We start from the raw sequence: 114,826 nt of genomic DNA, 5'->3' as shown, positions 1-114,826 counted from the left end.
GCCACCGATCCCCTCAATCTGGAACACAACGGGTGTGAGCGGCGTTACAGTGCGCCGCCCTGTCTACGGAGGTGCCGCATGGCACATGCAGTACAGCCCCAGAAGCCCCAGCAGCACGGCCTGCTCTCCCTGCTGAACAGCGACGGCAAGGCGCACCCCGTCGAGAACACCCTCGCCGCGGTGACGCTGGTGCTGGGCCTCATCGCCGTCATCTCCGCCTACTTCACCCACCTGCACCTGCTCAGCTCCTGGGCCGGGCTGTTCGGCATCGGCACAGGAGCCTGGGGACAATTCATCTCCGTCACGACCGGGGAACGCTTCGTGCTGATCATCGGGCTCGGCGCGGCGGCACTCGGGTTCTTCCTCGGCATGGCGCACGGCGGCCTCTTCGGAGGCGTACTGGGCTGACCGCACGGATGACGTACGGACGGCTGCGTCCGTAGGCCCAGACGGGGCGCTCCCTTGGCGCAGTAGGCTTCGGCGCGAGAGCCGGAGCCCCGACCACGGGGACAAACCTGCCGAGGAGCGCCCCGCATGAGCCTGACCCTGAGGACCATCAGTCGAGAGCAGCATCTGGCATATATCCAGAGCCTGCCCGCGGCCAGTCACATGCAGGTCCCGGCCTGGGCCGATGTGAAGTCCGAGTGGCGCTCTGAGAACCTGGGTTGGTTCGACTCCACCGGTCAGCTCGTCGGCGCCGGCCTGGTCCTCTACCGCCAGCTGCCCAAGATCAAGCGGTACCTCGCGTACCTGCCCGAGGGCCCCGTCATCAACTGGTACGCCCCCAACCTGGAGGACTGGCTGCAGCCGATGCTCGCGCATCTCAAGCAGCAGGGCGCCTTCTCCGTGAAGATGGGCCCGCCGGTCGTCATCCGCCGCTGGGACGCCGCCGCGATCAAGTCCGGCATCCAGAACCCCGACGTCAAGCGGCTGCGGGACGTGGAGGCCACCCACATCGAGCCGCGCGCCTTCGAGGTCGCCGACCGGCTGCGCCGCATGGGCTGGCAGCAGGGCGAGGACGGCGGTGCGGGCTTCGGTGACGTACAGCCCCGCTACGTCTTCCAGGTGCCGCTGGAGAACCGCTCGCTGGAGGACGTCCACAAGGGCTTCAACCAGCTGTGGCGCCGCAACATCAAGAAGGCCGAGAAGGCCGGCGTAGAGGTCGTCCAGGGCGGCTTCGAGGACCTCGCCGAGTGGCAGCGGCTGTACGAGATCACCGCGGTGCGTGACCACTTCCGCCCGCGGCCGCAGAGCTACTTCGAGCGCATGTGGAAGGCCCTCAACAGCGAGGACCCCAACCGCATGCGGCTGTACTTCGCCCGCCACAACGGCGTGAACCTCTCCGCGGCGACCATGCTGGTCGTCGGCGGCCACGTCTGGTACTCCTATGGCGCGTCCGACAACATCGGCCGCGAGGTCCGCCCGTCCAACGCGATGCAGTGGCGGATGCTGCGGGACGCCTACGCGCTCGGCGCGACCGTTTACGACCTGCGCGGCATCAGCGACTCGCTGGACGAGAACGACCATCTCTTCGGTCTGATCCAGTTCAAGGTCGGTACCGGCGGGCAGGCGGCGGAGTACCTGGGCGAGTGGGACTTCCCGCTGAACAAACTCCTGCACAAGGCGCTGGACATCTACATGTCGCGGCGCTGACCGCTCGCCCGGCGACATCCCCCACAGATCCGACGCACCACAGCAACGAGAAAGGTTCACGGGCCGGCCATGGCGCTCACCCTCTACGTCGACACCGCGCGCTGGCGGGCGCACCAGCAGCAGGTGCTGCAGCAGTTCCCGGGACTGGTCCCGGTCTGCAAAGGCAACGGCTACGGCTTCGGCCACGAGCGTCTCGCCGATGAGGCGACCCGCCTCGGGTCCGACCTCCTGGCCGTCGGCACCACCTACGAAGCAGCCCGCATCAAGGACTACTTCAGCGGTGACCTGCTCGTCCTGACGCCGTTCCGGCACGGCGAGGAGCCGGTGCCGCTGCCGGACCGGGCGATCCGCTCGGTCTCCTCGGTCCAGGGACTCGGCGGACTGGCCGGGGCGCGGGTCGTGGTCGAGGTCATGAGCAGCATGAAGCGGCACGGCGTCACGCCGGAGGAGCTGCCGCTGCTGGCCTCCGCGATCGAGAACGTACGGCTGGAGGGCTTCGCCATCCACCTCCCGCTGGACCGCACCGACGGCACCGACGCGGTGGACGAGGTCATCGGCTGGATGGACCGGCTCCGCAACGCCCGGCTGCCGCTGCACACCATGTTCGTCAGCCACCTCAAGGCCGACGAACTGCACCGGCTGCAGGCCCAGTTCCCGCAGACCCGCTTCCGCGCCCGGATCGGCACGCGGCTGTGGCTCGGCGACCACGACGCCACCGAGTACCGCGGCTCGGTCCTGGACGTCACCCGCGTGGCCAAGGGCGACCGCTTCGGCTACCGCCAGCAGAAGGCGGCCTCCGACGGCTACCTCGTCGTCGTGGCCGGCGGCACCTCGCACGGCGTCGGCCTGGAGGCCCCCAAGGCGCTGCACGGCATGATGCCCCGCGCCAAGGGCGTCGCCCGGGCCGGTCTGGCGACGGTGAACCGCAACCTCTCGCCGTACGTGTGGTCCGGCAAGCAGCGCTGGTTCGCGGAGCCGCCGCACATGCAGGTCTCCATCCTGTTCGTGCCCAGCGACGCGCCGGAGCCGAAGGTCGGCGAGGAACTGGTGGCCCACCTGCGGCACACCACCACGCAGTTCGACCGTCTCGTGGACCGCTGACCTGCGGTTTCCGGTCCATGACAACGGGCCCGGACGCCCGGCTTCCCGCCGTGCGTCCGGGCCCGCCGCGTCTCTCCGGTCTACCTGCCGGCGTCAGCCCCGGCCGGACCCCACTCGACCCGTGCCGCACCCTCGAACGGGGCGGCGTGCCGCGGTGCGTGCTGCTGCCGCCCCAGGACGAACACGTCGGGCGCCTGGTCCAGGACGCCGCCCGAGGGGTCGTCGGCACCTTCCCTGCGCACCGTGTCCCGGTCCGGCAGCAGGATGTCCCTGACCACCAGCGCGCACAGGTACAGCGTGCCCAACAGGTGCAGCACTATGGCGAGTTGGTAGCCCTCCGGCGGCAGACCCTGGTGCTTGTCCCCGCTGCCGCTGTACGCGAGGTACAGCCAGATGCCGAGGAAGTACATGACCTCGCACGCCTGCCAGACCAGGAAGTCCCGCCAGCGCGGCCGGGCCAGTGCGGCCAGCGGGACCAGCCAGAGCACGTACTGCGGTGAGTAGACCTTGTTGGTCAGGATGAAGAGCGCGACGACCAGGAACGCCAGCTGGGCCAGGCGCGGACGGCGCGGCGCGTAGAGCGTGAGCAGCGCGATGGCCCCGCAGCCGACGATCATCAGCAGCGTCGCGTAGGTGTTGGCGTACTCCAGCGGGTTGCCGGTGCGCTGGGAGATCAGCAGCCAGACGGAGCCGAAGTCGATCGGCCGCTCCTGGCTGAAGGTGTAGAACTTCTGCCAGCCGTCCCAGGCGGGCAGCATCACGGGCAGGTTCACCGCCAGCCAGGAGAAGACCGCGCCACCCGCCACCGCACCAAAAGACCGCCACTTCCCGGCCCGCCAGCACAGGACGAACAGCGGCCCCAGCAGCAGGACAGGGTAGAGCTTGGCCGCGGTCGCCAGCCCGATGAAGACTCCGGCGGCGAGCGGCCGGCTGCGCGACCAGAGCAGCATCGCCACCGAGGTCAGCGCGACGGCGAGCAGGTCCCAGTTGATGGTGGCCGTCAGCGCGAAAGCGGGCGCCAGGGCGACGAGCAGGGCGTCCCAGGGCCGCTTGCGGTGCGTCCAGGCCACACAGACCGCGATGACGGCGGCGCAGACCATGAGCATCCCGGCGTTGACCAGCCAGTAGATCTGCTCGCGGTGCTGCATCGTGCCGCCGTGCGGGGTCAGCCACGAGGCGACCTCCATGAACACGCCGGTCAGCACCGGGTATTCGAGGTACTCCATGTCACCGGGCAGCCGGTCGAAGTACGGGACGAGGTTCTCGGCGAATCCGCGTCCGACGTAGAGGTGCGGGATGTCCGAGTAGCAGGCGTGGGTGTACTGGCTGGTCGCGCCGAAGAACCAGGCGCCGTTGTAGCAGGGCAGCTTCTGCACCATCCCCAGCGCGAACATCCCCAGGGCGACCAGAGCGATGACGCGTACCGGCGTCCACCAGCTCGCGCCGAGCAGTACGCGGCGGCCGAGCGGGCCGCCGATCAGCTCGCTGCCGGAGGCCGCCACCTCATCCCGTTGCGTCGGCCGTACGGGCTCGTCCTGTCGCACGCTCGTCATGGGGTCATCCTGCCGCACGTCCCTGTGCCGGAGACGGCGAAGCCCCCGCCCGGGCATGCCGGGTCGGGGGCTCGTCGTTTCGCATCCGCTGTTTCACGTGAAACCGGTCGAGCGTTTCACGTGAAACAGCGCGCGGTCAGTTCTTGAAGCCGTCCGGGCCTCCGAAGAAACCGCCGTCGTCGCCGCCGGGCGGCTCGGTCGCCGGTGGCGAGGTCTCGCCGCCAGGATCGCCCGGACCACCGGTCGGACCGCCGTCCTGGCCTCCGCTGTCCTTGCAGCCCAGGTCCCAGGGCGAGCAGGTGTCGCTCGCCGACGGGCTGGGGGAGGACTCGCTCGGGCTCTCCGACGGCTCCTCCGACGGCTCCTCGGTCGGCTTCTCCTCGGTCTTCGTCGGGGTCGGCTTCGGGCTGGCGCTCTCGCCGTAGACGACCTTGCCGATCGGCTGCGGCGGCGGGAACGCCTCCATCGGCTCGCCCTGCATCGCCTGCATCATGTAGTCGCGCCAGATCTGCGAGGGGAACGAAGCTCCGTGGATCTTCTCCTCGCCGCCGACGCCGTACATCTTCAGGAAGCGCTGCGACTTCGCCTGGTCGTTGACCCGCCACATGCCGATCGTGGTGGCCAGCTGCTTGGTGTAGCCCGCGAACCACGCCGACTTGTTGTCGTCGGTGGTACCGGTCTTGCCGGCCGCCTCGCGGCCGTCCGGCAGCTTCGCCGCCGTACCGGTGCCCTTCTCCACCACGTTCTTGAGCACGTCCGTGACGTTGTTGGCCACGTTCGGGTCGAAGGCCGTCTTGGTCTTCGTCGGGTGCTTGTAGAGGTTGGTGCCGTCCTTGCTCACCGACTCGACGGAGTACGGGTCGGTCTGCTCGCCGCTGGCGGCGAAGGTGGCGTACGCGCCGGCCAGCCGGATGGCACTGGGCGCCGAGGTGCCCAGGGAGAAGGTCGGCGTGGTGCGCGCCATGCTGTTGTCGTCCCGCAGGCCGGCCGCGATGGCCTCCTGCTTCACCACATCGGTGCCGACGTCCATGCCCAGCTGGATGTAGGGCGTGTTCACCGAGTACTGCATGGCGGTGCGCAGGCTGACGCGGCCCTTGTCCTCATTGCCGTCGTTGGCCTGGTGCCATTCCTTGCCGTCCCGGTCGTGCCAGACGGTCCCGTCGTAGTTGAGCAGCCGCACCTTGTTGTTGCCGTTGTACATGCTGCTCGGCGACACGGGAGTGCGGACGGCCGGGTTGTCCGGGTCCCGCACGCCCTTGTCCATCGCCGCGGCCAGGACGAACGGCTTGAACGTGGAGCCGACCTGGACACCGGTGTAGTCGGCGTTGTTGGTGTAGTGCTCCGTCGCGTCCTTGCCGCCGTAGATGGCGACGATCTTTCCGGTCTTCGGCTCGACCGAGGCCCCGCCGAACTGCACGTACTTGTCGACCGCGCGCTGCTCGGGCTTCAGCGCCTTCTTGGAGACGTTTTCGACGGCCTTGGTCAGTTCACCCATCTTCTTCCGGTCGAAGGTGGTGTGAATCGCGTAGCCGCCCTGCTTCAGCTCGGCATCCGAGATTTCGGTGTTGGCGGTGATGTAGTTGTTGGCGAGGTCGACGAGGTAACCCTTCTGACCGCGCAGGTCCATCGCCTTCTTCGGCGGCCGCGGCATGGGGAAGTCGTCGTCCGTGATCTTGGCCCGGGCCGCCTTGGACAGCCGGCCCACCTGGACCTCCCGGTCCAGCGTCCACGACCAGCGCGCCTTGGCCCGCTTGTAGTTCGCGTTCTTGCTCTCCGTCGTGACGAACGGGTCGTAGAGGTTCGGCCCGTTGAGCAGCGAGGAGAGGAAGGCGCTCTGGCTCGTGGTGAGGTCTTCGCTGTCCTTGTTGTAGTAGGCGCGCGACGCGGCCTGGATGCCGTAGGCGCCACGCCCGTAGTACGCCGTGTTGAGGTACCCGGCCAGGATCTTGGGCTTGGGCTCCGAGGCGCCCACCTTTATCGAGATGAACAGCTCGGTGATCTTGCGCTTGAGCGTCTGTTCCTGGTTCAGGTACGTGTTCTTCACGTACTGCTGGGTGATCGTCGAGCCACTCTGCGTCTCGCCGCCCATGGCCATCTTGACCACCGCGCGGGCGATACCCATCGGGTCGACGCCCGAGTCCGTCTCGAACGAGGCGTTCTCCGCGGAGATCACCGCGTTCTGCATCGACTTCGGGATCTGGCTGATCGGCACGATCTGGCGGTTGAGCTCACCACCACCGGCGACGACCATCGGCTTGTTGTCGGACCAGTAGTAGACGTTCTTCTGGACCTTCGCCAGCTTCTGCGCGTCGGGAACGTCGACGTAGGCGAGCGCGATGCCGGAGAGGCCGAGCACCAACGCGATGAAGCCCAGGCAGCTGCCCAGCACGAGGCGCCAGGACGGCACCCAGCGGCGCGCTCCGTCCTTGCCCGCGCGCGGGTAGTCGATGAACCGCTTCTTGGGCGGGCGGCCGTCACCGCCCGCACCGCCGCCGGAACGCCGACCGCCACGGCCGGCACCTCCGGCAGCCGCCGCCTCGGGCGCCCGCCGGCGCCCGCCGCGTTGCGCAGCCCTGCGCGCCGCTGCCCGTCCCTGGTAGGGAGGCTCCGGCTCAGGTACGCCGGACGCGGCAGCGGAAGCGGACGCCCTGCTGGAGCCGCGCGACGGCGCGGCTCGGCGGCCACTCGATTGTTGCTGTGCGGCGCGTCGGGCCGCGGCACGTCCGCCACCTTGCGGCTGCGGCGGTTTGCGACGGTGCTCGCTCATGGAACGGTTACTCCTCGGGCAGGCGCGCTATCTCATCGCCTGAAGGCGGCAGTTCACTTCAGGTCCCCCCGACAACACGGCCCGCATTGGTCGCGCGGGCCGCACTACACCGGGGACGGAGACGCCACTTCTCGCCACTTGGTTCCCGGCAGTCTGCATGCCGCACAGACTACGCACGGCCAAAACCTGCCCAGGCTCAAAATTCACTCCAAATCAGTCACGCCGACTACAGCGATTTGGCGATGTGATGCCGTTCACCGTCCCCGCCCTTGTTCCGCTCAGCGGCCCGTTCTATCGTCTGGATGTATCGAGTCGATACATCAGCTCGGCATAAAGAGCGCACACAGCAGGGGAGGCGGAGGATGAGCAGACGGTCCGGCATCCTCGAGTTCGCCGTGCTCGGCCTGTTGCGCGAGTCCCCCATGCACGGGTACGAGCTGCGGAAGCGGCTCAACACTTCGCTGGGTGTTTTCCGAGCGTTCAGTTACGGCACCCTCTACCCCTGCCTGAAAGCCTTGGTCGCGCACGGCTGGCTGACCGAGGAGACCGGGGGAGACACGGCCCACAACGCCGTCCCTGCCGCGTCACTCGCGGGGCGCCGGGCCAAGATCGTCTACCGGTTGACGGCGGAGGGGAAGGCGCACTTCGAAGAGCTGCTCTCGCACTCCGGGCCCGACGCCTGGGAGGACGAGCACTTCGGTGTCCGGTTCGCCTTCTTCGGACAGACCTCGCGCGATGTCCGCATGCGCGTACTGGAGGGCCGGCGCAGCCGCCTGGAGGAGCGCCTCGAAAGGATGCGCGCCTCCCTGGCCCGCAGCCGCGAGCGGCTCGACGACTACACCCTCGAGCTGCAGCTGCACGGATTGGAATCCGTGGAACGCGAAGTGCGCTGGCTGAACGAGCTGATCGAAAGCGAGCGGGCCGGGCGCGACCAGCGCGCCCCGGATGCCGCACCCCCGGACCGGAACGAGTCAGGAGAGCCGGGCGGCCTGCCCCGACACCGGGGTGGATCCCGGCCGGATCCGTCCGATGACACCGCAACATGAGGCTCCGCAGCCGCGGAGCCGCGTCGAGAACAAACAGGGAGCAACCGGAATGGGTTCGGTTCGCGTAGCCGTCGTCGGCGTGGGCAACTGCGCCGCATCGTTGGTACAGGGCGTCGAGTACTACAAGGACGCCGACCCGGACAGCCGCGTGCCCGGTCTGATGCACGTGCAGTTCGGTGAGTACCACGTGCGGGACATCGAGTTCGTGGCTGCCTTCGACGTCGACGCCAAGAAGGTCGGCCTCGACCTCGCCGACGCCATCGGCGCCAGCGAGAACAACACCATCAAGATCTGTGACGTGCCCCGCTCCGGTGTGACCGTCCAGCGCGGCCACACCCTCGACGGTCTCGGCAAGTACTACCGCCAGACCATCGAGGAGTCCGCCGAGGCCCCCGTCGACGTCGTCCAGGTCCTCAAGGACCAGCAGGTCGACGTCCTGGTGTGCTACCTCCCCGTCGGCTCCGAGGACGCCGCGAAGTACTACGCCCAGTGCGCCATCGACGCCAAGGTCGCCTTCGTCAACGCTCTCCCGGTCTTCATCGCCGGCACCAAGGAGTGGGCGGACAAGTTCACCGAGGCGGGCGTCCCGATCGTCGGTGACGACATCAAATCCCAGGTGGGCGCCACCATCACGCACCGCGTGATGGCCAAGCTCTTCGAGGACCGGGGCGTCATCCTGGACCGCACGATGCAGCTGAACGTCGGCGGCAACATGGACTTCAAGAACATGCTCGAGCGCGAGCGCCTGGAGTCCAAGAAGATCTCCAAGACGCAGGCCGTCACCTCCCAGATCACCGACCGCGAGATGGGCGCCGACAACGTCCACATCGGACCCTCGGACTTCGTCGCCTGGCTGGACGACCGCAAGTGGGCCTACGTCCGCCTGGAGGGCCGTGCCTTCGGTGACGTCCCGCTGAACCTGGAGTACAAGCTCGAGGTCTGGGACTCCCCGAACTCCGCGGGCGTCATCATCGACGCGCTGCGCGCTGCGAAGATCGCCAAGGACCGCGGCATCGGCGGCCCGATCCTCTCCGCTTCCTCGTACTTCATGAAGTCCCCGCCGGTCCAGTACTTCGACAACGAGGCCCGGGACAACGTCGAGAGGTTCATCAAGGGCGAGGTCGAGCGCTGAGCCGACGCGTGACCGCGGACGCCGCCGCGACCGCACCGTCCTGACCGCGGGCCCCTGGGAGTCTCCCCAGGGGCCCGCGGCCTGTGTGAGGCTGTGGCCCATGTCCGCCGTGCGTGCCCTCCGCGTGCTCCTCCGCCGCCGCGATTTCCGCCGGCTGCTGGCTGTCCGGCTCCTCTCACAGGCCGCCGACGGCGTGTACCAGGTCGCCCTCGCCTCCTACGTCGTCTTCTCCCCCGAGAAGCAGGCGTCCCCCGCGGCCATCGCCTCCGCTATGGCGGTGCTGCTGCTCCCGTACTCCGTGCTCGGACCGTTCGCCGGAGTACTCCTGGACCGCTGGCGCCGCCGCCAGGTCCTGCTCCACGGCAACCTGCTGCGTACGGTCCTGGCCGCCGCGACCACGCTGATGCTGCTGACCGGCGCGCCGGACTGGCTCTTCTACGCCTCCGCCCTCAGCGTCACCGCGGTCAACCGCTTCGTGCTGGCCGGCCTGTCCGCCGCGCTGCCCCGGGTCGTCGACACCGCCGAGGCGCTGGTGGTGGCCAACTCCCTGTCCCCCACGGCCGGCACGCTCGCCGCCACGGCAGGCGGCGGCCTCGCCTTCGCCCTCCGGCTCGCCGGTGCGGAGTCCGACGCGATCGCCGTCCTGCTCGGTGCCGTCCTCTATCTCTGCGCCGCACTCGTCGCGCTGCGCATCCCCGCGGCGCTCCTCGGCCCGGACCCCGGCCGGGTCGCACCGCGTATATCCGCCGCCCTGCTGAGTACCGCCCGTGGGCTCGCCGCAGGGCTGGCCCATCTCGGCCGGCGCCGGTCAGCGGCCCGGGCCCTGGCCGCGATGGCACTGATGCGCTTCTGCTACGGCGCGCTGACGATCACCGTGCTGATGCTGTGCCGTGCCTACTGGCCGCAGAACGGGCCCGACGGGATGACCACGCTAGGGCTCGCGGTCGCCGCGTCCGGCGCCGGATTCTTCGCCGCCGCGGTGCTGTCCCCCTGGGCGATCACCCGGCTGACCGCCACGGGCTGGATCGCGACGTGTGCCGGCGCCGCCGCGGTACTGGTCCCCGCGCTCAGTCTGTCCTTCGCGCTGGTGCCCGTGCTCGTCGCCGCCTTCTTCCTCGGCCTCGCCACCCAGGGCGCGAAGATCGCCACGGACACGGAAGTCCAGTCCGCCGTCGACGACGCGTTCCGCGGCCGGGTCTTCGCCCTCTACGACGTGCTCTTCCACGTCTCCTTCGTCGGTGCGGCCGGGGTGGCGGCCCTCATACTGCCGCCCGACGGCCGCTCTTCCGCGCTGATCACCGGGGTGGCAGTGGTCCATCTGGCCGTCGCGCTCACCATGGCGCGGGCTCGCGTTTCACGTGAAACATCGCCCCGGCCGAAGGACGGCCGAGGCGATGCGTGTGGTGTTTCACGTGAAACATGAGCGGCCGGACGCGTCGGCCGCCGGGATCAGCCCTGCTGCTCGGCCCACCATTCCTTGAGCGCCGCGACCGCCGCGTCCCGCCCCATCGGGCCGTTCTCCAGCCGCAGCTCCAGCAGGTACTTGTACGCCTTGCCGACCTCCGGCCCGGGCGCGATGTCCAGTACCCGCATGATGTCGTTGCCGTCCAGGTCCGGCCGGATCGCGTCCAGTTCTTCCTGTTCCTGCAGCCGCGCGATGCGCTCCTCGAGCCCGTCGTACGCCCGCGAGAGCGCGTTGGCCTTGCGCTTGTTCCGCGTGGTGCAGTCCGAGCGGGTCAGCTTGTGCAGCCGTGTCAGCAGCGGGCCGGCGTCCCGTACGTACCGGCGGACCGCCGAGTCGGTCCACTCGCCCGTGCCGTAGCCGTGGAAGCGCAGGTGCAGCTCCACCAGCCGCGCGACGTCCTTGACCATCTCGTTGGAGTACTTCAGCGCGGTCATCCGCTTCTTGGTCATCTTCGCGCCGACCACCTCGTGGTGGTGGAAGGAGACCCGGCCGTCCTTCTCGAATCGCCGGGTCTTCGGCTTTCCGATGTCGTGCAGCAGCGCCGCCAGCCGCAGCACCAGGTCCGGGCCGTCCTCCTCCAGGTCGATGGCCTGGTCCAGGACGGTCAGCGAGTGCTCGTAGACGTCCTTGTGACGGTGATGCTCGTCACGCTCCAGCCGCAGCGCCGGCAGCTCCGGCAGGACCCGGTCGGCGATGCCGCTCTCGACCAGGAGCGCGAGACCCTTGCGGGGGTGCGCGCCCAGGATCAGCTTGTTCAGCTCGTCACGCACCCGCTCGGCGGAGACGATGTCGATCCGGTCCGCCATCTCCTTCATCGCGGCCACGACCTCGGGCGCCACCGTGAAGTCCAGCTGCGCGGCGAAGCGCGCCGCCCGCATCATCCGCAGCGGGTCGTCGGAGAAGGACTCCTGCGGGGTGCCCGGCGTGCGCAGCACCTGCGCCGCGAGGTCCTCCAGGCCGTTGTGCGGGTCGACGAACTCCTTCTGCGGGAGCATCACGGCCATCGCGTTCACGGTGAAGTCCCGGCGCACCAGATCGTCCTCGATCGAGTCGCCGTAGGACACCTCGGGCTTGCGGGAGGTCCGGTCGTACGCCTCCGAGCGGTACGTCGTGACCTCGATGTCGAAGGAGTCCTTCTTGCAGCCGACGGTGCCGAAGGCGATGCCGACCTCCCACACCGCGTCCGCCCACGGCCGGACGATCTTCAGAACGTCCTCGGGCCGGGCGTCGGTGGTGAAGTCCAGGTCATTGCCGAGCCGGCCCAGCAGGGCATCCCGCACTGAACCGCCGACCAGGGCAAGGGTGAACCCGGCCTCCTGAAAACGGCGGGCCAGATCGTCCGCGACGGGCGACACGCGCAGCAGCTCGCTGACGGCGCGGCGCTGTACCTGGTTCAGCGCCTGCGTCGACTGCGCACTGTGCTCGGTCTGCGGGGCGTGGGTGTCATTGTTGGCGTTCGGCACAACAGGACAGGGTACGTGGCCTCGCCGCGCGAGGCGGACACGTATAAAGGGGACGAGTTCGCGGAGACCGGCCGTCCGCCCGAGCAGCTGGAGCAGTCCGCAGCACTTCGCCACGGCAGTCATCGTTACCATGCGTGGACGCATATTGCGACGACCACTGACGACGACGAGGGACGGGCGAGCGCGTGGCCGAGGCGGCAGGGTTCCAGGTGACCGAACGGCCGCGTGGTCGATGGCTGCGACGGGCCGCTGCGCTGGTCGCCGGCGCACCACTGCTGGCCGGGCTGCTGCAGGTCCCCGCGGCGCAGGAAGCACACGCCGCACCCGTCGGCTCCCGGACGGTCGACGTCGACATCGACTCGCTCACCCCGCCGGCGCCCGGCAAGGACGACGACGCGGTCACCGTCTCCGGCAGCATCACCAACGAGGGCCGCGCGACGATCACCGGCGGACACATCGGACTGCGCCGCGGGCCCGTACTGAACAACCGCAGCTCCATCGACGACGTGGCCCGGCGCACCGGCTACTCCGCCGGCCTGGACGGCCAGGAGATCGGCGGCAGCACCGAGAAGGTGAAGGCGCTGCGCCCTGGCGTCTCCCAGCCCTTCACCCTGCGCGTCCCGGTCAAGAAGCTGCGCCTGAGCAAGGACGGCGTCTACCAGCTCGGCGTCTCCGTCTCCGGCCGGTCCAGGAGCGCCCCGTACGAGCAGGTGCTCGGCATCGAGCGCACCTTCCTGCCCTGGCAGGAGGCCGCCTCGTCGAAGAAGACCGACTTCACGTACATGTGGCCGCTGATCTCCAAGACCCACCTCACCGCGGAGACCGAGGGCGACGAACAGCAGACACCGATCTTCCGCGACGACAAGCTGGCGGCCGAGATCGCGCCGGGCGGCCGGCTGCAGCAGCTCGTCGCCCTCGGCAAGGACCTTCCGGTCACCTTCGTCGTCGACCCCGACCTGCTCGCCTCCGTCGACGCCATGACCGGCCGGTACAAGGTCGAGGGGCCGCACGGCACGACCAGGGCGGGCCGGAACCAGGACGTGGCCAAGCAGTGGCTGAGCGATCTGGAGCAGGCGGTCCAGGCTCACGAGGTGATCGCGCTGCCGTTCGGCGACCCCGACATCGCCTCGCTGGCGCACCAGGGCAAGGCCGTGCCGAGCGCGCTGGGCCATCTCGGCCCGGCCACCGAGCTCGCGTCGAAGACCGTGGACACCGTTCTCCCGGGCGTGAAGGCGCGCAATGACTTCGCCTGGCCCGTCGACGGCGCCGTGGACTCCTCCGTCGTGGACGTGGCGACCTCGGCGGGGGCCCACAACGTCATCGCCCGCAGCGACAGCATGCGGGAGACCGGCCTGTCCTACACCCCCACCGCCGCCCGCCCCATCGGCGGCGGCAACACCGCGGTCGTCGCGGACGCCGGGCTGTCCACCGCCTTCACCGGCGACCTGTCCAAGGCCGGCTCCGCGACCCTGGCGGTACAGAACTTCCTCTCGCAGACCCTGATGGTCAACCTTCAGGACCCGTCGCGGCAGCGCAGCGTCGTGGTGGCCCCCCAGCGGATGCCCACCGCGAGCCAGGCCCAGGCGATGGCGAAGGCCGTGCGGGCGCTGGACGACAGCGGCTGGGCCGAGGCGCAGGACCTCAGCGACGCGGCCAAGGCCAAGCCCGACCGCAACGCCACCCGCCAGGTGCCCGGCCCCGCCTCGTACCCGTCCTCGCTGCGCAAGCACGAGCTGCCGGCGGCCGCCTTCCGGCAGGCGCAGGAGACCCGTACCGCGCTGGACGACTTCGAGGTCATCCTGGCCGAGCCGTGGCGGGTCGAGACCCCCTTCGGCAACGCGATCATGCGGATGATGTCGACGTCGTGGCGCGGCGACGCCAACGGCGCCAAGGCGTTCCGCAAGTCCGTCCGCAGCTACCTGGACGGCCTGACGACCAAGGTGCACCTGATCCAGAAGTCGGACGCCACGCTCTCCGGGCGCAGCGCCACGATTCCCGTCACGGTGCAGAACAACCTCGTCCGGGGCGTCGAGGGCATGACGCTGCGGCTCACGTCCTCCCAGCCCAACCGGCTGGACGTGGGTGAACCGCAGACGATCGACGTCGAGGGCGGGCACAGCCAGTCCTTCAAGTTCGACACCACCGCGCACGCGAACGGCCCGGTGCAGGTCACCGCGCAGCTCTACACCGCCGACGGCAAGCGGTACGGCCGGGCGATGACCTTCGAGGTGAACGTCACCGAGATCACCGCTACGGTCATGCTCGTCATCGCGGGCGGCGTGCTGCTGCTCGTCCTCGCCGGCGTACGGATCTACCTGCAGCGCAAGCGCGCGGCGGCCCGCGAGGACGACGACGGCACCGATGGCGGGGACGGTACGGACGGCGGTACCGACGGCGGCGCGGGCTCGGACGACGGGGACGGCACCCCGGACAGCGACGGCACGGACCAGGACGGCCGGCCCTCGGACGGCGAATCCGAGCAGCCGGGTGACCCGGCTGCGGACACCGGTTCGGAAAGCACGGACCCGTCCAGCTCAGGTGAGAAAGTGGACCGTTGATACATGGCGGGGCCGGATGGCCGGCGACGGATGAGGTGGGGCAGCTATGAATGCGCCGTACGACGGTGACCGCGGCCAGGCTGCGAGCGACGACGCCGCAGGCCGGCCCCCACAGCCGCCGCAGGCACCGGACCCTTACGTGCAGGACGCCTACTCGCGGGCGCCCTTCCCCTCGCAGGACCCCGCGGCCCAGGACCCGGTGGCCGACGCACTGTACGACCGGGCGGCGCATCCGCCGCACCAGGGCGCGCCGGACCACCCGCTCTACCAGCAGCCGCCGGCGCCCCGGCACACTCCGGGCCCGGAGGCGTGGCCCGCCCGGCCGGCGCCCGAGCCGCAGGTCCCGGGGCACCGGCTGTACGGCGACCCCACGGCGACCACCCAGTTCGTCGGCGTGGACGACCTGATCACGCAGGCCGCCGACCGGCCGGCGGAGCCCGACGCGTTCGCCCACCTCTACCGTGACCAGCGGGCACCGGAACCGCAGCGGCCGCCGGCCCAGAACAGCGGCCCGGGCCCGTACCAGCCGTCGGACGGACAGTACGGACCGCCCGGTGGGCAGTACGGACCGCCGGGCGGCCAGTACGAGCCCGCCGGCGGGCAGTACGAGCCGGCGGGCGGGCCGCAGGCCGTGCCCCCGGCCGAGCCCGAGCCGGCTTCCGCACCGGAGCCGCCGGAGCCCGCCGGACGCACCGGTGGCAAGGCCGGCAGCCTGCTGAAGTCCAGCGCCGTGATGGCCGCCGGCACCATGGTCTCCCGGCTCACCGGCTTCGTACGGTCCGCGCTGATCGCCTCCGCGCTCGGCGCCGCCGTCCTCGGTGACTCCTGGCAGGTCGCCTACACGCTGCCCACGATGATCTTCATCCTGACCATCGGCGGCGGCCTGAACTCGGTGTTCGTGCCGCAGCTTGTGCGCGCGATGAAGGAGGACGAGGACGGCGGCGAGGCGTACGCCAACCGCCTGCTGACCCTGGTGATGGTGATCCTCGGCGCCCTCACCGTCGCGGCCGTGTTCGCGGCGCCCTGGCTGGTGCGGGCGATGTCGGGATTCGCCCCCGACTCGGCCAGCTTCGAGGTCGCCGTCGCCTTCACCCGCTACTGCGTGCCCACGATCTTCTTCATGGGCATCCACGTGATCATGGGCCAGGTGCTCAACGCGCGCGGCCGCTTCGGCGCGATGATGTGGACCCCGGTCCTCAACAACGTCGTCATGATCAGCACGTTCGGGCTGTTCATCTGGGTGTACGGCAGCGCCAACAGCTCGCACATCGGGGTCACCACCATCCCGGATGCCGGCATCCGGCTGCTGGGCATCGGCACCCTGCTCGGCCTGGTCGTGCAGGCCCTGGCGATGATCCCCTACCTGCGCGACACCGGCTTCAAGCTGCGGCTGCGCTTCGACTGGCGCGGCCACGGCCTCGGCAAGGCCGCCAAGCTCGCCAAGTGGACCTTGCTCTTCGTGCTCGCCAACCAGGCCGGCGCCCTCGTCGTCTCCAAGCTCTCCACGCTGGCCGGCGAGAAGGCCGCTGGCCAGGGGCACCCCGGCACCGGCTACATGGCGTACTCCAACGCCCAGCTGATCTGGAACATGCCGCAGGCGATCATCACGGTCTCCGTGATGGCGGCCCTGCTGCCGCGGCTGTCGCGCTCCGCGCACGACGGTGACGTCGGTGCCGTCCGCGACGACATCTCCCAGGGCCTGCGCACCTCCGCCGTGGCCATCGTGCCGATCGCCTTCGGCTTTCTGCCGCTCGGCATCCCGATGTGCACCCTGATCTTCGCGGGTTCGGGCGCCGGCGTCTCCATGGGCTACATGCTCATGGCCTTCGGCCTCGGCCTGATCCCCTTCTCCGTGCAGTACGTCGTCCTGCGCGCCTTCTACGCGTACGAGGACACCCGCACGCCCTTCTACAACACGCTCATCGTCGCCGTGTTCAACGCCGTGGCCTCCGCCCTCTGCTACTTCCTGCTGCCCGTCGAGTGGGCCGTGGTGGGCATGGCGGCCTCCTACGGCCTGGCCTACATCATCGGCGTAGGCGTGGCGTGGCGGCGGCTGCGCAAGCGGATGGGCGGCGACTTGGACGGCGCGCACGTCGTGCGTACGTACGCCCGGCTGGCCGGCGCGAGCCTCCCCGCCACCCTGTTCTCCGGCGCCGCCGTGTACGGGATCATGCAGGGGCTGGGGACCGGCGTACTGGGATCGCTCGTCGCGCTGGTCGGCGGCGGTGCCGTCCTGCTGGTGGTCTTCTACGCGGCCGCCAAGAAGATGCGTATCGAAGAACTCAACGCCCTGGTCGGCATGGTGCGCGGCAAGCTGGGTCGCTGAGCGAGCACAACCTTCGTCCGCCACCGTGTGTCGTGCACAGTGGCGGACTGTGGGCACAATTGACTTGGCTCTTTTGAGCATGCAACGGATGGGGAGGCAGGAACGACGGTGGCGGAACGGAGCACGGCTGCCGTCGACGTGGCCGACACGAGCGGTGGAGAACCGCTCGCCGCCAAGGCGGACGAGGCCACGACCGACGGCACGAAGGCCGAGAAGGTGACCGACGCGGCGCAGGACACCGCGGGCGACGGCGCGAAGGGCGCCACAGCTTCCGAGGCACAGCCGCCCGAACTGCACAGCGGGCACAAGCTGGCCAGGCGCTACCGCCTGGAGGAGTGCGTCACCCGACTGGACGGCTTCAGCAGCTGGCGTGCCGTGGACGAGAAACTGCGCCGCGCCGTCGGGGTTCACATCCTGCCCGCCGACCACCCGCGTGCCCGTCCCGTGCTCTCCGCCGCGCGGTCCGCCGCGCTGCTCGGCGACCCGCGCTTCGTCCAGGTCCTCGACGCCGTCGAGGAGAACGACCTGGTCTACGTCGTCCACGAATGGCTCCCGGACGCCACCGAACTGACCGCCGTCCTCGCCGCCGGACCGCTCGAGCCGCACGACGCCTACCAGCTCGTGACGCAGATCTCCCAGGCCATGGCCGCCGCCCACCGGGAGGGCCTGGCACACCTCCGGCTGACCCCCGGATCCGTCCTGCGCACCTCTTCCGGCCAGTACCGCATCCGGGGCCTGGCGATCATGGCCGCGCTGCGCGGGATCTCCAGCGACCACCCGCAGCGCACGGACACGGAAGCCATCGGCGCGCTGCTGTACGCCGCGCTCACCCAGCGCTGGCCGTACGAGAACGACGCGTACGGGCTGTCCGGACTGCCCAAGGGCGTCGGCCTGATCGCCCCCGACCAGGTACGGGCGGGCGTGCACCGCGGCCTGTCGGAGCTGGCCATGCGCGCGCTCGTCAACGACGGCGCCACCGCTTCCCGCCAGGAGCAGCCCTGCACCACGCCGGAGGAGCTGGCCAAGGCCGTCGGCGCGATGCCGCGCATCCGCCCGCCGGAGCCCTCCTTCACCACCCCGCCGCCCTACCAGCGCACCGGCTACCAGCAGGGCACGTACGGTCAGCCGGCCGGCCCCGGACGGCCCGGCGCCTCGGCCACCCGGCCTGTTCCGACCCCGCCGCCCCCGTTGCAGAGCCGTACCGGAAGGGCGGCCAAGTGGTGCGTCTCCGCGCTGCTGATCGCCGCGCTGGGGCTGGGCAGCTGGCAGCTGGCCGACACGCTCCTGAAGGACCGGAATCAGGACGACTCCGGCAGCTCGGAGACGACCGGGGGCCACGCCGGCACGGCGTCGGGAAAGACCGTCAGCGTCGACAAGGTCGTGGACTTCGACCCGGCGCCGGGCGGTGACGGCACGGAGAACCCGCAGGACGCCCCCAAGGCCCTCGACGGGGACCCCGCCACGTCCTGGCCGACCCGCAATTACTACGGCCGCTCCGACCTCGGGGGTCTCAAGGACGGCGTGGGGCTGATTCTCGACCTCGGCAAGGTCCAGCAGGTCGGCAGCGTCAAGGTCGACCTCGTCGGGAGCACCTCGCTCGACTTCCGCGCCGCGCCCGAGGACAGCAGCGGTGCGCCCACGTCCCTCGACGGCTTCAAGAAGATCGCCGACGGCTCGGGGGAGACGGTCACGCTGCGGGCGAAGGAGCCGATCAAGACACAGTACGTATTGGTCTGGCTCACCGACCTCCCGTTGAAGGACGATGGCAACTACCGGGGCCAGATCAAGGAGATCAAGGTCCGCAGCTAGGGGTGGGCAGCAGGGGGGCGCCAGAATGTCGATGCGGACAGCGGCCAGGAGGCGCCGGTGCTCCCCGGGCCTCCCTCCGCCCCCGCGGCCGGCCGCTGTGGCCGTCGTCCTCGAGCCTGGTACCGCCGAGCACCCGTATGTAAGCTCCCGTGTACAGCTTGACGCCAGGGGTTCGGTTATGCGTGATGGCGCAGTGATGCCCGCCGTCGTAGGAAAGGTCGGTCCGGCCGGTTTCCTGGCCGTCCCGGCCGAAGCCCGTGCCCGGGCGGCCCCGGGCAGGACGCGCGCAGCGGCGCCGTCCGCGCGGCCGGCGCTCCGCGGTCCGCACCGGGCCGGCTCCTGCGAGGCGGGCCATGGAAGATAACGTCCGCCCCTCCGACCAGGCACTCCTCGCCCGCCATGTCCAGGGTGACCCCGACGCCTTCGGCGAGATCGTCAGGCGCCACCGTGACCGGCTCTGGGCGGTGGCGCTGCGCACCCTCGGCGACCGCGAGGAAGCGGCCGACGCCGTGCAGGACGCCCTGGTGTCCGCCTACCGTGCCGCCCATACCTTCCGCGGCCAGTCGGCCGTGACGACCTGGCTGCACCGCATCACGGTCAACGCCTGCCTGGACCGGGCCCGCAAGGCGGCCTCCCGGCGCACCTCGCCGGTCGCGGAGACCGAGCGGCTGGAACAGCTCATCGAGCCGCACGAATCCGCCGCGATGCCGGCCGAGCGCCAGGATCTGCACCGCGAACTGCTCAGCGCGCTCCGTACTCTCCCCGCCGAACAACGCGCGGCCATCGTCCTCGTCGACATGCAGGGCTACCCCGTGGCCGAGGCCGCGGAGGTACTGGGCGTCCCCACCGGCACGGTGAAGAGCCGGTGCGCCCGCGGCCGGGCCCGGCTCCTCCCGATGCTCACCCATCTGCGCGCCGAAGAGGGGGATAAGGGCACCTCAGGCGGGGGAAGGAACCGGGCGCAGGGGACATCCGTCCCACAGACGGCAGGACCGAATGACTCAGGGGCCGTGAAGGGCGGAGGTGGGCGAGCGTGACAGCCACGACCGACACGGGCGGGCATCCGGAGGTCGCGGAGATCTCCGCGCTCGCGGACGGGTTGCTCTCGCCCGCCCGCGCGGCAGATCTCCGTGCGCATCTCAACGGATGCCCGCTGTGTGAGGACGTCCACAGCTCGCTGGAGGAAATCCGCGCACTGCTCGGCACGCTGCCAGGACCGGGACGGATGCCCGACGACGTCGTCGGTCGCATCGATGCCGCGCTGGCGGCCGAGGCCCTGCTCGACGCCACGGCGCCCACCGGTGACGCCACCCTCGTTTCGACCGCCTCGGGCGACGGCTCCCGCGTCGTGGGGCAGTCGTCCGGTACGCGTGATGGCTCGGTTTCACGTGAAACCGTGGAGAAGAAACGGGACACGGTTTCACGTGAAACAGTGCCCGGACGCTCCGGTGGCAGCTCCGCCGACCGCCCGGCCGGCTACCCCCGCTCCGCCACGGGCCCTGGCCGCAAGCCCCCCGGCACCCGCACGGCGAGGGGGCACCGCTGGCCCAAGGTGCTGCTCGGCACGGCGGCCGCCGCAGCCGTGCTCGGCATCGGCGGCATCCTTCTGCAGAATGGTTCCGGGAACACCGGGCAGGACCAGGACCCCGGCGTGACCGCCACCGGCCAGAGCCCTGCGGACGGGTCGCTCAGCTCCGCGACCCTGGGCAGCCACGTGCGTGATCTGCTCGCCGAGCCCCGCCGCAGCAAGACCCCCGATGTCGGCACCCAGAGCTCGTCCCAGTCACCGCTGCGCGGTGCGGACGACACGATCCCCTCCTGCGTGAGCAAGGGCCTCGCACGGCCCGAGAAGCCGCTGGCCGCGAGCCGCGACACCTACCAGGGCAAGGACGCCTACCTCATCGTGCTGCCCCACCCGTCCGACACGGACCGGGTCTCCGCCTACGTCGTTTCGGCGTCCTGCGTCTCCGCCTCACCGCCTGTTCCTGGCAAGATTCTGCTCAGCGGGACTTATCCCCGCGGCTGAGTCGCCCAGCCCGGCCCCGGGCTGCGGGCCGCTACGGGTGCGCTGGGACACTGCGGGAATGCTCGCCCCGTAGGATCCGTTGGGTGGGATGAGAGTTTCTCCAGCCCACCCAACGCAGTCGGCAGAGACAAGGAAGACACCCGTGAGCGACGTCCGTAACGTGATCATCATCGGCTCCGGGCCTGCGGGCTATACCGCCGCGCTCTACACCGCCCGTGCCTCGCTGAAGCCGCTGGTTTTCGAGGGCGCCGTCACCGCCGGTGGCGCACTGATGAACACCACCGATGTGGAGAACTTCCCCGGCTTCCGGGACGGCATCATGGGCCCGGACCTCATGGACAACATGCGGGCCCAGGCCGAGCGCTTCGGCGCCGAGCTGATCCCCGATGACGTCACCGCCGTGGACCTCTCCGAGCCCATCAAGACGGTCACCGACTCCGCCGGCACCGTGCACCGTGCGCGCGCCGTCATCGTCACCACCGGCTCCCAGCACCGCAAGCTCGGCCTGCCGCGTGAGGACGAGCTCTCCGGTCGCGGCGTGTCGTGGTGCGCCACCTGCGACGGCTTCTTCTTCAAGGACCAGGACATCGCCGTCATCGGCGGCGGCGACACCGCGATGGAGGAGGCCACCTTCCTCTCCCGCTTCGCCAAGTCCGTCACCATCGTGCACCGCCGCGACACCCTGCGCGCCAGCAAGGCGATGCAGGAGCGCGCCTTCGCCGACCCGAAGATCAAGTTCGTGTGGGACAGCGAGGTCGCCGAGATCCACGGTGACAACAAGCTCTCCGGTCTGACCCTGCGCAACCTCAAGACCGGCGACACCTCCGAGCTGCCCGTCACCGGCCTGTTCATCGCCATCGGTCACGACCCGCGCACCGAGCTGTTCAAGGGCCAGCTGAAGCTGGACGACGACGGTTACCTCAAGGTGGACGCGCCCAGCACCCACACCAACATCCAGGGCGTCTTCGCCGCCGGCGATGTCGTGGACCACACCTACCGCCAGGCGATCACCGCCGCCGGCACCGGCTGCTCCGCCGCCCTGGACGCCGAGCGTTTCCTCGCCTCGCTCACCGACAGCGAGCCGGCCGAGCCCGAGCAGACCCCTGCCACGCCGGAGCAGACCCCCACCGCCTGACCTCGAACGTCAGCTTTCACACCCCACCCAGTAAGGAGAACGCCATGGCCGGTGCCACGGTGACCGTGACGGACGACAACTTCGAAGAGGTCGTCCTCAAGAGCGACAAGCCCGTACTCGTCGACTTCTGGGCCACCTGGTGCGGCCCGTGCCGCCAGGTCGCCCCCTCTCTGGAGGCCATCGCCGCGGAGCACGACGAGATCGTCATCGCCAAGCTCAACACCGACGAGAACCCCGCGACCACCGCCAAGTACGGCGTCATGTCGATCCCGACCATGAACGTCTACCAGGGCGGCGAGGTCGTGAAGACCATCGTCGGCGCCAAGCCCAAGGCCGCGATCGAGCGGGACCTGGCGGACTACCTCGCCTGATCCCCGCATGATGTTTCACGTGAAACGGGCCTGCCCTCCGGGGCGGGCCCGTTTCGCTGTCCGCACTACAGGGGCCGGAGTACCGGTTCCTTCTGGACGGCACCCAGCAGCCGGTCCAGCGCGAGTTCCACGTCTTCCTTCCACGACAGGGTCGTGCGCAGCTCCAGGCGCAGCCGTGGGTAGCGCGGGTGCGGCCGTACGGTCTTGAAGCCCACCGCGAGCAGATGATCGGCGGGCAGCACGCACGCCGGCTCCGTCCACTTCGCGTCGCCGAACGCCTCGATCGCCTTGAAGCCCCGCCGCAGCAGATCCTTCGCGACCGTCTGGACCATGACCCTGCCCAGCCCCTGGCCCTGATAGCCGGGGATGAGCCAGGCGGTCATCAGCTGCACGGCGTCGGGGGAGACGGGGCTCGTCGGGAAGGCCGTGGAGCGTGGCACGTACGCCGGAGGCGCGTACAGCACGAAGCCGACCGGGACCTCGTCCACATAGACCACCCGGCCGCAGGAGCCCCACTCCAGGAGCACGGCGGAGATCCACGCTTCCTTCTCCAGCTCGGGCCGGCCGCTCTTTACCGCGGCCTCACCGCTGACGGGGTCGAGCTCCCAGAAAACACACGAGCGGCAGCGCTTGGGGACATCCGGAAGGTTGTCCAGCGTGAGCGGTACGAGCCGACGCCCCATGAAGCCAGGTCCTCACTTCCCTCGCCCACCGCACCTCCCGGCACGGTCAGCGGAACGCGCTCACTGAGCAGACCACCGACGAACCCGCCGACTGCCCCCAGACCGAACCCCGCTGCCATCAATCCGGTGCGGCTCACCGATCGCATGGCTTCTCCTCGTCGTGAGGTGACTCCGAGTGGATGTGTGCCATACCCCGAACGCATCGTAACCGGGACAACATGAACCCGGGTACCGCGAAAAGGCAAAGGGCGGGCCGTGTTCCGGTCACCTCACCGGCACACGGCCCGCCCTCCGGCGGACGGCGGCGTCCGCTCACGCCTCGTCGCTGTCCTCCTCCGGGTGCTTGTCCAGCACCCGTCCTTCTCCAGGGGCCAGCGTGCCCAGGATGCGGTCGAGATCGTCTATCGAGGCGAACTCCACGACGATCTTGCCCTTCTTCTGGCCGAGGTCGACCTTCACTCGCGTCTCGAACCGGTCCGAGAGCCGCGAGGCCAGATCGGTCAGGGCGGGCGAGACACGCGTACCGGCCCGCGGCCCCTTCGCCTTCGACGCGTTCTTGGGCGTGGACCCCATCAGGGTCACGATCTCCTCGACCGCCCGCACCGAGAGGCCCTCGGCCACGATGCGGTGCGCCAGCCGGTCCTGCTCCTCGGAGTCCTCCACGGACAGCAGCGCCCGGGCATGACCTGCCGAGAGCACCCCCGCGGCGACCCGCCGCTGCACCGACGGCGACAGCCTCAGCAGCCGCAGCGTGTTGGAGACCTGGGGACGCGACCGCCCGATCCGGTCCGCCAGCTCGTCGTGCGTGCAGTTGAAGTCCTTCAGCAGCTGGTCGTAGGCCGCCGCCTCCTCCAGCGGGTTCAGCTGAGCCCGGTGGAGGTTCTCCAGCAGCGCGTCCAGGAGGAGCTTCTCGTCGTCCGTCGCCCGGACGATCGCCGGGATCTTCTCCAGGCCGGCCTCACGGCACGCCCGCCAGCGGCGCTCGCCCATGATGAGCTCGTACCGCCCCGGGCCCATCTCCCGTACGACGACCGGCTGGAGCAGGCCCACCTCCTTGATGGAGGTGATCAGCTCGGCCAGGGCGTCCTCGTCGAACACCTCACGCGGCTGCCGTGGATTGGGAGTGATCGAGTCGATCGGCAGCTCCGCGAAGTGCGCTCCGGCGACCTCACCGCCCTTTTCGTTCACCACCGGCTCGGCCGGTGCCTCTGTTTCACGTGAAACGGCAGCGTCCGGAATGGCCGCCACCTTGGCCGCGGCAACGCCTCGCTCCGATGTCATGACCGGCACCGCCGATGGCGATGTCGTCCCCCGTCCCACCGCCGGGCCGGCGTTGTCCGAACCCTGCGGTGCCGCGGGGATCAGCGCACCGAGCCCGCGGCCCAGTCCTCTACGTCGTTCGCTCACTGATTCCCCTCCGACATGCTGTGCTGTGATTCATAGGTCACGCTGAGCCCCTGACCGGCCGCCCCGGAGACCCCGCGCAGCGCGATCTCACGCGCCGCTTCGAGATAGGACAGCGAACCGCTGGAGCCCGGATCATAAGTGAGCACCGTCTGCCCGTAGCTCGGCGCCTCGGAGATGCGCACGGAGCGGGGGATGCTCGTTCTCAGTACCTCGCTGCCGAAGTGACTGCGCACCTCGTCGGCGACCTGGGAAGCGAGCCGGGTCCGGCCGTCGTACATGGTCAGCAGGATCGTCGACACATGAAGCTTGGGGTTCAGATGGCCGCGGACCAGATCGACGTTCCGCAGCAGCTGCCCCAGGCCCTCCAGCGCGTAGTACTCGCACTGGATCGGGATCAGCACTTCGGCCCCGGCCACCAGCGCGTTGACCGTCAGCAGGCCGAGCGAGGGCGGGCAGTCGATGAGGATGTAGTCCAGCGGCTGCTCGTATGCCTTGATGGCCCGGTCCAGCCGGCTCTCCCGGGCCACCAGCGAGACCAGCTCGATCTCCGCACCGGCCAGGTCGATCGTGGCGGGCGCACAGAACAGCCCCTCCACGTCCGGCACCGGCTGAACCACGTCGGAAAGTGGCTTGCTCTCCACCAACACGTCGTAGATGGAGGGGACCTCGGAGTGGTGGTCGATCCCCAGGGCCGTGGAGGCATTGCCCTGTGGGTCCAGGTCCACCACCAATACCCGCGCCCCGTGCAGGGCAAGTGAGGCAGCCAGGTTCACGGTGGTGGTGGTCTTGCCCACCCCGCCCTTCTGGTTGGCCACCACCATGACCCGGGTCTGCTCGGGGCGGGGCAGACCCTCTCCCGCACGACCCAGCGCCTGGACTGCCAGCTGAGCAGCACGACCGATCGGTGTGTCGTCCATAGGGGGCGGCGTTTCACGTGAAACGTCGTCCCCGAGCGACTCGCTACGGGGACCGGGGACCGGATCGGTCATCGGTCCCGCGATGTTGGCGTCGGACCGCAAGGATTCACTCTCCTCGACTTCAGGCTCGCGATGCTCAGAGCCTGCCATGGTTTCGGTGTCGCGAACCAGCGAGGCCCTGTCTCCTGTGGATGAATCCTCCTCTGTGGATACATCCGTGACCCGACCGGGTCGGTGGCCACGCGGTGCGGCAGCCGCACGACCTCGACTGATGATTCCATGCAGCAGGGAGCGACGTTTCACGTGAAACACGATGCCAGCGCCGTGCCCCATTCCCCCGCGACACTCCGGCTTATGTCGTTTTGGTGGTTTGTATGGAGCACCGTCCTCGGCGGTTCGAGCGACGCCCCTGGCCAGACATGACAGGAGCGCTTCCCGTCGGCGGACGGAAAGCGCTCCTGTCTGCGTCTGGTGTTGTGCTGCGCCGGTCTACCGCCGTCGGCCCCTGGCCGGCCGGTTGGCGCGATTCGCCTTGGCGCGCTTGGCCGCGAAGCGGACGCCACCGGGGCTCTCGCCCACCTCCACACGGACGACGGTGGACAGCGGATCGACCACGCCCTCACCGACCTGCACCACCGAGGTGGACTCCACGCCGAGCTTGCTGAGCGCCGCCCGGGCGCCCTTCAGCTCTTCCTCCGCGGTGTCACCCTTGAGCGCCAGCATCTCGCCGTACGGCCGCAGCAGCGGAACACCCCAGCCGGCCAGCCGGTCCAACGGAGCCACCGCACGCGCGGTCACCACGTGAACCTGCGGGATCTTGCCCATCACCTCTTCGGCCCGGCCCCGCACGACGGTCACGTGATCAAGCCCCAGCAGCTCCACGACCTCCTGCAGGAAGTTCGTCCGCCGCAGCAGCGGCTCCAGCAGGGTGATCTTCAAATCCGGTCGCACCAGCGCCAGCGGAATGCCCGGCAGCCCGGCCCCCGAGCCCACGTCGCACACCGAGACGCCCTCGGGGACCACCTCGGAGAGCACCGCGCAATTCAGCAGGTGGCGCTCCCACAGCCGCGGCACCTCACGCGGACCGATCAGTCCGCGCCGTACACCCGCGTCGGCGAGCAGCTCGCCGTACCGCACGGCCTCCGGGAAGCGCTCACCGAAAATCTCCCGTGCCGCTTCCGGCGCCGCTGGAAGCTCCGCCGCTGACTCCGTCACGGTTACCGCCCTTCCTCTGAACTGCTGATCCTGCCGGTACCCGGATCGAGACCCGGTCCTGGCAGAAGCCTGACAAGACGTGGCCCCGCCTGCGAACAGACGGGGCCAGAGACACGCGCGAGTGCCGGAGAATCAGGCCGGGAGCACGACGACCCGACGCTGGGGCTCCTCGCCCTCGGACTCGCTGCGCAGTCCGGCCGCCGCGACGGCGTCGTGCACCACCTTGCGCTCGAACGGCGTCATCGGCTTCAGCTTCACCGGCTCGCCCGAGGTCTTCGCCTCCTGGGCCGCCTTGGCACCCAGCTCCGCGAGCTCCTCGCGCTTGCGTGCGCGGTAGCCGGCGATGTCCAGCATCAGACGGCTGCGGTCGCCGGTCTCCCGGTGCACCGCCAGCCGGGTCAGCTCCTGGAGCGCCTCCAGCACCTCGCCGTCCCGGCCCACCAGCTTCTGCAGGTCGCGGCTGGTGGAGTCGCTGATGATCGACACCGCGGCACGGTCGGCCTCGACGTCCATGTCGATGTCGCCGTCGAGATCCGCGATGTCCAGCAGGCCCTCGAGGTAGTCGGCCGCGATCTCGCCCTCCTGCTCCAGCCGGGACAGGGTGTCGGTGCCCTCGGCGGCAGGGGTCGTGTCCGTCACGAAAGACTCCTTCTACTTCTTGGACGGGTGCTTGGGCCGCTGCTGGCCCTTGCGCTGTCCGGACTTGGCGTTACGGGAGGAACCGGAGGCCGAGCTGCCCTTGGGCTTGCCGCCCTCGGAAGACTTCTTCGCGGCGTCCGCCTTCTGGCCCGAGTCCTTCTCCAGCGACTGCTTGGTCGCGCCGCCCTTGGCCGTGGAGCCCGACTGCCCGCCCTGCGCACCGGCCCGGGTGCGGGTCTGCGTACCGCCGCTGGCCGGGGCCGCGGTCTGCCGCCGGGACTTGCTCTGGCGCTTGGGCTGCTGGCGGTTCTGGCGCGCCTCCTCGACGGCCTTCTTCGCCTCGAGCTCGGCCGGGTCCTCCTTCAGCTTGCCCTTGGCACGCAGCCGCTCCTGGCGCTCCGTGTAGGCCCGGCTGCCCGGGGTCGGGTTCCGGCGGATGACGAACATCTGCTGGCCCATGGTCCACACGTTGGTGGTCAGCCAGTACACGAGGACACCGACGGGGAAGTTGATGCCGAAGACGGCGAACATGATCGGGAAGACGTACATCAGCATCTTCTGCTGCTGCATGAACGGCGTCTTCACCGTGAGGTCGACGTTCTTCGTCATCAGCTGGCGCTGGGTGTAGAACTGCGACGCCGACATCAGAAGGATCATGACGACCGTGACGACCCGGACGTCGGTCAGGGAGGCGCCGAGCGCCTCGACCTTGGACGCGGAGTCCATGAACTTCACGGACAGCGGGGCACCGAAGATGTGCGCCTGCTGCGCGCTCGCCAGCAGCGGCTTGTCAATGACGCCGACGACCTGGTTGTTCGCGATGTGGTTCAGGACCTGGTACAGCGAGATGAAGAACGGCGACTGGGCCAGGATCGGGAGACAGCTCGAGAGCGGGTTGGTGCCCGTCTCCTTGTAGAGCTTCATCATCTCTTCGGACTGGCGCTGCTTGTCGCTCTTGTAGCGCTCCTGGATCGCCTTCATCTTCGGCTGGAGCGCCTGCATGTTCCGCGTCGACTTGATCTGCTTCACGAAGAGCGGGATCAGGCAGATACGGATCAGCACCACCAGCGAAACGATGGACAGACCCCACGCCGCGCCGCTGTTCTTGTCGAAGACCAGGCTGTACAGCGAATGGAACTGGACGATGATCCAGGAAACGGCGTAATAGAGAGGATTCAGGATCGTGTCCACGAATCAAGCTCCTTGGGCGTTGGGCTGAGTCTCGGGCTGTGCGGCAGGCTCATGGACGGCGGGCCCGCCCAAGCGGCTCCTCAGCCGCTGGTGCCAGACCGGGTGCTTCCGGGGCGGTACATGGTCGACACCACCGAGCGACCACGGATTGCAGCGCAGGATGCGCCAGGCGGTGAGCGCGGTGCCTTTCACCGCGCCGTGCCGGTCAATGGCCGTATAGCCATAGTGGGAGCACGACGGGTAGTACTTGCAGACCGGACCCAGCAAGGGGCTGATGGTCCACTGGTACAACTTGATCAACAGCAGCAGCGGGTACTTCACGGAGCGCCCCCTCCAGGGTCCCGCCCGGGGGTCCTCAGCAGGCGCTGCAGCGCGGCATCAAGATCACGGGCGAGCGCGTCGTACTCCGCATCGCCCGCGCCGGGCAGCGCACGTACGACCACCAGGCTACCGGCGGGCAGCCGGTCCAGACGGTCACGCACGAGGTGGCGGAGCCGGCGCTGGACCTTGTTCCGTACCACGGCGTTGCCGATGGCCTTGCTCACGACGAAACCCGCACGCGTCGGGGGAACCATTTCCCCCGCTGCGTGCGGGTCCGTTGCACCGCTGCGTAGATGGACGACAAGGAGCGGGCGCCCGGCCCTGCGTCCCCGGCGTACCGCGGTCGCGAAGTCCTCGCGCCGCCTCAGCCGATTCTCGGTAGGCAGCACGTCATGGACCTAGAGGCCGGGCTGTCAGGCCGACAGGCGGGCGCGACCCTTGCCACGGCGGGACGCGAGGATCGCGCGGCCGGCACGCGTACGCATGCGCAGACGGAAGCCGTGGGTCTTGGCGCGACGACGGTTGTTCGGCTGGAAGGTGCGCTTGCTCACTCGGGGGCTCCAGGAAAGATTGTTGCCTCTTGCGAGACAGGTGTGGGGCGTCGACTGGCTGTCACCGTGCGCCCACGAGTAGCTCGCATACGCCCGAGTGCACCGCTACACGATCGCTGGGCGCGATCTTTGCCCATCGGAGGCAGGCGGCAGCAGCCATCGACAACTCGACCTGGTCACGGTACGCGCGGCTGCATCATCCGGTCAAACCGGCTCTAGGACAGGACACGCTGTACACAGGCTGTGGACAACAACTTGAACACGCGTGGGTCAGCTGACTACCGTGGCTGAACTCCGATTCCTTCCCGCCCGTCCTGAGAATCACACATTCGTGGGACTGTGAGAGAGCGTGCTCTGTGGCTGACGTCCCTGCAGATCTTGCCGCAGTGTGGCCGCGGGTCCTCGACCACCTGCTCCGGGCGGAGAGCGACAGCCTCAAGCCCAAGGACCAGGACTGGCTCAAGCGGACCCAGCCGCTGGCCCTGGTCGCCGACACCGCGCTGCTCGCCGTACCCAACGAATTCGCGAAGGGTGTACTGGAAGGCCGGCTCGCCCCGCTGATCGGCGAGGCGCTGAGCCACGAGTGCGGCCGCCCGATCCGCATCGCGATCACCGTCGACGACACCGCCGAGGCGCCGCAGCCCCCCGCGCCGCCCCAGCAGCACCTGCCGTCGCAGCAGCCCCAGCTCTCGCACGACGCGTACGAAAGCTACGACGGCCGCCAGGGTTACGGTCGGCAGAACGGCCACGAAAACGGTCCTCAGGGAGGACCGCAGGGTGGACACGGAGGCGGCCAGCACGGCGGCCACCAGGGCGACGAGCTGCCCACCGTGCGCCCCGCCTACCCCGAGTACCAGCAGCAGCACCCGCAGCCGCGGCCCGCGCCCGGCGCCTGGCCGCAGCACTCCGAAGACCACCGCTCCGGCCTGGGCGACGACTCCGGCCGGCGCGACGACTACGGCTGGCAGCAGCAGCGGCTCGGCGGCTTCCCCGAGCGCGACCCCTATGCCACGCCGTCGCACCTCCAGCAGCACGGGCGCCCCGGACCCGGCGACTATCGGTCGCAGAGCGACGACTACCGGTCACAAACCGATGATTACCGCTCGCAGAACGCCGACGACTACCGCCGGCAGGGTGCCGACCGCCCCGGCCACGGGCAGCACGCCGACACGCAGCGCTCTCCGTACGAGCAGTCCCCGCAGCACCGCGACTCCGACGGCCACCAGCCGGGCGGCCCCGGACGGCACGCCGGCCCCGGCAGCAACCTGCCCGCGCCCAGCGGCGCCCCCGGCCCGCTGGCGGCCCAGCCCGCGCCGGCGACGGGCCCCGGTGAGCCCACCGCGCGGCTGAACCCGAAGTACCTCTTCGACACCTTCGTCATCGGCGCTTCGAACCGCTTCGCGCACGCCGCGGCGGTCGCCGTCGCCGAGGCCCCGGCCAAGGCGTACAACCCGCTGTTCATCTACGGCGAGTCCGGGCTCGGCAAGACGCACCTGCTGCACGCGATCGGCCATTACGCCCGCAGCCTGTACCCCGGTACCAGGGTCAGATACGTGAGCTCGGAGGAGTTCACCAACGAGTTCATCAACTCCATCCGCGACGGCAAGGCGGACGCGTTCCGCAAGCGCTACCGCGACATGGACATCCTGCTGGTCGACGACATCCAGTTCCTGGCGAGCAAGGAGTCGACGCAGGAGGAGTTCTTCCACACGTTCAACACGCTGCACAACGCGAACAAGCAGATCGTGCTCTCCAGTGACCGGCCGCCCAAGCAGCTGGTGACCCTGGAGGACCGGCTGCGCAACCGCTTCGAGTGGGGCCTGATCACGGACGTCCAGCCGCCCGAGCTGGAGACCCGTATCGCGATCCTCCGCAAGAAGGCGGTGCAGGAGCAGCTGAACGCGCCGCCGGAGGTACTGGAGTTCATCGCCTCCCGGATCTCGCGCAACATCCGCGAGCTGGAGGGCGCGCTGATCAGAGTGACCGCCTTCGCGTCGCTCAACCGGCAGCCGGTGGACCTCGGGCTCACCGAGATCGTCCTGAAGGATCTGATCCCCGGCGGCGAGGACGCGGCGCCCGAGATCACAGCTACCGCGATCATGGCGGCCACCGCCGACTACTTCGGGCTGTCGGTGGACGACCTGTGCGGCTCCTCACGCAGCCGGGTGCTGGTGACCGCGCGGCAGATCGCGATGTACCTGTGCCGTGAGCTGACCGATCTCTCGCTGCCGAAGATCGGCGGCCACTTCGGCGGCCGCGACCACACGACCGTCATGCACGCCGACCGGAAGATCCGCGCGCTGATGGCGGAGCGCCGCTCCATCTACAACCAGGTGACCGAGCTGACGAACCGCATCAAGAACGGCTGACGCGGGCGGCGCCGGCCGCGGACGCGTACAGGGCGCTCCGGGACAACTCCCGGGGCGCCCTTCGCCGTTGAGTGTCCCTCAAGAACGCCGTAGGGAAGGCCCTCCGGGCGTCCCGAGCCGTCCCCACGCTGTGGAACCGGCTCCCCGGCCGGCTCCGAACTCCCCAGCTCTGTTCGATTTCTGACGAGGACACGGCCTCTCTCCACAGATTGGGCGAGAATCTTCCCTCCACACCCTGGGGACTGCAGAGTTATCCCAACAGCATCCACAAGGAGGCCACCCGCCAGGACATCACCCCAGGTCAGCAGGGTGTGGATTTGCGGACAACCGTCATCCACAGGGTGTGGACAAAAATCTCGTCCACAGCGTGTGCACGCGACTGTCCACCGGTCGCCCACAGGCAAAGCGGCGTTGTACACACCTCGTCCACACCGCTGTCCACTGTTCGGCAAGGCAACACCCCCTCTCACTGGCTCGAGTGAAAGCCGTCACACCAAAGTGCCGGGTTGGGCTGTGGGGAACCTGGGTAAAACTGGGGACGGCGCTGGGGAGAAACCGGCCTCCCCTGTGCATCAGGTGTGCACAAAGTCGGGCGGTCCACAGAACCGCCGGCTTATCCACGGCTGCACCCACAGCCCCCGGTGGACAAAAAACGGGCGCTGACCTGCGAAAAGTCGGTTGTCCACGGTTTCCACAGCCCCTACTACTACGACCACGGATATGTAGCGGGGAACTCGATTCGAATCGGGTGCTGTGCACAACTTGGGGACCGGGCCTCCGAGAGCTCCCGCCCCGACTTGACCCCGAGCCGCACGGACTGTCGGTGGTGTGCGTCAGACTGGTCTCCGGCAACCCAGCCGACGACGAAGGCCAGCAGGGCGAAGAGCCAGCAACAGCAGGAGGCGGTTTCCGGTGAAGATCCGGGTGGAGCGCGATGTACTCGCGGAGGCAGTGGCCTGGGCGGCCAAGAGCCTCCCGGCCCGTCCGCCGGTGCCCGTCCTCGCGGGCCTGCTGCTGAAGGCGGAGGACGGCTCCCTGAGCCTCTCCGGCTTCGACTACGAGGTCTCGGCACGCGTCTCGGTGGAGGCGGAGACCGAGGAGGAGGGCACCGTCCTCGTCTCCGGCCGCCTGCTCGCCGACATCTGCCGTGCCCTGCCGAACCGCCCGGTGGAGATCTCCACAGACGGTGTACGAGTGACCGTGGTCTGCGGCTCCTCGCGCTTCACCCTCCACACCCTTCCTGTGGAGGAGTACCCGGCGCTGCCCCAGATGCCCACCGCCACCGGCACCGTCCCCGGTGAGGTCTTCGCCTCCGCGGCCGCCCAGGTCGCCATCGCCGCCGGCCGCGACGACACCCTCCCGGTGCTCACCGGTGTCCGCATCGAGATCGAGGGCGACACGGTCACGCTCGCCTCGACCGACCGCTACCGCTTCGCGGTCCGCGAGTTCCTGTGGAAGCCGGAGAGCCCCGACGCCTCCGCCGTCGCGCTGGTCCCCGCCAAGACGCTGCTGGACACCGCCAAGTCGCTGAGCAGCGGGGACACGGTCACGCTGGCGCTGTCCGGCTCCGGTGCCGGCGAGGGCCTCATCGGTTTCGAGGGCGCCGGGCGGCGGACGACCACCCGCCTCCTCGAGGGCGACCTGCCGAAGTACCGCACGCTCTTCCCGACCGAGTTCAACTCCGTCGCGGTGATCGAGACCGCCCCCTTCGTCGAGGCCGTCAAGCGTGTGGCGCTGGTGGCCGAGCGGAACACCCCGGTGCGGCTCAGCTTCGAGCAGGGCGTGCTGATCCTGGAGGCCGGCTCCAGCGACGACGCACAGGCTGTGGAGCGCGTCGACGCGGCGCTGGAGGGCGACGACATCTCGATCGCCTTCAACCCCGGCTTCCTGCTGGAGGGCCTGTCGGCCATCGACTCCCCGGTGGCGCAGCTGTCGTTCACGACGTCGACCAAGCCCGCGCTGCTGAGCGGCAAGCCCGCCGCCGACGCCGAGGCGGACGACGCGTACAAGTACCTGATCATGCCGGTCCGCCTGTCCGGCTGAGCCTGACCCGTCGCACCGGCCGGGAGCGCGAGGCTCGTCCCTCGCAAGGTCGCGGTATGCCGGTCCGCCTGTCCGGCTGAGGTCCGCTCCGCCCCGGTCGCGGCTCTGCGTCCACAGGCTGTGCACACGCCGGAAGGCCGTACGGAACCGCTCTGTACGGCCGCCCGGATGACGCGGTTGACCTGCGGCTTATGAGCGGCTGAGCCCACAGCTGTGCACGGCCCTTCGGGCGTAGGCTCGTCGTAGGTCAGGTACAAGGGCAACGACTATGTGCAAAGAGGGTCTCTGATGGAGCTCGGTCTCGTCGGTCTCGGCAAGATGGGCGGCAACATGCGCGAGCGCATCCGCCGCGCAGGCCACACGGTCATCGGTTATGACCGCAACCCGGACCTCGCTGACGTTGGCAGCCTCAAGGAGCTCGTGGACTCGCTGCAGGGTCCGCGGGTCGTGTGGGTCATGGTGCCGGCCGGCGCCGCCACCCAGGCGACGATCGACGAGCTGGGCGAGCTGCTGTCCGAGGGCGACATCGTCGTGGACGGCGGCAACAGCCGCTGGACCGATGACGAGAAGCACGCGGAGGAGCTGCGCGCCAAGGGCATCGGCTTCGTCGACTGCGGCGTCTCCGGTGGCGTGTGGGGCCTCGAGAACGGTTACGCGCTGATGTACGGCGGCGACGCCGAGGACGTGGCGAAGGTCCAGCCGATCTTCGACGCGCTCAAGCCGGAGGGCGACTTCGGCTCGGTGCACGCCGGCAAGGTCGGCGCCGGTCACTTCGCGAAGATGGTCCACAACGGCATCGAGTACGCGATGATGCAGGCGTACGCCGAGGGCTGGGAGCTGCTGGAGAAGGTCGACTCCGTCACGGACGTGCGCGAGGTCTTCCGCTCCTGGCAGGAGGGCACGGTCATCCGCTCCTGGCTGCTGGACCTGGCGGTCAACGCGCTGGACGACGACGAGCACCTGGAGAAGCTGCGGGGCTTCGCCGCCGACTCCGGTGAGGGCCGCTGGACGGTCGAGGCCGCGATCGACAACGCGGTGCCGCTGCCGGCGATCACCGCCTCGCTGTTCGCGCGGTTCGCCTCGCGTCAGGACGACTCGCCGCAGATGAAGATGATCGCCGCGCTGCGGAACCAGTTCGGCGGCCACGCGGTCGAGAACAAGAAGTAATCCCAGGTGCCGGGGCGTTTCCCCGGCACCGCAGCAAGTATTACGCCGGGGGAGGTCGGCGCCGCCCATGCATGTCGCGCATCTGTCGCTCGCCGACTTCCGCTCGTACGCCCGGGTCGAGGTCCCGCTCGACCCGGGCGTCACGGCCTTCGTCGGGCCCAACGGCCAGGGGAAGACCAATCTCGTCGAGGCGGTCGGCTATCTCGCCACCCTCGGCAGCCACCGGGTGTCCTCCGACGCGCCGCTGGTCCGCATGGGCGCGGAGCGGGCGATCGTCCGGGCGCAGGTGGTACAGGGCGAGCGGCAGCAGCTGGTCGAGCTGGAGCTGAACCCCGGGAAGGCCAATCGGGCCAGGATCAATAGATCCTCGCAGGTCAGACCGCGTGACGTGCTCGGCATCGTACGGACGGTGCTGTTCGCTCCGGAGGACCTGGCGCTGGTCAAGGGCGACCCGGGCGAGCGGCGGCGTTTCCTGGACGAGCTGATCACGGCGCGCTCGCCGCGGATGGCGGGCGTGCGATCGGACTACGACCGCGTGCTGAAGCAGCGCAACACCCTGCTGAAGAGCGCGGCCCTGGCACGCCGGCACGGCGGCCGGAAGATGGATCTGTCCACGCTGGACGTGTGGGACCAGCATCTTGCGCGTGTGGGGGCCGAGCTGCTGGCGCAGCGGCTGGACCTGATCGCGACGCTGCAGCCGCTGGCGGACAAGGCGTACGAGCAGCTGGCGCCGGGCGGCGGTCCGGTCGCGCTGGAGTACCGCGGTTCGGTGGGCGAGCGGCTGGCGGAGGCGTCGAACCGTGAGGAGCTGTACGGGCTGCTCATGGAGGCGCTGGGCGAGGCGCGGAAGAACGAGATCGAGCGGGGCGTGACGCTGGTCGGTCCGCACCGTGACGACCTGGTCCTCAAGCTGGGGCGGCTGCCGGCGAAGGGATACGCGAGCCACGGCGAGTCCTGGTCGTACGCGCTGGCGCTGCGGCTCGCCTCGTACGACCTGCTGAGGGCCGAGGGCAACGAGCCGGTCCTCGTACTGGACGACGTCTTCGCCGAGCTGGATGCCCGGCGGCGGGAGCGGCTGGCCGAGCTGGTGGCGCCGGGCGAGCAGGTGCTGGTGACGGCGGCGGTGGACGACGATGTGCCGGGCGTGCTGGCGGGGACGCGGTTCGCGGTCTCCGAGGGCACGGCGGAGAAGGTGTCGTAAGTGAGTGAGCAGTCCGGTCCTGCGGAGCCTGCGGGACCCGAGCAGCCGAAGCCGCCGGAGCTGTCCGGTGTCGACCTGGCGCGGCAGGCGCTGGTGGCCGCGAAGGAGCAGGCACGGGCCCGGGGCGCGGCAGCGCAGCAGAAGAAGCAGGCCAGACGCGGCGGCGGGCTCCGTTCCGGCGCGCGGGCGGACGGCCGGGACCCGCTGCCGCTGGGTGCGGCGATCAACCGTCTGATCACCGAGCGTGGCTGGGAGACGCCGGCCGCGGTCGGCGGGGTGATGGGGCGCTGGCCCCAGCTCGTGGGTGCCGAGGTGGCGCAGCACTGTGAGCCCCAGAAGTACGACGAGGACGCCCGGGTGCTGACGGTGCAGTGCGACTCGACGGCGTGGGCGACGCAGCTGCGGCTGCTCGCGCCGACGCTGGTGGCGCGGCTGAACGAGGACCTGGGTCATGGCTCGGTAAAGATCATCAAGGTGCTGGGGCCGGGCGGTCCGCCCCGCCGGTACGGCTCGCTGCGGGCTCCGGGGAGCAAGGGGCCCGGCGACACGTACGGCTGATCCGTACACGCGGGGCCGAAGCCTTCCGTTTCACGTGAAACGACGCCTGCCTTCCGTTTCATGTGAAACCGTCTCTGCCTCCGGTTTCACGTGAAACCGCCCCTGCGGCGGGTGTCCATACGGGCGAGATGCCCGGGATGTTCTGGTGTGACGCAAGAGACTCCGCTCACCGTAGTCGGAGGTTGACAGCCCGAAGCGCTGAGGGCCGGTGTGAGCGTCCTGGGGGCCCGCCTCAGATATGGGGAGTCGGCGGACGCCAGTTCAGGGCGGCACGTGAGGACTCAGGCGCCCGCAAACCCCCATGAGTGTCGGCGCTACCGGTAGACTGGTAGCAATCCCGCCCACTCGCGGAACATGTCGAACGACGCAGCCGCTCCTGACCGGCACGGGGCCTTCCCGCCGGCGGCAGGAGAAGGCTCGTGCCTGTGCCAGAAAGGGCGCTTCGTGGCCGACTCCGGCGACCTCAACGAGAACAACACGGCTTCTACCGAAGAGGGGGTTCCTGCCGTCGCCAGTGGCGGCTCCTCGGAAGAGAAGTCGTACGACGCCAGTGCGATCACTGTCCTTGAGGGCTTGGACGCGGTTCGCAAGCGACCGGGTATGTACATCGGCTCCACCGGCGAGCGTGGTCTGCACCACCTCGTCCAGGAGGTCGTCGACAACTCCGTCGACGAGGCGATGGCCGGCCACGCGGACACCATCGACGTCACGATCCTGCCCGACGGCGGCGTACGGGTGATCGACAACGGTCGCGGTATCCCCGTCGACATCGTGCCCTCCGAGAAGAAGCCGGCCGTCGAGGTCGTGCTGACGGTGCTGCACGCGGGCGGCAAGTTCGGCGGCGGCGGTTACGCGGTCTCCGGTGGTCTGCACGGCGTGGGTGTCTCCGTCGTGAACGCCCTGTCCCAGCGGGTCTCCGTCGAGGTCAAGCGGGACGGCTACCGCTGGACGCAGGACTACAAGCAGGGCGTGCCGACCGCCCCGCTGGCGCGCAACGAGGCCACGGACGAGACCGGGACGACGGTCACGTTCTGGGCCGACGGCGAGATCTTCGAGACGACCGAGTACAGCTTCGAGACGCTGTCCCGGCGCTTCCAGGAGATGGCCTTCCTCAACAAGGGGCTGACGATCCAGCTCACCGACGAGCGCGAGGCGCACGTCGACGAGGAGGGCAAGCCGCTCACGGTCAAGTACCACTACGAAGGCGGCCTCGTCGACTTCGTGAAGTACCTGAACTCCCGCAAGGGCGAAACGGTCCACCCCACGGTCATCGACATCGAGGCCGAGGACAAGGAGCGGATGCTCTCGGTGGAGATCGCGATGCAGTGGAACACCCAGTACACCGAGGGTGTCTACAGCTTCGCGAACACCATCCACACCCACGAGGGCGGTACGCACGAAGAGGGCTTCCGCGCCGCGCTGACGGGCCTGATCAACCGGTACGCGCGCGACCGCAAGCTGCTGCGCGAGAAGGACGACAACCTCACGGGTGAGGACATCCGCGAGGGTCTGACGGCGATCATCTCCGTCAAGCTCGGCGAGCCCCAGTTCGAGGGCCAGACCAAGACCAAGCTGGGCAACACCGAGGCGAAGACCTTCGTCCAGAAGGTCGTGCACGAGCACCTCACGGACTGGCTGGACCGGAACCCCAACGAGGCCGCGGACATCATCCGCAAGGGCATCCAGGCCGCGACGGCCCGTGTCGCCGCCCGCAAGGCGCGCGACCTGACCCGCCGCAAGGGCCTGCTGGAGACCGCGTCGCTGCCGGGCAAGCTGAGCGACTGCCAGTCCAACGACCCGACCAAGTGCGAGATCTTCATCGTCGAGGGTGACTCCGCCGGCGGCTCGGCCAAGTCCGGCCGTAACCCGGAGTACCAGGCGATCCTCCCGATCCGCGGCAAGATCCTGAACGTCGAGAAGGCCAGGGTCGACAAGATCCTGCAGAACAACGAGGTCCAGGCGCTGATCTCGGCGTTCGGCACGGGTGTGCACGAGGACTTCGATATCGAGAAGCTCCGCTATCACAAGATCATCCTGATGGCGGACGCCGACGTCGACGGCCAGCACATCAACACCCTGCTGCTCACCTTCCTGTTCCGCTTCATGCGGCCGCTGGTCGAGGCCGGGCACGTGTACCTCTCCCGCCCGCCGCTGTACAAGATCAAGTGGGGCCGGGACGACTTCGAGTACGCCTACTCCGACCGCGAGCGCGACGCCCTGATCGAGATGGGCAAGCAGGCCGGCAAGCGCATCAAGGACGACTCGGTCCAGCGCTTCAAGGGTCTGGGTGAGATGAACGCCGAAGAGCTGCGCGTGACGACCATGGACACCGAGCACCGTGTGCTCGGCCAGGTCTCGCTGGACGACGCGGCCCGCGCGGACGACCTGTTCTCCGTGCTCATGGGTGAGGACGTCGAAGCACGTCGCTCGTTCATCCAGCGCAACGCCAAGGACGTCCGCTTCCTCGACATCTGAGCCCGTCGGCCCGATCAACAGCCGCAGCTCGAAAGGACTTTGAACAGCAATGGCCGACGAGAATCCCCCCGTGACCCCGGACGGCGTGACCGCCGAGGGCGCGCCCGCCGCCATCGAAGGCGTGGGCATGCGCGTCGAGCCCGTCGGGCTCGAGACCGAGATGCAGCGCTCGTACCTCGACTACGCGATGTCCGTCATCGTCTCGCGTGCCCTGCCCGACGTGCGGGACGGCCTGAAGCCGGTGCACCGCCGCGTCCTGTACGCGATGTACGACGGCGGGTACCGCCCCGAGAAGGGCTTCTACAAGTGCGCCCGCGTCGTCGGCGACGTCATGGGTACGTACCACCCGCACGGCGACTCCTCGATCTACGACGCGCTGGTCCGCCTCGCGCAGCCGTGGTCGATGCGGATGCCGCTCGTGGACTCCAACGGCAACTTCGGTTCTCCGGGCAACGACCCGGCCGCGGCCATGCGGTACACCGAGTGCAAGATGGCGCCGCTGTCCATGGAGATGCTCCGGGACATCGACGAGGAGACCGTCGACTTCCAGGACAACTACGACGGCCGTAACCAGGAGCCGACGGTCCTGCCGTCGCGCTTCCCGAACCTGCTGATCAACGGCTCGGCCGGCATCGCGGTCGGCATGGCGACCAACATCCCGCCGCACAACCTCCGCGAGGTCGCGGCCGGCGCGCAGTGGGCGCTGGAGCACCCGGAAGCTACCCACGAGGAGCTGCTGGAAGCCCTGATCGAGCGGATCAAGGGCCCGGACTTCCCCACCGGCGCGCTGGTGGTGGGCCGCAAGGGCATCGAGGAGGCGTACCGCACCGGGCGCGGCTCCATCACGATGCGCGCGGTCGTCGAGGTCGAGGAGATCCACAACCGCCAGTGCCTGGTGGTCACCGAGCTTCCGTACCAGGTCAACCCCGACAACCTCGCGCAGAAGATCGCCGACCTGGTGAAGGACGGCCGGATCGGCGGCATCGCCGACGTCCGCGACGAGACCTCCTCGCGGACCGGTCAGCGCCTGGTCATCGTGCTCAAGCGGGACGCCGTCGCCAAGGTCGTCCTGAACAACCTGTACAAGCACACCGACCTGCAGACGAACTTCGGCGCCAACATGCTGGCGCTGGTCGACGGCGTGCCGCGCACGCTGTCCCTGGACGCGTTCATCCGCCACTGGGTGACGCACCAGATCGAGGTCATCGTCCGCCGGACGAAGTTCCGGCTGCGCAAGGCCGAGGAGCGGGCGCACATCCTGCGCGGTCTGCTCAAGGCCCTGGACGCCATCGACGAGGTCATCGCGCTGATCCGGCGCAGCCAGACGGTCGAGGACGCGCGCGGCGGCCTGATGGGCCTGCTGGAGATCGACGAGATCCAGGCGAACGCGATCCTGGAGATGCAGCTGCGGCGCCTGGCGGCCCTGGAGCGGCAGAAGATCACCGCCGAGCACGACGAGCTGGAAGCGAAGATCCGCGAGTACAACGCGATCCTGGCCTCCCCCGAGAAGCAGCGCGGGATCGTCAGCGACGAGCTGACCGCGCTCGTCGACAAGTACGGCGACGACCGCCGCTCCAAGCTGGTGCCCTTCGAGGGCGACATGTCCATCGAGGACCTGATCGCCGAGGAGGACATCGTCGTCACGATCACCCGTGGCGGCTATGTGAAGCGGACCAAGACCGACGACTACCGCTCGCAGAAGCGCGGCGGCAAGGGCGTCCGCGGCACGAAGCTCAAGGAAGACGACATCGTCGACCACTTCTTCGTGTCCACCACCCACCACTGGCTGCTGTTCTTCACGAACAAGGGCCGGGTCTACCGCGCCAAGGCGTACGAGCTGCCGGACGCGGGCCGGGACGCGCGCGGCCAGCACGTCGCGAACCTCCTCGCCTTCCAGCCGGACGAGCAGATCGCGCAGATCCTGGCGATCCGCGACTACGAGGCGGCGCCGTACCTGGTCCTGGCCACCAAGGCCGGCCTGGTCAAGAAGACGCCGCTGAAGGACTACGACTCGCCGCGCTCCGGCGGTGTCATCGCCATCAACCTGCGCGAGCAGGAGGACGGCTCGGACGACGAGCTGATCGGTGCCGAGCTGGTCTCCGGCGAGGACGACCTGCTGCTGATCTCCAAGAAGGCGCAGTCGATCCGGTTCACCGCCACGGATGACGCGCTGCGTCCGATGGGGCGTGCGACCTCGGGCGTGAAGGGCATGAGCTTCCGCGAAGGCGACGAGCTCCTCTCGATGAACGTGGTGCGGGCTAACACCTTCGTGTTCACCGCCACCGACGGCGGGTACGCGAAGCGCACGAACGTCGACGAGTACCGCGTCCAGGGCCGCGGCGGCCTCGGTATCAAGGCCGCCAAGATCGTGGAGGATAGGGGTGAGCTGGTCGGCGCGCTGGTGGTCGAGGCGAGCGACGAGATCCTGGCGATCACCCTCGGCGGTGGGGTGATCCGCACGCGGGTCGACGAGGTCAGGGAGACGGGCCGTGACACCATGGGCGTCCAACTGATCAACCTGGGCAAGCGCGATGCCGTCGTCGGTATCGCTCGGAACGCCGAGGCCGGTCGCGAGGCCGAAGAGGTCGAGGCGCTGGCGGACGGCGAGCCGGCCGACGACGCGGCGCAGGACCAGGCCCCGGCGGCCGGGGGCGAGGAGCCCGCGGCGGAGTAGCGCGAGGAGTAGGTCGTGAGTGGAGCCACGGGTGCGCAGGCGGGCGGATCGGGCGACGGGCGGAGCTCGTCCTCCGGGCCCGCGACCGTGACGGACAGCGCCCGTGGCTCCGATGCTGATGGCGGCCCCCGCAAGGAGGCCGCCTCCGAGGGGGGAACCGTGACCGACACCCGGCAGCCGCAGCCCGAGGCACAGCCGCAGCCCGAGCCCCGCCCGCAGGGCGCCGAGGGGCAGCCGTACCGCCCGCCGTCGGCGTACGCGACCGGCAAGGGCCAGCAGGGGGTGCGCGCGCCCCGTACGGGCGTCCGTACGGCCCCGCGTACGCGCAAGGCCCGGCTGCGGGTGGCCCGTGCCGACCCGTGGTCGGTGATGAAGGTCAGCTTCCTGCTGTCGATCGCGCTGGGGCTGTGCACGCTGGTGGCGGTGTCGGTGCTGTGGATGGTGATGGACGCGATGGGCGTCTTCACTACGGTCGGCGGCACGATCAGCGAGGCCACCAGCTCCGACGGCGGTTCCGGTTTCGACCTGGAGTCGTTCCTGTCGCTGCCGCGGGTGCTGCTGTTCACCGGTGTCATCGCCGTGATCGACGTGGTGCTGGCGACGGCGCTGGCCACGCTCGGCGCTTTCATCTACAACCTCTCTGCGGGGTTCGTGGGCGGCGTGGAGCTGACCCTGGCCGAGGACGAATGACCTGGTGCGGCCGGCCGCGGACGGCCTTTCGGGGCCTCGGCGACTATCGATTTGGGTCATGGCTCTGAAGTGCGCTAATCTTTCGGTGCAGCCAGCGAGGCGGCACCAAGCCAGGGGCTATAGCTCAGACGGTTAGAGCGCTTCCCTGATAAGGAAGAGGCCACAGGTTCAAGTCCTGTTAGCCCCACCGGCAAGGATCGGCCCGGACGGAGAGTTCTCCGCCCGGGCCGATCCGTTTGTGCTTCTGGCGAGTTGGGGGCGGGCTAGGTCACCGATTGATATCGACCGGTGTGTATCATCGGCCCCCGAAGGTCCCCTACGTCAACGAAAGACGAGGTCGCGCGGTGAAGAAGCTTCTCCTGGTCGCACTGGCCGCCATCGGCGGGCTCCTCGTGTACCGCCAGATCCAGGCGGATCGCGCCGAGCAGGATCTGTGGACGGAGGCGACCGACTCCGTGCCCGCAGGTTCGGGCGTGTGAGCCCCAGCACGTACGTACGAAACCCCGGTTGCCGCACTCGCGGCGGCCGGGGTTTCGTCTGTTCGGCGGCGTTTCCCGGTGGCCGTTGCGGGACCGTGATGCCCAGCGCCTTGAGTTTGCGCTAGCACACCACTAAGTTGCGCTAGCAAATCCAGTGGGTGTGTACCGGGGCGGCGGACAGCGACGCGGCCGGCGGGGCAGGATGGGCGGGGGCTCGGGATGATGAGGGGTAGTACGTGGTGACGCGGCGCACGATCAGGAGGGGACTGGCCGGCCCGGTGGCGCTCGGCGTGCTGGCGGTGCTGCCGGGGGTGGCCACGGCGGACGCGCCGCCCACGTATGCGCCCGCGCCGGACGCCAAACCCGTGACGGGAAAGGCGAGTACGGGGTCCGCGCCGGAGATCGTCCCCGGTACGTACACCGACTCCCTGAAGCGCGGTGAGAAGAAGCTCTACGCCCTGGATCTGGACGACAGTTCGACCGCCTACGTCTCGGCGGTGGCCGCGCCGGCGCCGGACACGAAGGTGGAGGACTACACCGACGGGCTGACCGTCTCCGTGCAGGACAGCAACGGCACGACCTGCGGCCCGGACGGCGACGTGCGGTTCCACGGCGGCAAGACCGCCTACCCGATCGCCGATTACGCCGCCCGCCGCATCGGCAGCGACCTGTCGGAGTGTCAGCAGGCGGGCCCGTACTACGTGGTGGTCGAACGTCCCGGGGAGGCCACCTCGAGTCCCGACAGCTGGCCGGTCGAGCTGCACTACGTGACCGAGCCGGGCCTTACGGGGGCAGCGCCCGCCGAGCCCGGTAAGGGCAGTTGGAGCAGTGCCACGCCTCCGCCGCCCACGGAGGGCGCGCGGAAGTCCGTCAAGGGCGGCACCGGCTTCAACGACGCCGCCTCCGTGGGCGAGGGGCAGTGGCGGGACCGCATCCGGCCCGGCGAGACCCGCTTCTACCGGGTGCCGGTGGACTGGGGACAGCAGCTGAACGTGAGCGCCGAACTGTCCAGCACCGCACGGAAGCCGGGCACGGGGATCTCCTCGTTCGTCCCGGAGGCGCTCGGGCTGACCGCGTACAACCCGGCGCGCGGCCTGGTGAGCGACGAGAGCTTCAAGGCGTACGAGGGCAAGCAGACGGCGGTGCGGCTGTTCACCGCGCCGGTGGACTACGGCAACCGCTTCAGTGACGACGAGGCCGTCAGCCCGATGCGCTTCGCGGGCTGGTACTACCTGGAGGTGTCGCTCAACCCGGACGCCGCGCAGTTCTTCAAGAAGGGCGCGGACCTCACGCTCCGGGTGGGCCTCAAGGGCGAGGCGAAGCCCGGCCCCCAGTACGCGGAGCCGGCCGCCGACTTCTCCGTCACCTCCGGGGACCGGGACCTGGCGGAGACGGGCCGGGCGGCGTCCGAGGAGGAGCGCAGCGGCCATCTGCGGACGTTCGGGTACGCGGGCATCGGCGTCGGTGCGGCGCTGCTGGCCGGACTCGGGGTGTGGACGGCGCGGGCGCGGCGCAAGGCGGCGATCACCGTGGCGCCCACGGGGCCCGCTGCGGGCGCGCCGGGCGGCCAGGGCCACCAGGTGCCCGGACAGCAGCCGTACGGCGCTCAGAACGGCGCCCAGGACACCGGACAGGGGTTCGGGAGCCGACCGCCGCGGGGCTGACCGTCCAGGGGCTCCTGCGGCTCTGTGGCGGCTCCCGCGGCTCTGTCGCGGGCCCGGCGCCTCAGCTGGCGCTGAGCGCCCAGATCCCCATCGCGATGCACAGCAGCGCGACGACCAGGACCGGCACGGCGATCTTCGGGGACGGCCCGGGGCGGGCCGGCTTCGCGTGCTGCGCACCGGGTGCGGCGGGCGGCTGCGCACCGGGTGCGGCGGGCGGCTGCGCACCGGGTGCGGCGGGCGGCTGCGCACCGGGGGCCGCGGGGGCCGGGGCCCGATGGGGGGCGCGTGGCTGCCCGACGGTGTACGGGCGCGTCTGCGGCAGGTCCTGGTGCGCCGCGGAGGTCGGCTCGTACGTCCGTACCGGCTGTTCGTACGAGTGCGCAGGCTGCTCGTACGACTGCGCAGGCTGCTCGTACGGCTGCGCCGGTGGCGCGTACGGCTGCGCACCGGGCGCCGGGAGGGGCGTCGGCGCGGGTGTGGGGCCGGGGGGCTCCTGCGGGACGGGCGGTGCGAACGGGAAGCTGCCGGTCCCCGGCACCCGGGGGCCGCTCACCGGGCCACCACTCGGGCCGCCACCCTGCGCACCGCTGCCCTGCGCGCTGCCGCCCTGTGTACCGCCGCTCTGCGTACCGCCCCCGACCGGCCCCTCGGGCCCGTACCCCGAGGGCAGCGGCCCGATGTGGTCGAAGACCTCGACGAGCTCGTCCTCGACCGTCTCCTCGGGCAGCAGCTCGACGGCCGAGAGGACCGCCTTGCGGGCCCCGTTCGCCGTCTTGAAGCGGGCGTCCGGGTCCGGCTGCAGCAGACCGGCCAGTACCTGCCACAGGGGCTCCGGTACGCCTTCGGGCGCGCCCGGTACACCGTGCTGCGTGAAGTGGTCCACCAGCGCCTGGGAGTCCGGCTTGTTGCCGGTCAGCAGGTACAGGGCGAGCAGGCCGACCGCGAAGAGGTCGGCGGGGAAGTCCGGCTCGGCGCCCAGCAGTTGCTCGGGCGCGAAGTAACCGGGCGTCCCGACCACGTAATCGGCCTCGGTGAGCCGCGGCTCGCCCTTGCGCATCGAAATGCCGAAGTCGGAGACGCGCACGTGCGGCCGCCCGGTGCCGGTGGCCTCCAACAGGATGTTCGCGGGCTTGATGTCCCGGTGGACCACGCCCTCGGCGTGCACCGCGGCCAGCCCCGAGAGCACCTGGTCCAGCAGCAGGCACACGTAGCGCGGCGGCAGCGGGCCGTAGTCGCCCACCAGGTGCGCCAGCGAACCGCCGTTGACCAGGTCCATGGTGAACAGGACCTTGTCGTCGTTGGCGGCCCAGCTGGCGGGCGCGAGCACGTGCGGGTGATCGATGCGCAGCGCCTGTTCCCGTACGAAGCGCAGCAACGTGTGCGCGTCGCTCTGCTGGAGCACCTTCGCCGCGACGTAACGCCGGCGCCGCTGGTCCCAGGCGCGCCACACGGCGCCCACCCCGCCCCGCCCGATCGGATCGATCAGCTCGTACCTGCCGGCGAAGACCTCACCCATGGCGCCGCGTCCGCTCCCTCGACAAGCTGCCTAACTGGCTGATTCCGGTGCGCTTCGTAACTGTTTTCGGACTAGTTCTGGTGGGATTCGTAATGGGCCACCGCGTCGGCGGTCCGGCCCGCCCCGTAGACCCGCAGGAACTCCGCCAGCTCCGGGTGGGTGGTGGAGAGGGAATCCGCGGCGTCGATGATGTCGCCGGCCGCCGCGACGGACCGCAGCAGCGACTGGATCTCGCGCACGACGCGGCGCACGGTGGTGGCCCCCGTGGTGGCGGTCTGCGTCGTGTTGTTCAGCACCGAACCGCCCGCCGTCTTCTTGATCTCGTCCATCCGGTCGGTGGCCTCGGCCGCGGACACGCTGCCGTCGGCGACCTGGCTGGACAGCTCCTGGAGGGCCTGTACGCGCTGGACCACGGCCGGGTTCCCGATCTTGGCCCGCTGGCCGCTCATGAGCTGCGACAACATGGGCGCCGAGAGTCCCAGCACAGCGGCGAGGCGGGCCTGATTGAGCCCGAGATCGTCGATGAGGCGACGGAAGAGCGCCCCCAGCGGCTCTCCGTACCAACTGCGCTGCAGCTCCCGAGCGCGCGCGGTGGCTTCCTGCTGTGCTGCGTCCATGGCGTCTCCCCTTCGCTTCGCTGCCGCGAATCTCGCGAAGCATCCTACGGAGAGCGACCGCCCTGAGCGATACCCGGTCGGGAAAGCGAGCGGGTACCGGGTACTCTGGTGCGCGACGGGGCCTTAGCTCAGTTGGTAGAGCGCTGTCTTTGCATGGCAGATGTCAGGGGTTCGACTCCCCTAGGCTCCACTCCCAAAAGCTCACCCGACCTGCGGAAACGCAGGTCGGGTGAGCTTTTTTCGCGGTCCGGGCGTGGCCTACGCGCGGCCGCCGCCGTCGCGTTCGTCGGCCTCGGACTCGGCCTGCTTGGCCTGTACTTCGGGGTCCAGGACCGCGCCGGGGCTGCCGTCCACGGCGCTGAGCGGGGCGCGCTCGCCGACCTCGGTGGCGGCGGGCGGCTCGACCAGCCAGTCCGGGTTGGCCTGCTTGTCCCACCACTTCCACGCGGCGAAGGCGCCGCCGGCGAGGATGCCGAGGAGGGTGAGCCGCTTGACGGCCTTGCCGGTCCGGGCCCGGCGGCGGTGCTTCTTGGCGAGCTTCTCGATCTCGGCGGCGGTGACCTGTCCGCGCAGCGCCGCCACGGCCGCGGCACCGCGCATCATGGCTTCCTCGCGGGCGGGCTCAGCAGCGGCACGGGCGCTGCGTACGGCCTTCTCCACACGCGGCGCGGTGTAGTCGGTGGCCTGCCGGGCGGCCTTACGGGTGCGTGCCGCGGCCTTCGTGGCGGCGGCGTCCACCTTCGGGGGCAGTGCGCCGCGCGCGTGCTCCAGGCGTGGCTGCAGCCGGGCGTCGTACTGCTGACGTGCCTGATGGGCGGCCTCGGTCACCTTGGGGGCCAGTTTCGCGCGCGCCTCGTGGGTGAGGTGCACGGCGGTGTCCTTGGCCGTGCCGGCATACGGAGCCACCACCTCCGCGGCGTGCCGCACGCTGTCCTTGGCCGTTCCGGTGGCGGCGCGCACGCTGTCCTTGCGGGTCACGGGATCCTCCTCATCGGGTGGCGTGTCCGGGCTCGGGGGCGCTTGCCCACGTCTGCAGTTCGCCTCTCCGCCCGCTTGCAGATCATGCCTGCGCGGCGGACGTACGGCATGTGCAGGCGGGCATCCGGGTCAATGCGGACTTCGGGCGCCTTGTGACGACAATGCCACGGTTCGGCGCGGCGCGCGCCGCTTCGGCGGCTTCCGGCCGAGGTATCGGAATTCGGCGGTTTCTCGCCCCCTGTCAGCGGGCTTTCCGCGGGCTGTCCGGGGTCTGTCCGCGGTCTGGATGGGGTCTGTGTGCGGTTGTGGTCGGTCCGGTGCGCGGTTGACGTCCGTCCGCGCGGTACGGACGTACGGACGCCGGCAGGACCGGAATGTACGGGTCCCCGCTGGTCGGCGGTGAAAACCCCACAGAGGAGGAAATCCGTGCGAACGACGGGCATGAGGTGGTGGCGGGGGACGGCCGCGCCCGTTCGTGCGAGGATCGGGAACCGTCAGTGCAGACTTATGGAAGGTAGATCGTGGCTGAGCAGCTCTACGCCACCCTGAAGACCAACCAGGGCGACATCGAACTTCGGCTCCTGCCGAACCACGCCCCGAAGACGGTCAAGAACTTCGTCGAACTCGCCAAGGGCGAGCGAGAGTGGACCAACCCGGCGACCGGACAGAAGTCCACGGACAAGCTGTACGACGGCACCGTCTTCCACCGGGTGATCAGCGGCTTCATGCTCCAGGGCGGCGACCCGCTGGGCAACGGCACCGGTGGCCCGGGCTACGAGTTCGCCGACGAGTTCCACCCGGACCTCTCCTTCGACCGGCCGTACCTGCTGGCCATGGCCAACGCCGGCCCGGGCACCAACGGCTCGCAGTTCTTCATCACCGTGGCCCCGACCGCGTGGCTGACCGGCAAGCACACCATCTTCGGTGAGGTCACCAACGAGGCGAGCAAGAAGGTCGTGGACGCCATCGCGACCACCCCGACCAACCCGCGCACCGACCGTCCGGTGAACGACGTGGTCATCGAGCAGGTCGTCATCGAGACCCGCTGATCCGCGCCGTACGGCCGGCTTCCCCGTACGGACCGCCGTACGGACTCCCGTATGGAGGGCTTCTCCGTACGGATGCGCCGGCACCGTCCGGTCACCCCTGCCCGCGGCCTGCCACGGGCGGCGTGGAACCATGACGCCCCGCCCGGTCGTAGACCAGGCGGGGCGCGCAGCTTGTCAGGGCCGTGCGCCATGGAGGACGAGGGGAAGCGATGGAGCAGGCGCCAGGCAATCCACAGGGACCGCGGGACGCGCACGGCGGAAACGATCCGTCGGAGGGCGGAAACGGTTCGCCGGTCTGCTACCGCCACCCCGACCGGCCCACCGGCATCAGCTGCACCCGTTGCGAGCGGCCCATCTGCCCGGAGTGCATGGTCAGCGCCTCGGTCGGATTCCACTGCCCGGAGTGCGTACGCGGCGGCAGCGGGACCGGTCAGGCACCGGGGGCGAGCCGCCCCCGTACGGTCGCCGGCGGTGCGCTCACCGCCGATCCGCGGCTGCTCACCAAGATCCTCATCGGCGTCAACGTCGCGGTGTTCCTGGCCGTCATGGCCGTCGGGGACCGGCTGGTCAACACGCTGGACATGGTGGGCCTGGCCTTCGACCCCGGCTCGCTGGGGCTGGTCGGCGTCGCGCACGGCGAGTGGTACCGCCTGATCACCGCGATGTTCCTGCACCAGCAGGTCATGCACATCGCCTTCAACATGCTCTCGCTGTGGTGGCTGGGGCCGCCGCTGGAGGCCGCGCTCGGCCGAGTCAGGTTCCTGGCGCTGTACTTCCTCGCCGGGCTGGGCGGCGGCGCCCTGTCGTACCTGCTCGCCGCGCCGAACCAGCCGTCGCTGGGCGCTTCCGGTGCGATCTTCGGGCTGCTGGGCGCCACGGCGGTGCTGCTGCGCCGGCTGAACTACGACATGAAGCCGGTACTGATCCTGCTCGGCCTGAACCTGGCCTTCACGTTCCTGTGGCCGAACATCGCCTGGCAGGCACACGTGGGCGGCCTGGTGGTCGGCGCCGCGGTGACGTACGCCATGGTGCACGCGCCGCGCGGCCGCAGGACCGCGATACAGGTCACGGCCTGCGTGCTGGCACTCCTGGTGATCGTCGCGGTGCTGTGGATCCGCACCGCCCAGCTCACCGGCTGACGAATACCGGCCGGGAAGCTCGCTCGGCACCTATGGAGAGTCCACTCGGAACCATGGGGAGCCCGCTCGGCACCCACAGGAGTCACACAGCTCCCGGCCGACTCTCCGGACACGCGTCCGGAGTGATCGTCCGTTCACTTGTCCACAGCTCGTGTCGGCCCCTGTGCGCACCGTGCAGAATCCCGGCAAGGGGGACCGCTGCAGGGACGTTTCCCCAGTACAGCGGGGTAGTGCGGACCACCGGCGGTAGCCGCCGCCGGTGTGACCGGCGTCAACCCCACAGGGGTTATCCACAGATCTTCTGAAGTTTTCCCCGGCTGTGGATAACCGTGTGGATGGCCTTGGGTACAGCTTGCGCTCGGGGTGCCGCTTCCCCTGTGTCCCAGGGTGCCGCTTCCCCTGTGTTCAGGGCGCTACTTCCACTGGGTGGAGACGCCGAAGCCCACCGCGATGAAGCCGAAGCCGGCCACGATGTTCCAGTTTCCCATCGACTTGATGGGCAGGTCACCTTCGGTCACGTAGAAGCACACGATCCACGCCAGCCCGATCAGGAACATCGCCAGCATCAGCGGCGCCACCCAGCCCCGCCCCGAGTTCAGCTTGATCGAGGTCTGCTTCGCCGACGGCGGCGGCGTGAAGTCGTCCTTCTTGCGGATCCGTGACTTCGGCACGAGGAACTCTCCTGTCGATGCGCTGCGTAACCGCGCGGATGTACAAAGGCTGGCGCCGGGCGGGGGGCGTCGGGGATCGGGTGCTCCCCCCGGGGCGTCCGTTAGCGTAGTGCTTCCGCGGCGTCGTAAGGAGTAAGGGTACGTTGAGCAATTCCGCTGACTCCCCCGGCCGCCGCTCCCGTTTGCGGCTGCGCCCCGTACGCCTGTTGACGCTTGTCGTCTTCGCGCTGGCCGGTCTGCTGTTCTGGATCAGTTTCGACACCGCGCGCGGCACGAACCTGCGCTCGGACGACTCGATGCTGCGGCTGTCGGACCTCATCCAGGACCACAGCCAGAAGAACAAGATCCAGGACGAGCGGAACGCCTCGCTGCGCTCGGACGTCGACCGCCTCGCCGGCAAGGACAGCGGCAGCAGCGACGCCGACAAGGCCCGGGTCGAGGCGCTCGAGGAGAACGCGGGGACGAAGAAGGTGAGCGGCCAGGCCCTGACCGTCACCCTCACCGACGCCCCGCCCAACGCCACCGCCCAGATCCCCGGCGTGCCCGAGCCGCAGCCCAATGACCTGGTCATCCACCAGCAGGACCTCCAGGCCGTGGTCAACGCCCTGTGGCAGGGCGGCGCCAAGGGCATCAAGGTCATGGACCAGCGGCTGATCTCCACCAGCGCGGTGCGCTGCGTCGGCAACACGCTGATCCTCCAGGGCCGGGTCTACTCCCCGCCCTACACCGTCACCGCCGTGGGCGACCGCCAGGCGCTGACCGACGCCCTGAACGCCTCACCCGCCATCCAGAACTACCTCCAGTACGTCGACGCCTACGGCCTCGGCTGGAAAGTCGAGCCGCACGGGGCGATGACTCTGCCCGGCTACTCCGGCACAGTGGATCTCCATTACGCACAGCCTGTGAAGCCGTAGCGCGCTCGGGAGCGCGCACAAGCGCGGAGGGCGGGGGGCCGGATGACGGTACGACTGATCGTCAGGACGTTCAGCGAGCTCTGCCTGACCGTCGGCACACTGATCGTGCTCTTCGTCGTCTACGTCCTGTACTGGACCGGGGTACGGGCCGACAGCGCCATGGACGGCGAGCTGGGCGAGCTGGCGGAACGCTGGTCCACGGGGCCGGTCGCGACCGCCTCGCCCGCTCCCGACGACGACAAGCCGCGGGAACCGGCGGCGCCCGCGTACCGGGACGGCAAGTCCTTCGCCGTCATGTACATCCCGCGCTTCGGCCGCGACTGGGCCAAGCCCGTGCTGGAGGGCACCGCCACCGGCACCCTGCAGAAGGGGCTCGGCCACTACGCCGGTACCGCACGCCTCGGCGCGACCGGAAACTTCGCCGTCGCGGGCCACCGCCGCACCTATGGCGACCCCTTCAAGGACTTCCCGCGGCTGCGGCCCGGCGACGCGGTGGTGATCAGTGACGGCACGACCTGGTTCACGTACCGCATCGACAAGCGCCCCTACCGGACCCTGCCCGGCGACATCGGGGTGATCGACCCGGTACCGGGCAAATCCGGCTACGACGGCCCCGGCCGCTACCTCACCCTGACGACCTGCGAGCCGGAGTGGGGGCACAGCCACCGGCTGATCGCCTGGGCGCATCTGGACGCCACCTCACCCGTGGCCGAGGGACGTCCGGCGGCATTGCGCAGCTGAGCCACACGGCCGGGGCTCTCCCCTTACTCTGGTGGGGCAAATGACAACTGGCATCGGCAAGTAGGGACGGCATGTACGGCTGGATCTGGCGGCATCTGCCGGGCAACACATGGGTGAAGGCACTGATCTCGCTCGTGCTCGCGCTGGCGATCGTCTTCCTGCTCTTCCAGTACGTCTTTCCGTGGGCGGAGCCGCTGCTCCCCTTCAACGACGTCACGGTCGACCAGGGCATGGGTGCCGCACAGCAGAGGGGAGCCGTCCGATGAGCGCGAGAATCCTCGTCGTCGACAACTACGACAGCTTCGTCTTCAACCTCGTCCAGTACCTCTACCAGCTCGGTGCCGAGTGCGAGGTGCGGCGGAACGACGAGGTGGAGCCGGGGCACGCCCAGGACGGCTTCGACGGCGTCCTGCTCTCGCCGGGCCCGGGCGCGCCCGAGCAGGCCGGTGTCTGCATCGACATGGTGCGGCACTGCGCCGACACGGATGTGCCGGTCTTCGGCGTCTGCCTGGGCATGCAGTCGATGGCGGTGGCGTACGGCGGTGTCGTGGGCCGCGCCCCCGAGCTGCTGCACGGCAAGACGTCGCTGGTGACGCACGAGCACAAGGGCGTCTTCCAGGGGCTGCCCACGCCGTTCACGGCCACCCGGTACCACTCCCTGTCGGTCGAGCGGGACACGCTGCCGGATGAGCTGGAGGTCACCGCCTGGACGGAGACCGGGCTGGTGATGGGGCTGCGCCACCGCGAACTGCGGGTGGAGGGCGTGCAGTTCCACCCGGAGTCGGTGCTGACGGAGTGGGGCCACGGAATGCTCGCCAACTGGCTGGTCGAGTGCGGTGACGAGGGAGCGGTGGAGCGTTCGACGGGGCTTGCCCCCGTGGTCGGCAAGGCCGGCGCGTGACCGCACTCCGCCCCGAGCGCGAAGGCACGTCGTCGTACGGTCCTCATGATCCGTACGACGGCTCCGCCGCGTTCGAGGCGGCCGTCGGGGAGCTGGGCGATCCCCTGACGGACCCACTGCCCGGCCGGAACCCGCAGGAGCAGCAGCAGTACTACGACCCGCCGCAGTACGAGGATCCGGCTGCCGGGTACGCACCGGCCGCGGCCTACCTTCAGGCACCGGCCTACGAATCGACCGCGGCCTACGAATCCACTGCGGCCTACGAGCCGACCGCGGCTTACGAATCCACCGCGGCCTACGAGCCGACCGCGACTTACCCGCAGGCATCGGTCTACGAGTCGACCGCGGCCTACGAGCCGACCGCGACCTATCCGCAGGTCCCGGCCTATGAACAGGCCGGGACGTACGCGTACGCCCAGGAGGACCCGGGCGCGTACAGCGAGGCGGCGCTCGCGTCGGCCGAGACGCTCATCGCGCCGGCCGTGCCGTCCCCGCCCGCCGCCGACGAGCCCGTGGCGCCGCAGCAGGACGACGAGACGATGGCGCTGCGGCAGGCGGACGCGAAGGCCGTGAAACGGCCCGAGGACGCTGTTTCACGTGAAACCGCGCCCCCGGCCCCCGGCGGCCGCGCCGCGCGGCGCAGAGCGGCGCAGGCGGCCGCCAAACAGGGCGGCAAACGGGGCGGCAAACGTGCCCGCCGCCCGGCTACGGCCGCGAAGGCCACGGAGACCGCGGAGACCACCCCCGAAACCCCGCCGACCTCGCGAGTCGCCGCCCGACGCGCCGCCCGCGCCCGCAAAGAGAGCGTTGGCGTCGTCGTCAGCCGGGTCACGGGCGAGGCGTTCATCACGCTCGGCGTGCTGATGCTGCTGTTCGTGGCCTACCAGCTGTGGTGGACCAACGTCCTGGCGCACAACCAGGCGGGCGGCGCGGCCAGCAACCTCCAGCAGGAGTGGGACAAGGACGGCGCGGACAAGCGCGCGGCGGGCGCGTTCTCGCCCGGCCAGGGCTTCGCGATCATGTACATCCCGAAGCTCGACGTGAAGGTCCCCATCGCCGAGGGCATCAGCAAGACCGGCGTCCTGGACCACGGCATGGTCGGCCACTACGCCGAGGGCAAGCTGAAGACGGCGATGCCCTGGGACAAGACGGGGAACTTCGCGGTCGCGGGCCACCGCAACACCCACGGCGAACCGTTCCGCTACATCAACCGGCTGGTGAAGGGCGACAAGATTGTCGTCGAGACGCGCAGCCGCTTCTACACGTACGAGATGGAGAGCATCCTCCCGCAGACCTCGCCCTCCAACATCGGGGTGATCGGCCCGATCCCGCCGGGCTCCGGCTTCACCAAGCCCGGCCGGTACCTCACGCTGACCACGTGCACCCCGGAGTTCACCAGTACCTACCGGATGATCGTGTGGGGCAAGATGGTCGAGGAGCGGCCGCGGAGCAAGGGCAAGCCGGATGCGCTCGTCAGCTGAGCACCATCAGGGGGTACCACGCGGTGACTGCCACCGGACAGGACGCGGACGCCTGCCGCGCAGAGAGCGCAGAGAACACTGACGCGTCCGAGGGGGCCGGCACGCCGCCCCCGCCCCCGCCGCGGAAGGCCCGGCGCCGGATCGCCGCGGTCGTCAGCGTCATCGGCGAGCTGCTGATCACGGCGGGCGTGGTCATGGGCCTCTTCGTCGCCTATTCGCTGTGGTGGACCAACGTCCTGGCCGACCGTGCGGCACACCACCAGGGTGACCGGGTGCGGCAGCACTGGGCGGAGTCCAAGAGCCCGGAGCAGAAGGAGCTGGACACCAAGGACGGCATCGGCTTCCTGCACGTCCCCGCGATGAAGAACGGCGAGGTGCTGGTCAAGAAGGGCACCAGCAGCAAGGTCCTCAACGACGGGGTGGCCGGCTACTACACCGACCCCGTGAAGTCCGCGCTGCCGCAGGACAAGAAGGGCAACTTCACGCTCGCCGCGCACCGGGACGGGCACGGCGCCAAGTTCCACAACATCGACAAGCTGAAGAAGGGCGACGCGGTCGTCTACGAGTCGCAGGACACCTGGTACGTCTACAAGGTCTTCGCGACCCTGCCGCAGACCTCCAAGTACGACGTCGGCGTGCTGGAGAAGACGCCCAAGGCGTCCGGCAAGCGCAAGCCGGGCCGCTACATCACCCTCACGACCTGCACGCCCGTCTACACCTCCACCTACCGCTACATCGTGTGGGGCGAGCTGGTCCGCACCGAGAAGGTGGACGCCGACCGCACCCCGCCGAAGGAACTGCGCTAGCCCGCAGCCGTACGCGAGAGGGCCCGGGGCGCAATGCCCCGGGCCCTCGTCGTGTGCCGACCGCCGCCGGCTCAGTTCCTGCGGCCCCAGCCGCCGGCGCCGCCGAAGAAGCCGCCGTCGTCCCCGCCGTCGCCCCCGTCGTTACCGGGCATCGTGGTGAGGTTGACGGGCGTGTTCTTGGCGACCTCGGTGCCGGCCACCGGGTCGGACACCACGACGGTCGCCTTGTCGTCCTGCGGACCGGTGATGTTGCCGACCGCGAGACCCATGTCGGTCAGGGTCTTCTTGGCGTCCTTGAGCTTCTGGTTGGACAGGTCGGGGACCTGGACCTTCTCGGCCGCCTTGGCGACGGTCAGGGTGATCGTGGAGCCGTTCTCGGCCTCACTGCCGCCCGCCGGGTCCTGCGACAGCACGGTGTCGGCCGGCTGGTCGGCCTCCTGGTCCGTGCGGGCCACCTTGAAGCCCAGGTCGGTGAGCTGCTTCTGCGCCGCGTCGAAGGGCTTGTTCGTGACGTCGGGCACGCTGGTCTTCGGCTTCTCGGTCGCGACGGTCAGGGTGATCGTCGCGTCCTTGGCGGCCTCGCCCTGCCCCACGGGGTCCTGCTTGATGACGTGGCCGGGCGTCTGGTCGGACTCCTGCGTCGTCTGCTGGATGTCCGTGAAGCCCTTGTTCTCCAGGATCGACTTGGCCTTGTCGAAGGTGTAGCCGAGCACGTCCGGCACGGTGACCTTGGCCGGCCCGGTGCACATCGTGACCGTGACCGTGTCGCCCTTGCCGATGGTCGCCGAGGGCTTCGGATTCTGCTTGGTGACCTGGCCCTTCTCAACGTTCTCGCAGGTCGTGCTGCCGCCCCTGACCACCTCGAAGTCGCCGTTGCGGCCGGCTTCCTTGGCCTCGGAGAGGGTCTTGCCGACCAGGCTGGGCACCTCGAGGTCGCCGCCGGCCTTGCCGCCGCTGAACATCGCCTTGCCGATGAAGATCGCGCCGATCAGCACCAGGACCGCCGCCACGATCAGCAGGATCGTGGAGGTGCGGTTCTTCTTCTGGCCGCGGCGCCGGTCCGGACGGTCGTCGTAGCCGTAACCGCCGTCATCGGGGTTGACCGGCGGCAGCATGGACGTGGCGCCCGCCGGGTCCTGCGGCCGCAGCGGCGCGGTGGGCTGGTCCTGGTCGTAGCCGACGGCGCCGAGCGCCGCGGTGGCCGCGACCGGCTGCCCGTCGAGGGCCGCCTCGATGTCGGCGCGCATCTCGTCCGCCGACTGGTAGCGGTAGTCGGGGTCCTTGACCAGTGCCTTGAGGACGATGGCGTCCATCTCGGGCGTGATCTCGGAGTCGAAGTTGCTCGGCGGCTGCGGCTCTTCGCGTACGTGCTGGTAGGCGACCGCGACCGGCGAGTCGCCGATGAAGGGGGGCCGCACGGTGAGGAGCTCGTACAGCAGGCAGCCCGTGGAGTACAGGTCGGAGCGGGCGTCGACGGTCTCGCCCTTGGCCTGCTCCGGGGAGAGGTACTGCGCGGTACCGATCACCGCGGCGGTCTGCGTCATCGTCATGCCGGCGTCGCCCATCGCGCGGGCGATGCCGAAGTCCATGACCTTGACCTGGCCGGTGCGGGTGAGCATGACGTTCGCGGGCTTGATGTCGCGGTGGACGATGCCGGCCCGGTGCGAGTACTCCAGCGCCTGGAGCACACCGATGGTCATCTCCAGGGACCGCTCGGGCAGCAGCTTGCGGCCGGAGTGCAGCAGCTCGCGCAGCGTGGAGCCGTCGACGTACTCCATCACGATGTACGGGATCGAGACGCCGTCGACGTAGTCCTCGCCGGTGTCGTAGACCGCGACGATGGACGGGTGGTTCAGCGAGGCGGCCGACTGGGCCTCCCGGCGGAACCGGGCCTGGAACGACGGATCGCGGGCGAGGTCCACGCGCAGCGTCTTCACAGCGACGGTGCGACCCAGGCGGGTGTCATGGGCGAGGTAGACCTCGGCCATGCCGCCGCGGCCGAGCACCGAGCCCAGCTCGTACCGGCCGCCGAGGCGACGCGGCTCTTCCATAGCTACTCCAGCCCTCTCCGTTGATCCCGACCGCACCTGTGTGTGGTCCGGCGGTGTGCTGTTCGGGCATACCGTACCCGGCACGCCTGACGTGGCCCGGCCACGGCCGCCACCTGATATCCGACCGGTACGGTCGTGACCGAGGTCACTTGTTGCCGTCGATTACCGCCTCCATGACGGCCTTGGCGACGGGAGCGGCGAGCTTGCCGCCCGCGATGTCGCCACGCAGGGTGTCGGACCCCTCGATGACCACGGCGACGGCCACCGGGGTGCCCTTGTCGGTCTTGGCGTAGGAGATGAACCAGGCGTACGGGTTGTCCTTGTTGTCCTCACCGTGCTGCGCCGTACCGGTCTTGCCGCCGACCGTGACGCCCGGGATCTGCGCGGTGGTGCCGGTACCGGACTTGACGACCGTCTCCATCATGTCCTGCAGCTTCTGCGCGTTTTCCGGCTTCAGCGGCTCGCTGAGCTTCTCCGGCTGCGTCTGCTGGATGACGTTGAGGTTCGGCGCGACCAGCTTGTCGACCATGTACGGCTTCATCAGCGTGCCGCCGTTGGCGACGGCCGAGGCGACCATGGCCATCTGCAGCGGCGTGGCGCGGTTGGACGCCTGCCCGATGCCGGCCATGGCGTTCTGCGGCCGGTTGTCCTTGGGGTAGACGCTGGCGTCCGCGCGGACCGGGGTGAAGTGCTCCTTGTTGAAGCCGAACTGGTTGGCTTCCTCGATCATCTTCTTGTTGCCCAGGTCGGCGCTGATCTTGCCGAAGACGCTGTTGCAGGACACCCGCAGCGCCTCGCGCAGCGAGGCGTTCTCGCAGGGGAGGTTGCCCTCGTTGTTCAGCGGCTGGTGCGCGGTGTCCGGCAGGTAGTAGGGCAGCGGCGAGTTCGTCTTCGCGTCGATGTCCGTGTACAGGCCGTTCTCCAGCGCCGCGGCGGCGGTGACGACCTTGAAGGTCGAGCCGGGCGGGTAGGTCTGGCGCAGCGCCCGGTTCAGCATCGGCTCGTCGGGGTCGCTCTTCTTCAGCAGCCCGTTGTACGCCTTGGCGTCGTCGTCGCTCATGCCGGCGAAGCTGGACGGGTCGTAGGACGGCGCCGAGGACAGCGCGAGGATCGCGCCGGTCTCGGGGTTGATGGCCGCGACCGCGCCCTTCTTGCCCTTCAGGCCGTCGTACGCGGCCTTCTGCGCCTTCGGGTCCAGGGTCGTGACGACGTCACCGCCCTGCTGCTTCTCACCGGTGAACATGTCCACCGTGCGGCTGAAGAACAGCTTGTCGTCGGTGCCGGTGAGGACCGGGTCGTACAGCTTCTCCAGCTGGTTAGCGTCGAACGCCTGCGAGGCGTACCCGGTGACCGGCGCCCACATGGGGCCGTCCTTGTAGGTCCGCTTGTACTTGAAGTCGCCGCTGTCCGTGGTGGTCGAGCCGGTCACGGGCTTGTCGCCGACGATGATGTTGCCGCGCGGGATGCTGTACCGCTCGATGGCCACCCGGCGGTTGTGGGAATCGTTCTTGAGTTCGTCGGCCTGGACGAACTGCACCCAGTTGACGCGGATGAGCAGGGCGAGGACGAGCAGGCCGCAGAAGATCGCGACCCGGCGCAGGGGCTTGTTCACGGTCGGACCACCTGGGTCATCTCGGCGTCGGTGGAGGGAGCGGGGGCCGGGGCCGGGCGGCGCGCGGTGTCGCTGATCCGGAGCAGGATCGCGACCAGCGCCCAGTTGGCGATGACGGACGAACCGCCCTGCGCCAGGAACGGCATGGTCATACCGGTCAGCGGGATCAGCCCCGTGACACCGCCGGCGACGACGAAGACCTGCAGTGCGAACGCGCCGGACAGGCCGACGGCCAGCAGCTTGCCGAACGGGTCGCGGGCGGCCAGCGCCGTACGGATGCCGCGCTCGATCAGCAGGCCGTAGAGCAGCAGGATCGCCATGACGCCGGCCAGGCCCAGCTCCTCGCCGACAGTGGCGAGGATGTAGTCGCTCTTCGGCGCGATACCGCCGATGAGGCGGGAGTAGCCCTGCCCGAGACCGGACCCGAGGATGCCGCCGGAGCCGAAGGAGTACATCGCCTGGGCCGTCTCGGTGACACCCCCGTTCAGCAGCTCCAGGGGGTTCAGCCAGTTGTGCACACGGGTCTGCACGTGGGACTCGAAGGTGGCCACGGCGACCGCGCCGGCGCCGCTGAGCAGCAGACCGAAGACGATCCAGCTGGTCCGCTCCGTCGCGACGTACAGCATGATCACGAAGAGGCCGAAGAACAGCAGCGAGGTACCGAGGTCGGTCTCGAAGACCAGGATCATCAGGCTCAGCGCCCAGATGACCAGGATCGGGCCGAGGTCACGGCCGCGCGGCAGGTACAGGCCCATGAAGCGGCGGCTGGCCAGCGCCAGTGCGTCCCGCTTCACCATCAGGTACCCGGCGAAGAAGATCGCGATGATGATCTTGGCGAACTCGCCCGGCTGCAGCGAACCGACGCCCGGGATCGTGATCCAGATGCGGGCACCGAAGCGGGCCGGGAAGAACACCGGCAGGATCAGCAGGACCAGCGCCACCACCATCGAGATGTAGGTGTAGCGCTGCAGGACACGGTGGTCCTTGAGGAAGATCAGTACGCCCAGGAAGAGCGCGACGCCGAGCGTGGACCACATCAGCTGTCCCGGCGCCATCGCCCCGCCCAGCTGCGGCGTGGTGATCTGCGGCTCCTGGTCCAGGCGCCAGATGAACACCAGGCCCAGCCCGTTGAGCAGCGTGGAGACCGGGAGCATCAGCGGGTCCGCGTACGGGGCCCACTTCCGCACGACCAGGTGCGCGACACCCGCCAGCAGGCCGAGGCCCAGGGCGTAGCCGAGCACGCCGGCGGGGACCGTGTCCTCCTTGGCGAGCCCGACGTTGATGTAGGCGAACACCGGGATGATCACGGCGAAGACGAGCAGCGCCAGTTCGGTGTTCCGGCGGCTCGGGGCTCCGATCGTCCCGATGGTGGTGGTGTTGCTGGTACTGCTCATGAGATCAACGGCCCCCTACGCCCTCACTGCTGGGTGCTGCAATTCTTCTCCAGCCGCTGCTGCTCCACTGAGGGGGAGTTGCTGGTGGACGGCGTGGGAGTGGGGCTCGCGCTCTCCGTCGCGCTGCCCGGCCCGGCCGTGGAGCCCGGGGTGGCGGTGGCACTCGGCTTCGTACCGGCGGTGCCGCCGGCCCGGTTCTCGCTCTTCTTGCGGGCCGCCTCGCGCTCCGCGGCCTCCCGCTGCTGCAGGGACTTGCAGGCGCCGGCCTGCTTGCCGAGCTCGCCGACCTTGGCCAGTGCCTGGTTGTGGCTGTCGACCGCGATCGTGTCCTCGACCTGCTTGCGCTGGTAGGCGGGCAGGTACTTGAGTTCGATCTCGGGGTGGTCCTGGTCGATCTTGTTCATGGAGAACCACGCCAGGTCCTGGCTGATGCCCTGGTACAGGGCCACGTGCCCGTCCCTGGCACCCACGAAGTACTGCGACTGCGTCCAGCGGTAGCCCGCGTACAGTCCGCCGCCGACGACGGCCAGGCACAGCGCGACGATCAGCGTCGGCTTGAGCCACCGGCCGCGCCGCCGCGGCTGCGCGTAGTCCTCGTCCACGAACGCGCCGTACGCGCCCTGCGGCGGCACCGTCTCCGCGGCGCCGCTCCCGGGCGGGCCGAAGCCGCCGGCCGGCTGCGGGGGTACGTCGCCCCGCCCGCCGCGCCCCAGCTCGGCCGCGCGGCCCGCCGGGGTGTGCAGGGCACCGTCGTCGTACTGGTGCTGGTTCTCCGCGACCGCGCCCACGATCACCGGGGTGTCGTTCAGCTGCCCGGCGAGGGTGTCCGTGTCGTCGACGTTCAGTACGTCGGCCACGATGCAGGTGATGTTGTCCGGGCCGCCGCCGCGCAGCGCGAGCTGGATCAGCTCCTGCACGGTCTCGTGCGGGCCCTGGTAACTGGCGAGGGTGTCCTCCATCGTCTGGTGGCTCACCACCCCCGACAGCCCGTCCGAGCAGATCAGGTACCGGTCCCCGGCCCGCACCTCTCTGATGGAGAGGTCGGGCTCGACGTGGTCACCGCTGCCCAGCGCGCGCATCAGCAGCGACCGCTGCGGGTGCGTGGTGGCCTCTTCCTCGGTGATCCGGCCCTCGTCGACCAGCCGCTGGACCCACGTGTGGTCCTGCGTGATCTGCGTCAGCACGCCGTCGCGCAGCAGGTACGCGCGCGAGTCGCCGACGTGCACGAGGCCGAGCCGCTGACCGGTCCACAGCAGGGCGGTCAGGGTCGTGCCCATGCCCTCCAGCTGCGGGTCCTCCTCGACCATGACGCGCAACTGGTCGTTCGCGCGCTGCACGGCCGTGCCGAGCGAGGTGAGGATGTCCGAGCCGGGCACGTCGTCGTCGAGCTGGACGAGTGTGGAGATGACCTCGGAGGAGGCGACCTCGCCGGCGGCCTGGCCGCCCATGCCGTCGGCGATGGCGAGCAGGCGGGGGCCGGCGTATCCGGAGTCCTCGTTGCCTTCCCGGATCATGCCCTTGTGGGATCCCGCGGCGAAACGCAGTGACAGACTCATGCGCACCTCGCCCGTCGGCTCGGGGTACAGCCGGTCTCGCGCCACACTGCCCACCCTCCGGTCGGGAGCGCGCACGGGCCGGCCGAGAGGACCGCCGCGGCTCGCTCGCTCCGCTCGCTCATTGTCGTACTACTTCCGCAGCTCGATGACGGTCTTGCCGATGCGGATCGGGGCTCCCAGCGGGATCGGCGTCGGGGCCGTCAGCCGGGTCCGCTCGAGGTACGTGCCGTTCGTCGACCCGAGGTCCTCGACGATCCACTGGCCGTCACGGTCCGGGTAGATCCTGGCATGCCGGCTGGAGGCGTAGTCGTCGTCCAGCACGATCGTGGAGTCGTGTGCCCGGCCGAGGCTGATGGTCTGGCCCTGCAGGGCGACCGTCGTGCCCGTCAGGGTCCCTTCGGAGACCACCAGCTTGGTGGGAGCGCCGCGGCGCTGACGGCTGTTGCCGCCGCGGCCGCTCTCCTGGCGACGCTGCGCCTGCGGCGGTGCCGCCGTCTGCCGCTGTGCGCCTCGCTGCTCCTGGCCCCCGCGACGGGCGGCGCCGCGCTGCGTGACGCGCGTGCCGAACAGATCGCTGCGGATGACCTGTACGGCCACGATGACGAACAGCCACAGTACGGCGAGGAAACCCAACCGCATGACCGTGAGGGTCAGCTCTGACATTGCCCCCGCTTCACCCTTCGGCTTGCCGGTAAACGATGGTGGTGCTGCCCACGACGATCCGCGAGCCGTCGCGGAGCGTAGCGCGGGTGGTGTGCTGCCCGTCCACCACGATGCCGTTCGTCGACCCGAGATCCTGGATCGAGGAAGGCGATCCGGCCCGGATCTCGCAGTGTCGGCGCGAGACCCCCGGGTCGTCGATGCGCACATCGGCGTCGGTGCTGCGGCCGAGGACCAGCGTCGGACGCGAGATCTGGTGGCGGGTGCCGTTGATCTCGATCCAGCGCCGGGTCTGGGCCTGCGGCTGCGGGCCCGCAGAGGGGCGCGCGGCCGGCGGTGCACCGGGCGGCGGGGACGAGGGCATGGGGGGCGGGCCCACGTGTCCGCCGCCGGGCCGGCCGGCCCGGGCCGCGCCCGCACCCTGGGGTGCGGCGCCTCCCTGCTGCGACGTGCTGGCGGCGAGGGTACGGCTGCGCACGCGGTACAGGCCGGTGTCCAGGTCCTCGGCCTTCTCCAGGTGGACCTTGATGGCACCCATGAACGTGTAGCGCTGCTGCTTGGCGTAGTCCCGCACCATGCTGGACAGCTCGTCGCCGAGCTGTCCGCTGTAGGGGCTCAGGCGCTCGTAGTCCGGAGCGCTCAGTTCCACGATGAAGTCGTTCGGGACGACGGTCCGGTCGCGGTTCCAGATCGTGGCGTTGTTGTCGCACTCACGCTGGAGCGCGCCCGCGATCTCCACGGGCTGCACCTCGGACTTGAACACCTTGGCGAAGGTGCCGTTGACGAGGCCCTCGAGACGCTGCTCGAAGCGTTTCAGTACTCCCACGGGGCACCTCCTTCCTCAGTCTTCTTCAGGGTCGTCCCTGTACTGCTTACTGATCGTATCCACGCGTCGGGAAAACAGCTGGTTCCCCTTTCCCGCCTAGAGGACGAGTGTCGCCTCTCACAAGGTTGCCCACGCTCGCCGTCCGATGCTGACTGCGATCGTAGATGCGGCCGCACGACAGTGTCCCGCAACTGCCGAGCTCCCCGGGCGGGCGGGGCCGTTGAGGACGCGGGCGGTGCACGGATGGACCTTCCCCGCGGGCGCCGTACTGACGCGGCGGGGAGGATTGGATGTCCGCCACGGGGCCGGGCGGGTGACGGCCCGGCGGACGGCACGGCGGACGGCACGGCTGACGGGTCCATGACCTGCGGCGCGGTGGCCTGCGGAGAACGGGTTCGAAGGCACCCCCGACAGCGTGCTAATGTTTTCCATGTCGAAAGGCGCTCCCGCCGAAGACCCGGACCGAACGGCCCGGATCGCAGGTGAGAGAATCGAACGACAACACCCATGCGCGGGTGGCGGAATAGGCAGACGCGCTGGATTCAGGTTCCAGTGCCCGAAAGGGCGTGGGGGTTCAACTCCCCCCTCGCGCACAGCGGACCCCCGGTCCCGGAGAGATCCGGACCGGGGGTTTTTCGTTGTCCGAAACCGCGGCGGGGGGGGGGGGGGGGGGGGGGGGGGCCCCCCCCCCCCCCGCCGGCACCCCCCCCCGGCCCCCGGCCCGGGCGCCCCGCCGGGGGGGGGGGCCCCCCCCCCGGGGCGCCCGGGGGGGGGGGGGGGGCCCCCCCCCCCCCCCCCCCCCCCGCCGTAAGGCTCGGTCCCGGCTTCCGTCCGGCTCAGGCGGCGACGCGCTCCGCCAGCTCCTTCGCCTTGGTGACCGCCTCCTGCTGAGCCTTCTCGCGGGACGCCTCGAAGAGCGGGATCAGCTCGGCCATCGCCGGGTTCGCCGGCGCCATCGTCAGCTCCGGCACGATGAAGTCCACCTCGAAGCCGAACGCGCCGGTGAGCACGGACTCCAGGTAGTTCCGCACGTACTCGAAGTCCTCGCGCGGGGTGCCCGGCTCGTACGAACCGCCGCGGCTGGCGACGACGACGGCCGGGGTGCCCTTGGCGGACGCGTTCTCGCCCGCGGTGCGGCCCATGATGATCGCCTGGTCCAGCCACGCCTTCAGGGTCGAGGGGATCGTGAAGTTGTACATCGGCGCGGCGATCACGATCGCGTCCGCCTGCTCGATCTCCTCGGCGAGCTTCGTGCGGACCGCGAAGGCGGCCTGCTGCTCCGGGGTGTGCGTGGCGGGGTCGCTGAAGCCGGCCGAGGCGGCGACGCCGTCGAGGTGCGGCAGCGGCTCGGCCGCCAGGTCGCGGTAAATGACCGTGCCGCCGGGGTGCTGCTCCTCCCAGGTCTTGCGGAAGGCGGCGGTCACGGCACGGGAGGCGGAGACGCCCTCGGGCGAGACGGACGAGTCGATGAGCAGCAGCGTGGCCATGGTGAGCTCCTTAGTGGAAAACCGTATGCACCTATGGATACCACAGTCACTTACTTTTTTATAGCCCCCTACCGGAAAGCAGTACCCTGGTCCCATGGCGGATCACGGCGGAGAGGCATGCAAGCAGGTCGACAGCGGCATGACGCGCGTCTTCGGGCTGCTCGGGAAGCGCTGGACAGGGCTGATCGTGGCCACCCTGATGGCGGGCCCGGTGCACTTCGCCGACCTGCGGCGGGCGATCCCCGGCATCAGTGAGCGGATGCTCTCCGACCGGCTCGGGGAGCTGGGCTCGGCGGGCCTGGTGGTCCGCGAGGTCGACGCGGGCCCGCCGCTGCGGGTGGCGTACCGGCTCTCCCGGGCCGGCCTCGCTCTGGAGCCGGCGCTCAAGGAGCTCGCGCGCTGGGCGGAGACGTATCTGGCGGACGGGGGGCAGTGTCCGGAGCGGTTCCGGGACTGAGTCAGCCGAGGCGCTGCTGGGCCTCGTTGTAGCGCAGCAGGTACGAGGCGAAGCGCTCCAGGTCCGCGTCGTCCCAGTCGGCGAGCCGGGCGGTGAACGCCTGGCGGCGCTGCGCGCCGGCGCTGGCGAGCACCTGCGCGCCGAGCTCGGTGGGGTGCAGTACCTGGACGCGGTGGTCGTCCGGGTCGACGCGGCGCTCGACGAATCCCAGCCGTTCCAGTGCGGAGATCTGCCGGCTGACCGTGGACTTGTCCAGCAGATAATGTGCGGCGAGATCGGTGGCGCGGCAGCCCTTCTGGTCCTCCAGGTGGGCGAGGAGGGTGTACGAGACGAGCGAGAGCTCGGGGTGCATCCGGGCCGCGGTGGCGCGGGCGCGACGCGCGAAAGCGGTCAGCTCCTGCTGGATGATGCCGACGGAGTCGTCTCGCTGAGCCACGGGCACTGCCTTTCTTCCTGCTGGTTGCATAATACAACCTTAGTTCTCCCGGTTCTTGCGGCGCTTTCCGCCGGGCGGGCGCGGAGCGGTGGGATGGTGGTGCCCCGCCTCCACCCCGAAGGGAATCCGAGATGGACACGGTGCGGCTCCCCCACGTCAGCGGTTTCGCCCGGCGTGGTGACGACGGGCCGGGGCCGAAGGCCGCCGGCAAGGCGCTGCGGGAGACCGTTCCGCGGTCCGCGCACAGTGAGCCGGCCTTCGGGGCAGGCCGCCCAGGCGCCGTGGCGGCGGTGGAGGAGTCCAACGCCGGCCGGCTGCCGGAGCTCATACCGATACGGGTCGGCCGGATGGCGGCCTCGCCGTTCGCGTTCCTGCGCGGTTCGGCCGGACTGATGGCGTACGACCTGATGACCACCCCCGTCACCGGCGTCGCGGCCCAGATCTGCGGTGACGCGCACGCCGCGAACTTCGGCCTGTACGCCGACGCCCGCGGCCGGCTCGTCATCGACCTGAACGACTTCGACGACACCTTGCGCGGGCCGTGGGAGTGGGACCTGAAACGGCTCGCGGCCTCGCTTGTCCTGGCGGGCCGCGAGGGCGGCGCCGGCGAGGACGTCTGCCGGGAGGCGGCGCGGGACGCGGCGCGCGCGTACCGCCGCACGATGCGGCTGCTGGCGCGGATGCCCGCGGCGGAGGCGTGGCACGCCATCGTGGACGAGGACCTGGTCTCGCACGCCGACGCGCGGGACCTGGTGGGGACGCTGGAACGCGTGATGGACAAGGCGCGCAGGAACACCAGCGCGCGCTTCGCCGCGAAGGCGACCGAGGCGGTACCGGACGACGGTGGTGCGGCACCGGGCGGCGGGCAGGCCGGTGTACGGCGGCGGTTCGTCGACGCGCCGCCCGTGCTGCGGCGGGTGCCGGACGCGGAGGCCGCCGCGGTGGTGTCGGCGCTCGCCGGGTACCTGCGGACGCTGCCCGACGACCGGCTGCCGCTGCTGTCCAGGTACGCGGTGCACGACGTGGCCTTCCGCATCGTCGGGACGGGCAGCGTGGGCCTGCGGTCGTATGTCGTCCTGCTGCTGGACCACCTGGGGGAGCCGCTGGTGCTGCAGGTGAAGGAGGCGCGTGCGTCCGCGCTCGCGCCGTATGTGGGGAAGGCCGGGTTCGAGGTGGTGCCCGTGGAGCACGAGGCGCGCCGGGTGGTGCTCGGCCAGAAGCGGATGCAGGTCGTGAGCGACCTGCTGCTGGGGTGGACGACGGTGTACGGCGCGGAGGCCGCGGCGGGCGGGCGCCGGGAGGGGCTGCCCTTCCAGGTGCGGCAGTTCCGCAACCGCAAGGGCAGCGTGGACCCGGCGGCACTGCCGGCGGACCAGCTGGACGACTACGCGCGGATGACCGGTGCGCTGCTGGCCAGGGCCCATGCGCACAGCGCCGATCCGCAGGTGGTCGCCGGGTACTGCGGTAAGAACGAGGTGCTGGACGAGGCGCTGGCCTCGTTCGCGGTGGCCTACGCGGACCGTACGGAGGCCGATCACGAGGAGCTGGTCAGGGCCGTGCGCAGCGGGCGGCTGGCCGCGGAGCCGGGAGTCTGAGCCGGGCCGTAGGGTGGCCGGGTGACGAACTCGCAAGCGCAGAACGGGCAGGACGGCCAGGAAGCCGCGGGAGGTGCGGGACCGGAGGATCCGGCGGCCGGCGGCTCCGGCGGGGGTGCGGCGGGCGGCACCGCCCGGCTGGCCCAGGCCGTGCGGGCCGCCGAGCAGGCACTGATCGAGTTCGAGATCGCGGTGGAGACCTTCCGGGTGGAGGTGGAGAACTTCTCGCGCCTGCACCACCAGCGGCTCGGGCCGATGTACTCGCGGCTGGACGAGCTGGACGCGCAGATCGCGGAGGCCGTCGCGGCACGGTCGGGCGACCCGGAGGACGTGCGCAGGGCGCAGGAGCTCCGTGCCGCGGTGCTGCCGATGCCGGGCGTGGAGGAGCTGTTCCACGGCTGGATGGGTTCCGAGGGGCTGTGGCCCGAGGCGCAGGCCATGCTGACGGACCAGTCGGTGCGCCCGCCGCAGAAGGTGCGGCCGAGCGAGGAGGCCCGCAAGGTCTTCCGGGACCTGGTGCGCAAGGCGCATCCGGACCTGGCGCAGGACGACGCGGAGCGGGAGCGCCGGGACGCGTTCATCTCGCGGGTCAACGCCGCGTACGCGGTCGGTGACGAGGCGGCGCTGCGGGAGCTGGCGGCGGAGTGGGAGGCCGGTCCGGTGCCGCGGGAGCGGCAGCTGAGCGAGAGCGAGGAGCTGTACGCGCGGCTGGAGTGGCTGGCCACCCGCAAGGAGATGCTGACGGCGGTCGCCGCGGAGCTGGAGGAGAGCGCGATCGGCCAGATGCTCAAGATGGCGCCGGAGGACCCGGACGCGCTGCTGGAGCAGATCGCCGAGAAGCTGCTGGCCGATGTGGCGGAGCGCGAGGAGCGGCTGGCTCAGCTCGTGGCCCGCTAGGCGCGGGCGGCGTGCGGGGAGGCCGGTCGGGTAGCGTCGGGGTCATGCATTTTGGTTCTGTGCCCACGGTCGGTGTCGACGCGCTCACGCCGGCGGATTTCCTGCTGGACGTGCGTGAGGACGACGAGTGGGAGGCCGGGCACGCCGAGGGTGCCCTGCACATCCCGATGAGTGATTTCGTCGCGCGCTACGCCGAGCTGACGGAGAAGGCGCCCGAGGGCGGCAAGGTCTACGTACTGTGCCGGGTCGGCGGCCGTTCGGCGCAGGTCACGCAGTACCTGGTCCAGCAGGGCGTCGACGCGGTGAACGTCGAGGGCGGCATGCAGTCCTGGGAGGCCGCCGGGCGCCCGGTGGTCACCGATCAGGGCGGAGCGGGCACGGTCATCTGACCGCCGGCCTCAGGGCCTGTGTCTCAACCTTTTCGCGGCGGCGCTCTGTTTCACGTGAAACGTGAAGCGGGGCGCCGCCGTTGTGCGGTTCGGCTGCTCGGTCGGCACCGCCGTTGTCCGGCGGCGCGCCGGCCTCGCCGTTGTCCGGCCGGTGCTCACCCCAGCGCGTGAGCGGCCAACAGGTCGCCCAGTGCCTCCTCATGGGCCGCGGCCGGGCCGAGTGCGAGTTCCAGCTGCTTGGCCCAGGCGTGGTAGCGGTGCAGCGGGTAGTCGGTGTCGGCACCGAATCCGCCGTGGAGGTGCTGCGCGGTCTGTACGACGCGCCGTACGCCCTCCGCTGCCCAGATCTTGGCCACGGCGACGTCTCCGGCCGGGGGCAGGGCGCCGGGCGCGCCGGTGCCGAGGCGCCACGCGGCCTGCCACAGGGTGGCCTCCATGGCCCGCAGGTCGATGTACCGGTCGGCGGCCTGCACGGCGACGGCCTGGAACGTGGCAACCGGGTGCCCGAACTGTTCGCGGGTGCCGGTGTATTCGGCCGTCATGGCGAGGACCCGCTCGCCGAGCCCGAGCGCCTGGGCGCAGGTGCCGATGGTGAGGAGCTGCCGCAGCCGTTCCCAGGCGGCGGGGTCGGTGATCACCTCGCGGGCGGTGAGCCGTACGGCGTCCAGCCGGACCTCGGCGTACCGCTCTCCGGTGGTGGAGACCTGCTCGGCGAGGGCGACGCCGGGGTGGTCGCGGGGGACGAGGGCGAGGACGGCGCTGCCGTCGCGGGTGTGCGCCGGGAGGAGGACGCGGTCCGCGCTGTGGGCCCAGGGCACGGCACTGTGGGTGCCGTCCAGCGTCCAGTGCGCGTCCGCCCCGTCCCCCTCGTCCTCCTCGCGCGCCTCGACAGTCAGTTCGGCCGGGTCGTGTCCGGTGCGTCCGGCGGAGGCGACCGTGACGATCAGCTCGCCGCGGCCGATGCGGGGCAGCGTCTCCTCGCGCAGCGCGGCGTCGGCGTAGGTCTGCAGGGCGAGTGCCGCGGCGCCGGTCTCCAGCAGCGGTACCCGGGCGAGGACCTTGCCGGCTTCGCGCAGAACGAGGCAGAGCGCGACGGGGTCGAGGCCGGCACCGCCGTACGCGGGGTCGATCACCAGGCCGAGCAGGTCGGCGTCGGCCAGCGTGCGCCACAGGCCGCGGTCGATGTCGTCGGCGACGGCTCCGGTGGTGAGGGCGGGTGACGGGACGGCGTCGGGGGCCGTTCCGGAGAAGACGGCCCCGGCCGCCTCGGCGGCCGCTTCCTGTTCCTCGGTGAAGGTGAAGTCCACTGGCTGTCCTTCCGCGCGCACCGTTGGGGGCTGCAAGGTAGAACAGGTTGCAGGAATTGGGAATGGCGGCGCACGGCCGAGGTGGTCCCGAGGTGGTGCGGACGACGGTCCGGAAGGTGTCGAGGCTGTGCACAACCGGGGGATCGCTGTCGCTGCGCACGTGGCCTGGGTACGGTTCCGTGGCGGGATGGAGCCGCACAGGACCGGGGAACGGGGCAGGAATGCAGTCATACGCGGACGAAACGCGACCACCAGCGGAGTCACCCGCCACGGAGTCGCCCGCCACCGCGCTCTCCCTGCCTTCGCGGATCGTGGTGGCGACCGCGGCAGGCGGCATCGCGATCGCCGCCCTGGTCCACCTCGCGATGATGTTTCTGCACGTTGCCCCGTCCAACACGGTCACCAAGGCGCACGGTGCGGCGGTCAGCGACTACGTCTACCCGGAATACGAACAGAACTGGAAGCTGTTCGCTCCCAACCCGCTGCAGCAGAACATCTCCGTACAAGTACGGGCGGAAATACGCCCCGGCGACGGCGGCAGCGCCCGGACGACCGGCTGGACCGACCTGACCGCGCTCGACGGCCGGGCCATCCACCACAACTTCCTCCCCAGCCACACGCAGCAGAACGAACTGCGCCGCGGCTGGGAGTCGTTCGTCGGCTCGCACGACGCGCAGAACCGCCCGAACGGCACCCGCGGTGAGCTGACCGAACGCTATCTGCGGCGGATCGCGATGGGCCGCCTCGGCGCGGAGTGGATGGCGCACGGGGGCACGGTCGGCCGGATGCAGTTCCGGTCGGTGACGACGCCCGTCGGGCCGCCGCCGTGGAGCAGCGAGAAGATCAGCGACAAGCCCGTGTACCGGGTGCTGCCCTGGTGGCCGGTCACCGTCGACGACGTGCCCGAGGGGGCGAGCAACCAGTGACCACGCACTCCACCGAGCCTCGGCACGGGACCGACACCGGCGGCGCCGACGCGCAGGACGCGCAGAACGGGCAGGACTACGTCGTGCAGGACACCTGGATAGAGCGCGCGGTCGGCCGCGGGTTCGCCCGTGTCACGGCCGGTCCGATGGCCCCGTACCAGACCGCCGTGATCCGTATCGGCTTCGCCGCGACCTGGCTGTTCTTCCTGCTGCGCGAGTGGCCCAACCGACACGAGCTGTACGGTCCGGACGGCGTCTGGAGCGTGGACATGGCCCGCCGGCTCCTCGGGAGCAACGGCGCGTTCTCCGTCCTGGTCTGGTCCGACGGCCGCGGCTGGTTCGAGTTCGTGTACGCGCTGGCCATGATCTCCAGCGCGCTGCTGATGCTCGGCTGGCGCACCCGCACCATGTCCGTGCTGTTCATGATCGGCGTGCTGTCGCTGCAGAACCGCAGCGTCTTCCTCGGCGACGGCGGCGACAACGTCATCCACCTGATGTCGATGTACCTGGTCCTGACCCGCTGCGGGCAGGTCTGGTCGCTGGACGCCCGGCGCGCGCGGCGGACGGCGGCGGCCGGTACCGGCGGGACGCCGGGCCGGGACGTGACCGGCGTCCTCCTGTGGTCCGTCCTCGGACTGGTCCTCGCCCTCGCCCAGCTGCTCGGGCTGTACGGGCTGGAGTGGACGGCCAACGGGCCGTTCCCGTACGTGGGCTGGGGCCTGGCGCTGTGGGGGCTGTGGCTGGCGCACGGCGCGTGGTGGTGGGCGCGGCGCTACGCGCCGGGAGAGCCCCGCACGGTCCTGAACACCCTCGCCGACCTCGCGCACAACGGCGCGCTGCTGGTCATCATGGTGGAGGTCTGCCTGATCTACGCCACGGCCGGCTGGTACAAGATCCAGGGCAACCGCTGGCAGGACGGCACCGCCGTCTTCTACCCGATGCACCTGGACTACTTCTCGCCGTGGCCCGAGCTGTCGGCGCTGCTCGCGGGCAGCGGGCTGCTGGTCATGCTGGTCACCTACGGCACGGTGATCGTGCAGGTCGCCTTCCCCTTCACGGTCTTCAACCGGCGCGTGAAGAACGTCCTGCTGGTGGCGATGATCCTCGAGCACCTGTCCATCGCGGTGCTGCTCGGGCTGCCCTTCTTCTCGCTCGCGATGGTGGCGGCGGACGCGGTCTTCCTGCCGACGAACTTCCTGCGGTGGCTCGGTGGCCGGGTGGCGGCCGCACGCGACCGGCTGCTCCCGGGCGCCGCGCGACCGGCGTCGGGCGGTGCGTCGGGCGGTGCGTCGGGCGGTGCGGTCGACGGTGCGTCGGGCGGGGCGGTCGACGGTGCGTCCGGCGGGGCGGCCGGAACCGCTGGGGACGAGGAGAAGCCGGCGGCTGGGCCGGGGGCTCGTACGCACGAGTCCGGCGGTGGCCATACGCTCGTGGGGTGAGCAGCGAGAAAACCGCCCCCGGCAGCGGTACGGACAGCACCGGCGGCGGTCAGGACAGCACCGGCGGCAGCCCAGAGGGCCGCGGACGGCGCACCACCGGCCCGGACGGCCCCGGCCACCGCACCACCGGCCCGGCGACGATCCTCCCCGACGAGTCCGCCCGGACCGCCGAGCCCGTCCAGTACGACGAGGGCTTCGCGACCGTGGTCGGCGTGGGGCCGCACCCGGAGCCCTGGCCGCAGGACGAGCGGTACGACCCCGAGCTGCTCGCGCACGGTGACCGGCGCAACGTCGTCGATCAGTACCGCTACTGGACCCGCGAGGCGATCGTCGCCGACCTGGACACCCGCCGTCACGACTTCCACGTGGCCGTGGAGAACTGGGGCCACGACTTCAACATCGGCTCGGTCGTCCGCACCGCCAACGCCTTCCTGGCCAAGGAGATCCACATCGTCGGCCGGCGGCGCTGGAACCGGCGGGGCGCGATGGTGACCGACCGCTACCAGCACGTGCGCCATCACCCCGACACCGCGGACCTCACCGCCTGGGCGGCCGCCGAGGAGCTGCCGATCATCGGGATCGACAACCTCCCCGGCGCCGTCCCGCTGGAGACCACGGAACTGCCGCGGCGGTGCGTGCTGCTCTTCGGGCAGGAGGGGCCGGGGCTGACCGAGGAGGCCCGGGCGCACGCCTCGATGGTCTGCTCGATCGCGCAGTTCGGCTCGACCCGCTCGATCAACGCGGGGGCGGCCGCCGCCATCGCCATGCACGCCTGGATCGCCCGCCACGCCCGCATCGAGCCGCCCGCCTAGGCGCTCAGGCGCTCACGCCTGGCGTCGCACCTCCACCGTCCGGAACCGGTTGGCCACGAACGCCGCGTCGCACAGCGCCGCGTTCGCCGCGGGATTGCCGCCGGAGCCGTGGAAGTCGGAGAACGCCGCGGTCTGGTTGACGTACACCCCGCCCGTGAGGTTCAGCGAGAGCTGGGCGCACTCCTCCAGGCAGGCGTCCTCGACCAGGCGCTCCACCTCCGGCGAGGTGGTGTACGCGCCGACGGTCATCGCGCCCTTGTCGCGCAGCGTGCGGCGCAGCAGCTCCACGCCCTCCGGCGTGGAGTCCACGGCCACGGCGAAGGAGACCGGGCCGAAGCACTCCGAGAGGAAGGGCGGCTCGGCGTCCGCCGCCTCCCACCGCTTCCGCTCGCCGTCGGCCTTGACCATCACCGGCGTACGGACCGTGGCGCCGGGGAAGTCGGGGTGGGTCACTTCGCGGGAGGCCAGCGCGACCTCGCCGAGCTCGGGGGCTGCCGTTATACGCCCGGCCACCTGCGGGTTCACGATCGCGCCCAGCAGTGCGTTGGCGCGCGCGTCGTCGCCGAGCAGGCCCTGGACGGCGCCCGCGAGGTCGCCGACCACCTCGTCGTACGTCTTCGGGCCGGCGTCCGTGCTGATGCCGTCCCGGGGGATGAGGAGGTTCTGCGGGGTGGTGCACATCTGGCCGCTGTAGAGGGACAGCGAGAACGCCAGGTTGCCCAGCATGCCCTTGTAGTCGTCCGTCGAGTCGATGACGACGGTGTTGACGCCGGCCTTTTCCGTGTACACCTGCGCCTGGCGGGCGTTCTCCTCCAGCCAGTCGCCGAAGGCAGTGGAGCCGGTGTAGTCGATGATGCGCACTTCGGGGCGGAGCGCGAGGATCTTGGCGAGGCCCTCGTCGGGGCGGTCCACGGCGAGCGCGACCAGATTCGGGTCGAAGCCGGCCTCGGCGAGCACCTCGCGCGCGACGCGGACGGTGAGGGCCAGCGGCAGGACGGCCCGCGGATGCGGCTTGACCAGCACGGGATTGCCGGTGGCCAGGGAGGCGAAGAGGCCCGGGTAACCATTCCACGTCGGGAAGGTGTTGCAGCCGATCATCAGGGCGACGCCGCGGGGGACGGCCTGGAAGGTCTTGCTGAGCTCCAGCGGGTCGCGCTTGCCCTGGGGCTTGGACCAGGGGGCCTCGCCGGGCGTGCGGGTCTGCTCCGCGAAGGCGTACGCCACCGCCTCCAGGCCGCGGTCCTGGGCGTGCGGCCCGCCGGCCTGGAACGCCATCATGAACGCCTGGCCGCTCGTGTGCATCACCGCGTGCGCGAACTCGTGGGTGCGGGCGTTGATCCTGGCGAGGATCTCCAGGCAGACCGCGGCGCGGACCTCGGGCCCGGCGTCGCGCCAGGCCGGGATCGCGGCGCGCATGACCGGCAGCAGGACGTCGGGGTCGGGGTGCGGATAGGTGATGCCCAGCTCGATGCCGTACGGCGAGATCTCCCCGCCGGTCCAGCCGTCGGTGCCGGGCTGGTCCAGCTCGAAGCGGGTGCCGCGGAGGGCCTCGAAGGCGGCCTTGCCCTCGGGCGCGGCGTCCTCGCCGTACGCCTTGGGGTGCTCCGCGTGCGGGGACCAGTACGCCCGGCTGCGGATGGTCTCCAGCGCCCGGTCGAGCGTGGAGCGGTGCTTCTCGATCAACTGCGTGGTGGTCGGGTCGGCGGCCATCGGGGACCAACTCCTCGTCGATCGGGGCTGGGAGTGCACGGGCATCGGGAGCTAGGGCGCGTCTTTCGGGTCACGCCGGGGCCGCGACTCCCCCAGCTACCGCTGGGAGGTGCCCCCAGCACGGCACCTCGCGGCGTTGTCGCATTGCCCACGTACAACCCGGTACGAGGGCAACGCTCCGCCTTGCGATTCACCGCACCAGACGCCGCGACCTGATCCGGGCCGACCCAAAAGACACGCCCTAGAGTAACCGAACGATCGGTCGGGGCAAGAGGGCTTGGAAAGCCTGTGGAAAACTCCGTCGGAGCGCCGGTCGTCGCAGTGGGGTGCGTGGGGCGCGAGCCCGCTCCGTGCCCGCCCGCCGCCGGCCCCGTCCCGCTCCCTGGTCCGCTGTGCGGCCCCGTCCGGAAAGCTGCTGTAATCATGACCATGGCCAAGCGCGACACCTACACGCCCGATTCGCTGCTCGCGGTCGCCGTCGAGGTGTTCAACGAGCGCGGTTACGACGGCACGTCCATGGAGCACCTCTCCAAGGCGGCCGGCATCTCCAAGTCCTCCATCTACCACCACGTGCGCAGCAAGGAAGAGCTGCTGCGGCGGGCGATAAGCAGGGCGCTGGACGGCCTCTTCGGGGTCCTCCAGGAGCCGGGCGCGACCGAGGGCCGCGCGATCGAGCGGCTGGAGTACGTGACCCGGCGCGAGGTCGAGGTGCTGATCGCGGAGCTGCCGTACGTGACGCTGCTGCTGCGGGTGCGGGGCAACACCGACACCGAGCGGTGGGCCATGGAGCGCCGCCGCGACTTCGACAACGAGGTCGCCGAGCTGCTGAAGGCGGCGGCCGCCGAGGGCGACCTGCGCCCGGACGCCGACATCCGGCTGGCCACGAGGCTGCTCTTCGGCATGATCAATTCGATCGTGGAGTGGTACCGGCCGGGCCGCGGCGGCTCGGCGAGCGCCGAGGAAGTCGCCGACGCCGTGGTCCGTACGGCCTTCGCGGGCCTGCGCAGCGAAGGCTGACGCCGACGGGCCCGTGCGGGCCACGCCGCGTCACGCTCACCCCTCCGGTTCGAGGTCGGTCTCCTCGAAGACCAGCAGCGTGCGGGTGCTCAGTACTTCCGGTATCGACTGGATGCGGGTGAGGACCAGCTCCCGCAGCGCCCTGTTGTCCTTCGTGTGGACCAGCAGCAGGACGTCGAAGTCCCCGCTGACCAGGGCGATGTGCGCGGCGCCCGGGAGCGCCTGGAGCGCTTCGCGCACCGTGCGCCAGGAGTTCTGCACGATCTTCAGCGTGATGTACGCCGACGCGCCCTGACCCGCCCGCTCCTGGTCCACCCGGGCGCTGAAACCACGGATGACGCCGTCGTCCAGCAGGCGGTTTATCCGGGCGTACGCATTGGCCCGTGAGATGTGCACGCGGTCGGCCACGGACCGTATCGACGCGCGGCCGTCGGTCTGCAGCATGCGCAGGATGTCGCGGTCGACGGCGTCCAGTGGGCGGACGGGGTGTCGTCCGGCGGGATTGACCATCTGTTCGTCCGGCATGCCGTCCTGTCTCCCCTTCTTGGACGTCCTGACTCCATTCCAGGCTGTGCAGAACCGATTGTCCACAGGCTCGGCCCGCCTGTAGCCAAAATGTGTCGGCAACCGAACAATCGGTAGGGAGGAGTCCGGCCCACCGGCCGGTCCCCCGCACCCGCAGTTTTCCCTTCAGTCGCCCGTCACCACCCCGCACGCGGCGCGCAGCGCCACCCCTTCCACCGAGGAGGTGCCCCTCATGACGGTTCTCCAGCAGCCGGGCAGCAGCAGGCATGGCAGCACCGCGACCAGCGACCGGCCGGCCCCGCCGCCCGCCTGGCGGCCCCGCGTCGACCCCGGGCCCCTCCTGCCCGACGCGGAGCCGTACCGCCTGCTCGGCACGGACGCGGCGCGCGGGCTGGACGACGGCCTGCTCAAGCGGCTGTACGCGCAGCTGGTCAGCGGCCGCCGGTACAACACCCAGGCCACCGCGCTCACCCGCCAGGGCCGGCTCGCCGTGTACCCCTCCTCCACCGGCCAGGAGGCGTGCCAGGTGGCCGCCGCGCTCGTCCTGGAGGAGCGCGACTGGCTCTTCCCCAGTTACCGCGACACCCTCGCCGCCGTCGCCCGCGGCCTGGACCCCGTGCAGGCCCTCACCCTTTTGCGCGGCGACTGGCACACGGGGTACGACCCGCGGGAGCACCGCGTGGCGCCGCTGTGCACCCCGCTCGCCACCCAGCTGCCGCACGCGGTGGGCCTCGCGCACGCCGCCCGGCTCAAGGGCGACGACGTCGTCGCGCTCGCCATGGTCGGCGATGGCGGCACGAGCGAGGGCGACTTCCACGAGGCGCTGAACTTCGCGGCCGTATGGCAGGCACCCGTCGTCTTCCTGGTGCAGAACAACGGCTTCGCGATCTCCGTCCCGCTCGCCAAGCAGACGGCCGCCCCCTCGCTCGCCCACAAGGCGGTGGGATACGGCATGCCCGGGCGGCTGGTGGACGGGAACGACGCGCCCGCGGTGCACGAAGTGCTCGGCGAGGCAGTGGCGCGAGCGCGCCGCGGCGGCGGCCCCACGCTGGTCGAGGCCGTGACGTACCGCCTGGAGGCGCACACCAACGCCGACGACGCCACCCGCTACCGCAGCGACTCCGAGGTCGAGACCTGGCGCGGCCACGACCCGATCGCCCTGCTGGAGCGCGAGCTGGCGGAGCGGGACCTGCTGACGCCCGCGTACGTGAGCGCCACGAAGGACGCGGCGGAGGAGATGGCCGGCGCGCTGCGCGAGCGGATGAACGCGGACCCGGCGCTGGACCCGATGGACCTCTTCGACCACGTGTACGCCGCGCAGACCAGCCAACTGCGCGAGCAGGCGGACCTGTTGCGGGCTGAGATCGCAGCGGAAGGGGAGCACTGATGAGCACCGCAGTCGCCGCCGGGAGCACGACCGCGACCGAGCGCAGGCCCGCCACGATGGCGCAGGCCCTCACCAGGGCGCTGCGCGACGCCATGGCCGAGGACCCCACCGTCCATGTGATGGGCGAGGACGTCGGGCAGCTCGGCGGCGTCTTCCGGATCACCGACGGCCTCGCCAAGGAGTTCGGCGAGGACCGCTGCACCGACACCCCGCTCGCCGAGGCCGGCATCCTCGGCACGGCGGTCGGCATGGCGATGTACGGCCTGCGGCCCGTGGTGGAGATGCAGTTCGACGCGTTCGCCTACCCCGCGTTCGAGCAGCTCGTCAGCCACGTGGCGCGGATGCGGAACAGGACGCGGGGCGCGCTCCCGATGCCGCTGACGATCCGCATCCCGTACGGCGGCGGGATCGGCGGCGTGGAGCACCACAGCGACTCCTCCGAGGCGTACTACATGGCCACGCCGGGGCTGCAGGTGCTCGCCCCGGCGACCGTCGCCGACGCGTACGGCATGCTGCGGGCCGCGATCGCCTCCGACGACCCGGTGGTCTTCCTGGAGCCCAAGCGGCTGTACTGGTCCAAGGCGGACTGGTCCCCCGAGGAGCCGGCCCCCGTCGCGCCCATAGGCCGTGCGGAGATCCGCCGCCCCGGGAGCAGCGCGACGCTCATCACGTACGGGCCGTCGCTGCCGGTGTGCCTGGAGGCGGCCGAGGCGGCGCGCGAGGAGGGCTGGGACCTGGAGGTGCTGGACCTGCGCTCCCTGGTGCCGTTCGACGACGAGACGGTGTGCGCGTCGGTGCGGCGCACGGGGCGCGCGGTCGTCGTCCACGAGTCCACCGGCTTCGGCGGTCCCGGAGGGGAGATCGCCGCCCGGATCACCGAGCGCTGCTTCCACCACCTGGAGGCGCCCGTGCTGCGGGTGGCCGGCTTCGACATTCCGTATCCGCCGCCGATGCTGGAGCGGCACCACCTGCCCGGCGTCGACCGGGTGCTGGACGCCGTGGCGCGCCTGCAGTGGGAGTCCGACTGGACCGAGGGCGGCACCGAGGGGAGTGGCAGCTGATGGCGGAGGTACGCGAGTTCCCGCTGCCCGACCTGGGCGAGGGGCTGACCGAGGCGACCATCGTGCGCTGGCTGGTCGAGGTGGGCGAGGTGGTCGCCGTCGACCAGCCGGTGGTGGAGGTCGAGACGGCCAAGGCGATGGTCGAGGTGCCGTGCCCGTACGGCGGCGTCGTCACGGCCCGGATGGGCGAGGAGGGCGACGAACTGCCGGTCGGCGCACCGTTGGTGACGGTGGCGGTGGGGGCGTCGCCGGACGCCGGTCAGGGCCCCGGGACCGACCGCGCCAAGGAGGCCGAGGGCTCGGGGAACGTACTGGTCGGGTACGGCACGAGCGCCCCGGCGGGGCGCCGGCGGCGCGTACGGCAGGGGGACGCGGGACGTGCGGGCCGTACGAGCGGCGCGGGCGGTCCGGCAGGCCCGGTGGGCACGGCGGCAGCCGGGCAGGTGGCGGCCCGGGAGGCGGCCGTCCCCGAGGCGGCAGTCCCCGAGGCACCGCAGGACGTCAGCGGGGCGGCGCCCGTGCCGGTGATCTCGCCGCTGGTGCGGCGGCTGGCGCGGGAGCACGGCGTGGACCTGCGCACGGTACGGGGGAGCGGCCCGGAGGGGCTGATCCTGCGGTCCGACGTCGAGCACGCGCTGCGCGGCGGGAAGCAGGCTCCGGCCGTCGCTGCCGAGGCCCCGGCGGGAGCCGGAGCCGTGACCCCGGCAGGGGCCGAGCGGGTGCCGCTGAAGGGGATGCGGGGCGCGGCGGCGGAGAAGTTCGCCCGCAGCCGGCGGGAGATCCCGGACGCGACCTGCTGGGTGGACGCGGACGCGACGGAGCTGCTGGCCGTCCGCCGCGCCATGAACGCGGGGCGCGGCGAGAAGGTGTCGCTGCTCGCGCTGCTGGCCCGGATCTGTACGGCGGCCCTCGCGCGGTATCCGGAGCTGAACTCCACCGTCGACACGGCGACGCACGAGATCGTCCGGCTGCCGGAGGTGCACCTGGGGTTCGCGGCGCAGACCGACCGCGGGCTGATCGTGCCGGTCGTACGGGACGCGCACGCCCGTACGGTCGAGGGGCTCTCCGCCGAGATGGCGCGGCTCACCGAGACGGCGCGCGCGGGACGGCTCACGCCCGCCGAGCTGTCGCACGGCACGTTCACGCTCAACAACTACGGCGTCTTCGGCGTCGACGGCTCCACGCCGATCATCAACCACCCCGAGGCCGCGATGCTCGGCGTCGGCCGGATAGCCGCCAAGCCCTGGGTGCACGAAGGGGAGTTGGCCGTGCGGCAGGTCGTGCAGCTCTCGCTCACCTTCGACCACCGGGTGTGCGACGGCGGCACGGCGGGCGGCTTCCTGCGCTTCGTGGCGGACTGCGTGGAATCGCCGGCGGTCCTGTTGCGGGGGCTGTGAGAGACGAAAACCACGCTCACGAACACCGGTACGGAGGGGGTGTCGATCGCCGGGTGCCGGTGATACTCGGGGGGTGACGAGCGACTACGACACCATCGTGCTGGCCGGGGGCGCGGCGCGTCGGCTCGGCGGCGCGGACAAGCCGGCCCTCGCGGTCGGCGGCCGGTCCCTGCTGGACCGGGTGCTCGCCGCCTGCCCCGGTGCGGCGCGCACCGTGGTGGTCGGGCCCGAGCGGCCGACCGCGCGCCCCGTGGTGACGACGCGCGAGGACCCGCCCGGGGCCGGGCCGGTCGCGGCGCTGGACGCGGGCCTGCGGCACACCACGGCCGACACGGTCCTCGTCCTCTCCGCCGACCTGCCCTTTCTCACCACCGGGACGGTGGACGCGCTGCTGGCGGCGGGAGCGGGGCCGGGCCCCGGGGAGCCGCCCGGCGAGGCTGACGGGGCTCCGGCGGACGGCGCGCTGCTGGTCGACGGCGACGGGCGGGATCAGCCGCTCGTGGCGGCGTACAGGGCCGCGGCGCTGCGCCGCGCCCTCGAAACGCTGCGGGCCGCGCGCGGCGGGCTCGACGGGCTGCCGCTGCGTGCCCTGCTCGCCGAACTGACGCTGCGGCGGGTCCGGGACGACACGGCGGCGGCCTCGTTCGACTGCGACACCTGGGAGGCCCTCAGCGCGGCGCGCGCCCGGATCAGGGAGCATGGACACGTGTTGGACGAATGGATCACCGCAGTCAAGGCCGAACTGGGCATCGAGCTCGATGTCGACACGGCCGTCCTCCTCGACCTGGCGCGGGACGCGGCGCACGGCGTGGCCCGGCCGGCCGCGCCGCTGACGACCTTCCTCGTCGGTTACGCGGCCGCCCAGCAGGGCCTCGACGTGGCGGAGGTCAGCAGGCGCGCCGCGGCGCTGGCGAACCGCTGGGCCGCGGAAGCCGAAGCCGCGAAGGCCGAAGCCGCGGACGCCGGAGAAGCCGGGGAAGCGAAGGAATGATGCCCGGTCTTACGGGAGACCCCGGCGAATTCGACGACGCCCTCGCCATCGCCAACGCGGGGCGGGCCCGGGCGGCGGACGCCGCGCCTCGGACACCGGACGCGGCGCCTCGGACACCCGACGCGGCGCCTCGGGCGGCGGACACCGCGCCTCGAGGCGCGGAGCACCGTGCTCCTGAGCGCTCGTCCGAACGCACGTGGATGGACCCGTGGCACGCCCCCTGGGGCAACGGCCGCCACGCAACCGGGCCGGAGGCGGCCGCGGCCCGTACCCCGGAGCCGCAGCCGGAGCAGGAACCGCAGCCGGGCCCGGAAGGCCCCGGCTCCCCGGATTTCCCGGCCGCCGCCGCACCGCAGCCCGGCCGTCCGGCCCACCCCCAGAGCTCCGCCAACCCCGACCCCGCCCCCGCGGCCGCCTCCCGCACCGCACCACCCCACCGCCACAGCGCCCACACCCCCTGGCACGACGCCCGGGCGGCCGCGGCCGGTGCCGTGGACGGGCCGCTGGAGGCAGCCGCCGTGCCGCTCGGCCCCGAGGCGCTGGGCCGGGTGCTCGCCGGGGCGCTCACGGCCCTCACGGACCTGCCCTCGTTCGACACCTCGGCGATGGACGGCTGGGCCGTCTCCGGGCCGGGTCCCTGGCGCGTGACCGCCCCCAGCACTCTCGCCCCCGCCGCGACCGCCGGCATCCTCGCCGGTCAGGGCCCCGCCCGGCCGCTGCCCGACGGGCACGCGATCCGGATCGCCACCGGGGCGCGGATACCGCCGGGGGCGTCGGCCGTACTCCGTTCCGAGCACGGCGAGGTCGCCGAACAGCCCGATGGCGGCGCGCTGTTGTCCGCACCCGGCGGCGCGACGCCCGGGCAGGACATCCGGCCGCGCGGCCAGGAGTGCCGCAACGGCGATCAACTGCTGCCGCCCGGCACGCCGGTAACCCCGGCCGTGCTCGGCCTCGCCGCCGCCGCGGGCTACGACGAGCTGTGGACGTACCGCCGCCCGGTGGTGGAAATCCTGGTCCTGGGCGACGAGTTGCTGCACAGCGGCCTGCCGCAGGAGGGCCGCATCCGGGACGCGCTCGGCCCGATGCTCGCGCCCTGGCTGCACGCGCTGGGCGCGGAGACCATCGGCCCGCGTCATCTCGCGGACGACGAGGGCGTGTTGTACGAGGCCATCGCCTCCTCGACGGCGGACGTGGTGATCACGACCGGCGGCACGGCCGCGGGCCCGGTCGACCATGTGCACCCCACGCTGCGGCGCCTCGGGGCCGAACTGCTGGTGGACGGCGTACAGGTACGCCCCGGCCACCCGATGCTGCTCGCCCGGCTCGACCCGGCGGACGGCAGCGCCCCGCGCGGCCGGGCCGCCAAGCGCACCAAGCGCACCGCCCGTACCCCGCGCACCCCCCGGCACCTGGTCGGCCTCCCCGGCAATCCGCTCGCCGCGGTCTCGGGGCTGCTGACGCTCGCCGAACCGCTGCTCGGTACGCTCTCGGGCCGTCCGCGCTCCGAGCCCCGCCGGGTCCGCCTCGCCGACGGCGTGCAGGGGCACCCGCACGACACCCGGCTGGTCCCCGTGGTCTGCCGTACGGACGAGAAGGGGGGCGTCGTGGCGCGTCCCCTGCACTTCAACGGTCCGGCCATGCTGCGCGGCATCGCCGCCGCCGACGCGCTGGCCGTGATCCCGCCGGGCGGTGCCGCCGAGGGCGAGCCGGCCGTGCTCCTCGGCCTCCCCTGGTCCCCCGCCGCCACGAACCCGATCACCGCCGTCACGACCCCGGACACCGGTGCCACCGGAGGCCGCGCGTGAAGCTCCCCATGCAGGACGCCGCGGCACACGAGCGGCTCCCCGAAGACGTCTCGCACCGGGTCCAGTTGCCCCGCCGGGCGCCCGCCGCACCGCTGCGGCAGGTGGTCCGCCGGCTCGTCATGGCGCTGATAGTGCTGGTGCTGACGGTCCTCATCGTCTGGGTGGACCGCGACGAGTACCACGACAACGCCAATGGCAAGGTCGACTTCCTCGACTGCGTCTACTACGCGACCGTCACGCTCTCCACGACCGGGTACGGCGACATCGTGCCGTACGGAGACTCCGCACGGCTGCTGAACATCCTGCTCATCACGCCACTCCGCGTCCTGTTCCTGATCATTCTGGTCGGCACCACCCTCGAGGTCCTCACCGAGCGGACCCGTGAACAGTGGCGGCTGAACCGCTGGAGGACCGCCTTGCGCGACCACACCGTCATCGTCGGCTTCGGTACGAAGGGCCGGTCGGCCGTGCAGACGCTGCGGGCCACGGGCGCGAGCCGGGACCGCATCGTCATCGTGGACCCGAGCCCCAAGGTGATCGACGCGGCCGTCGCCGAGGGCTTCGCGGGTGTACTGGGCGATGCCACGCGCAGCGACGTACTGCTGCGCGCGGAGGTCCAGCGCGCCCGCCAGATCATCATCGCCACGCAGCGCGACGACACCGCGGTTCTGGTGTCCCTCACCGCCCGTCAGCTCAACAAGAAGGCCACGATCGTGGCGGCGGTGCGGGAGGAGGAGAACGCGCCGCTGCTGCGGCAGTCCGGCGCCGACTCCGTGATCACCTCGGCGAGCGCGGCGGGCCGGCTGCTGGGCCTGTCGGTGCACAGCCCGAGCGCGAGCACGGTCATGGAGGACCTGATCCAGCAGGGCAGCGGGCTGGACCTGATCGAGCGCCCGGTGGTGAAGTCGGAGGTCGGCAAGTCGGTACGCGACACCGGTGACCTGGTCGTCTCCGTACTGCGCGGCCACCGGCTGCTGGCGTACGACGACCCGGCGGCGAGCCCGCTGCAGCACGCCGACCGGCTGATCACGATCGTCCGCGCGGTGCCGAAGGAGGAGCCGGCGGAGCTGGGCCGCCCGGCCGCACAGGGCCTGCCGGGCTCCGGCGTCCAGCCGATGCGCCGGGCCGACGAGAAGGACCGGGTCATCCGCCGCGCGGACGAACAGGACCTCGGGGAGTAGCGCACACGCACGGCTGTTTCACGTGGAACAGCGCACACGCGGGGCTGTTTCACGTGAAACGCGGAGAGCTGGGGCCAGCGCTGCGCCGAGCCCGCGGACAAGCACGGCCTCGGGCCAGCATCTGCCCGCACAGCTAGGTCGGGTGGTGCTCGTACGTCCGGTACCGAGGCGAGTAGCCTCGCGGCCATGCGTGCGATCACCATTCCCGAACCCGGCGGACCCGAGGCCCTGGTGTGGGCCGAGGTGCCCGCGCCGCAACTGTCCGAAGGCGAGGTGCTGGTACGCGTCGCGGCCAGTGCCGCCAACCGCGCCGATGTGATGCAGCGCCAGGGCTTCTACGACCCGCCGCCCGGCGCCTCCCCCTACCCCGGCCTGGAGTGCGCCGGCACGATCACCGAGGTGGGCCCGGGCGTGAGCGGCTGGGCGGTCGGCGACGAGGTCTGCGCACTGCTGGCGGGCGGCGGTTACGCCGAGCAGGTGGCCGTGCCGGCCGGCCAGCTGCTGCCGCTGCCGAAGGGCCTCGACGTCACGCAGGCCGCCGCGCTGCCCGAGGTGACCTGCACCGTCTGGTCGAACGTCTTCATGCTGGCGCACCTGCGGCCCGGCGAGACCCTGCTCGTGCACGGCGGGTCCAGCGGCATCGGCACCATGGCGATCCAGCTGGCCAAGGCCGTCGGCGCGAAGGTGGCCGTGACCGCGGGCAGCGCCGAGAAGCTGGAGAGCTGCCGCGAACTGGGCGCCGACGTGCTCATCAACTACCGCGAGCAGGACTTCGTCGAGGAGATCCGCAAGGCCACCGACGGCCGGGGCGCGGACGTGATCCTCGACATCATCGGCGCGAAGTACCTGGACGCCAACGTCAGGGCGCTGGCCACCAACGGGCGGCTGGCCATCATCGGTCTGCAGGGCGGCCGGAAGGCCGAGCTGGACCTGGGCGCGCTGCTGGTCAAGCGGGCCGCGGTCGCCGGGACGTCGCTGCGCGGCCGGCCGCTCGAGGAGAAGGCCGCGATCGTCGCTGCCGTACGGGAGCACGTCTGGCCGCTGATCGAGAACGGCCAGGTACGGCCGATCGTCGACCGCACGCTGCCGATGGCGGACGCCGCCGAGGCGCACCGCATCCTGGAGGAGAGCAGCCACATCGGCAAGGTCGTCCTGACGGTCGGCTGAGCCGGCAGCCGGGCTGTTTCCCAGGGAGGCGGCCCGCCGCTGCCCTCACCGCCGCCGCAGCCGCAGCCCGATGAACGCCAGCCCCAGCCCCGTGAGCGCCAGCCCGGCGCCGAAGGGGAGGACGCGGGCGACCCGGGCGGCGTGTTCGGTGGGGGCGTAGGGCGACCGGACGGCACTCGTGGTCTCGCGGCTCGTCGAGGAGGGTCCGGCGGCCGCGGGCCGGTGCGGCGGCCGCAGCGTCTGCCATGCGTGCGTCCGGCCGTGCGGCGAGAGGGGCGCGTACGGCCGGTCCGAGTGCTCGCCGGCGGTCGGCCGGCCGGTCGCTCCGGGGTCCTCCAGCGCCGTGGCGGCGCTCTCCGAGGTACCGGAGGCGTGCGGCGTCTCCGGCCCGCTCGTCCGGCCGGTACGGGACGGCGTGGCGGCGCCGGTACGGGGCGGCGTCGCCGGCCGGCTGGTCGCCCCGCCGGAACTGGAGCCGGAGCCCGAGGCCGAGGCCGAGTGGCTGGGGGTGGGCCGTCCGGGTGACGCCGTGGCGGAGTCGCTCGCGTCTGCGGACGGGCTCGGACCGGAGGCGGTCGAGGACGGCGAGGCGCTGTCGTCCGGTTCCGCCGGGCCCTCCGAGGCACCGGCGGACATCGAGGTACCGGGGTCCTGGGGGCGGCGGCCGGTGGCGCCGGTGCCCGGCTGGTCCTGCACGGACGGCTGCGGCCGGCCGGACCCGCGTCCGGAGAGCAGACCGTCGGGGGGCAGCCCGTCGCCGGCCTGCGGCTGTGGCGGGTCCGCCGCCCGGGTGTGCGTCCGTACGGGGGAATGCGCGACGGCGGCCGCGGGTACGGCGGTGGTGGGAAGCAGCGTGGTGGCCGTCAGCAGGCCGGCGACGATGAGCGAGCGGAGTCCTGGAACCACGCCGTGTCCTCCCGTGCCGAGCCGTCGAGTGACGTAACCAGAGTCACATGAGCCCACAAACACGGCATCTCAGGAAAGACCTGCATATCCGGCTAAAAGCCGCGATCTGCGGTGAAGTGCTGTGACGGGATGCATTGCGAGGGTGGATCAATAGTTCCTCGGGGCACAACTGTTCCTACTGCATGTACGAGAGAATGGCGGCATGGATATGCCGATGAACGAACGGTCGCAGGAGAGCCCGCACGTCCTGGTTGTCGGCCCGGACGGTATGGCTCTCGGCAGCGCAGGCTCCAGTGGTGGAGACGGCGACGATGAGCCACGCGAGGTTCCGGTGACGGAGATGGTCGAACAGCCGGCGAAGGTCATGCGGATCGGCAGCATGATCAAGCAGCTGCTGGAAGAGGTGAAGGCCGCCCCGCTGGACGAGGCGAGCCGGGTCCGTCTGAAGGAGATCCACGCCGGCTCCGTCAAGGAGCTGGAGGACGGGCTGGCCCCCGAGCTGGTGGAGGAGCTGGAGCGGCTGTCCCTGCCGTTCACCGAGGACTCCGTGCCCACCGAAGCCGAACTGCGCATCGCGCAGGCACAGTTGGTCGGCTGGCTGGAGGGCCTGTTCCACGGCATCCAGACCGCCCTGTTCGCCCAGCAGATGGCCGCACGCGCCCAGTTGGAGCAGATGCGCCGCGCGCTCCCTCCCGGCGCCGTCCCGGCCGACGGCGACGATGAGCACCCCGGCCGCGGCGGCGCCCGCTCCGGTCCGTACCTCTGACGGTCACCGCCGCCGGACGGCGGACGGGACGCCGGAAACCTGCACCGAGGGGCCCTGCGCGCAGATCGCGCGAAGGGCCCCTCGGTGCAGGTGTTTCCGGAGCCCGGCTCAGCCGGACTTGCCCGTGGCCACGACCAGCTGGATCTTCTGGTCGCCCTTCGGGTCGTAGTTCTCGTTCTCGGCGGGCGTCTGGCGGATCACCGCGTTCTTGCCCCACACGGGCTCACTGTTCTCGTACGTGATGTCCCACTGCCAGCCGGCCTTCTGCATGCAGGTCTTCACCGAAGCGAGGTTCTTGCTGTAGAAGTTCGGCATCATGACCTTCGACTTGTCCTCGAAGCTCTTGACGGCCTCGGTGCAGTCCTTGGGGTCGATCGTCCGGTCCTTCTGCTCCGGCTGGACCTTGTCGGCGGGGTCCTCGGTGGCGGAGGCGGAGGGCTGGGGCGAGCCGGTGCCGCCCGCCTGCGGGCCCGGCTGATCCGGGTCGCCGCCGCTGAGGGCGATGACCAGGACGACCGCGACGACGGCGATCAGCGCGACCGCGGCGGAGCCGATGATCACCGGCTTGTTGCCCTTGCCGCTGGAACGGCTCTGCATCGAGGCGGTGTACGGCGACGGCGTGGGCGGCGGGGTCCGCATGCCGCCGTTGTACGGACCGGGTGCCGGGGTCTGGTAACCGTGGCTCGGCGGCGGCGGGGTGGACGGGCCGTAGCCGCTGTACTGGCCGTTGGCCGGCGGCGGCGTGTACGGGCTCTGCACGTTCTGCGCGCCCATGCCCAGGCTGCCGGTCGCCGACGGGAAGACCGCGGAGGCCACCGAGGAGCCGCTGGAGCGCGGGCCCTGGCCGCCGATGATCACCGGCGAGGAGCCGGACTGCCCGGACTGGGCGATGCGCAGGCACTCGTCCTGCATCGCCTGGGCGGTGGGGAAGCGCTCGTTGGGGTTCTTCTTCAGCGCGCGGGCCACCAGCGCGTCCACCGCCGGCGGCACCGAGCGGTTGATGCTGGAGGGCACCGGCGGCTCCTCCTGCACGTGCGCGTACGCGATGGCCAGCGGCGAGTCCGCGTCGAAGGGCAGCTGCCCGGTCAGCAGCTCGAAGAGCATGATGCCGACGGAGTACAGGTCGGAGCGGGCGTCCACGCCGCGGCCCAGGGCCTGTTCGGGCGAGAGGTACTGCGGGGTGCCGACGACCATGCCGGTCTGCGTCATGGAGGTCACGCCGGACTGCATGGCGCGGGCGATGCCGAAGTCCATGACCTTCACGACGCCGCGCTTGGTCACCATGACGTTGCCGGGCTTGATGTCCCGGTGGACCAGGCCCATTTCGTGGCTGGTCTCCAGGGCCGCCAGCACATCCGCTGTGATCTTCAGCGCCTTTTCGGTGGGCATGGCGCCGTACTGCGCGACATCGGCGTCCAGGGCCTCGCGCAGCGGCTGCCCGGAGACGTACTCCATGACGATGTACGGCGTCGTGCCGCCGTCGAGCTCGTCCTCGCCGGAGTCGAACACCGAGACGATGTTGGTGTGCGAGAGCTTCGCGACGGCCTGGGCCTCGCGGCGGAAGCGCTCGCGGAACGCCTGCTCGCGGCCGAGCTCGGTGTGCAGCGTCTTGATCGCGACCTCGCGGTCCAGCACGCTGTCGTACGCGAGGTGGACGGCGGCCATGCCGCCGGTACCGAGAAGGTCACGGAGCTGGTAGCGTCCCCGTCCCACCGAACGGCCCGCGCCGTGGGCCTGTGCGCCGTCCTGGCTCATGTTTTTCCGTTTCCCCCTCGGCGCGCTGCCCGTCGCCCCATACCGGCACGATCCCGTACGCGGCACTGTTCGGGCTGTTCTGTTGCTGGCCGGGCACGGTATGCGACCGGTCGGCCAGGTTCTGGAATTCCGCAGCCAAGTGTGCCTCAGGCACCAGGCCAGTCAAGCCGCGTGCCCGTTCCGTGACCAGATGGGCAGCAACCCTGCACCGCCACGTCATCTGTCAGGAGCCTGCCAGCCACGCGGCGGCGGGTTGTCGCGAGCGTGTCAGAAACCTGTCACGACTCTGTGAGCAGCCGCCGGGCAAAACGGTCACTCGTAGTGAACTTGCGACATGTGGCCGGTGAACGGTTTGATGGCCGGTCCCCTTCCAAAACCGGTGCGCGCCGCGGAGCCTGTAGCGTGCTCTTGCGAAGACCGAGACGTAAAACCGCGGGTACGCGGATCGATTCGACGGCGAGGACCGATGGCACAGACGCAGAGCCCCCAGGGCCCGTCCGATCCTGAAGCCACCGGCTCCAATATCCCCGACGCACCGGAGATGTGGGGCAACGGTGGTCTGGTCGGTGACGGGCGCTATCGCCTGACGCGCCGTCTGGGCCGGGGCGGCATGGCGGAGGTGTTCGCCGCCGAGGACGTACGGCTGGGCCGTACGGTCGCGGTGAAGCTGCTCCGCTCCGACCTCGCCGAGGACCCGGTGTCCAAGGCCCGCTTCACCCGCGAGGCGCAGTCGGTCGCCGGGCTGAACCACCACGCCGTCGTCGCCGTCTACGACTCGGGTGAGGACGTGGTCGGCGGCAACACCATCCCGTACATCGTGATGGAGCTGGTCGAGGGTCACACCATCCGTGACCTGCTGCTCAACGCCGACGCACCGCCGCCGGACCAGGCGCTGATCATCGTCTCCGGGGTCCTGGAGGCGCTGGCCTACAGCCACCAGCACGGCATCGTGCACCGCGACATCAAGCCCGCGAACGTGATCATCACGAACAGCGGCGCGGTCAAGGTCATGGACTTCGGCATCGCGCGTGCCCTGCACGGCGCGTCGAACACCATGACCCAGACCGGCATGGTCATGGGCACGCCGCAGTACCTCTCGCCCGAGCAGGCGCTCGGCAAGACCGTCGACACCCGCTCCGACCTGTACGCGACCGGCTGCCTGCTGTACGAACTGCTCGCGCTGCGCCCGCCGTTCGTCGGCGAGACCCCGCTCTCGGTGGTCTACCAGCACGTGCAGGACATGCCGGTGCCCCCGTCCGAGGTGCTGGAGACGGTGCCGCCGGAGCTGGACGGGCTGGTCATGCGCTCGCTGGCGAAGGACCCGGACGACCGGTTCCAGAGCGCGGAGGAGATGCGCGGGCTGGTCCAGTACGCGCTGCAGATGCTGCACGAGCAGGGCGGCCACACCGGTACGTGGAGCACCGGCCCGGTCGCCGTGCACGAGGGCCGTTCGACGCCCGCGACGGGTGTCGCGGCCACGACGGCGATGCCGCACCCGGGGCAGGGCTCGACGGCCGCGCAGCCGATCCTGCCGGCCGGGCGGGACGACGACGGCGGGTACGAGGGCGGTCCGGGCGGCTCGAAGGGCGGCCGCGGCAAGATCTGGCTGATCGCGGCGCTCGCGCTGATCGCCATCGTGGCCGGCGTCGCCATCGCCCTGCAGAACACCGGTGGCGACGAGCAGCCGAAGAAGCCGAAGCCCACGCCGACGGCGACGAAGAGCAAGGACGAGAAGACCACCGAGCCGCCGACGGAGGAGCCGACGACGCAGGCGACGCTGCCCGCGGGCACGGGCGGCAACACCGGTGACTACACCCAGACGCCGACGGAGACCGGGGAGCCGACGCCGACGGAGACCCAGTCGCCGACGGACGAGCCGACCGGCGAGCCGACGGAGCCCACCGGGGAGCCGACCGGCGAGCCCACCGGGGAGCCGACGGAGCCCACCGACGCGCCGACCGACGAGCCCACGATCATCCCGCCGGCGGACGGTGACAGCGGCGATCAGTGAGCGCCGCACAGGGCAACTGAGGGCCGTACAGGGCCTCTGGGGGCCGCACGGCTTCCGAGGGCCGTCGGGGACACCGTCCCCGGCGGCCCTCAGCCCGTGAAGGCCCCGCGTACCGCCGCGTATTCGTCCGTCCACCACACCGCGAGCGCGGCCGAGGCGGGGAAGAGGCTGTCGGCGCGCCGGTCGCCCAGCCGGTACCGCCAGTCCAGCATCCAGAAGTCGTTCAGGCGTTCCCACCAGACGCGGTGCACGGCGGCCGCCAGCTCCTCCGGGCCGACGCCCGAGGCGCTCCGGTAGGCGCGCGCGTACGCCGCCACCTTGGCCAGGTCCAGGCTGCCCGAGGGCCGTACGAAGAAGATCGCGGCGGCCCGTACGGCCTCCTCGGCGCGCGGCTTGACCGCCAGCCGGTCCCAGTCGACGATCGCGGCCGGCTCGGTGCCCCGGTAGAGCAGGTTCAGCGGGTGGAAGTCGCCGTGCACCCAGCCCGCCGGCGCCGCGCGGGCCGGCCGGTGGTGGGCGTGCGCGGCCAGCAGGGCGCGCCGCTCCAGGAGCCGGTGCTCGGCCAGCGCGTCGAAGCTGTCGTGCGGGCGGGCGTCCCGCGCCAGCGCCAGCAGCTCGTCGATGCCCACGAAGGTCGCGGCGGGGTCGGCGCTCTCCTGACCGGGCCGCGGCGGCTCGTCGGGCATCACCTGGGCGAGGGACACGTGGACGCGGCCCAGCAGCGCGCCGAGGCGGCGGCACTGGGCGGGGGTGAGGGCCGCGCCGTCCAGGTGCCGGCCCTCGACCCAGGGGTGCAGCGCGTAGCAGCGGCCGTCGATGACGGCGACGGTACGGCCGTCGGAGGCGCGTACGGGCGGCGCGACGGGGAGGCCCATGGCGCCCAGCAGGCGGGTGGCGCGGTGCTGCCGTACGAGGGCGGAGCAGTCGGCACGGTCGGCGTCGAGGTGGTGCTTGAGGAAGAAGCGGCCGCGTGTGGTGACCAGCCGGTAGCCGTGGTTGAGCAGGCCCTCGGCGACCGGCTCGCACGTCAGCGGCTCCCCGGCGCCTTCGTAGCGGCGCAGCAGGGAGCCGAGGGTGTGTCCGTCGGGCGCCGTTGCCGTCCGGACCGCAGATGAGCGCAGCACCCGTCAGATGTTAGATCACCTGGCCCGGGCCGCTCCGCCGCACCGGTCGGCTATCGGTCAGCCTGAAGAGGCGTACCGGAACACCGGTACTTCGGTCAGCGTGTGGACCTTGGCGAAGACCGGCTCGATGTGCAGGAACACTGGTTCGAAGGGCTCGCCGTCGGCGAGGGCCGGGGCGCGCCCGAAGGCGTCGCGGTCGGCGGTTTCCGGGTGCTCGACGCGGGCCGTGCCGGTGAACTGGACGGTCCAGGTGTCCGCCTCGCCGCCGGCGAGGTTGTCCGCCTGGTACGAGACCACGCTGCCGTCCAGGGCGCGGTGGTAGCCGTAGCCACGGTGCAGGCGCAGCAGGAGCCGGCCCCCGGTCACGACGTGCCGGGCGAGCGTGGTGAAGGGCAGCGCCCGCTGGCTGGCCGAGACCCGGCCGTAGGGCGTACGGCTGAGCAGTTCCAGTGCGCGGAATTCGTCGGGCATGGGAACCAGCCTGCCGGGCGGCGCGGGCGCGGCTGTAGGGGCGGCGGCCCCGGGTTCACCGGGGACGTTGGTCCCAAAATTCGTTACGTCGCAGGTCAGCCCCGATAAGTCGGAGGCCCGGCCACGCATGAATGTGATCAGCGGCCTTCCGCTTGCATTCTGGCGACGTATGCGGCGGCCTGGGAACGGCGTTCCATACCGAGTTTGGCGAGCAGGCTGGAGACGTAATTCTTGATGGTTTTCTCGGCCAGATGCAGCCGTTCGCCGATGGCGCGGTTGGTCAGGCCCTCGCCGATCAGGTCGAGGATGCGGCGTTCCTGTTCAGTGAGGCCGGCCAGCCGGTCGTCGCCCTTGGCGCCGCCGCCGTCGCGCAGCCGTTCGAGGACCCGCGCGGTGGCCACGGGGTCCAGCAGGGACTTGCCGGCCGCGACGTCCCGGACGGCCGAGAGCAGTTCGTTCCCGCGGATGGCCTTGAGTACGTAACCGGACGCACCGGCCATGATCGCGTCAAAAAGTGCCTCGTCATCGGCGAAAGACGTGAGCATCAGGCACTTGATGTCCTCGTTCTGCGAGCGGATCTCGCGGCAGACCTCGACACCGCTGCCGTCCGGCAGCCGGACGTCGAGCACGGCGACGTCGGGATGCGTCGCCGGGATCCTGACCAGGGCATCCGCGGCCGTACCGGCCTCGCCGACCACCTCGATGTCGCTCTCGACCGTGAGCATGTCGTGGACGCCGCGCCGGACGACCTCGTGGTCGTCGAGCAGGAATACCGTGATTTTTCCGTCTTCGCGCACAGTTTCAGTCTCACACACCGGCCCTTCCCGTGCTGCGGCCCGCCGATATAACGTGCCGTTGTCCCGGCGGCCTGCGACGCTGTGACCAGGAGTTGTTCCCACCCTCCGCGATTTACTTGGAAATCCAAGCAAAATCGCAGGTCAGGGCCGTTTTCGCTTAGGCTCGGGAAATGGGTAACGTGCATGGGCAGGCCACGTCCGGGGCAGTTTTGTTCCACCCGGGCCTGACCGCGTTCGCACACACCCCGTGCGCCGTATCGGATACCGGGTGAGCCGCAATACGGCCACCGGCGGACCCCGGGGGCCGGACAGACGGAGGAGCAGCACGTGACCGTGGACAGCAGTGCCGCACGAAAAGCCACACGCGGAAGCGGCAAGCGCACGACCGCGAAGAAAGCCCCGGCCAAGCCGCGGGCGAAGGCTTCAGCGGGGCAGGACCCGGACCAGTTCGTCCAGCTGCTCACCCCGGAGGGGGAGCGGGTCGAGCACCCGGAGTACGCGATCGACCTCTCCGCCGACGAGCTGCGCGGCCTGTACCGCGACATGGTGCTCACGCGGAAGTTCGACGCCGAGGCGACCACCCTGCAGCGCCAGGGCGAGCTGGGCCTGTGGCCCTCGCTGCTGGGCCAGGAGGCCGCGCAGATCGGTTCCGGACGCGCGCTGCGCGATGACGACTACGTCTTCCCCACCTACCGCGAGCACGGCGTCGCCTGGTGCCGCGGGGTGGACCCGACGAACCTGCTGGGCATGTTCCGCGGCGTGAACCACGGCGGCTGGGACCCCAACAGCAACAACTTCCACCTGTACACGATCGTGATCGGCTCGCAGACGCTGCACGCGACGGGCTACGCGATGGGCGTGCAGAAGGACGGCGCCGACTCCGCCGTCATCGCCTATTTCGGTGATGGCGCGTCCAGCCAGGGTGACGTCGCCGAGTCCTTCACCTTCGCCGCCGTCTACAACGCCCCCGTGGTGTTCTTCTGCCAGAACAACCAGTGGGCGATCTCCGAGCCGACCGAGAAGCAGACCCGGGTGCCGCTCTTCCAGCGCGCCCGCGGCTACGGCTTCCCCGGTGTACGGGTCGACGGCAACGACGTGCTCGCCGTGCTCGCCGTCACCAAGGCGGCGCTGGACCGCGCCCGCACCGGCCAGGGGCCGATGCTCGTCGAGGCGTACACCTACCGCATGGGCGCGCACACCACCTCCGACGACCCGACGCGCTACCGCGGCAACGACGAGCTGCTGGCCTGGGAGGCCAAGGACCCGATCCTGCGGCTGCGCCGGTACCTCGAGGCCGAGGGGATGGCCGACGAGGCGTTCTTCGCGTCCGTCGAGAAGGAGGACGAGGCGCTCGGCAAGCGGGTCCGTGACGCGGTCCGCACCATGCCGAACCCCGACGACATGGCGATGTTCGAGCACGTCTACGCCGACGGGCACGCGCTCGTCGACGAGGAGCGCGCCCAGTTCGCCGCGTACCAGGCCGCGTTCGCGGAGGAGAACTGACATGGCCGTCTTCGAGAAGATCACCATCGCCAAGGCGATCAACGAATCGCTGCGCACGGCCATGGAGGCCGACCCCAAGGTCCTCGTGATGGGCGAGGACGTGGGCAAGCTCGGCGGCGTCTTCCGCGTCACCGACGGCCTGCAGAAGGACTTCGGCGAGGACCGGGTGATCGACACCCCGCTCGCCGAGTCCGGCATCGTCGGCACCGCGATCGGCATGGCCCTGCGCGGCTACCGCCCGGTCGTGGAGATCCAGTTCGACGGTTTCGTCTTCCCGGCGTACGACCAGATCGTCACCCAGCTCGCCAAGATGCACGCCCGTGCGCTCGGCAAGGTCAAGCTGCCGGTCGTCATCCGCATCCCCTACGGCGGCGCGATCGGCGCGGTCGAGCACCACTCCGAGTCGCCCGAGGTGCTCTTCGCGCACGTCGCGGGCCTGAAGGTGATCACGCCGTCGAACTCCTCGGACGCCTACTGGATGCTCCAGCAGGCCATCGCCGGTGACGACCCGGTCATCTACTTCGAGCCCAAGCGCCGCTACCACGACAAGTCCGCGCTGGACACCGAGGCCATCCCGCACCCGCTGCACAAGGCCCGGGTCGCCCGCGAGGGCAGCGACCTGACGCTCGCCGCGTACGGCCCGATGGTCAAGGTCTGCCAGGACGTCGCCCAGGTCGCCGCCGAGGAGGGCAAGTCGGTCGAGATCGTCGACCTGCGCTCCCTCTCCCCGATCGACTTCGACACGCTCCAGTCCTCGGTCGAGAAGACCCGCCGCCTGGTCGTCGTGCACGAGGCGCCGGTCTTCCTCGGCTCCGGCGCGGAGATCGCCGCGCGCATCACCGAGCGGTGCTTCTACCACCTGGAGGCACCGGTGCTGCGGGTGGGCGGCTACCACGCCCCCTACCCGCCGTCCCGGCTGGAGGACGAGTACCTTCCGAACCTCGACCGGGTGCTCGACGCGGTCGACCGGTCGCTGGCGTACTGAGGGGCTTGAGGAGAGTCGTGACCATGACTGCAACCGCACAGCGCTTCCGCGAGTTCAAGATGCCCGACGTGGGCGAGGGGCTCACCGAGGCGGAGATCCTCAAGTGGTACGTCGCCGAGGGCGACACCGTCGCCGACGGCCAGGTCGTCTGTGAGGTCGAGACCGCCAAGGCGGCCGTCGAACTCCCCATCCCCTACGACGGGGTGGTGCACCAGCTGCGGTTCGGCGAGGGCACCACGGTCGACGTCGGCACGGTCATCATCACCGTGGACACCGACCCGGGCGCGGGTCCCGCGGAGGCCCCGGCCGCTCCGCAGGCCGCCGAGCCGGCCGCCGAGGACGGCGAGGAGGGCCGCAAGGCCGTACTCGTCGGCTATGGTGCCGCGCCGTCCTCGACGAAGCGGCGCGCGCGCAAGGCGCAGCCCGGCACCGCGAATGGTGTGCAGGGGGCCGTCCAGGCGGAGTTGAACGGGTACGCGGCGCCCGAGCCGGAGCCGGTTTCACGTGAAACAGCGGCAGCCGGGCCCGCGGCTCCCGCCGCTCCGGCGGGCGCCGAGCGTCCGCTGGCCAAGCCGCCCGTCCGCAAGCTCGCCAAGGACCTCGGCATCGACCTGGCCACGGTCGTGCCCAGCGGCCCCGACGGGATCATCACCCGCGAGGACGTGCACGCGGCGGCCGCGCCCGCTCCCGCGGCGGCGCCGGAGTACGACGTGGAGCCGGCCCCGCACGAGCCCGCGCCGGCCCCCGAAGCCGTCGCGGCTGCCCGGGAGACCCGTATCCCGGTCAAGGGCGTACGCAAGGCCACCGCCCAGGCGATGGTGAACTCGGCGTTCACCGCGCCGCACGTCACGGAGTTCATCACCGTCGACGTGACCCGCACGATGAAGCTCGTACAGGAGCTGAAGCAGGACCCCGACATGGCGGGCGTCCGCGTCAACCCGCTCCTGCTCGTCGCCAAGGCGTTCCTGGTCGCCATCAAGCGCCACCCGGAGATCAACGCCTCCTGGGACGAGGAGAACCAGGAGATCGTTCGCAAGGACTACGTGAACCTGGGCATCGCGGCGGCGACCCCCCGGGGCCTGATCGTCCCCAACATCAAGGACGCCGGCGCGCAGACCCTGCCCCAGCTCGCCGCCTCCCTCGGCGAACTGGTCGCCACGGCCCGCGAGGGCAAGACCTCCCCGGCGGACATGGCGGGCGGCACGGTCACCATCACCAACGTCGGCGTCTTCGGCGTCGACACCGGTACGCCCATCCTGAACCCCGGTGAGTCCGCGATCCTCGCCTTCGGCGCGGTCAAGGAGCAGCCCTGGGTCCACAAGGGCAAGGTCAAGCCGCGCCAGGTGACGACCCTGGCCCTCTCCTTCGACCACCGCCTGGTCGACGGCGAGCTGGGCTCCAAGGTCCTCGCGGACACCGCCGCGATCCTGGAGCGCCCGAAGCGGCTGATTACCTGGTCGTAGTGCGCGATCGGGTCAGCTGGTCGTAGTACGCGATCGGGTCAGCCGGCCCCAGTACGCGAGTGAGCGGCCCGGCAGGGTGGCGCGGCGAAAAGGAATTGGTTTCGCCGCGCCACCCTGCTTACCGTCGTCGTCGTGACCGACGCACAGATCACTGCTGACACCCCCACCCCGGACGCCCTCCCGCCCCTGCGGTCCGTCGCCTGGCTGCACATCAGGGACGGCCGCCTGCTGAGCGTCCGCACCCGCGGCAACGACACCTTCTACCTGCCCGGCGGCAAGTACGAGCCCGGTGAGACGGCCGCGGAGGCGCTCTCCCGCGAGCTGGCCGAGGAGGTCGGCGTGCGGGTCCCGGCGGACGAGCTGACCGAGGCGTTCACGGTCCACGACGAGGCGCACGGCCGCGCCGGCCGCCGCCTGCACATGACCTGCTTCACGGGCGGCCCGGCCACCGTGGACCCGGTCCCGGGCCGCGAGATCGCCGAGTTCGCCTGGCACAACGCGGACGACTTCGCCGTCTGCGCCCCGGCCTTCCGCCAGGTCGTCGCCCGTCTCACGGAGGCGGGCCGCCTGTAGGCCGTCAGCCGGCGGTGACCCGGAGCTTGGACTGGCCGTGCCCGCGGGACTCCCAGTCCTCCATGAAGCGGGCCTCCAGCCCGTGCCGAGCGGCGAGGCCGACGAGGGTCTCGGTCCGGTAGTAGAAGTCCTCGCGCAGCACCTGGTGCTCGGCACCCGTCGTGCGGTCGAAGGTGAAGTCGAAGAAGCCGCCGGGGGCCAGCACCCGTCCCACGTGGGCCAGGCACTCGTCGATGATCTCCAGCGGCGAGTGCGAGAAGACGCTGTGCGCGTGCACGACGTCGAAGTGGGCGGCGGGCAGGAAGTCCAGCGTGAGGTTCTTCGTGAGGGTCAGGTGCGGGAGCCGGTCCTGCAGCCCCCGGTCGGTCAGCGTCTGCTTCGCGGCGATCAGGATGTCGGGCGAGATGTCGATGCCGTAGTAGTGGCCCGGTTCGAGGTACTCGATGAAGCGCCACCCGGCGCGGAGGTTGCCGCAGCCGATGTCGAGCATCCGTGACTGCCGGGTGAGGCCGTGTTCCCGCAGGTAGTCGAATTGCAGCCGGCCGAGCGCGAGCCAGCGGTCGTGCGTCTGGCTGCCGACGGCCGCCTCGGGGCTGCGCCGCGTGTCGGAGGCCATCACCGCCCGGTAGTAGCTCACGTGGTCGGGATGGTGCAGCGCCAGCCAGCGGTCGCGGGCGGCTCGCCTGACGTACGGGGGTATGCGGCCCGGGTGGCCGAGGGCGTAGCGGACTTTGTGGGCGAGTGCCGTCCGGTCGACGGCGAGGTTCTTGACGGACATGCGAATGCACCCCATCTCGTTCACCGAGCGTCACGGGAGGGACACGACCTCGTGGCGCACTGCTCATGGAGCGTAGGCAGGGTCGGGATAGTTGGCGTCGGCAGTCTCCTTCGCCCGGGCCGGGGTCCGGATGATGGACGGAATCGCCGACGCATACCTGTTGTATCTATCCTGTGCGCATGCCATCAGCCTCAGCCCCCGCATCGGACTCTCCCGCACCCGCGAAGCAGCCGCCTGCCGCCGAGCGGGTGTACGCGCACATCAAGCACGCCGTCCTCGAACGCCGCTACGAAGGCGGCATGCTGCTCACCGAGGGGGAGCTCGCGGAGGCCGTCGGGGTGTCGCGGACGCCCGTACGCGAGGCGCTGCTGCGGCTGGAGGTCGAAGGGCTGATCAAGCTCTACCCGAAGAAGGGCGCGCTGGTCCTGCCGGTCTCCGCGCAGGAGATCGCGGACGTCGTGGAGACCCGGCTGCTGGTCGAGGAGCACGCGGCGCGCAAGGCCGTGCCCGCGCAGGCCGCGCTGATCGAGGAGCTGGAGTCGCTGCTGGCGACCATGCGGGAGCAGGCCACCGCCGGTGACCTGGCCGCCGTCTCGGTCACCGACCGCGCCTTCCACGCCGCCATCGTGCGCAGCGCGGGCAACCAGATCCTGGACCGGCTCTACGAGCAGCTGCGCGACCGCCAGCTGCGGATGGGCGTCGCGGTGATGCACGCGCACCCGGACCGGATCGCGAAGAACATCGCCGAGCACGCCGAGATCCTCGAAGCGCTGCGGGCCGGCGACCCGGAGGCGGCCACCGCCGCCGTGCACCGCCACGTCAGCTGGGTGCGGAACCTCGCCCAGGGGGACGTGCGATGAGTACCGCCCGGAGCGTCCCGATGTCGCTGCCCGGTGACCCGCCCGGCGGCCGGCGGGCCATGTGGGTCTGGGGCATCGGCGTCGCCGTCTACTTCGTCGCGATCATCTACCGCACCAGCCTCGGCGTCGCGGGACTGGACGCGGCCGAACGTTTCCACATCAACGCCTCGGCGCTGTCGACCTTCTCCATCCTGCAGCTGCTGGTCTACGCGGGCATGCAGATACCCGTCGGCCTGATGGTCGACAAGATGGGCCCGAAGAAGGTCCTGATCCTCGGCGCGACGCTCTACACCGTCGGCCAGCTCGGCTTCGCGCTGTCCGGCTCGTACGGCATGGCGCTGATCTCCCGCGCGCTGCTGGGCTGCGGCGACGCGATGACGTTCATCAGCGTGCTGCGGCTGGGCACGCGCTGGTTCCCGGCCCGGCGCGGCCCGATGATCGCGCAGATCGCCGCGCTCATCGGCATGTCCGGCAACCTCGTCTCCACCCTCGTCCTCGCGCGGCTGCTGGACACCCTCGGCTGGACCCCGACCTTCGCCGGCAGCGCCGTCTGCGGCATCGCGGTGATCGCTCTCGTCCTGCTCTTCCTCAAGGACCACCCCGAGGGCTTCGAACCGGCGCCCGCGGGCCCGCCGACGGCCGGCGGCGGCTACGTACGGCGGCAGATCTCCGAGTGCTGGCGCGAGCCGGGCACCCGGCTGGGCATGTGGGTGCACTTCACCACGCAGTTCCCCGCGATGTTCTTCCTGCTGCTGTGGGGGATGCCGTTCCTCGTCGAGGCGCAGGGGCTGACCGAGACCGCGGCCGGCGGGCTGCTCACGCTCATCGTGGTCTCGAACATGTTCTCCGGGCTGGTCTACGGGCAGGTCATCGCCCGCCACCACGCGGCCCGGATGCCGCTGGCGCTCGGTACCGTCGTCGCCACGGCGACGCTGTGGGCGGCCATGCTCGGCTGGCCGGGGCACGCGCCGATGGCGCTGCTGGTCCTCACCTGCGTCGTGCTCGGCGCGTGCGGTCCGGCCTCGATGATCGGTTTCGACTTCGCCCGCCCGGCCAACCCGCCGGAGCGGCAGGGCACCGCCTCCGGCATCGTCAACATGGGCGGCTTCACCGCCTCGATGACGACCCTGCTGGCGGTCGGCGTGCTGCTGGACGCCACCGGCGACAACTACCGCATCGCGTTCGCGACGGTCTTCGCCCTGGAGGCGCTGGGTCTCAGCCAGATCCTGCGGCTGCGCAAGCGGGCGGCGCGCCGGGAGCGCGAGCGGACGGTGGCGAGCCGGGTGGAGGCGGTGCACGTACCGGTGTGACCGCCCCGGGCCGGGCGTGCGCTCCCGGGCGCGCCCGCGCCTACGGCGTCACCGCGAAGTGCTCCAGCACGGCCCCGGCCAGCTCCTGGTCGCCCTCGGTCTTGACCCGGTCGGCGACGGCCGCAGGGCGCACCCGGCCGCAGGCCAGCCGGACGTAGGTCTCCCAGTCCGTCGAGATCGTGACGGCCGGGCCCAGCGAGACGCTGCCGTCGACCGACCCGCGGCCCTGCGCGTCGACCCGTACCGTCCGCATGAACTCCACCGGCCCGGTCACATCGATCACCACGGCGGAGCCGGCCGGCGCGCCCGCGTCCTCGGCGACGACCTTGGCCAGCGCCGGCAGCAGGAAGTCCCGGGTGAGGTGGGCGCCGGGGGAGTCGAGGTTGCCGGGCTCGCCGAGCGCGCGGCGGATGTCCTGCTCGTGCACCCAGGTGTCGAAGGCCCGCACCTTCAGTGCGTGTTCGAGCGTCTGTTCCTTGCCCTGCGGGCCGCGCACGATCGCGTCCGGCTCGCGCGTCTCGTTGCGCAGCTGCCGGGCGCGGCGGATGACGGTGTACTCCAGCTCCGCCGTCATCTCCGGGCCCGTGTGGTGCCGCCGTACGTCGACCTGCATTTCCATGTACCGCGCGAACTCACTGCGTACGTGGTAGAGATCGCGCGGCAGCGAGTGGATGGGGCGGGGATCACCCAGCGCCTCGCAGTCCAGGCCGATGAGGTGGGACACGACGTCCCGCACCGACCAGCCGGGGCATTCCGTGGCGCGATTCCACTCCCCTTCCACGAGCGGCGTCACCAGCTCGGATATTGCTTCGATGGAGTGCGTCCAGGCGTCGATGGAGGGCTGAAGGACTGGGTGGACGGTCACGGGACCCCTCGGACGGTTTGTACGCGGGCTGCTGTCTGTGCAGTTAAGTTACGCTGCGCACGGGCACCCCGGCAGTGCTTTCGGGTGACCATCGTAGGCATTTTTTGACGACGGACCGGGCTCGGAAGACCAGGCGGTGGTACTGTGCGCGCTTCATTGATCCAAGTCGGTGTGGACCAGCAGGAACCGGTCAATTCCCGCCGGGAGCGCGTGGCTTCACTCGTGCGCTCCCAGGCGCACGCGGACCTCGTCGTGCTGCCCGAGCTGTGGCCGGTGGGCGCCTTCGCCTTCGACGCCTTCGAGGAGGTCGCGGAGGCACTGGACGGTCCGACCCACCGGCTCATGTCCGCGGCGGCGCGGGACGCGGGCGTGTGGCTGCACGCCGGCTCCGTCATCGAGCGCGACGCGGACGGCGTCCTCTACAACACCTCGCTGGTCTACTCCCCCGACGGGGAGCGCGCCGCGCACTACCGCAAGATCCACCGCTTCGGCTTCGACAAGGGCGAGGCGACGCTGCTGGGCGCCGGCACCGCGCCGGTGACGGTCGCGCTGCCGGACACCACGCTCGGCCTGGCCACCTGCTACGACCTGCGCTTCCCCGAGCTGTTCCGGCAGCTGGTGGACGCCGGCGCGCAGACCCTGGTGGTGCCGGCCGGCTGGCCCGCGCGGCGTCGCGCGCACTGGTCGCTGCTGGCCCGCGCCCGGGCGGTGGAGAACCAGACGTACGTACTCGCCTGCGGCACGGGCGGCACGCACGCCGGGGTCGAGCAGGCCGGGCACAGCGTGATCGTCGACCCGTGGGGCGAGGTGCTCGCCGAGGCCGGCCCCGACGAGGAGATCATCAGCGCCGAGCTGGACGCGGAGCTGGTCGGCAAGGTCCGGCACTCCTTCCCCGTGCTGCGGGACCGCGTGCTGGGGCTGCCGAAGCCGTGACCTGCGAGCCGGGAGCGCGGGCGGTCAGCCCTCGCGCTCCCGCTCCGCCAGCCGGATCACGCACACGGCGACCGCGATGAGCAGCGCGGCGTCGGCGTCCTCCCGTACGACGTTGACCGCGTAGGTGTCGCGGACGGTCAGCCAGCGCCGGGAGATCTCCGCCAGCAGCTCGCCGTCGTACTCGACCGCGAACTCCCGGTCCAGGACCTTGCCGCTGACGTCCAGCTCCGTGCCGTCCACCAGCTCCACGCGGTAGTGGTTGCGCAGCAGCGACAGCCGCTTCCGCCGGATGGTGGCGATGACCTGGTCGTCCCGCTCGATCGTCATCGTGTCGCGCATGCTGAGCATCTTCTTGCGCAGCGTGATCAGGACCCGCCCCTCCCGGTCCTTGATCTCGAAGGTCTCCCGCATCCGGAGCGCCTTGCCGTCGACGAGGTAGACGTTGCGCCCCGTCTCGTCCTCGATCCAGTAGTCCTCGCCGATCCCGAAGATCCGGTCGCGTACCAGGTATCTCATGCGGGATCTGTGCCCCGCGCGGGGCACGCATCCACCTGGACGGGCGTCACACCCCCCGGCGGAATGCGCACCCGGCCGCGTGACGTTGAATGTGCACATGGCTTCACGTGCGCGCGTCCGGGCCCCCGAGCTGATCGGCAAGGGCGGCTGGCTCAACACCGGCGACAAGGATCTGACCCTCTCCGACCTGCGGGGACGCATCGTCGTCCTGGACTTCTGGACGTTTTGCTGTGTGAACTGCCTGCACGTCCTGGACGAGCTGCGGGAGCTGGAGGAGCGGCACCGCGACACCGTCGTCATCGTCGGCGTGCACTCCCCGAAGTTCGTGCACGAGGCGGAGCACCAGGCCGTCGTCGACGCCGTCGAGCGGTACGAGGTCGAGCACCCCGTCCTGGACGACCCCGAGCTCGCCACCTGGAAGCAGTACGCCGTCCGCGCCTGGCCGACGCTGGTCGTCATCGACCCCGAGGGCTACGTCGTCGCCCAGCACGCCGGTGAGGGGCACGCCCACGCCATCGAGAAGCTGGTCGCGGAGCTGGAGGCCGAGCACGAGGCCAAGGGCACGCTGCGGCGCGGCGACGGCCCGTACGTACCGCCCGAGCCGGTCGCCACCGACCTCCGCTTCCCCGGCAAGGCGCTTCAGCTGCCCGGGGGCTCCTTCCTGGTCTCCGACACCACCCGGCACCAGCTGGTGGAGCTCGCTGAGGACGGCGAGAGCGTGCTGCGCCGGATCGGCACCGGCGAGCGGGGCCTCGCGGACGGCCCGGCCGAGCGGGCCGCCTTCAGCGAGCCGCAGGGCCTCGCGCTGCTCCCCGACGGCAAGGTGATCGTCGCCGACACCGTGAACCACGCGCTGCGCGTCTTCGACCCGGAGAGCGGCGAGGTCGGCACCGTCGCCGGTACCGGCAAGCAGTGGTGGCAGGGCTCGCCCACCGAGGGTCACGCGCGCGAGGTGGACCTCTCCTCGCCGTGGGACGTGGCGTACTTCGACGGCCGGGTCTGGATCGCCATGGCCGGCGTGCACCAGCTGTGGACGTACGACCCGGAGACCGGCACCGTGCGTGCCGCTGCGGGCACCACCAACGAGGGCCTCGTGGACGGCCCGGCCGCCGAGGCGTGGTTCGCGCAGCCCTCGGGCCTGGCCGCCACCGAGGACCGGCTGTGGATCGCCGACTCCGAGACCAGCGCGGTCCGCTGGATCGACCGCGAGGGCGTGGTGCACACGGCCGTGGGCACCGGCCTCTTCGACTTCGGCCACCGCGACGGCGCCGCCGGTCAGGCGCTGCTCCAGCACCCGCTGGGCGTCACCGCGCTGTCGGACGGCTCGGTCGCGGTCTCCGACACCTACAACCACGCGCTGCGCCGCTTCGACCCCGCGACCGGCGAGGTCACGACGCTCGCCACCGACCTGCGGGAGCCGTCGGACGCGGTGCTCGTCGGCGACGACATCGTCGTCGTGGAGTCCGCCCGGCACCGGCTGACCCGGCTGCGGCTGCCCGAGGAGGCGGTACGGGTGGAGTCGGTCGCGCACCGCACCCAGCGCGCCGCCACCGAGGTGGCCCCCGGCCGGCTCCGCCTGGACGTGGTCTTCCAGGCGCCGGCCGGACAGAAGCTGGACACCCGCTACGGGCCGTCCACCCGGCTGCTGGTCAGCTCGACGCCGCCGGAGCTGCTGGCGGAGGGCGAGGGCGCGGATACCGACCTCGGCCGGGACCTGGTCCTGGCGGACGGGGTCACGGAGGGCGTGCTGCACGTCTCGGCGATGGCCGCGTCCTGCGACGACGACCCGGACATCGAGTACCCGGCCTGCCATGTGCACCAGCAGGACTGGGGTGTGCCGGTCACGGTCACCCCGGACGGCACCGCCCGGCTCGGGCTGGTCCTGGCGGGGCTGGACAGCGAGGCGTGATCATCTGCCGGTAGTGGATCAGTCCGGGCAGTTGCGGAGCGAGGAGTACTGCAACTGGTCGGGCTCGATCCGGATGCCGGGCACCCACAGCTTCTTGCCGTCCTTGCGGACCTCGTACCAGATGCTGCTGTGGCCGCCGGCCTCGTCGGTGACGGTGACCCCGTTGGCGATGCGGCACGAGGCGGTCAGCCGGTCGCCGTGCCAGGCCCGGCCGCCGATGTTGGACGGCCGGTAGGGCACGTACGGGTCGAGCGCGAGACCGAGGGCGCACTCCCGGCTGTGGCTGTCCCGGCACGCCTTCTCGACGTTGTGGATGGTGATGCGCTCGGTCTCGTGGTTCTTGGCCGCCGGGCCGGTTTCACGTGAAACACCCTTGCCCGGCGCGTCGTTGTCGTCGATCAGCCCCCACGTCACGAGGGCTGCCACCGCGAGGACCGCGGCCGTCGCCACGCCCACGAGGACCGGCTTCAGTGGGAGCATCGATTTCGGCGGCCGTTTCGGTGCGCCGCCGGACACCTCCGTGCCCTCCGAACCATCCGCCGGCGCCGCTTCGTTGGCGCGGTGCAGCAGCCGTACCAGCTCGGGCAGCCGGTCCTCGCCGGTGAAGGAGAGCTTGCACCACTGCACCAACAGCCGTTCGTCGGGCAGGCTTTGGCCCCGCAGATAGCGGGACAGGGACGATCTGCTGGCCGGGAGCCTGCTTTCCAGCTCTTTCAGGCTCAGGCCCAGCTCGCCATGCATGTGCCGCAGCCCGGACACGAAGTCGCGTACTGGTCCGTCGAGTTGGTCGGGCAGGGGGGCGAGCGGTTTCCGGCGGGGACTGGTGGTGCGGTTCGGTTTCCCATGCACGCACGGCATTCCAGCACAGCCGCGGCACGCACCGCGAGAGGCACTTTCGCTCCCCTGTGGCGGAAGTGCCTCTCGTTACACGATCCGGAAACCGACCGGATCAGTCCGTGAACTTCACGGGGCGGTAGGGCTTGAACTCACCGCCGTTGAGCCCGTAGGTGAGGGACCGGTGGTCGGTGCCGTGGCCGCCGCGCTGCTCGTACGCGGTGTAGGAGGTGTGCGCGGGGTTGTCCCACTTCTCGAACATCACGACGTGCCGGGTGTTGTTGTCGCCGGCCGCGTCGATCAGCAGGTCACCGGGCTTGAGGTCGTTGACGGCGATCGGCCGGGTGATCTTCGAGCTGGTGAGTCCCACGGTGTTCGTACCGGGGGCGCCCAGGTTCAGCGCCATGGAGACGTAGCCGGAGCAGTCCTGGCGGTAGCCGTCCTTCCAGTTCTTCGCCTGGCTGTAGGGCACCTGCGCACCGTTGTTGGCGGTCAGCCAGGTCGCCGCGCGCTGCAGCGCCTCGCCGCGGGTGCCGCCGGGCGCCGGGGCCGGCGGCGGGCCGCCCTGCACGGGCACGCCCGGCAGCGAGTCCTGCGGGATGTCGACAGCGACGACGCTGAGGAAGCCGGTCACCGGGCCGGTGAGGTGCGCCATGTAGGTCGAGCAGGAGCTGCCTTCGCAGACCTTCTTGCCCGTGTTGACCTGGTAGTCGGCCGTGATCCTGTCCTGGCCCGGCGCGTCCTTGTTGATCATTCCGACGGACGGCGAGTTCGTGTCCGGCGAGGCGTGCACCACCCAGCGCGTCCCCCAGGTCGGGAAGGTGCTGCCGGCCGCGGTCTTCTTGATGGTGGCGGCCGTACCGCCCTGCGTCTTCAGGTCGGCCTTGGTGTCCCGGGCTTTGACGGTGGTCTGCGCGGCCGCCTTGGTACCGGTGTCCGCCTGGGCGTCACCGCCCGAGCAGGCCGTGAGGCCGGAGATGCCGATGCCCGCCGCGGCGATCGCGGGGAGGACCCTGCGGAGCGCCGCCCTGCGGGGCGAACGGGCCGGTGTCCGGCTGCCGGAAGTGGTACGGAACGTGCTGTCGTCGGTCTGCGACATGGTGGATTCCCCTCGTTTGACGGAGGCGGCCCGGGCAGCTGCCGGTCGGCCGCCTCGGCGACGAGAACCATCATTGGGCGGGGAACAGGGGGAATCCGGGGCTGTGGCGTCCCATGGGACATCCCGCCCGCCGGAACGTCCCGGGAGCGGCGCCGACCTGCTGGGACGCGGGCGTGGGACGGTGCGCGCGGGACACCGGCCGGCCGGGCGCGGGACATGACGGGACGTGCGGACACACAGAAGGGGCGCCCGCGCGGTCCTCGCGCGGGCGCCCCTTCAAGTCCTTCGCGGTCCGGTCTTGGATCTCCGGACCGGTCGCAGGTGGTCAGTGAGCCGCGGTGTCACTCGTAGCCGTGCCGGTGGGTCTCCTCGATCACGGGCGCTGCGGGCGGCGGTGGCTGCATGCGCCGCCGCTTGAAGATGCTGACGTAAGCGGCGATACCGATGATGCCGACCGCCATCAGGATCAGACCCACGAGATCGAGGTTGACCCCGGCCATGTGCCAGTCCACCGCGAAGGTCAGGATGCCTCCGACGGCGAGCAGACCGATGCACCAGCCGATGCCCATGATGTGCGCCTCCTCTGGATCGGCGGTTCCGGGCGGGTCCCCCGCCGAGTACCCGGTCGCGCAGCCGCCAATCAGCAGGCCGTCAATCCAGCAGCGCCGCACCTCAGTTGCGCGGTTCCGTCTCTTCCGCCTCTCCCGTACCGTCCCGGGCGAAGAGCTGGGTCAGCGTACTGATCGTGTAGACGTCCGTGGCCTTCTCGTCGACCAGATGCATCTCGGCCAGCCGGTCCAGCCCGTCCTGCGTGTGTTCCAGGTCCGAGCCGGCCAGCGCGGCCGCCGCCGAGGCGTTCAGCTGCCCGTCCGTGCTGGTCGCCAGCGCGCTCAGCAGCCGCGCGTCGTCGGCCGAGAGCCGGGCCACGGACATCCGCAGCGCCGAGGCGATCCCGGTGTCCTCCGCGGAGAGCAGCGACAGCCGGCGCCGCTCGTCGCGCAGCGCGGCCGCCAGCCGGGCCAGCCGCCAGCGTGGCCGGGCGGTCAGCTGGGCGACCGCGGCGCGCAGTGCCAGCGGCAGCCCGTCACACAGTTCGACCAGTTCACGGGCGGCCTCCGGGTCCTCGTCCACCCGCTCGGGCCCGAGCATCGCGCCCAGCAGCGCGACGCCCTCCGGCACGCCGAAGACCTGGAGACCCACCGGCCGGGCGCAGTCGGTGGCCACCAGGCCGTCCAGCCTGCTCCGGCTGGTCACGACGGTGGCGCAGCCGGGGCCGCCGGGCAGCAGCGGCCGCACCTGTGCCGAGCTGCGGGCGTTGTCCAGTACGACCAGCAGCCGGCGCTCCGCGACCAGCGAGCGGTACAGCGCGGACGCGGCCGCCACGGAGGAGGGCACGGCGTGCTCCGGCGTCCCCAGCGCGGTGAGGAAGAAGCGCAGTACGGCGGCCGGTTCGGTCGCGTCGCCCTCCCCGAAGCCGCGCAGGTCGGCGAAGAGCTGTCCGTCGGGGAATTCGGCGGCGTGCTGGTGTGCCCACTGCACGGCACACGCGGTCTTGCCGACCCCGGCCGGGCCGGTCACGACCGCCAGCGGGCTGTCGCTCTCCGGGCCGGAGTCGCCGGTCAGCGCGGCGGTGAGCCGGTCCAGCGCCGCTTCGCGGCCGAGGAAGCGGGCCGGGGGCCGGGGCAGCAGCCGGGGCGGGGCCTGGCCCGTGCCCACGCCGCCGTCCGCGCCGACGCCGGTCGGCCCGGTTTCACGTGAAACCACCGCAGCCGGCCGTTCGGCACCGCCGTCCGCACCGGTCCCGGCGCCCGGCCCGCCCGCCGTACGGGCTGCCGGTACCGTGCCGGTGCCCGGCGCCGCCTCTTCCGCCCGCAGGATCTCCTCGTACGCCTCCCGCAGCCGCGCGCCCGGATCGACGCCCAGTTCCTCGCTCAGCAGCCGCCGGGTGCGGTGGTACCAGTCCAGCGCGTCGGACTGGCGGCCCGTGCGGAACAGCGCCCGCATCAGGGCGGCGATCAACCCCTCTCGCAGCGGGTGCTGCACCGCGGCGGTGTAGAGCACGGACGCGGCCTGCTCGTGCTCGCCCAGCGCGCTGTGCGCGCGGGCCAGCGCCTCCACCGCCGTCAGCCGCCGCTCGTCCAGCGCGTGCGTGGCGGCGGCGAACGGCGGGCTGCTGACCGTGCCGGTCAGCGCGGGGCCGCGCCACAGCCCGAGCGCCTCCCGCAGCAGCGGCACGGCGTCGGCCGGGGCCGCCTCGGGCCGGGCCAGCGAGACCAGTTCACCGAACCGGTGCGCGTCGATCAGCTCCTCGGGGAGCCGCAGCAGGTACGCCGAGCCGTGCGTGGCCAGCTCCACGCCGTACGCCTCGGCGCCGGCCGCCGCGAGCGTGGCGCGCAGCCGCGACACATGCCCCTGCACGACCGTGCGGGCGTGCTCGGGCGGCTCGTCCTCCCACAGGGAGTCGATCAACTGCTCCAGCGGGACAGTGGTGTTGGGCCGCAGGAGCAGCAGCGCGAGCACACTGCGCCGCTTGGCGGGTCCGAGCGCCAGCTCGCCCGCGGCGGTGGTGACGCTGACCGGACCCAGCAGGGAGAACTCCAACTCAGCCCTCCAGGAAGGCTGTGAGGGCCGCGGCCAGCAGATGCGGGTCCTCGGCGCCGCACAGCTCGCGCGCCGAGTGCATCGAGAGGATCGCGACACCGATGTCGACGGTGGTGATGCCGTGCCGGGCGGCGGTGATCGGGCCGATCGTCGTGCCGCACGGCATGGAGTTGTTCGAGACGAAGTTCTGCCACGGCACGCCGGCCCGCTCGCAGGCGTCGGCGAAGATCGCGCGGCCGCCGCCGTCGGTGGCGTACCGCTGGTTGACGTTGACCTTCAGGATCGGGCCGCCGTTCGGCATCGGGTGGTGGCCCGGCTCGTGCCGCTCGGTGTAGTTCGGGTGGACGGCGTGGCCGGTGTCGGAGGACAGGCAGACCGTGCCGGCGAAGGCCCGCGCCCGGTCCTCGTAACCGCCGCCGCGCGCGAAGACCGAACGCTCCAGCACGGTGCCGAGCAGCGGGCCGTCGGCGCCGGTGTCGGACTGGCTGCCGTTCTCCTCGTGGTCGAAGGCGGCCAGCACCGGGATGCAGGTCAGGCCGTCCTGCGTGGAGGCGGCGGCGAGCGCGGCCGTACCGGCGTGCACGGAGAGCAGGTTGTCCATCCGCGGCCCGGCGACCAGCTCCTGGTCCCGACCCAGGTACGCGGGCGGCTCGACGCTGTGCACCATCAGGTCCCAGCCGCGCACGTCGCCGGCGGCGAGCCCCGCCTCCTCCTCGACGAAGGAGATCAGGCCGCCCTCCTGGACCTCGCCCAGGCCCCAGATCGGCGTCATGTGCCGCTGCTTGTCGAGCTTGAGGCCCTCGGCGTTGACCGACCGGTCCAGGTGCACGGCCAGCTGCGGCACGCGCAGCAGCGGCCGGTCGACGTTGACCAGCCGGTGGCTGCCGTCCCGCAGCGTGACCCGGCCGGACAGGCCCAGGTCCCGGTCGAGCCAGGTGTTGAGCAGCGTGCCGCCGTAGATCTCGACCGCGATCTGCCGCCAGCCGCGCGCGCCGGTGTCCGGGATCGGCTTCACGCGGAGGTTCGGCGAGTCGGTGTGCGCCCCGACGATGCGGAAGGGCGTCGCGGGGGTCGCACCCTCGGGGACGTACCAGGCGATGAGGGCACCACCGCGGAGCACGTACTTGCCGCCCGCCTCACCGTCCCAGGCATCGGTCTCGACGACCTGCCGGAAGCCGGCCTTCTCCAGCCGCGCGGCCGCGTTCGCCACCGCGTGGTACGGCGACGGGCTCGCGGCGAGAAAGGACATCAGGTCGTCGGTGTGGCCGCGATCGAAGCGGACAGATGTGCTCATGGATTCAGCATAAGGACGCGTTGCACCGGGTGGGTGTTGCGCCGTACGGATGAGTGGAATCCGGCGTCTGTGTGGCCGATGTGTCCCCTGTGTTCAAAGGGAATCAGGAGACCGGCCAGTGACTGCCGACGGCCCCGGCCAGGAATCGCCGACGGCTCCGCCCAGGAATCGCCGACGGCTCCGCCCGGGAACCGCCGACGGCCCCGCCCGGACGGACCGGACGGGGCCATGAACGGCAGGCAGGCAGCTGCCTCAGCGGCGGATCAGAACGCCGCCTCGTCCAGCTCCATCAGCGACTGGTCGACGGACTCGGCGAGCCCGCGCTGCACGGCGACGCCCGGCAGGACGTTGTGCGCGAAGAACTTCGCCGCCGCGACCTTGCCCTCGTAGAACGCCTTGTCCTTGGTGGACGCGGTCGCCAGCTTCTCCTGGGCCACCGCGGCGCCCTTGAGCAGCAGGTAACCGATGACGACGTCACCCGAGGCCATCAGCAGCCGCGTGGTGTTCAGGCCCACCTTGTAGATGGACTTGACGTCCTTCTCGGTGGCGGCGAGGTCGGTCAGCATCGCGCCGACGATCGCCTCCAGGTCGGCAGCGGCCTTGGCCAGCTCGCCGCGCGCGCCCTCCAGCTCCTCGCCGCCGGCGCCCTCGGCCAGGAACTTCTTGATGGTCTCCGAGAGCTGGGTCAGCGCCGCGCCCTGGTTGCGGACGATCTTCCGGAAGAAGAAGTCCTGGCCCTGGATGGCGGTGGTGCCCTCGTAGAGCGTGTCGATCTTGGAGTCCCGGATGTACTGCTCGATCGGGTACTCCTGCAGGTAGCCGGAGCCGCCGAAGGTCTGCAGCGACTGGGCCAGCTGCTCGTAGGACTTCTCCGAGCCGTAGCCCTTCACGATCGGCAGCAGCAGGTCGTTCAGCGCGTGCTCGGCCGAGGCGTCCTCGCCCGCGGTCTCCTTGATCAGGATCTCGTCCTGCACGGTGGCCGTGTAGAGCACCAGGGCGCGCATGCCCTCCGCGTACGCCTTCTGCGTCATCAGCGAGCGGCGCACGTCGGGGTGGTGGGTGATCGTGACGCGCGGCGCCTTCTTGTCGGTGAAGGCGGCCAGGTCCGGGCCCTGCACGCGCTCCTTGGCGTACTCCAGCGCGTTCAGGTAGCCGGTCGACAGGGTCGCGATGGCCTTCGTGCCGACCATCATCCGGGCGAACTCGATGATGCGGAACATCTGGCGGATGCCGTCGTGCTTCTCGCCGATGAGCCAGCCCTTGGCGGGGTGCTTGTCGCCGAAGGTCATCTCGCAGGTGTTGGACGCCTTCAGGCCCATCTTGTGCTCGACGTTGGTGGCGTAGACGCCGTTACGGGCGCCCAGTTCACCGGTCTCGAAGTCGAACTCGTACTTCGGGACGAGGAAGAGCGAGAGGCCCTTGGTGCCCGGGCCGTGGCCCTCGGGACGCGCCAGCACGTAGTGGAGGATGTTCTCCGCCATGTCGTGCTCACCCGAGGTGATGAAGCGCTTCACGCCCTCGATGTGCCAGGAGCCGTCCTCCTGCTTGACCGCCTTGGTGCGCCCGGCGCCCACGTCCGAACCCGCGTCGGGCTCGGTCAGCACCATCGTGGAGCCCCAGCCCTTCTCGGTGGCGACCTTGGCGATGTGCTTCTGCTGCTCGGTGCCCTCCTCGAAGAGCACGCCGGCGAAGGCCGGGCCGGAGGCGTACATCCATACGGCCGGGTTCGAGCCCAGGATGGACTCGGCGAAGGCCCACAGCAGGGAGCGCGGCGTCGTGGTGCCGCCGATCTCCTCCGGGACGCCCAGCCGCCACCACTCGGCGTCCATGTACGCCTGGTAGCTCTTCTTGAAACTCTCGGGAACGGGCGCGGTGTTGGTCTCGGGGTCGAAGACCGGCGGGTTCCGGTCGGCGTCCTCGAACGACGCGGCCAGCTCGTTCTCGGCCAGCCGGGCGATCTCGGACAGCACGCTCTTGGCGGTGTCGACGTCCATCTCCGCGAACGGGCCGGTGCCGTACACGCTGTCGCGGCCGAGCACCTCGAAGAGGTTGAACTCGATGTCGCGGAGATTCGACTTGTAGTGCCCCATGGCGACGGCTCCGTAATCCTTCGTGAGGAAGTCCTCAAACACATACCAGGTAGTAGCTTCGATGATGCTACCCGTCGGTAATAAGAAGCAACCCCTAACGGCCCATCTGTGACTCAGTACGCTTTGCAGCTATGTACGGCTACGACCAGAACGTGGGCGCGGGTCAGCAGGGTTACGGCGCTGCGCCGCCTCCGCCGCAGCAGGCTCCTGGCGGTTACGGCGGGCAGCCGTTGTACCCGGAGCCGTCCCCGCCCTCCCTCGCCGACGCGGTGCGCGCCTTCACCACCGGTTCGATGTCCGCCGAGGACTTCCAGGGCATCTTCTCGACGTCCAAGGTGTACTGCCCGCGGGGCGACAACCCGGGGTTCCTGGCGCTGCACAACACCCAGCAGCCGGTGATCCCGATGTTCACCTCGCTCAAGGAGCTGCGGGCCTACGCCGGCAAGGAGTCCAAGTACTTCGTGATCACCGGCGCCGAGGTCCTCGACCTGCTGCCGACGGGGTACGGCTTCGTGCTCGACATGGAGGGTGAGCACCGCATGGTGTTCGACGCCAAGGCGGTGGAGCAGATGGTCGACTTCGCGATGCGGCGGATGTACGGCTGACCACTTCCGGTACTTGATCCGGTGGGCCGGTCGCGTGTGGACGCGACCGGCCCACCGGTTTGTTCACGTCCCTGACCTGCTGAAACACCTCCGGGAATGAAGCGCTGCTTGCGGGTTGTTCAGTGTTCAACTAAATTGAACGTGGAACGACCGAGGAGGCCGTCATGCCCGCAGTGACCGTTGAGAACCCGCTGACCCTGCCGCGCGTCGCGGCGCCCGCCGAGGGGCGGCAGCGCTCCGCGCTGGCCGTCTCGACCGCGCCCGCCGGATTCGAGGGCGAGGGCTTTCCTGTCCGCCGCGCCTTCGCCGGCATCGACTACAAGCACCTCGACCCGTTCATCATGATGGACCAGATGGGCGAGGTGGAGTACGCGCCGGGCGAGCCGAAGGGCACGCCCTGGCACCCGCACCGCGGCTTCGAGACGGTCACGTACCTGATCGACGGCACGTTCGTGCACCAGGACTCGCACGGTGGCGGCGGCACGATCAACGACGGCGACACCCAGTGGATGACGGCGGGTTCCGGCCTGCTGCACATCGAGGCGCCGCCGGAGTCCCTCGTCATGTCCGGTGGTCTCTTCCACGGCCTGCAGCTGTGGGTGAACCTGCCGAAGAAGGACAAGATGATGGCCCCCCGCTACCAGGACATCGGTGGCGGCCAGGTCAAGCTGCTGACCTCGGCCGACGGCGGTGCGCTGCTGCGGCTGATCGCGGGCGACATCGACGGCCACGAGGGCCCCGGCATCACGCACACGCCGATCACGATGATGCACGTCTCGCTCAACCCGGGCGCCGAGCTGACGCTGCCCTGGCGCGCCGACTTCAACGCGCTGGCGTACGGGCTGGCCGGGCGCGGCACGGCGGGCCCCGAGGGCCGTCCGTTCCGCATGGGCCAGTCGGTCGTCTTCGGCGCCGGTGACTCGCTCACCATCAAGGCGGACGCGACCCAGGAGTCCCGCAGCCCGAACTTCGAGGTCGTGCTGCTCGGTGGGCAGCCGATCCGCGAGCCGATGATGCACTACGGCCCGTTCGTGATGAACACGCACGCCGAGCTTGCCCAGGCGTTCGAGGACTTCCAGGCAGGCCGCCTCGGCACGATTCCGGCTCACGCCGGCTGAACCGACTCACCCACGGCCGGGGGGGGGGGGGGGGGGGGGGGGGCGCGGGGGGGGGCGGGGGGGGGGGGGGGGGCGGGGGGGGGGGGGGGGGGGGGGGGGGGGGCCGCGCGCCG

The 114,826-nt window shown here is 70.9% G+C and carries 99 protein-coding genes and 3 tRNA genes; 61 read left to right on the top strand and 41 right to left on the bottom strand.

The features are described 5' to 3' along the window. The first annotated feature begins 78 nt into the window (after positions 1–78). The 3 genes from ACIGXO_RS16145 (at position 79) to ACIGXO_RS16135 (ending at position 2,754) form a co-directional block, all read left to right on the top strand. A complete protein-coding gene (locus tag ACIGXO_RS16145) occupies positions 79–408 on the top strand; it encodes a hypothetical protein (RefSeq protein WP_399786249.1) in 330 nt (109 codons plus the stop codon). A gap of 126 nt (positions 409–534) precedes the next feature. Next, positions 535–1,653 carry a lipid II:glycine glycyltransferase FemX gene (locus tag ACIGXO_RS16140; RefSeq protein WP_399786246.1) on the top strand — a complete coding sequence of 373 codons (1,119 nt, stop codon included), beginning with the start codon at positions 535–537 and terminating at the stop codon, positions 1,651–1,653. A gap of 69 nt (positions 1,654–1,722) precedes the next feature. Beyond that, a complete protein-coding gene (locus ACIGXO_RS16135; protein ID WP_399786243.1) occupies positions 1,723–2,754 on the top strand; it encodes an alanine racemase in 1,032 nt (343 codons plus the stop codon). Positions 2,755–2,834: 80 nt separating this feature from the next. Here the strand turns inward: ACIGXO_RS16135 and ACIGXO_RS16130 are convergent, their stop codons facing one another. Together ACIGXO_RS16130 and ACIGXO_RS16125 are read right to left on the bottom strand one after the other, a co-directional pair. After that, positions 2,835–4,307 carry a glycosyltransferase family 87 protein gene (locus ACIGXO_RS16130; protein ID WP_399786240.1) on the bottom strand — a complete coding sequence of 491 codons (1,473 nt, stop codon included), beginning with the start codon at positions 4,305–4,307 and terminating at the stop codon, positions 2,835–2,837. Positions 4,308–4,443: 136 nt separating this feature from the next. Beyond that, positions 4,444–7,074, bottom strand: coding sequence for a transglycosylase domain-containing protein (locus ACIGXO_RS16125; RefSeq protein ID WP_399786237.1), 2,631 nt, complete (start codon positions 7,072–7,074; stop codon positions 4,444–4,446). A 362-nt stretch (positions 7,075–7,436) separates the two neighbouring features. On the opposite strand from ACIGXO_RS16125, the gene ACIGXO_RS16120 reads away from it, so the two are divergent. From ACIGXO_RS16120 to ACIGXO_RS16110, 3 genes are all read left to right on the top strand, one after another. Beyond that, positions 7,437–8,120, top strand: coding sequence for a PadR family transcriptional regulator (locus ACIGXO_RS16120; protein WP_399786234.1), 684 nt, complete (start codon positions 7,437–7,439; stop codon positions 8,118–8,120). Positions 8,121–8,169: 49 nt separating this feature from the next. Beyond that, positions 8,170–9,252, top strand: a complete 1,083-nt coding sequence (locus ACIGXO_RS16115) for an inositol-3-phosphate synthase (RefSeq protein ID WP_399786231.1) — start codon at positions 8,170–8,172, stop codon at positions 9,250–9,252. A 100-nt stretch (positions 9,253–9,352) separates the two neighbouring features. Then, on the top strand, positions 9,353–10,675 hold the full coding sequence (locus ACIGXO_RS16110; protein WP_399786228.1) for an MFS transporter: 1,323 nt from the start codon (positions 9,353–9,355) through the stop codon (positions 10,673–10,675). 26 nt (positions 10,676–10,701) lie between these two features. Here the strand turns inward: ACIGXO_RS16110 and ACIGXO_RS16105 are convergent, their stop codons facing one another. Next, positions 10,702–12,180, bottom strand: a complete 1,479-nt coding sequence (locus ACIGXO_RS16105; RefSeq protein WP_399786225.1) for a CCA tRNA nucleotidyltransferase — start codon at positions 12,178–12,180, stop codon at positions 10,702–10,704. A 185-nt stretch (positions 12,181–12,365) separates the two neighbouring features. On the opposite strand from ACIGXO_RS16105, the gene ACIGXO_RS16100 reads away from it, so the two are divergent. The 7 genes from ACIGXO_RS16100 (at position 12,366) to trxA (ending at position 22,405) form a co-directional block, all read left to right on the top strand. Continuing rightward, positions 12,366–14,738: a DUF6049 family protein gene (locus ACIGXO_RS16100; protein ID WP_399786222.1), complete on the top strand. Its 2,373-nt coding sequence runs from the start codon at positions 12,366–12,368 to the stop codon at positions 14,736–14,738. A 46-nt stretch (positions 14,739–14,784) separates the two neighbouring features. Further along, the gene (gene murJ, locus ACIGXO_RS16095; protein WP_399786220.1) at positions 14,785–17,064 is read left to right on the top strand and encodes a murein biosynthesis integral membrane protein MurJ; all 2,280 of its coding nucleotides are present in this window, start codon (positions 14,785–14,787) and stop codon (positions 17,062–17,064) included. 108 nt (positions 17,065–17,172) lie between these two features. Continuing rightward, positions 17,173–18,873 (top strand): protein kinase family protein, encoded by a 1,701-nt coding sequence (locus tag ACIGXO_RS16090; protein ID WP_399786217.1) that lies wholly within the window; start codon positions 17,173–17,175, stop codon positions 18,871–18,873. A gap of 353 nt (positions 18,874–19,226) precedes the next feature. Beyond that, on the top strand, positions 19,227–19,910 hold the full coding sequence (gene sigM, locus ACIGXO_RS16085; protein WP_399786214.1) for an RNA polymerase sigma factor SigM: 684 nt from the start codon (positions 19,227–19,229) through the stop codon (positions 19,908–19,910). Then, complete coding sequence (locus tag ACIGXO_RS16080; RefSeq protein WP_399786210.1) at positions 19,907–20,899, top strand: anti-sigma factor family protein; 993 nt, start codon at positions 19,907–19,909, stop codon at positions 20,897–20,899. Before sigM ends, ACIGXO_RS16080 begins: the two co-directional genes overlap by 4 nt. 142 nt (positions 20,900–21,041) lie before the next feature. Next, on the top strand, positions 21,042–22,034 hold the full coding sequence (gene trxB / locus ACIGXO_RS16075) for a thioredoxin-disulfide reductase (RefSeq protein WP_399786207.1): 993 nt from the start codon (positions 21,042–21,044) through the stop codon (positions 22,032–22,034). Positions 22,035–22,078: 44 nt separating this feature from the next. Continuing rightward, positions 22,079–22,405 (top strand): thioredoxin, encoded by a 327-nt coding sequence (gene trxA / locus ACIGXO_RS16070; protein WP_030615259.1) that lies wholly within the window; start codon positions 22,079–22,081, stop codon positions 22,403–22,405. Between the two features lie 65 nt (positions 22,406–22,470). On the opposite strand, the gene ACIGXO_RS16065 is transcribed toward trxA, so the two are convergent. The 9 genes from ACIGXO_RS16065 to rpmH all read right to left on the bottom strand — a co-directional run bounded on the left by ACIGXO_RS16065 (position 22,471) and on the right by rpmH (position 29,329). Further along, positions 22,471–23,088 (bottom strand): GNAT family N-acetyltransferase, encoded by a 618-nt coding sequence (locus tag ACIGXO_RS16065; RefSeq protein ID WP_030259447.1) that lies wholly within the window; start codon positions 23,086–23,088, stop codon positions 22,471–22,473. Between the two features lie 312 nt (positions 23,089–23,400). Continuing rightward, positions 23,401–24,495 (bottom strand): ParB/RepB/Spo0J family partition protein, encoded by a 1,095-nt coding sequence (locus ACIGXO_RS16060; RefSeq protein ID WP_399786204.1) that lies wholly within the window; start codon positions 24,493–24,495, stop codon positions 23,401–23,403. Next, a complete protein-coding gene (locus ACIGXO_RS16055; RefSeq protein ID WP_399786201.1) occupies positions 24,492–25,562 on the bottom strand; it encodes an AAA family ATPase in 1,071 nt (356 codons plus the stop codon). Before ACIGXO_RS16055 ends, ACIGXO_RS16060 begins: the two co-directional genes overlap by 4 nt. A gap of 339 nt (positions 25,563–25,901) precedes the next feature. Further along, positions 25,902–26,627 carry a 16S rRNA (guanine(527)-N(7))-methyltransferase RsmG gene (gene rsmG, locus ACIGXO_RS16050; RefSeq protein WP_399786198.1) on the bottom strand — a complete coding sequence of 242 codons (726 nt, stop codon included), beginning with the start codon at positions 26,625–26,627 and terminating at the stop codon, positions 25,902–25,904. Between the two features lie 132 nt (positions 26,628–26,759). Then, complete coding sequence (locus ACIGXO_RS16045) at positions 26,760–27,266, bottom strand: R3H domain-containing nucleic acid-binding protein (protein WP_031049992.1); 507 nt, start codon at positions 27,264–27,266, stop codon at positions 26,760–26,762. A 12-nt stretch (positions 27,267–27,278) separates the two neighbouring features. Then, positions 27,279–28,457, bottom strand: a complete 1,179-nt coding sequence (yidC, locus tag ACIGXO_RS16040; RefSeq protein WP_399786194.1) for a membrane protein insertase YidC — start codon at positions 28,455–28,457, stop codon at positions 27,279–27,281. Positions 28,458–28,460: 3 nt separating this feature from the next. After that, positions 28,461–28,778, bottom strand: a complete 318-nt coding sequence (gene yidD / locus ACIGXO_RS16035) for a membrane protein insertion efficiency factor YidD (RefSeq protein ID WP_399786191.1) — start codon at positions 28,776–28,778, stop codon at positions 28,461–28,463. Continuing rightward, positions 28,775–29,167, bottom strand: a complete 393-nt coding sequence (gene rnpA / locus ACIGXO_RS16030) for a ribonuclease P protein component (protein ID WP_031049999.1) — start codon at positions 29,165–29,167, stop codon at positions 28,775–28,777. Before rnpA ends, yidD begins: the two co-directional genes overlap by 4 nt. Positions 29,168–29,191: 24 nt before the next feature. Further along, a complete protein-coding gene (rpmH, locus tag ACIGXO_RS16025; protein WP_003949374.1) occupies positions 29,192–29,329 on the bottom strand; it encodes a 50S ribosomal protein L34 in 138 nt (45 codons plus the stop codon). Positions 29,330–29,685: 356 nt separating this feature from the next. On the opposite strand from rpmH, the gene dnaA reads away from it, so the two are divergent. From dnaA to ACIGXO_RS15970, 11 genes are all read left to right on the top strand, one after another. Continuing rightward, positions 29,686–31,698 carry a chromosomal replication initiator protein DnaA gene (gene dnaA / locus ACIGXO_RS16020; protein ID WP_399786188.1) on the top strand — a complete coding sequence of 671 codons (2,013 nt, stop codon included), beginning with the start codon at positions 29,686–29,688 and terminating at the stop codon, positions 31,696–31,698. Between the two features lie 912 nt (positions 31,699–32,610). Further along, positions 32,611–33,741, top strand: a complete 1,131-nt coding sequence (dnaN, locus tag ACIGXO_RS16015; RefSeq protein WP_031050003.1) for a DNA polymerase III subunit beta — start codon at positions 32,611–32,613, stop codon at positions 33,739–33,741. 288 nt (positions 33,742–34,029) lie between these two features. Next, complete coding sequence (gene gnd / locus ACIGXO_RS16010) at positions 34,030–34,908, top strand: phosphogluconate dehydrogenase (NAD(+)-dependent, decarboxylating) (RefSeq protein ID WP_399786184.1); 879 nt, start codon at positions 34,030–34,032, stop codon at positions 34,906–34,908. 67 nt (positions 34,909–34,975) lie between these two features. After that, positions 34,976–36,109, top strand: coding sequence for a DNA replication/repair protein RecF (recF, locus tag ACIGXO_RS16005; protein WP_399786182.1), 1,134 nt, complete (start codon positions 34,976–34,978; stop codon positions 36,107–36,109). Next, complete coding sequence (locus tag ACIGXO_RS16000; protein WP_399786179.1) at positions 36,110–36,667, top strand: DUF721 domain-containing protein; 558 nt, start codon at positions 36,110–36,112, stop codon at positions 36,665–36,667. 444 nt (positions 36,668–37,111) lie between these two features. Next, on the top strand, positions 37,112–39,142 hold the full coding sequence (gene gyrB, locus ACIGXO_RS15995) for a DNA topoisomerase (ATP-hydrolyzing) subunit B (RefSeq protein ID WP_399787092.1): 2,031 nt from the start codon (positions 37,112–37,114) through the stop codon (positions 39,140–39,142). 49 nt (positions 39,143–39,191) lie between these two features. Continuing rightward, the gene (gene gyrA / locus ACIGXO_RS15990; RefSeq protein ID WP_399786177.1) at positions 39,192–41,816 is read left to right on the top strand and encodes a DNA gyrase subunit A; all 2,625 of its coding nucleotides are present in this window, start codon (positions 39,192–39,194) and stop codon (positions 41,814–41,816) included. Positions 41,817–41,831: 15 nt separating this feature from the next. Continuing rightward, positions 41,832–42,506 carry a DUF3566 domain-containing protein gene (locus ACIGXO_RS15985; RefSeq protein ID WP_399786174.1) on the top strand — a complete coding sequence of 225 codons (675 nt, stop codon included), beginning with the start codon at positions 41,832–41,834 and terminating at the stop codon, positions 42,504–42,506. 113 nt (positions 42,507–42,619) lie between these two features. Then, a tRNA-Ile gene (locus ACIGXO_RS15980) sits at positions 42,620–42,693 on the top strand. A gap of 157 nt (positions 42,694–42,850) precedes the next feature. Further along, complete coding sequence (locus ACIGXO_RS15975; protein ID WP_003958712.1) at positions 42,851–42,985, top strand: DLW-39 family protein; 135 nt, start codon at positions 42,851–42,853, stop codon at positions 42,983–42,985. Positions 42,986–43,221: 236 nt separating this feature from the next. Beyond that, on the top strand, positions 43,222–44,649 hold the full coding sequence (locus ACIGXO_RS15970; protein ID WP_399786171.1) for a hypothetical protein: 1,428 nt from the start codon (positions 43,222–43,224) through the stop codon (positions 44,647–44,649). Between the two features lie 61 nt (positions 44,650–44,710). On the opposite strand, the gene ACIGXO_RS15965 is transcribed toward ACIGXO_RS15970, so the two are convergent. Both ACIGXO_RS15965 and ACIGXO_RS15960 read right to left on the bottom strand, forming a co-directional pair. Next, positions 44,711–46,165, bottom strand: coding sequence for a protein kinase (locus ACIGXO_RS15965; RefSeq protein ID WP_399786168.1), 1,455 nt, complete (start codon positions 46,163–46,165; stop codon positions 44,711–44,713). Positions 46,166–46,236: 71 nt separating this feature from the next. Continuing rightward, complete coding sequence (locus ACIGXO_RS15960; protein ID WP_399786165.1) at positions 46,237–46,782, bottom strand: helix-turn-helix domain-containing protein; 546 nt, start codon at positions 46,780–46,782, stop codon at positions 46,237–46,239. 117 nt (positions 46,783–46,899) lie between these two features. Here ACIGXO_RS15960 and ACIGXO_RS15955 point away from each other — a divergent pair. After that, positions 46,900–46,972, top strand: a tRNA-Ala gene (locus tag ACIGXO_RS15955). Positions 46,973–47,040: 68 nt separating this feature from the next. On the opposite strand, the gene ACIGXO_RS15950 is transcribed toward ACIGXO_RS15955, so the two are convergent. After that, on the bottom strand, positions 47,041–47,760 hold the full coding sequence (locus ACIGXO_RS15950) for a DUF5324 family protein (RefSeq protein ID WP_399786162.1): 720 nt from the start codon (positions 47,758–47,760) through the stop codon (positions 47,041–47,043). Positions 47,761–48,281: 521 nt separating this feature from the next. Here ACIGXO_RS15950 and ACIGXO_RS15945 point away from each other — a divergent pair. Then, positions 48,282–48,809 (top strand): peptidylprolyl isomerase, encoded by a 528-nt coding sequence (locus ACIGXO_RS15945; protein WP_399786159.1) that lies wholly within the window; start codon positions 48,282–48,284, stop codon positions 48,807–48,809. Positions 48,810–49,018: 209 nt separating this feature from the next. Continuing rightward, the gene (locus tag ACIGXO_RS15940; protein ID WP_399786155.1) at positions 49,019–49,948 is read left to right on the top strand and encodes a rhomboid family intramembrane serine protease; all 930 of its coding nucleotides are present in this window, start codon (positions 49,019–49,021) and stop codon (positions 49,946–49,948) included. Positions 49,949–50,361: 413 nt separating this feature from the next. Here the strand turns inward: ACIGXO_RS15940 and crgA are convergent, their stop codons facing one another. Then, the gene (gene crgA / locus ACIGXO_RS15935) at positions 50,362–50,619 is read right to left on the bottom strand and encodes a cell division protein CrgA (protein ID WP_031050045.1); all 258 of its coding nucleotides are present in this window, start codon (positions 50,617–50,619) and stop codon (positions 50,362–50,364) included. Positions 50,620–50,762: 143 nt separating this feature from the next. Here crgA and ACIGXO_RS15930 point away from each other — a divergent pair, with 143 nt between their 5' ends. The 6 genes from ACIGXO_RS15930 (at position 50,763) to ACIGXO_RS15905 (ending at position 55,462) form a co-directional block, all read left to right on the top strand. Continuing rightward, entirely contained in the window at positions 50,763–51,533 is a 771-nt protein-coding gene (locus ACIGXO_RS15930) for a DUF881 domain-containing protein (RefSeq protein WP_399786151.1), read from the top strand. A 42-nt stretch (positions 51,534–51,575) separates the two neighbouring features. After that, a complete protein-coding gene (locus ACIGXO_RS15925) occupies positions 51,576–52,274 on the top strand; it encodes a class E sortase (protein WP_399786148.1) in 699 nt (232 codons plus the stop codon). A gap of 71 nt (positions 52,275–52,345) precedes the next feature. Continuing rightward, positions 52,346–52,540 carry a hypothetical protein gene (locus ACIGXO_RS15920; RefSeq protein ID WP_399786145.1) on the top strand — a complete coding sequence of 65 codons (195 nt, stop codon included), beginning with the start codon at positions 52,346–52,348 and terminating at the stop codon, positions 52,538–52,540. Then, positions 52,537–53,175: an aminodeoxychorismate/anthranilate synthase component II gene (locus ACIGXO_RS15915; protein ID WP_399786142.1), complete on the top strand. Its 639-nt coding sequence runs from the start codon at positions 52,537–52,539 to the stop codon at positions 53,173–53,175. The genes ACIGXO_RS15920 and ACIGXO_RS15915 overlap by 4 nt, the downstream gene beginning before the upstream one ends. Continuing rightward, complete coding sequence (locus ACIGXO_RS15910) at positions 53,172–54,656, top strand: class E sortase (protein ID WP_399786139.1); 1,485 nt, start codon at positions 53,172–53,174, stop codon at positions 54,654–54,656. Before ACIGXO_RS15915 ends, ACIGXO_RS15910 begins: the two co-directional genes overlap by 4 nt. Positions 54,657–54,679: 23 nt before the next feature. Beyond that, the gene (locus ACIGXO_RS15905; protein WP_399786136.1) at positions 54,680–55,462 is read left to right on the top strand and encodes a class E sortase; all 783 of its coding nucleotides are present in this window, start codon (positions 54,680–54,682) and stop codon (positions 55,460–55,462) included. Positions 55,463–55,533: 71 nt separating this feature from the next. On the opposite strand, the gene pknB is transcribed toward ACIGXO_RS15905, so the two are convergent. The 6 genes from pknB to ACIGXO_RS15875 form a co-directional block, all read right to left on the bottom strand. After that, positions 55,534–57,513: a Stk1 family PASTA domain-containing Ser/Thr kinase gene (gene pknB / locus ACIGXO_RS15900; protein WP_399786134.1), complete on the bottom strand. Its 1,980-nt coding sequence runs from the start codon at positions 57,511–57,513 to the stop codon at positions 55,534–55,536. A gap of 145 nt (positions 57,514–57,658) precedes the next feature. Then, complete coding sequence (locus ACIGXO_RS15895; protein WP_399786131.1) at positions 57,659–59,125, bottom strand: peptidoglycan D,D-transpeptidase FtsI family protein; 1,467 nt, start codon at positions 59,123–59,125, stop codon at positions 57,659–57,661. After that, positions 59,122–60,519 (bottom strand): FtsW/RodA/SpoVE family cell cycle protein, encoded by a 1,398-nt coding sequence (locus tag ACIGXO_RS15890; RefSeq protein ID WP_030259357.1) that lies wholly within the window; start codon positions 60,517–60,519, stop codon positions 59,122–59,124. The genes ACIGXO_RS15895 and ACIGXO_RS15890 overlap by 4 nt, the downstream gene beginning before the upstream one ends. Before the next feature lie 23 nt (positions 60,520–60,542). Then, complete coding sequence (locus ACIGXO_RS15885) at positions 60,543–62,075, bottom strand: PP2C family protein-serine/threonine phosphatase (RefSeq protein ID WP_399786127.1); 1,533 nt, start codon at positions 62,073–62,075, stop codon at positions 60,543–60,545. A gap of 129 nt (positions 62,076–62,204) precedes the next feature. Continuing rightward, positions 62,205–62,738 (bottom strand): FHA domain-containing protein, encoded by a 534-nt coding sequence (locus ACIGXO_RS15880; RefSeq protein WP_399786125.1) that lies wholly within the window; start codon positions 62,736–62,738, stop codon positions 62,205–62,207. A gap of 10 nt (positions 62,739–62,748) precedes the next feature. After that, positions 62,749–63,561, bottom strand: a complete 813-nt coding sequence (locus ACIGXO_RS15875; protein WP_399786122.1) for an FhaA domain-containing protein — start codon at positions 63,559–63,561, stop codon at positions 62,749–62,751. A gap of 509 nt (positions 63,562–64,070) precedes the next feature. Here ACIGXO_RS15875 and ACIGXO_RS15870 point away from each other — a divergent pair. Beyond that, positions 64,071–64,154 (top strand) — tRNA-Leu (locus ACIGXO_RS15870). A gap of 243 nt (positions 64,155–64,397) precedes the next feature. On the opposite strand, the gene ACIGXO_RS15865 is transcribed toward ACIGXO_RS15870, so the two are convergent. Continuing rightward, on the bottom strand, positions 64,398–65,048 hold the full coding sequence (locus ACIGXO_RS15865; protein ID WP_399786119.1) for an FMN-dependent NADH-azoreductase: 651 nt from the start codon (positions 65,046–65,048) through the stop codon (positions 64,398–64,400). A 94-nt stretch (positions 65,049–65,142) separates the two neighbouring features. On the opposite strand from ACIGXO_RS15865, the gene ACIGXO_RS15860 reads away from it, so the two are divergent. Further along, positions 65,143–65,505, top strand: a complete 363-nt coding sequence (locus ACIGXO_RS15860; protein ID WP_031050084.1) for a helix-turn-helix domain-containing protein — start codon at positions 65,143–65,145, stop codon at positions 65,503–65,505. A 1-nt stretch (position 65,506) separates the two neighbouring features. Here ACIGXO_RS15860 and ACIGXO_RS15855 read toward each other — a convergent pair whose 3' ends face one another. Continuing rightward, positions 65,507–65,941 carry a MarR family winged helix-turn-helix transcriptional regulator gene (locus ACIGXO_RS15855; protein ID WP_399786114.1) on the bottom strand — a complete coding sequence of 145 codons (435 nt, stop codon included), beginning with the start codon at positions 65,939–65,941 and terminating at the stop codon, positions 65,507–65,509. A gap of 131 nt (positions 65,942–66,072) precedes the next feature. Between ACIGXO_RS15855 and ACIGXO_RS15850 the strand changes: the two genes are divergently transcribed. From ACIGXO_RS15850 to ACIGXO_RS15840, 3 genes are read left to right on the top strand one after another with little or no spacing between them, the layout of a single operon-like run. Continuing rightward, entirely contained in the window at positions 66,073–67,536 is a 1,464-nt protein-coding gene (locus tag ACIGXO_RS15850) for a DUF2252 domain-containing protein (RefSeq protein WP_399786111.1), read from the top strand. Between the two features lie 21 nt (positions 67,537–67,557). Further along, on the top strand, positions 67,558–68,433 hold the full coding sequence (locus ACIGXO_RS15845; protein ID WP_399786108.1) for a hypothetical protein: 876 nt from the start codon (positions 67,558–67,560) through the stop codon (positions 68,431–68,433). A gap of 44 nt (positions 68,434–68,477) precedes the next feature. Next, complete coding sequence (locus tag ACIGXO_RS15840) at positions 68,478–68,822, top strand: rhodanese-like domain-containing protein (RefSeq protein WP_399786105.1); 345 nt, start codon at positions 68,478–68,480, stop codon at positions 68,820–68,822. A 155-nt stretch (positions 68,823–68,977) separates the two neighbouring features. Here the strand turns inward: ACIGXO_RS15840 and ACIGXO_RS15835 are convergent, their stop codons facing one another. Further along, positions 68,978–70,129, bottom strand: a complete 1,152-nt coding sequence (locus ACIGXO_RS15835) for an acyl-CoA dehydrogenase family protein (RefSeq protein WP_399786102.1) — start codon at positions 70,127–70,129, stop codon at positions 68,978–68,980. A gap of 221 nt (positions 70,130–70,350) precedes the next feature. On the opposite strand from ACIGXO_RS15835, the gene ACIGXO_RS15830 reads away from it, so the two are divergent. The 3 genes from ACIGXO_RS15830 to ACIGXO_RS15820 all read left to right on the top strand — a co-directional run bounded on the left by ACIGXO_RS15830 (position 70,351) and on the right by ACIGXO_RS15820 (position 73,306). Further along, the gene (locus ACIGXO_RS15830; RefSeq protein WP_399786099.1) at positions 70,351–71,055 is read left to right on the top strand and encodes a DUF5819 family protein; all 705 of its coding nucleotides are present in this window, start codon (positions 70,351–70,353) and stop codon (positions 71,053–71,055) included. A 146-nt stretch (positions 71,056–71,201) separates the two neighbouring features. Beyond that, complete coding sequence (locus ACIGXO_RS15825; RefSeq protein ID WP_399787089.1) at positions 71,202–72,494, top strand: HTTM domain-containing protein; 1,293 nt, start codon at positions 71,202–71,204, stop codon at positions 72,492–72,494. Positions 72,495–72,634: 140 nt separating this feature from the next. Beyond that, positions 72,635–73,306, top strand: a complete 672-nt coding sequence (locus ACIGXO_RS15820; protein WP_399787087.1) for a TrmH family RNA methyltransferase — start codon at positions 72,635–72,637, stop codon at positions 73,304–73,306. Between the two features lie 12 nt (positions 73,307–73,318). Here ACIGXO_RS15820 and paaN read toward each other — a convergent pair whose 3' ends face one another. Beyond that, positions 73,319–75,016 (bottom strand): phenylacetic acid degradation protein PaaN, encoded by a 1,698-nt coding sequence (gene paaN / locus ACIGXO_RS15815; protein WP_399786097.1) that lies wholly within the window; start codon positions 75,014–75,016, stop codon positions 73,319–73,321. 423 nt (positions 75,017–75,439) lie between these two features. Here paaN and ACIGXO_RS15810 point away from each other — a divergent pair, with 423 nt between their 5' ends. Then, positions 75,440–76,033, top strand: a complete 594-nt coding sequence (locus ACIGXO_RS15810; RefSeq protein ID WP_399786094.1) for a TetR/AcrR family transcriptional regulator — start codon at positions 75,440–75,442, stop codon at positions 76,031–76,033. Between the two features lie 36 nt (positions 76,034–76,069). Here ACIGXO_RS15810 and ACIGXO_RS15805 read toward each other — a convergent pair whose 3' ends face one another. After that, the gene (locus tag ACIGXO_RS15805; protein ID WP_031050119.1) at positions 76,070–76,558 is read right to left on the bottom strand and encodes an Lrp/AsnC family transcriptional regulator; all 489 of its coding nucleotides are present in this window, start codon (positions 76,556–76,558) and stop codon (positions 76,070–76,072) included. 232 nt (positions 76,559–76,790) lie between these two features. Between ACIGXO_RS15805 and pdhA (ACIGXO_RS15800) the strand changes: the two genes are divergently transcribed. From pdhA (ACIGXO_RS15800) to ACIGXO_RS15770, 7 genes are all read left to right on the top strand, one after another. Next, positions 76,791–77,945: a pyruvate dehydrogenase (acetyl-transferring) E1 component subunit alpha gene (gene pdhA / locus ACIGXO_RS15800; protein WP_399786090.1), complete on the top strand. Its 1,155-nt coding sequence runs from the start codon at positions 76,791–76,793 to the stop codon at positions 77,943–77,945. After that, positions 77,945–79,006, top strand: a complete 1,062-nt coding sequence (locus ACIGXO_RS15795) for an alpha-ketoacid dehydrogenase subunit beta (protein ID WP_399786087.1) — start codon at positions 77,945–77,947, stop codon at positions 79,004–79,006. Before pdhA (ACIGXO_RS15800) ends, ACIGXO_RS15795 begins: the two co-directional genes overlap by 1 nt. After that, entirely contained in the window at positions 79,006–80,403 is a 1,398-nt protein-coding gene (locus ACIGXO_RS15790) for a dihydrolipoamide acetyltransferase family protein (protein WP_399786085.1), read from the top strand. The genes ACIGXO_RS15795 and ACIGXO_RS15790 overlap by 1 nt, the downstream gene beginning before the upstream one ends. A 73-nt stretch (positions 80,404–80,476) precedes the next feature. Beyond that, on the top strand, positions 80,477–81,394 hold the full coding sequence (locus tag ACIGXO_RS15785; protein WP_399786081.1) for an NTP transferase domain-containing protein: 918 nt from the start codon (positions 80,477–80,479) through the stop codon (positions 81,392–81,394). Positions 81,395–81,594: 200 nt separating this feature from the next. Further along, complete coding sequence (locus tag ACIGXO_RS15780) at positions 81,595–83,199, top strand: molybdopterin molybdotransferase MoeA (protein ID WP_399786078.1); 1,605 nt, start codon at positions 81,595–81,597, stop codon at positions 83,197–83,199. Beyond that, the gene (locus ACIGXO_RS15775; RefSeq protein WP_399786076.1) at positions 83,196–84,380 is read left to right on the top strand and encodes a potassium channel family protein; all 1,185 of its coding nucleotides are present in this window, start codon (positions 83,196–83,198) and stop codon (positions 84,378–84,380) included. The genes ACIGXO_RS15780 and ACIGXO_RS15775 overlap by 4 nt, the downstream gene beginning before the upstream one ends. 186 nt (positions 84,381–84,566) lie before the next feature. Continuing rightward, the gene (locus ACIGXO_RS15770) at positions 84,567–85,547 is read left to right on the top strand and encodes an NAD(P)H-quinone oxidoreductase (protein WP_399786074.1); all 981 of its coding nucleotides are present in this window, start codon (positions 84,567–84,569) and stop codon (positions 85,545–85,547) included. A 45-nt stretch (positions 85,548–85,592) separates the two neighbouring features. On the opposite strand, the gene ACIGXO_RS15765 is transcribed toward ACIGXO_RS15770, so the two are convergent. Beyond that, positions 85,593–86,453: a hypothetical protein gene (locus ACIGXO_RS15765; protein ID WP_399786071.1), complete on the bottom strand. Its 861-nt coding sequence runs from the start codon at positions 86,451–86,453 to the stop codon at positions 85,593–85,595. A gap of 202 nt (positions 86,454–86,655) precedes the next feature. Here ACIGXO_RS15765 and ACIGXO_RS15760 point away from each other — a divergent pair, with 202 nt between their 5' ends. Then, on the top strand, positions 86,656–87,219 hold the full coding sequence (locus tag ACIGXO_RS15760; protein ID WP_399786068.1) for a bacterial proteasome activator family protein: 564 nt from the start codon (positions 86,656–86,658) through the stop codon (positions 87,217–87,219). Between the two features lie 108 nt (positions 87,220–87,327). Here ACIGXO_RS15760 and ACIGXO_RS15755 read toward each other — a convergent pair whose 3' ends face one another. Further along, on the bottom strand, positions 87,328–88,974 hold the full coding sequence (locus tag ACIGXO_RS15755) for a protein kinase (protein WP_399786065.1): 1,647 nt from the start codon (positions 88,972–88,974) through the stop codon (positions 87,328–87,330). A 466-nt stretch (positions 88,975–89,440) separates the two neighbouring features. Here ACIGXO_RS15755 and ACIGXO_RS15750 point away from each other — a divergent pair, with 466 nt between their 5' ends. Next, positions 89,441–90,985, top strand: coding sequence for a protein kinase (locus ACIGXO_RS15750; RefSeq protein WP_399786061.1), 1,545 nt, complete (start codon positions 89,441–89,443; stop codon positions 90,983–90,985). Positions 90,986–91,074: 89 nt separating this feature from the next. Here the strand turns inward: ACIGXO_RS15750 and ACIGXO_RS15745 are convergent, their stop codons facing one another. From ACIGXO_RS15745 to ACIGXO_RS15735, 3 genes are all read right to left on the bottom strand, one after another. Beyond that, positions 91,075–92,109 (bottom strand): phosphotransferase, encoded by a 1,035-nt coding sequence (locus tag ACIGXO_RS15745; RefSeq protein ID WP_399786058.1) that lies wholly within the window; start codon positions 92,107–92,109, stop codon positions 91,075–91,077. A 57-nt stretch (positions 92,110–92,166) separates the two neighbouring features. Continuing rightward, positions 92,167–92,580 carry a pyridoxamine 5'-phosphate oxidase family protein gene (locus ACIGXO_RS15740; protein ID WP_399786055.1) on the bottom strand — a complete coding sequence of 138 codons (414 nt, stop codon included), beginning with the start codon at positions 92,578–92,580 and terminating at the stop codon, positions 92,167–92,169. Positions 92,581–92,717: 137 nt separating this feature from the next. After that, positions 92,718–93,377: a response regulator gene (locus tag ACIGXO_RS15735; protein WP_399786052.1), complete on the bottom strand. Its 660-nt coding sequence runs from the start codon at positions 93,375–93,377 to the stop codon at positions 92,718–92,720. Between the two features lie 327 nt (positions 93,378–93,704). Between ACIGXO_RS15735 and pdhA (ACIGXO_RS15730) the strand changes: the two genes are divergently transcribed. The 4 genes from pdhA (ACIGXO_RS15730) to ACIGXO_RS15715 all read left to right on the top strand — a co-directional run bounded on the left by pdhA (ACIGXO_RS15730) (position 93,705) and on the right by ACIGXO_RS15715 (position 97,901). Next, on the top strand, positions 93,705–94,880 hold the full coding sequence (gene pdhA, locus ACIGXO_RS15730; RefSeq protein ID WP_399786050.1) for a pyruvate dehydrogenase (acetyl-transferring) E1 component subunit alpha: 1,176 nt from the start codon (positions 93,705–93,707) through the stop codon (positions 94,878–94,880). Position 94,881: 1 nt separating this feature from the next. Further along, entirely contained in the window at positions 94,882–95,865 is a 984-nt protein-coding gene (locus tag ACIGXO_RS15725; RefSeq protein WP_399786047.1) for an alpha-ketoacid dehydrogenase subunit beta, read from the top strand. Between the two features lie 23 nt (positions 95,866–95,888). Then, positions 95,889–97,328, top strand: coding sequence for a dihydrolipoamide acetyltransferase family protein (locus ACIGXO_RS15720; protein WP_399786044.1), 1,440 nt, complete (start codon positions 95,889–95,891; stop codon positions 97,326–97,328). Between the two features lie 132 nt (positions 97,329–97,460). Then, positions 97,461–97,901 carry an NUDIX domain-containing protein gene (locus ACIGXO_RS15715; protein ID WP_399786042.1) on the top strand — a complete coding sequence of 147 codons (441 nt, stop codon included), beginning with the start codon at positions 97,461–97,463 and terminating at the stop codon, positions 97,899–97,901. Positions 97,902–97,905: 4 nt separating this feature from the next. On the opposite strand, the gene ACIGXO_RS15710 is transcribed toward ACIGXO_RS15715, so the two are convergent. Further along, a complete protein-coding gene (locus ACIGXO_RS15710) occupies positions 97,906–98,679 on the bottom strand; it encodes a class I SAM-dependent methyltransferase (protein WP_399786039.1) in 774 nt (257 codons plus the stop codon). Between the two features lie 179 nt (positions 98,680–98,858). Here ACIGXO_RS15710 and ACIGXO_RS15705 point away from each other — a divergent pair, with 179 nt between their 5' ends. Both ACIGXO_RS15705 and ACIGXO_RS15700 read left to right on the top strand, forming a co-directional pair. Continuing rightward, positions 98,859–99,539, top strand: coding sequence for a GntR family transcriptional regulator (locus ACIGXO_RS15705; protein WP_399786036.1), 681 nt, complete (start codon positions 98,859–98,861; stop codon positions 99,537–99,539). Further along, positions 99,536–100,849 (top strand): nitrate/nitrite transporter, encoded by a 1,314-nt coding sequence (locus ACIGXO_RS15700; protein ID WP_399786033.1) that lies wholly within the window; start codon positions 99,536–99,538, stop codon positions 100,847–100,849. The genes ACIGXO_RS15705 and ACIGXO_RS15700 overlap by 4 nt, the downstream gene beginning before the upstream one ends. A gap of 40 nt (positions 100,850–100,889) precedes the next feature. On the opposite strand, the gene ACIGXO_RS15695 is transcribed toward ACIGXO_RS15700, so the two are convergent. Continuing rightward, positions 100,890–101,714 (bottom strand): maleylpyruvate isomerase family mycothiol-dependent enzyme, encoded by an 825-nt coding sequence (locus ACIGXO_RS15695; RefSeq protein WP_399786030.1) that lies wholly within the window; start codon positions 101,712–101,714, stop codon positions 100,890–100,892. Positions 101,715–101,858: 144 nt separating this feature from the next. Between ACIGXO_RS15695 and ACIGXO_RS15690 the strand changes: the two genes are divergently transcribed. Beyond that, positions 101,859–102,647, top strand: coding sequence for a carbon-nitrogen family hydrolase (locus tag ACIGXO_RS15690; protein ID WP_399786028.1), 789 nt, complete (start codon positions 101,859–101,861; stop codon positions 102,645–102,647). A 24-nt stretch (positions 102,648–102,671) separates the two neighbouring features. Here the strand turns inward: ACIGXO_RS15690 and ACIGXO_RS15685 are convergent, their stop codons facing one another. Continuing rightward, positions 102,672–103,163 (bottom strand): LURP-one-related/scramblase family protein, encoded by a 492-nt coding sequence (locus ACIGXO_RS15685; protein WP_399786024.1) that lies wholly within the window; start codon positions 103,161–103,163, stop codon positions 102,672–102,674. A 97-nt stretch (positions 103,164–103,260) separates the two neighbouring features. On the opposite strand from ACIGXO_RS15685, the gene ACIGXO_RS15680 reads away from it, so the two are divergent. Further along, positions 103,261–105,072 carry an NHL domain-containing thioredoxin family protein gene (locus ACIGXO_RS15680; protein WP_399786021.1) on the top strand — a complete coding sequence of 604 codons (1,812 nt, stop codon included), beginning with the start codon at positions 103,261–103,263 and terminating at the stop codon, positions 105,070–105,072. Between the two features lie 18 nt (positions 105,073–105,090). Here ACIGXO_RS15680 and ACIGXO_RS15675 read toward each other — a convergent pair whose 3' ends face one another. The 6 genes from ACIGXO_RS15675 to ACIGXO_RS15650 all read right to left on the bottom strand — a co-directional run bounded on the left by ACIGXO_RS15675 (position 105,091) and on the right by ACIGXO_RS15650 (position 112,990). Then, entirely contained in the window at positions 105,091–105,930 is an 840-nt protein-coding gene (locus tag ACIGXO_RS15675; protein ID WP_399786019.1) for a helix-turn-helix transcriptional regulator, read from the bottom strand. A gap of 91 nt (positions 105,931–106,021) precedes the next feature. Beyond that, positions 106,022–107,005 (bottom strand): hypothetical protein, encoded by a 984-nt coding sequence (locus tag ACIGXO_RS15670; protein ID WP_399786016.1) that lies wholly within the window; start codon positions 107,003–107,005, stop codon positions 106,022–106,024. Positions 107,006–107,346: 341 nt separating this feature from the next. After that, positions 107,347–107,574 (bottom strand): DUF6458 family protein, encoded by a 228-nt coding sequence (locus ACIGXO_RS15665; protein WP_052866301.1) that lies wholly within the window; start codon positions 107,572–107,574, stop codon positions 107,347–107,349. A gap of 103 nt (positions 107,575–107,677) precedes the next feature. Beyond that, entirely contained in the window at positions 107,678–109,606 is a 1,929-nt protein-coding gene (locus ACIGXO_RS15660) for a BTAD domain-containing putative transcriptional regulator (protein WP_399786012.1), read from the bottom strand. A gap of 1 nt (position 109,607) precedes the next feature. Further along, positions 109,608–110,900, bottom strand: coding sequence for a M18 family aminopeptidase (locus ACIGXO_RS15655; protein WP_399786009.1), 1,293 nt, complete (start codon positions 110,898–110,900; stop codon positions 109,608–109,610). Positions 110,901–111,163: 263 nt separating this feature from the next. After that, entirely contained in the window at positions 111,164–112,990 is a 1,827-nt protein-coding gene (locus tag ACIGXO_RS15650; RefSeq protein WP_399787084.1) for an acyl-CoA dehydrogenase, read from the bottom strand. A 131-nt stretch (positions 112,991–113,121) separates the two neighbouring features. Here ACIGXO_RS15650 and ACIGXO_RS15645 point away from each other — a divergent pair, with 131 nt between their 5' ends. After that, the gene (locus ACIGXO_RS15645) at positions 113,122–113,595 is read left to right on the top strand and encodes an SseB family protein (RefSeq protein WP_031050204.1); all 474 of its coding nucleotides are present in this window, start codon (positions 113,122–113,124) and stop codon (positions 113,593–113,595) included. Between the two features lie 164 nt (positions 113,596–113,759). Beyond that, positions 113,760–114,713 carry a pirin family protein gene (locus ACIGXO_RS15640; protein WP_399786005.1) on the top strand — a complete coding sequence of 318 codons (954 nt, stop codon included), beginning with the start codon at positions 113,760–113,762 and terminating at the stop codon, positions 114,711–114,713. Positions 114,714–114,826 lie beyond the last annotated feature (113 nt).

Source organism: Streptomyces sp. NPDC053542, from assembly GCF_044544685.1.
Lineage (GTDB): Bacteria > Actinomycetota > Actinomycetes > Streptomycetales > Streptomycetaceae > Streptomyces.
The sequence above is the reverse complement of the archived record's forward strand: the minus strand, read 5'-3'. Positions and strand labels throughout refer to the sequence as shown.

Excerpts from the sequence above, each read along its gene's own strand:
- ACIGXO_RS15865 (WP_399786119.1), bottom strand. The coding sequence starts at position 65,048 with ATGGCCACGCTGCTGCTCATCGACTCGTCCGTCTCGCCCGAGGGCGTC.
- ACIGXO_RS15670 (WP_399786016.1), bottom strand. The coding sequence starts at position 107,005 with ATGTCGCAGACCGACGACAGCACGTTCCGTACCACTTCCGGCAGCCGG.
- ACIGXO_RS15965 (WP_399786168.1), bottom strand. The coding sequence starts at position 46,165 with ATGGGTGAGGTCTTCGCCGGCAGGTACGAGCTGATCGATCCGATCGGG.
- trxA (WP_030615259.1), top strand. The coding sequence starts at position 22,079 with ATGGCCGGTGCCACGGTGACCGTGACGGACGACAACTTCGAAGAGGTC.
- ACIGXO_RS15680 (WP_399786021.1), top strand. The coding sequence starts at position 103,261 with ATGGCTTCACGTGCGCGCGTCCGGGCCCCCGAGCTGATCGGCAAGGGC.
- ACIGXO_RS15880 (WP_399786125.1), bottom strand. The coding sequence starts at position 62,738 with ATGTCAGAGCTGACCCTCACGGTCATGCGGTTGGGTTTCCTCGCCGTA.
- gyrA (WP_399786177.1), top strand. The coding sequence starts at position 39,192 with ATGGCCGACGAGAATCCCCCCGTGACCCCGGACGGCGTGACCGCCGAG.
- ACIGXO_RS15770 (WP_399786074.1), top strand. The coding sequence starts at position 84,567 with ATGCGTGCGATCACCATTCCCGAACCCGGCGGACCCGAGGCCCTGGTG.
- ACIGXO_RS15925 (WP_399786148.1), top strand. The coding sequence starts at position 51,576 with ATGACGGTACGACTGATCGTCAGGACGTTCAGCGAGCTCTGCCTGACC.
- ACIGXO_RS15750 (WP_399786061.1), top strand. The coding sequence starts at position 89,441 with ATGGCACAGACGCAGAGCCCCCAGGGCCCGTCCGATCCTGAAGCCACC.
- ACIGXO_RS16125 (WP_399786237.1), bottom strand. The coding sequence starts at position 7,074 with ATGAGCGAGCACCGTCGCAAACCGCCGCAGCCGCAAGGTGGCGGACGT.
- ACIGXO_RS15710 (WP_399786039.1), bottom strand. The coding sequence starts at position 98,679 with ATGTCCGTCAAGAACCTCGCCGTCGACCGGACGGCACTCGCCCACAAA.
- ACIGXO_RS15825 (WP_399787089.1), top strand. The coding sequence starts at position 71,202 with ATGGCCCCGTACCAGACCGCCGTGATCCGTATCGGCTTCGCCGCGACC.
- ACIGXO_RS16120 (WP_399786234.1), top strand. The coding sequence starts at position 7,437 with ATGAGCAGACGGTCCGGCATCCTCGAGTTCGCCGTGCTCGGCCTGTTG.
- ACIGXO_RS16055 (WP_399786201.1), bottom strand. The coding sequence starts at position 25,562 with ATGGCAGGCTCTGAGCATCGCGAGCCTGAAGTCGAGGAGAGTGAATCC.
- ACIGXO_RS15940 (WP_399786155.1), top strand. The coding sequence starts at position 49,019 with ATGGAGCAGGCGCCAGGCAATCCACAGGGACCGCGGGACGCGCACGGC.
- ACIGXO_RS15760 (WP_399786068.1), top strand. The coding sequence starts at position 86,656 with ATGGATATGCCGATGAACGAACGGTCGCAGGAGAGCCCGCACGTCCTG.
- ACIGXO_RS15725 (WP_399786047.1), top strand. The coding sequence starts at position 94,882 with ATGGCCGTCTTCGAGAAGATCACCATCGCCAAGGCGATCAACGAATCG.
- ACIGXO_RS15780 (WP_399786078.1), top strand. The coding sequence starts at position 81,595 with ATGGACCCGTGGCACGCCCCCTGGGGCAACGGCCGCCACGCAACCGGG.
- recF (WP_399786182.1), top strand. The coding sequence starts at position 34,976 with ATGCATGTCGCGCATCTGTCGCTCGCCGACTTCCGCTCGTACGCCCGG.
- ACIGXO_RS15675 (WP_399786019.1), bottom strand. The coding sequence starts at position 105,930 with ATGCCGTGCGTGCATGGGAAACCGAACCGCACCACCAGTCCCCGCCGG.
- ACIGXO_RS15795 (WP_399786087.1), top strand. The coding sequence starts at position 77,945 with ATGAGCACCGCAGTCGCCGCCGGGAGCACGACCGCGACCGAGCGCAGG.
- ACIGXO_RS15805 (WP_031050119.1), bottom strand. The coding sequence starts at position 76,558 with ATGCCGGACGAACAGATGGTCAATCCCGCCGGACGACACCCCGTCCGC.
- ACIGXO_RS15960 (WP_399786165.1), bottom strand. The coding sequence starts at position 46,782 with ATGGACGCAGCACAGCAGGAAGCCACCGCGCGCGCTCGGGAGCTGCAG.
- ACIGXO_RS15920 (WP_399786145.1), top strand. The coding sequence starts at position 52,346 with ATGTACGGCTGGATCTGGCGGCATCTGCCGGGCAACACATGGGTGAAG.
- ACIGXO_RS16130 (WP_399786240.1), bottom strand. The coding sequence starts at position 4,307 with ATGACGAGCGTGCGACAGGACGAGCCCGTACGGCCGACGCAACGGGAT.
- paaN (WP_399786097.1), bottom strand. The coding sequence starts at position 75,016 with ATGGCCGCCGACCCGACCACCACGCAGTTGATCGAGAAGCACCGCTCC.
- ACIGXO_RS16115 (WP_399786231.1), top strand. The coding sequence starts at position 8,170 with ATGGGTTCGGTTCGCGTAGCCGTCGTCGGCGTGGGCAACTGCGCCGCA.
- ACIGXO_RS16065 (WP_030259447.1), bottom strand. The coding sequence starts at position 23,088 with ATGGGGCGTCGGCTCGTACCGCTCACGCTGGACAACCTTCCGGATGTC.
- ACIGXO_RS16110 (WP_399786228.1), top strand. The coding sequence starts at position 9,353 with ATGTCCGCCGTGCGTGCCCTCCGCGTGCTCCTCCGCCGCCGCGATTTC.
- sigM (WP_399786214.1), top strand. The coding sequence starts at position 19,227 with ATGGAAGATAACGTCCGCCCCTCCGACCAGGCACTCCTCGCCCGCCAT.
- ACIGXO_RS15705 (WP_399786036.1), top strand. The coding sequence starts at position 98,859 with ATGCCATCAGCCTCAGCCCCCGCATCGGACTCTCCCGCACCCGCGAAG.
- ACIGXO_RS15645 (WP_031050204.1), top strand. The coding sequence starts at position 113,122 with ATGTACGGCTACGACCAGAACGTGGGCGCGGGTCAGCAGGGTTACGGC.
- ACIGXO_RS15890 (WP_030259357.1), bottom strand. The coding sequence starts at position 60,519 with ATGAGCAGTACCAGCAACACCACCACCATCGGGACGATCGGAGCCCCG.
- ACIGXO_RS15790 (WP_399786085.1), top strand. The coding sequence starts at position 79,006 with ATGGCGGAGGTACGCGAGTTCCCGCTGCCCGACCTGGGCGAGGGGCTG.
- ACIGXO_RS15810 (WP_399786094.1), top strand. The coding sequence starts at position 75,440 with ATGACCATGGCCAAGCGCGACACCTACACGCCCGATTCGCTGCTCGCG.
- murJ (WP_399786220.1), top strand. The coding sequence starts at position 14,785 with ATGAATGCGCCGTACGACGGTGACCGCGGCCAGGCTGCGAGCGACGAC.
- ACIGXO_RS15915 (WP_399786142.1), top strand. The coding sequence starts at position 52,537 with ATGAGCGCGAGAATCCTCGTCGTCGACAACTACGACAGCTTCGTCTTC.
- ACIGXO_RS15740 (WP_399786055.1), bottom strand. The coding sequence starts at position 92,580 with ATGCCCGACGAATTCCGCGCACTGGAACTGCTCAGCCGTACGCCCTAC.
- ACIGXO_RS15640 (WP_399786005.1), top strand. The coding sequence starts at position 113,760 with ATGCCCGCAGTGACCGTTGAGAACCCGCTGACCCTGCCGCGCGTCGCG.
- ACIGXO_RS15685 (WP_399786024.1), bottom strand. The coding sequence starts at position 103,163 with ATGAGATACCTGGTACGCGACCGGATCTTCGGGATCGGCGAGGACTAC.
- pdhA (WP_399786090.1), top strand. The coding sequence starts at position 76,791 with ATGACGGTTCTCCAGCAGCCGGGCAGCAGCAGGCATGGCAGCACCGCG.
- ACIGXO_RS15830 (WP_399786099.1), top strand. The coding sequence starts at position 70,351 with ATGCAGTCATACGCGGACGAAACGCGACCACCAGCGGAGTCACCCGCC.
- gnd (WP_399786184.1), top strand. The coding sequence starts at position 34,030 with ATGGAGCTCGGTCTCGTCGGTCTCGGCAAGATGGGCGGCAACATGCGC.
- ACIGXO_RS15850 (WP_399786111.1), top strand. The coding sequence starts at position 66,073 with ATGGACACGGTGCGGCTCCCCCACGTCAGCGGTTTCGCCCGGCGTGGT.
- ACIGXO_RS15650 (WP_399787084.1), bottom strand. The coding sequence starts at position 112,990 with ATGGGGCACTACAAGTCGAATCTCCGCGACATCGAGTTCAACCTCTTC.
- ACIGXO_RS15885 (WP_399786127.1), bottom strand. The coding sequence starts at position 62,075 with ATGAGTCTGTCACTGCGTTTCGCCGCGGGATCCCACAAGGGCATGATC.
- ACIGXO_RS15840 (WP_399786105.1), top strand. The coding sequence starts at position 68,478 with ATGCATTTTGGTTCTGTGCCCACGGTCGGTGTCGACGCGCTCACGCCG.
- pknB (WP_399786134.1), bottom strand. The coding sequence starts at position 57,513 with ATGGAAGAGCCGCGTCGCCTCGGCGGCCGGTACGAGCTGGGCTCGGTG.
- ACIGXO_RS16145 (WP_399786249.1), top strand. The coding sequence starts at position 79 with ATGGCACATGCAGTACAGCCCCAGAAGCCCCAGCAGCACGGCCTGCTC.
- ACIGXO_RS15655 (WP_399786009.1), bottom strand. The coding sequence starts at position 110,900 with ATGAGCACATCTGTCCGCTTCGATCGCGGCCACACCGACGACCTGATG.
- ACIGXO_RS15700 (WP_399786033.1), top strand. The coding sequence starts at position 99,536 with ATGAGTACCGCCCGGAGCGTCCCGATGTCGCTGCCCGGTGACCCGCCC.
- ACIGXO_RS15665 (WP_052866301.1), bottom strand. The coding sequence starts at position 107,574 with ATGGGCATCGGCTGGTGCATCGGTCTGCTCGCCGTCGGAGGCATCCTG.
- ACIGXO_RS15860 (WP_031050084.1), top strand. The coding sequence starts at position 65,143 with ATGGCGGATCACGGCGGAGAGGCATGCAAGCAGGTCGACAGCGGCATG.
- ACIGXO_RS15755 (WP_399786065.1), bottom strand. The coding sequence starts at position 88,974 with ATGAGCCAGGACGGCGCACAGGCCCACGGCGCGGGCCGTTCGGTGGGA.
- ACIGXO_RS16135 (WP_399786243.1), top strand. The coding sequence starts at position 1,723 with ATGGCGCTCACCCTCTACGTCGACACCGCGCGCTGGCGGGCGCACCAG.
- ACIGXO_RS15720 (WP_399786044.1), top strand. The coding sequence starts at position 95,889 with ATGACTGCAACCGCACAGCGCTTCCGCGAGTTCAAGATGCCCGACGTG.
- ACIGXO_RS16140 (WP_399786246.1), top strand. The coding sequence starts at position 535 with ATGAGCCTGACCCTGAGGACCATCAGTCGAGAGCAGCATCTGGCATAT.